We start from the raw sequence: 115,343 nt of genomic DNA on the forward strand, positions 1-115,343 counted from the left end.
GGTATTGGTCTTCATAGTGGGCAAAAAGTCTTAATTAACTTTGTGCCGCACCATGTGGATGGGGGAATTGTGTTTCGACGTATTGATTTACATCCAGCAATCGACATTCCTGCCGATGCGATGCTGATTCAAGAAGCTTTCATGTGTTCCAATCTGGTTCAAGAAAATGCCAAAGTCGGCACCATTGAGCATGTAATGAGTGCAATTGCTGGATTAGGGATTGATAATTTAATTATTGAAGTATCCGCCTCTGAAGTACCGATTATGGATGGCAGTGCAGGTCCTTTTATTTATTTATTAATGCAAGGCGGTTTGGCCGAGCAAAATGCACCGAAAAAATTTATAAAAATTTTAAAGTCTATTGAAGCGCTCATCGATGATAAGCGCGCTATATTTCATCCCCATGACGGGTTCCAATTAAACTTTACCATTGATTTTGATCACCCTGCATTCAAAAAAGAATATCAGTCCGCCACAATCGATTTTTCGACAGAAACCTTTGTTTATGAAGTGAGTGGAGCACGAACTTTTGGTTTTATGAAAGATCTAGATTATTTGAAAGCAAATAATTTGGCATTAGGTGCAAGCCTAGAAAATGCGATAGGTGTTGATGATACTGGCGTAGTTAATGAAGAGGGTTTGCGTTTTTCAGATGAGTTTGTGCGGCATAAAATTTTAGATGCAGTGGGCGATTTATACTTACTCGGGCATCAGGTGATCGCAAAATTTGATGGATACAAATCAGGACATGCTTTAAATAATCAATTGTTACGCAATGTTAAAAGTGATCCGAGTAGTTATGAAATTGTAACATTTGATGACAAAAAACAATGTCCGATCTCTTATGTGAGTGTGACATAAGTCATTGTCTTTTAATGCGTGTGTTATATTATAACAATTAAAACTGTTAACTAATTCACATTTTCAATTGAAATTTTTTCTTCAGTATTAGGGCAGTTACTTTTTATTGCTTGCCAAACGCAGCATTGCTTGGCTAAGCTTAGGGTCGCTCACAAAGTCAGCAGCACCACGGATTAAATCTTGGGTATCTGGGCTAAGGGATCTGGACAGGGTTTCAGATTTTAACGTTGGCAGTGTTGTAATTTTTAAACGAACGTGAAGTTTTTGTAAGTTTTTAAATTCGGCAAACTGTGACAATTGAGCGATATATTGCTTTTGAAGATAACCGACTTGGCTAATCATGGCTTGATTTTCACCGGTAATCGTTAAAACACCATTTTCATAACATACAACTTGCCATTGCTCTGGTTGGGGCAATATCGGTTGAATAAGTTTTGTAAGTTTCTGCCAAGCAGCAACTTGTTGAGAGAGAAACGTAAAGTTTCCTGTTTTTAAGTGTTTTCTTGTTTGTTGAAAGAGCTTCACTGGTTCAGACATACATTGTTCCTACATATTTGTGTCTTAATCTTATGCGCTCCGTTCAGTAGATATCAAGGAAGAGATCACGCAAGGACATTAACTAAAAACAGTTAAAAGAGGTTTTTTATGCATACGCGACGTATTTTATTAGCGTTTTCATTGGCAGCGTCTGCTGCATCTGTAGCATTTGCTGATTTGGTCGATCTTAATTCTAGCAATGTATCAACGGATCGTCTTGAACAATTAACGCATACTTTGGCTCAAGGGTCTTATGTAGAATCAGACAATATTGATCTTCCTGCTGAAACTAAAATGAGTGTTCAGTTGCGTGAAAAAACGATTGAATTGAACAATGAATCGCTTGCAAAAAAATACGGCTCAAGCACCTCAAAAAGCTATTCTAACAATCCTTATTCTTGGTTGGTATCCCATCCGCTTCCAGATATGAAACGAGTAAGTTCAAATTATGGTGGTCGAACCATGAGTGGACGTGCAGAAAACCATTCTGGTCTAGATATGTCAGCGCCAAGTGGTACGGCTATTTATGCTACTGGCCCAGGTGTTGTCACTAAATCGGGTTGGGGTACAGGTTATGGTCAATATGTTGAAATTAACCATGGAAACGGTTATTTGACGCGTTATGCACATGCCTCTCGTCTGATTGCACGTGTCGGTGATCAAGTGAAAGCAGGTGAGCATATTGCCAATGTAGGGTGTACAGGACGTTGTACAGGTCCACATTTACATTATGAAGTGGTCAAAGATGGACAGCGCAAAAATCCATCGACTTATCTTGCTATGTTGCCATAAGCTTAACCCACTGCCTTTGATTGAAACAATTTAGCTGTATTAAAGAATATAAATCTAAACCGATTGGGCTTCGAGATTTAACTCTATCATTTACAGGTCAATAAATTGTATAAAAAACCGCTATTATTGGCGGTTTTTTGTTGTGTTGCGTAAAGAAGAGTCAATGGGTATTTATTTTCTAAATATTAGTGCTATTCCGTATTCAGCTGTGGCAATAACTGAAACCGACTAAAGTATGGTACATATAGAGAATATAATTAGGTTCAAGGAACAGGTGGAATATGGCGTATTATGGCGATACCGACGCGCAAGAAACCCAAGAATGGCAAGATGCTTTTGACTCGGTTCTACAGCACATGGGCACGGAACGAGCGGCATTTTTATTAGAAAAGCTTTATCAGCGCGCGATTGCCACGCATGTTCCCATTCAGCGTCTAAATACTCCTTACCGCAATACGATTTCAGTTGAAGAAACTCCGGCAATGCCAGGGGATCAAGATATGGAACGACGTATTCGTGCCTTGATTCGTTGGAATGCCTTGGCCATGGTATTACGTGCCAATAAAACAGGGGACGATTTAGGTGGTCATTTGGCCAGCTTCGCATCTTCTGCAACTTTATATGATGTCGGTTTTAACCATTTTTTCCGTGCCAATAGTGATAGCTTTGGCGGTGACATGATCTATTATCAAGGTCATTGTGCACCGGGTATTTATGCGCGTTCATTCCTTGAAGGCCGTTTAACCGAAGAGCATTTAGATAATTTCCGTCGTGAAGTTGGCGGTATTGGCCTACCAAGTTACCCACATCCTTATTTAATGCCAGACTATTGGCAATTTCCAACTGTATCGATGGGCTTAGGTCCAATCATGTCAATTTATCAAGCACATATTCAAAAGTACTTGATGAACCGTGGCCTAATTAAAGAAGAAGACCGTAAAGTTTGGGCTTATTTAGGCGATGGTGAAATGGATGAGCCAGAAAGCTTAGGCGCAATTTCATTGGCAGGTCGTGAAAAGTTAGATAACCTCATTTGGGTGGTGAACTGTAACTTACAGCGTCTAGATGGCCCTGTACGTGGTAATGGTAAGATTATTCAAGAACTTGAGTCGTTGTTCCGTGGCGCAGGTTGGCGTGTCATTAAAGTGGTCTGGGGTCGTCATTGGGATCCATTGTTGGACAAAGATAATACGGGCGCACTTCAAGCGATAATGGAAGAAGCAGTCGATGGTGATTTCCAACGTTATCAAGTAAAAGGTGGCGCCTATACACGTGAAAAATTCTTTGGTAAGTATCCAGAAGCTGCGGAACTGGTAAAGGATTTAAGCGATGAAGATATTGATAATCTAAATCGTGGTGGCCATGATCCATACAAAGTATTTGCGGCTTATGCAGAAGCATGTACAGCTAAAGGTCAACCGACGGTTATTCTTGCGAAAACAGTGAAAGGTTACGGTTTATCTGAAGAAATTGAAGCGGTGAATAAAACGCATCAAATTAAAAAGATGCAAATTGAATCTTTAAAATATGTACGTGACCGTTTTAACTTACCCATTAACGATGATCAATTAGAAGAAGTGCCTTTCTATCGTCCAAGCGAAAATTCGCCTGAATTGAAATATATGAAAGCACGTCGTGAAGCATTGGGTGGTTATTTACCTGCGCGTCGTAAAGAAAGTGCGCAGCTTGCAATTCCTGAGTTGTCTGTATTTGATGCAGTGCTGAAAGGGAGTGGCGGTAAAGAACAATCTACAACCATGGTGATGGTACGTTTGATTTCAGCATTACTGAAAGAAAAAGCCATTAAAGATCGCGTTGTACCGATTGTGCCAGATGAAGCACGTACATTTGGTTTGGAAGGTATGTTCCGTCAGTTGGGTATTTATGCTGCTCACGGTCAAAAATATACGCCTGAAGACCAAGAACAGTTAATGCATTATCGTGAAGCCAAAGATGGTCATATGCTTCAGGAAGGGATTAACGAAGCCGGTGCGATGAGTGCATGGGCGGCGTTGGCAACCAGTTATTCAACCAATAACTTGCCGATGATTCCAATGTACATGTACTACTCAATGTTCGGTTTCCAACGTATTGGAGATATTGCATGGGCAGCAGGCGATGCACAGGCACAAGGTTTCTTGTTAGGTGCAACTGCTGGTCGTACAACATTAAACGGTGAAGGCTTACAACACCAAGATGGTCACTCGCACATTCTTGCGAATACCATTCCAAACTGTATTTCTTATGACCCATGTTTTGGTTATGAACTTGCTGTGATCGTGCATGATGGTTTACAACGTATGTATGTCAACCAAGAGCGTGTGTTCTATTACTTGACGGTAATGAACGAAAATTATGAGCATCCTGAAATGCCACAAGGCGCTGAGGAAGGCATCAAACGTGGTATGTACTTACTGCAAGAAGATGAGAAAGCCACTGTACAGTTGATGGGTTCAGGCGTAATTCTTCGTGAAGTGATTAAAGCAGCACAAATTTTACGTGACGAATACCAAATTCATTCGAACGTGTATAGCGTAACGAGCTTTAACGAACTGGCACGTGACGGTATGGCATGTGAAGAATACAACCGTTTACATCCAATGGCTGAAACAGCAAAAGAAGCTTGGATCTCGAAGCAACTTCGTAGCACCAAGGGTATCGTGGTGTCGGCTACAGACCACATGCGTGCTTATAGTGAACAAATTCGTGCCTATCTTCCAGACAGCCGTCCATTTGTAGCACTTGGTACAGATGGGTATGGTCGTTCAGATACACGCGCAAATTTACGTAGTTATTTCGGTGTTGATGCTGCGCATATCGTTGTAGCCACTTTGAAAAAATTGGCAGATGAAGGCGAAGTTGATGCGCGTTTAGTGAAAGATGCGATTTCTAGCTTTGAATTAGATACAGACCGTCCAATGGCTTGGTTGCCACAAACGCATCCAGAGCTTCATGCGGTTGCTGACTACAAAGAGGAGAACTAATCATGCAAATTATGACTCCAGATATTGGCGTAGATAAAGCAACGGTTGCAGAAATTTTGGTCAAAGTGGGTGACACCATTGCCATCGATGAAAGTATTGTTTTACTTGAGTCGGATAAAGCCTCTGTTGAAGTGCCTAGCACTTCGGCAGGTGTAGTTAAAAGCATTTTGGTGACTTTGGGTGATGAAGTCACCGAAGGTGCAGCTTTGGTTGAGCTTGAAGCAGAAGATGGCTCGGCAACTGAAACTCAAAAAGCTGATGCCTCAGAAAAAACTTCGGAAAATACTCCAACCGCTTTGCCCGATGAGGACATTCAGTCAGAATTGACAACACAGTCGTCTTCAGCTTCTGATCAGCCGTCTACTTCGACTTTGGTTGACGTTAAGTTGCCAGATATTGGTGTAGAAAAAGCTTTGGTGGGTGAAATTCTAGTGAAAGCTGGCGATACTATTGATCTTGATCAAAGTATTGTCGTGGTTGAATCTGACAAAGCAACTGTGGAAGTACCGAGTAAGGTTTCAGGTATTGTAGAAAGTGTTGAAATTCAAGAAGGCGACACGGTAAAAGAGGGCGTGGTTTTACTGAAAGTGAAAAGCACGACAGTCTCTGCTGCTGTGGCTCCAGTTAAAACAGAGCAACCTGAAACGACACAGAAACCAGTAACTACAGAATCTGAAACAGAGCAAGAGTCTGCTGCTGTGCAAAGTGGTGTCATTGAAGTTACCGTGCCCGATTTAGGTGTAGATAAAGCGGCAGTCGCTGAGATTTTAGTGAAAGTCGGTGATAGTGTTGAAGCAGATCAAAGTATTATTGTGGTGGAGTCTGATAAAGCCACAGTAGAAGTACCAAGTTCAACAGCGGGTGTGATTACTGCCATTCATGTTGAAATGGGACAAAACGTCAGCCAAGGTGCTGCGTTGGTCACGATTGAAGGACAAGTTAAAAAGGCAACTCCAGCAAAAAATACTGCTCAAGCAACCCCTGCAACTCCAGTGAAGGCTGCGAATGCATCAGTACAATCGACAGCTGCGCCTCAAGCACAAAATGTAAGTGCAAGCTTAAATGTAGACAAGTTAACCAAAGAACAAAGTGCAGCCAATGCTAAAGTTTATGCTGGCCCTGCGGTACGTAAGCTTGCACGTGAATTAGGTGTGGTGTTAGCAGATGTTCAGGCTTCTGGTCCACATGAACGCTTAATGAAGCAAGATTTGGTGACGTATGTAAAAACACGTTTGACGGCACCTCAAGCAGCCCCTGTAGCTCAAGCTACAGCAGCAGTTTCAGGTTTACCAAAACTACCTGATTTTAGTGGTTTTGGTGGTATAGAAGAAAAAGCGATGACACGCTTGCAACAGGTTTCTGTACCGCAATTGTCATTGAACAATTTTATTCCGCAAGTGACCCAGTTTGATGCAGCTGACATTACCGAGCTAGAAGCTTGGCGTGGCGAATTGAAAGGTAACTTTAAGAAAGAAGGCATTAGTTTGACCATTTTGGCTTTCATCGCCAAAGCGCTGGCGCATCTTCTCAAAGAAGAGCCTTATTTTGCGGGTCATTTGGCAGATGATCAAAAGTCTGTCTTACTACGCAATGAAATTCATATGGGGATTGCGGTAGCTACCCCTGATGGTTTGACGGTTCCAGTACTGCGTAACCCTGACCAGAAATCAGTCAAGCAAATTGCGATTGAATTGGGTGAATTAAGCAAAAAAGCGCGTGATAAAAAATTATCACCAAAAGATTTGCAAGGTGCTAATTTTACCATTACAAGCTTGGGTTCAATCGGTGGTACTGCATTTACGCCACTTGTAAACTGGCCTCAAGTGGCAATTTTGGGTATTTCACCTGCGACCATGCAACCTGTATGGAATGGTCAAGGTTTTGACCCACGCTTAATGTTGCCATTGTCATTGTCTTATGACCATCGTGTAATTAATGGTGCTGACGCTGCCCGTTTTACCAACAAATTAACCAAAATTTTGGCTGATATTCGTACTTTATTGCTCTAATTTTAGTCTAAGATTTTTATGAAAACCCTGCTTCGGCAGGGTTTTTTATTGAAGAAAATGTATTGAGTGATATTGAGGAGACGAAAATAAAAATCTCATTTGAAAAAAATATGCTTTCAGATTAGAATCATTTCACTTCATTGGGGAGTAGCCGCTTTTTACGCAATGTAAAAAGGTGATGGTCAACATAATTGCTCAACAGAGCATGGTCATCATAGCAAAGAACCAATTCAGCTTTTCACAAAGCTTTTTTTGTTGGCAAGACCTTTGATTTATCACTCTGCAGATTTTGGCTAGCAAGAGCGGTAAGTCATGGGCAAATTTTGCTAGCCAGAGAAAGTTCATATGTATGAGTTCCTGATCTCGACTGCAATTGTAGCACTTGCTGAAATGGGTGATAAAACCCAATTGTTGGCGCTTTTACTTGCAGCCCGCTTCCGTAAACCGATTCCAATTTTACTGGCAATTTTACTTGCGACTTTATTAAATCATGGTGTTTCTGCTGCACTTGGGCAATGGATTACCACGGTACTCAGTCCAAATATTTTACTATGGATTGTATCGTTGGGTTTTATTGCCATGGCGCTATGGATGTTGATACCCGATGAGTTAGGCGATGAAACAGATCATATTAATAAATGGCAAAAATATGGTGTGTTTGGTGCCACCTTTATTTTATTTTTTCTGGCGGAAATAGGCGATAAAACGCAGGTTGCCACCATAGCGCTTGCTGCACGATTTGATAGTATTTTTTGGGTTATGCTTGGAACCACTGTGGGTATGATGATTGCGAATGCACCTGCAGTATTTATTGGCGATAAACTGGCGGATAAGTTACCTATTGCATTGATTCATAAAATTGGTGCGTTTATCTTTTTAATGATCGGGGTTTCAACTTTAGTCCAACATTATTTTTTCTAAAGTGAATGGATGATGAGGAATTCTGAACACGCGTCAGGATTCCTCACATTTGAGAATAAAAATATAAAAATAACTTGAGTCTAAAAACAACATTTTTTAAAATCACATCCTAAAAAATAAATTAGATAACGAGAATTTAGAATAATGTTGTCTCAAGTTTCTGTACAAGATGCCTGTTTAAGTTGTGGTGCATGCTGTGCGCATTTTCGTGTGTCATTTTATTGGGCCGAAGGAATTGATATCCCTGAGCACTATGTAGAACCACTCACTGCAGTATATTCATGTATGCAAGGTACCAATCAAACCCAAGCGTATTGTTCTGCTTTAGAAGGTAAAGTTGGCGAACAGGTCAGTTGTTCAATTTATAGTATGCGTAGTTCAACGTGTAGAGAAGTGCAGATGGCTGATGAGCAATGTAATAAAGCCCGTCATGCTTACCAAATGATTCCATTGATGCAGATTGACACAGCACAACTTAGCCATGAAGATGGTTTTGATCAGGTCAGTTAAACTCTGTATCCCTTGAATCAGCATAAGCGGAAAGCAACAGGATTATATTTAAATTAAAAAAATTATAATATTCAATTATATATAATTATTTTTCAACACAGTTTGAAATTAACATGAGTAAAATAGGTTTTTTTGTTTATAATAGCGCACGGAAATTACCAGTGAGACTGTTATGTTGACCATCGTTCAAGAAGCACTAACCTTCGATGATGTCTTATTACTCCCTGCCTACTCAACTGTTCTCCCAAAAGATGTCTCCTTAAAGACACGCCTTACTCGTGGCATTCATTTGAATATCCCCCTTGTTTCAGCTGCAATGGATACTGTGACAGAATCACGTATGGCAATTGCGATGGCACAAAATGGTGGTATCGGTATTCTACATAAAAACATGGATATTTCAGCGCAAGCCGCTGAAGTTCGTCGTGTGAAAAAATTTGAAGCAGGGATGGTTAAAGACCCAATCACTGTAACACCAGAAACAACTGTTCGTGAACTGATTGCGATTACTCAAGCCAATAACATTAGTGGTGTACCTGTTGTAAAAGATGGCAAAGTTGTGGGTATCGTGACAGGTCGTGATACACGTTTTGTGACCAACTTGGAACAGCCAGTCAGTAATATCATGACAGGCCAAGACCGTTTAGTAACGGTTCGTGAAAATGAATCTAAAGAAAATATTCAAGCACTATTACAGCAGTACCGTATTGAAAAGGTATTGGTGGTTGGTGATCATAACGAACTGAAAGGTTTGATTACGGTAACCGACTTCCGTAAAGCTGAATCTTATCCAAACAGTTGTAAAGATGATTTAGGTCGTTTACGTGTTGGTGCGGCTGTCGGTACAGGGATTGAAACCCCTGCGCGTGTTGAAGCCTTGGTTGAAGCTGGTGTAGATGCCATCGTGGTAGATACTGCACATGGGCATTCGGCAGGTGTGATTGAACGCGTTCGTTGGGTAAAAGCCAACTATCCGCAAGTTCAAGTGATTGGCGGAAATATTGCAACAGGTGATGCAGCTTTAGCTTTGCTTGATGCGGGTGCAGATGCGGTAAAAGTCGGTATTGGTCCAGGTTCAATTTGTACCACACGAATTGTTGCTGGTATTGGTATGCCGCAAATGTCTGCAATTGATAGCGTTGCCAATGCCTTAAAAGAGCAGATTCCGTTGATTGCTGATGGTGGTATTCGCTTCTCTGGCGATATGGCGAAAGCCTTGGGAGCTGGGGCCAGCACCATTATGGTGGGTTCAATGCTTGCAGGTACTGAAGAAGCGCCAGGCGAAGTTGAGTTTTTCCAAGGTCGTTACTATAAAGCCTATCGTGGTATGGGTTCATTGGGTGCAATGGCAGGAGCTACAGGTTCTGCTGACCGTTATTTCCAAGACTCGAAAGCAGGTCAAGAAAAACTCGTTCCTGAAGGAATTGAAGGTCGTGTACCCTATAAAGGCCCAATGGGTAATATCGTTCATCAAATGATGGGCGGTTTACGTTCTTCTATGGGATATACCGGTTCTGCGACGATTGAAGACTTACGTCAAAATGCCAAATTTGTGAAAATTACTGCCGCGGGTATGCAAGAATCTCACGTACATGATGTAACGATTACCAAAGAAGCGCCAAATTATCGCGTTGGTTGATTTTTGGTAATTAAGCTCCTGAAAAGCCGTCATTTATCTGACGGCTTTTTGGGTTTTGGTGTAAAGTATTTACAGTAAAAAATGGTCGATTAAGAAATCGGCATATATGTATAAGAAGTGAGTAAGAATATGAGTTATTTTGGTACAGATGGTATTCGTGGAAAGTTTGGGGAACTTCCGATTACACCTGAATTTGCTTTAAAATTAGGTTTTGCTGCTGGTAAAGTTTTAAAAAATTATAGTAAAAAAAGTAAACCGATTGTGGTATTGGGTAAAGATACTCGCTTGTCTGGCTATATTTTAGAAGCAGCGCTTCAAGCAGGCTTAAATGCAGCAGGCGTTTATGTACATTTGCTTGGGCCTTTACCAACACCTGCAATTGCCCATTTAACACGTGCTTTGCATGCTAGTTTAGGCATCGTGATTTCAGCTTCACATAATCCTTATGATGATAATGGAATTAAATTTTTCTCAAGTGAAGGCAAAAAACTGCCTGATGAAATTCAGGAAGCGATTAATCAGGAACTTGAAAAAGAACTAAAAATTGAAGATACCGCAAATTTGGGTAAAAGTATTCGTGTGAATGATGCCAATGGGCGTTATATCGAATTTTGTAAATCAACTTTTCCTTATCACTTTGATCTTAGCAATTTAAAGATTGTGGTGGATTGTGCTCATGGTGCTGCGTACAGCGTGGGGCCTTCGGTATTTAAAGAATTGGGTGCCAAAGTGGTGTCGCTATATAATGAACCCGATGGTCTCAATATTAATGAAAATTGTGGTTCAACGCATCCCGAGCATTTACAAAAAGCAGTGGTAGAGCATGAGGCTGATTTAGGAATTGCTTTTGATGGCGATGCTGACCGTGTAGTTTTAGTTGATAAATATGGTCAACTTATTGATGGTGATAATATTTTGTATATTCTTGCCACACAAGTCAGTCAAAAGCCTGCGGGTATTGTTGGCACTGTGATGAGTAATATGGCACTAGAGTTGGCTTTAGAGAAAGCACAAGTACCTTTTGTCCGTGCCAGTGTTGGTGACCGTTATGTCTTACAAGCACTTGATGCAAATGGCTGGGTGATTGGGGGTGAACCATCAGGACATATTCTCACTTTAGATAAAAGTACTACGGGCGATGCCATTATTGCGGCTTTACAAGTCTTAACCGTGATGGTGGAACAGAAAAAAGCACTGCATGAATTGGTTGCTGACTTCCATTTATTACCGAATGTCTTGGTCAATGTTCGTTTGCAAGAGATGTTTGATCCTTATGCCGTTCCTGCCTTGGTGAGTGAGTTTGAAAAGGTTGAGGTAATATTGAAAGGTCGAGGCCGTTTACTGATTCGCAAATCTGGAACAGAACCTGTTATTCGTGTGATGGTTGAAGGAGATAATCTTGAAGAAGTGACTCAACTCGCCAATCAACTTGCAGATGCTGTACGCTCACATGCGGCTTAAGGTCATACTATGAATGATGTGATTCAAGATTTAAGCGAGCTTCGTTTAAGCTACCAAAAAGGTGAATTATACGAAACGAGTGTGGATGAAAATCCACATCATCAATTCCTAAATTGGTTTAATGCTGCTTTAGACGCCCAATTGCATGAACCCTATGCTATGTCTTTGGCTACAGCGAATGCGCAGGGTCGCCCGCATGTACGTACTGTGTTGTTGCGTGGCGCAACTGAATTAGGCTATGACTTTTATAGCAATTATGACAGTCAAAAAGGTTTAGATTTAATTGCAAATCCTTATGCGGAATTGTTGTTTTATTGGCCTGAATTGGAACGTCAAATTCGTGTCAGTGGTAAAGTTGAAAAAATTTCTTTAGAAGAATCGACACAGTATTATCATAAACGTCCACGTGAAAGCCAAATTGCTGCGCATATCAGTACACCACAAAGTGGTGTGATTGCGAGTCGTGAAGAGTTACAAACGCGTTTTGAACACTTGCAGAAGAGTGTTGTAGAAAAACTGGAATTGGCCAAACCTGAGTTTTGGGGTGGCTACCGTGTGGTGCCAGACTATTATGAGTTTTGGCAAGGTCGTCCGAATCGCTTACATGACCGCTTGAGTTATGAAAAAATTGCGGATTCATGGACATTACAACGGCTTATGCCTTAAATGCTTAAACCTCTCATTCAGCAAAGACCGTTCCTGACACGTCCTGAAAATATTCAGGGCGTGTCACCTTTTATTGCACAACTTTTAGCACGCCGTGGAGTGCAATCTGAACTAGAGCTTGAGTTGAAATTAAAGCATCTTTTGGCGCCCAATATGAAGGGCTTACAAGATGCAATTCAAATTATTGACCAAGCCATTGATGAAAATAAAAAAATAGTCATTGTGGGCGATTATGATGCCGATGGGGCGACCAGTACGGCATTGATGGTGCTTGTTTTAGGTGAAATGGGTGCAGATGTCGATTATCTGGTTCCTGATCGTTTTAAATATGGTTATGGTTTAACCCCAAAAATTGCCGATTTGGCTTTTGTGAGCTATCAGCCTGATCTATTAATTACTGTTGATAATGGTATTTCAAGCCATGCAGGGGTTGAGCAAGCGCAAGCACATGGTATGCAGGTGATCATTACCGATCATCATCTCACCACTAAAGCAACCCCATCTGCTGAAGCAGTGGTCAATCCCAACCAATTAGGATGTGAATTTCCCAGTAAAGCTTTGGCAGGTGTGGGGGTTGCATTTTATTTGCTCGCGAATTTGTCGAGTCACCGTCGTCAATTAGGTAAAACGATTGCCAAAGTCGCGGATTATCTTGATCTGGTCGCTTTAGGTACTTACGCTGATGTGGCAAGTTTAGATTATAACAATCGAATTTTAGTGAATGCAGGTGTAAAACGAATTCAGCAGAATCAATGTCGTGCAGGTATTAGTGCGCTTTTGGAGATAGCAAATCGTGAGCCTGTGCAGCTTAAAGCACAAGATTTAGGTTTTGTAATTGGCCCTCGCATTAATGCGGCAGGGCGGATGGAAACCATGGATATTGGGATTGAATGCTTACTCGCACCCGATATCCAAAGTGCGTATCCATTGGCGCAGCAACTGGACCAATTAAATACCGAACGTCGTCAAGTTGAAATTCAGATGAAGCAAGAGGCTTTAGCTGAGCTAACGCGCCTCAAATTAGATCAGACTTCTATGGCAGCGGCTTTGGTTTTATTTGAACCCCATTGGCATCAAGGCGTGATTGGAATTGTGGCTGGGCGTTTAAAAGAACAGTTTCATCGTCCTAGTATTGTGTTTGCAGCCGATGATGATGGGATTCATATCAAAGGTTCTGCACGTTCTATAGATGGAATTCATATTCGGGATGCTATTGAGCATATTGCTGAGCAATATCCGCATTTGGTGAGTCATTTTGGTGGGCATGCCGCAGCTGCAGGTTTAACCATTCAAAAGCAGCATTTTAATTTGTTTAAACAGGTGTTTGAGCAATTTATTGCCAGTATGGATACTTCACTTTTTAATGAAATTTTATGGACAGATGGCGAATTGCCATTGTCTGCCTTTCAAATAGAAACCGTTGATGAGCTACAAAATCTCACACCGTGGGGACAAAAATTTCCATCTCCTATTTTTGAAGGGATATTTAAAATTTTAGATTATCGTTGGCTCAAAGAAATACATTTGAAACTGCGTTTAGCTTTAGAAAATGGCCAAATCGTGGAAGCAATTGCCTTTAATGCGCATGAAAAATTTGAATTTAATAGCATGCAAGATCATGTTCGATTGATCTATGAACTGGGTAAAAATGAATTTAATGGCAAGGTCAGTGTGCAGTTAAGAGTTATTTATTTAGAACAATAAAAAAATCGCTCAGTTGGGTGGTTTTTTTAAGCTGAATGCTTAGCAACGGAATGTTACCCATCCCAAAAGAATCAGTTCCTGCTAGGAGCAAGAGCGGAGTAAATAACTTAGGTCAATCGCATCTCCTCTTGATCTTCAGATTCTGCTTGGCCGAAAGCCTTACCTGTTATTTTCAAACGATTTAAAGAACTTAAGAGATAAAAAAGCCCATTCGAAAATGGGCTTTTTAAAATTTTATTTAGGTCGGTGGATTAGAAACGATATTTACCAGCTAAACCGAATGAATTGTAGTCATTGCTGCCTACTTCACCAAAACCAACACGTCCTTCAAGGCTCACTTGTTGATTAAAGAATTTACGGGCATTAATACCGAATTCATTTTGGTCAGTAAGATCATTGCTGTAATAATCTGCACCAACACTTAGAGATTTATCAATGAAGTAATCTGCAGCTACATTGAACTCATCTAGGTCACCAAATGAAGCACCTGCTTCTAAGTTGATGTCATTACCATTACTCAGTTGAGTCACATATTTTGCACGTAATGTTGGATCTGCACCATCATCATTGTCGTTGTCATAACCTTTCACACCAGCGGCAATTAATAAGCCAGGTGCTGGAAGATAACCGACTTCGGCAGCATAATAAGTGGTATCAAAATCAGATTTGTTACCAACGATATCACGTACTTCAGTATTGTTGCGGCTTACGTCACCACCAATATAAAAATCTGAGTTTGGTACATAATATTCAGCACCAACACCGTAAGTGTTATTATCTGTATCACCTTGATCTGCGAATGTTGCATGTGCATTTACATTACTAGCACGATCAAGGAATGCAGCTTCCGCAAGAGGTGCGTTACGCGTTTGCACAGGATTAAAGTAATACGTACCATCTACACCAAAAGCATTACCTGAACTACCATTGTCTGGATCAAGATAAGCTGCTGAGGCACCGACTTCGGCTTGATATGCATGTGCTGTGCCTGTTACTGCTATAGCAGAAAGAAGTGCTGAAGCAATTGCTAGTTTTTTCATGGATACTGCCCCTTAAAATGATGGTTAAAAATAATACATTTTTTGTTACAACTTTTAGTCTAAAGTAAAATGACCTCAGGTCAATCATCGCAAGGTTACAGAAATGTTGCAAACGTAATTTTGTGTAATTAAATTATAATAAATTATTGATAATTAATAGTTTATTCAAATGTTTTATTTTATTAAAAATATGAATATTTCATGAATTTCATCCTCCTTTTTGGCGTAACCCAAGTATTTTGTAACATAATAAGTTTTGAGTAACGCTGTTTGGATTCTAAAAACATGATTAATTATGAACTTTAACTGACTTGAGACGTTTGATTAGGATCAGTCAAAATAAGTTTATTAATTTGAAAGCGAGGCTTTTAAATTGCATATTTGCTCTGTGTTATAATTGCGGGCTATTGAAAGCCCAGTATTCTGATTGAGAGTAATTTACGTGGAAATTAATCCTTATCTAAACCAATTAAAAGACTTAAACGACCGTGGTCAAACATTACGGGGGTATCTTTGACTACGATCTGAAAAAAGAGCGTTTAGAAGAAGTCCTTCGTGAATTAGAAGATCCCAACATTTGGAATGATCAAGCACGTGCGCAAGCGATGGCCAAAGAAAAAGGCGAGCTTGAAAATGTACTCAATGTTTTAGAAGGTTTATCGACTCAGCTAGATGATGCACAAGCTCTGCTTGATTTGGCCGTTGAAGCGGATGATGAAAGTCTACTTGAAGATGTACAAGCTGAATTAACAACTGCTGAAGACGAATTGGCAAAACTTGAATTCCGTCGTATGTTTAGTAATCCCATGGATCCAAATCCATGTTATGTTGAAATTCAGGCAGGTTCTGGCGGTACAGAAGCACAAGATTGGGCTTCAATGCTGCTGCGTATGTATTTACGTTGGATTGAACGTCATGGTTTTAAAGCTGAATTGATGGAAGAATCGGACGGTGATGTTGCTGGGATTAAGTCAGCTACGATTCGTGTTGAAGGCGAGTATGCCTACGGTTGGTTGCGTACCGAATCAGGTGTACACCGTTTGGTGCGTAAATCGCCTTTTGACTCAGGTAACCGTCGTCATACGTCATTCTCTGCGGTGTTTGTTTCACCTGAAGTCGATGACAATATTGAAATTGATATCAATCCAGCCGATGTTCGTACCGATACTTATCGTGCATCTGGGGCGGGTGGTCAGCACATTAACAAAACCGATTCTGCAGTGCGTTTAACCCATGCGCCCACAGGGATTGTAGTGGCGTGTCAGAACCAACGTTCACAGCATGCCAACCGTGACCATGCATGGAAACAGTTACGTGCAAAACTCTATGAACGTGAAATGCAAATCCGTAATGATGCTGCAAAAGTTTTAGAAGATTCTAAATCAGATATTGGTTGGGGCAGCCAGATTCGTTCATATGTTTTAGATGATTCACGAATTAAAGATTTGCGTACGAGTGTTGAAAGCTCCAACACCGGTGCAGTACTAGATGGTGACCTTGATAAGTTTATTGAAGCAAGCTTAAAACAAGGTTTGTAATTTAAATGATGAATTAAAGCAAAGTGTTATCAGTTATTTTACAATATATCTAAAAAAATCGATATTAAAATCGAAAAAATGCGATATATTAAGTAAAACAAGCTGACAACGCTTTGCTGCCCATTAAACGTGTCTTGAGTATGGATATAGATTTAATTTTTAAAGCCTTGGCTAATTCAACGCGTCGCCAAATTTTGGAATGGTTAAAAAAACCGGAACAATTTTTATCGAGTGACGAATGTGGTGACTTTAGACGCGGCGTATGTGCAGGTCATATCGAACGGTTGGGAAATGTATCGCAATCGACGATGTCGAACCATTTGTCCGTTTTACAGCAGGCCGGTTTAATTCAAGTGGAAAAATATGGACAATGGTCTTATTTTTCTCGCAATGAAGCGTTGATTCAGCAATTTATCGAACACCTACAACAACACCTTTAACAGGTGGGAGTAACGATGGCTGAATTAAATTCTCCTTTAACGCTCGGTGCGTTAGAGCTTAAAAACCGTGTCATCATGGCGCCGCTGACCCGTAACCGCGCAACTGCTGATCGCGTTCCAACCCCAATGATGGTTGAGTACTATGCGCAACGTGCAAGTGCTGGCCTGATCATTTCTGAAGCTACAGTGATTTCTGAAGAAGCCAATGGCTATTTGAATACTCCAGGATTGTTTACCGATGCTCAGGTCGAAGGCTGGAAAAAGGTCACTCAAGCGGTTCATGAGAAGGGCGGTCTGATTATTGCCCAGCTTTGGCATGTTGGTCGTGTATCGCATCCGGATCTGTTAAATGGTGAAACACCAGTCTCTGCAAGTGCAGTACAACAGGCGGGTCATGTCAGCTTATTGCGTCCGAAACGTGAATATGTGGTGCCTCGTGCATTAGAGATTGCCGAAATTCAGAGCATTGTTGAACAATATAAACAAGCAGCGCTGCATGCCAAAGCTGCAGGCTTTGATGGTGTGGAATTACATGCTGCCAATGGTTATCTGATTGACCAGTTCTTGCAAAGCAAAACCAATCAGCGTGAAGATGAATACGGCGGTTCAGTGGAAAATCGTACACGGTTCCTGCTAGAAGCAACTGATGCACTGATTGAAGTATGGGGCGCAGATCGTGTAGGGGTGCATTTTGCGCCGCGTTGTGATGACCATGACATGGGCGATGATAATCCAAGTGAAACATTTGGCTATGCCATGGAGCAGCTGGGCAAACGCAAGATTGCCTTCTTCTTTACCCGTGAATATCTGGCTGAAGACAGTATTTCTGAATATATGAAAGAGCGTTCTGGTGGAGTGCCTTATATTGCCAATATGCAACTGAGTCGTGAAGATGCGATTGAGCTGTTGGCAGCTGAAAAGGCAGATGCCGTTGCATTTGGTAAAGCGTATATTGCCAATCCAGACTTGTATGAGCGTCTACTGCAAGATGCACCATTGAATGAATTGAAACTGGAAAACATGATTGGTACAGATGTAGCACAGGGTTATATCGATTATCCATTTCTGAATAAGCAGTTGGCTGAAAGCTAATCTTTAGAAATAAAACAGAATAAATGAACATTGCAGAGCAGAACGCATTAACATGTGTGGGCTGCTCTGTTATATTTTGCCGATTCTATATTCTTCGAGGCAACCTGTTTGGCTACTCCTTTTTGGTACAACGCAGCATTATCAATCCTTAAGCCATTGTATCAATGGCGGATTAAAAAACGTGCGTTAGATACGGAGCAGTGGCAACAGGAGCGTTTAGAGCGTTTTGGTCCATTTCAAGAACCTAAAAATTTGAATGCTATGTGGTTCCATGTGGTTTCGGTAGGTGAAACCAATGCCGCACAGCCATTAATTGAACATTATTTAAAATTGGGTCATCCTGTTTTAGTCACCAATACCACCAAAACGGGTCAAGCCCGCGCCAAATCTCTTTTTTTAAAAGCACCGTATGGGTCTTTGTTTCAAGCGGTATATTTACCTGCTGATCAGAAACAATTGGTACGTGCGTTCTATCAAAAATATCAACCCAAAGTATTGATTTTAGTCGAAACAGAAATCTGGCCCAATTTGATTGATCAAGCGCAGTATTTTAAAGTGTCTTGTTTACTGATTAATGCCCGTCTTTCGGAAAAATCTGCGCAAGGTTATGCCAAGGTTAAAGGTTTGACTCAAGGCATGTTGAAGGGTTTAGATGCTTTATTGGCGCAAAATCAAGCCACTTTACAGCGCTACTTAAACCTAGGTATGCCTGCACGTAAAAGTCAGGTTTTGGGCAGTATTAAGTTTGATATCTCAGCTCCTGAAAGCGTTATACAGCAAGCCAAGCAATTAAAACACGCATGGAATTTAAGCTCCCGCAAAGTAATTACACTTGCCAGTACACATGCACCGGAAGAACAAAAACTTCTGATGGCTTTACAGCCTTATTTAAATCAACATCCAGACATTGTGGTGTTGGTCGTACCCCGTCATCCCGAACGTTTTGATGACGTGTTTCAGATGATTCAGGCATTAAATTTAAATGTTCAACGCCGCAGTTTAAATGACTCTATTCAGCCCACTACTCAAGTCTATTTGGCTGATAGTATGGGTGAAATGTGGTTGTGGTATGCTTTAAGTCAGGTTTGTTTCGTTGGTGGTTCGTTAAATGAACCCGGCGGCGGGCATAATATTTTAGAACCTATTGCACTCAATGTACCCACAGTTTTAGGTAGAAATTATTTTAACTTTCAAACGATTGTCGATGAGTTTGTGGCAGTTGACGGTGTAACCGTGGTACAAAATGCTGAACAAGCGGCTCAGGTTTTAATGGAAATTTTGACTGACGAACATAAAGCCGAAAGATTAAATATTGCAGCACAGCAAATCATGGCGAAAAATACAGGTTCTTTAGTAAAGCATATTGAGGTGATTGATCAGTATCTTTAAAAGTTCTGTGTAGATATGCTGAAATTTATTTCGCTGAGGCGGCATAATAAAGAGTTTTCTTGCGAAGCCTTGCTTCTCATCTGTCAAAAGTAGGAACGCCTACATAACGTAAAATAAAGTCATGAAATAATAGGTGGCTGTGCAGGTGTATTTGCTTTTAAGAGTTGAATTTATAGCTTATGAATATTGTCCTGTTAGACCCACGCCAAACTGAATCTGAACTTTGGTCAATTACCTCAAAACGTCAGCTTGAGCATTTAAAACAACATATTGATATACAAGTGGGAAACACCTTAAAAGTCGGCATTCGAGAAGGGTTGCGTTACTCGACTGAGGTGGTCGAGGTGACAGAGCAGGTAGTCAAACTAAAGCCTATCCAAATTGAATCTGTTCCAGCAAAATTACCTGTCACTTTAATTGTAGCCATGCCACGTCCGAAAGTGTTACGTCGTTTAATCATGGACAGTGTGACTTTAGGCGTTGAAAACATTATTTTGTTGCACAGTTATCGAGTCGATAAAAGTTATTGGCAAAGTCCTTTTTTACAACAATTGGATCAATATGTGACCTTAGGTTTAGAACAGGCAGGCGATACGGTTGCACCAAAAATTGAAATTTATAAACGTTTCAAACCTTTTGTTGAAGATATTTTACCCAGTTTAATGACAGCGGAAAAGCCTGCTTATGTGGCGCATCCTTACGCACAGAGCAAAATGCCATTTGCGATTGAACATGCCTGTACGCTTTTGATTGGCCCTGAGGGCGGTTTTATCCCTTATGAAATTGATCTACTGGTCAAAAATGGTTGCCAAGCAGTAAGCTTGGGCAACCGAATTATTCGGACTGAAACTGTGATTGCTTACAGTTTAGGTCGTTTGTTTGGCGCGAGCTGAATCATCATCTTGAGTAGATGGATCACCACGGTACATTTTGACTTCTTGTACGGGGTAGGGAATAGAAATGTGATGTTCGGCAAAAGCACGAATCACTTTTTCTTGCACCGCACTGATCGAGGAGGAAGTGACCACTTCAGTGGTATTGACCCACCATTGCACTTTTAGATTCACAGAAAAATCAGCTAGAGCCGTTACATTCACACTAAAGCCCGGCTGGCTTAAAATACGGCTGTCTTGATCTAGAATTTGCAGCACAATATCTTTGGCTTTTTGCACATCATCTTCATAACCAATGCCAACCATAAATTCGCAACGACGACGTTGATAAGCCGTATTGACCGTAACGGGACTGGTATAAACCGTAGCATTTGGAATGACGATTCGACGTCCATCAGGTGAACGTAAATAGGTCGCACGAATTTGAATATCTTCAACGGTGCCTTCCATTCCAGACACAATAATGTCATCCCCAATTTTAAACGGTTCACCCAATAAAATTAGAATGCCTGAAAGTAAGTTTTGGAAAATATCTTTAAATGCAAAACCGATAGCCACCGAACCAATTCCGAGTGCACTCATCAATTGGCCAGGCGTAAATCCTGGAATAGCAATGACCATGGCGATGAGAAAGCCGATAAACATAATGGCCGAACTTCCGACTCGATTCAGCACCAAGACTAAATTTTGCTTGGTATAAGAGCGATCAGAGAGTGTTTTACGAACAAAGAATTTAAATAACTTTGCCAATAAGTAAAAAATGATGAAAACGATAATAGCAATACATAAGTAAGGTACACGTTCCCAAAAAGCATTGACAAATTTGTCGATGGTGGAATAGGCATCATTGTACTTTGCTGCGTGTGCAATGACGGTTTGCGTAGTTTTTTCAGAGGCTTCATGTAAAAGTTGTGATGTTCCTTGAGTAACGTCATTCAAAGTATTATTTTTTTCCACCACGGGATGTCCAAATTGTGCTTAATACAGGCCATTTTGCCTGAAATACAATAAAAATTTAACCCACAATACGTTGTATCGCCAATCATTTTGTCAATGTATGTTGCGTGGGTTTAAAAATATTCAGTGCCTTTTTGAATCACTTCTTGCGGAGTTCTGAGTTCAGTTGTATCCATCATATAAGAGACGAAGCTACCCGAAGCCAAGAGACTTAATACAGTCATAATAATGATTAACCAAGCCAGTATTTTTTCCCAAATAGCTGTATCACGCGGTAAACCGTAACGATTGATGCCGGCTGTGCCCGAACCGAACATGAGATAAAGCCCTAAAAAGACATTCAACAATGGAATGATGAACAAGATAATCAACCAACCACCTCGGTTCATGTCGTGTAAACGACGGACACTGACCACCATCAGAAAATAAAAATACACGACCATAATCACAATAAAACCCAGCCCAGCTAGGCTATTGAACAGTTGTATAAAATCATAATTCAAAGAACGAGTATTTAGATTAAAAAGACCGATCGCTAGATTAAAAGCGAATAGAGCAAAAAAAGTGACCAAATGTATGAAACCATACCAACCAATCGCACTTAAACGCCCAAAACGACCTGCTGCTGATAAAGGGTTATCTGCGCTTTGCATTTGAGAAGATGAAAAAAATGGAGATGAATCTTGTGGGTTCATATCTGTTCCAATTGAGATTGAGCTAAGAAAAATTGGCTGTTTTGCTTACTGTAACCATATTTTAAGCGTCAATAATAAGATTTAAATTTATCCATAAAATATGAATAATATTATTTTTATTTGTATACATTTTATGTGAATACAACAGAACTTAAAGTGTTTATGTATTAAATTATATCAATACACTACGACCAAAGCCGAATTGAAGCGCTTGAAAAATAATCGTCATACTGTGAATATGCAGTCAATAAAATAAATAACGTGGCATAACATTTCGTGATGAGATGAATAAAATCAAGGAAGTATACTATGAAAGAAATTTATCCTGTACCAGAACAATTTAAAACCACAGCTCGCACAGTAGAGTCCGAATATTTTAAGCGTTATCAGCAATCGATTGAGCAACCTAATGAATTTTGGGCAGAGCAGGCTCAAAAATTGGATTGGATCAAGCCTTTTAGCCAAGTTAAAAATACCAGTTTTGACCCCAATCATTTCAAGATTGAATGGTTCGCAGATGGTGAACTGAATGTCAGTGCCAACTGTTTAGACCGCCATCTCAAAGAACATCCGCATAAACCTGCCATTATTTGGGAAGGCGATCATCCATCACGGCATAAAATTATTTCTTTTAAAGAATTGCATGATGAAGTTTGCCGTTTTGCCAATGTGTTAAAAAAGCACGGCATTCGCAAAGGTGATCGTGTGGTGTTATATATGCCAATGATTGCGGAGGCCGCTATTTCAATGTTGGCTTGTGCACGGATTGGAGCTGTACATTGTGTGGTATTTGGTGGATTTTCTCCTGATTCATTGGCAAATCGTATTGAAGACAGTCAAGCCAAAATTGTGATTACAGCCGATTCGGGCATGCGTGGCGGTAAACAGATTCCGCTTAAGGAAAATGTAGATGCAGCATTAAATATTCAGGGGACTGCATCAGTACAAAACGTAATCGTGGTTCATCGCACAGGCAATCCGATTGAATTTAAAGACGGCCGTGATCTGTGGTATCACAGTGAAATTATGTCAGTCAATGAAATTTGCCCACCTGAGCCCATGAAGGCTGAAGACCCACTCTTTATTTTATATACCTCAGGATCAACAGGTAAACCCAAAGGTGTGTTACATACCACAGGTGGTTATTTGACCTATGTGAATTGTACTTTTCGTGAAGTATTTGACTTGAAACAGGACGATGTCTTTTGGTGTACCGCTGATGTTGGATGGATTACAGGACATTCCTATGTATTGTATGGTCCATTATCGAATGGGACTACCACGGTCATGTTTGAAGGTGTTCCGCAATATCCAACATGGGCGCGTACAGGTCATATTGTTGACAAGCACAATGTCACGATTCTTTATACTGCACCTACCGCCATTCGTGCCATGATGCGTGAGGGTGATGCTTTTGTTCGTGAAAGTGATCGCAGTAGTCTGCGCTTGATTGGGTCGGTTGGTGAGCCAATTAACCCAGAAGCATGGAATTGGTACTACACTGTAGTTGGGGAAAGCCGCTGTCCAGTCGTTGATACATGGTGGCAAACAGAAACAGGTGGAATTTTAATTTCACCCTTACCGGGAGCCACCGATTTAAAACCAGGTTCGGCTACACGTCCATTTTTTGGTATACAACCGGCTTTGGTCGATGCTGAAGGGCAAGAGTTAGCTGGTGAAGCGGAAGGTAATCTGATTATCAAAGACTCTTGGCCGGGACAAATGCGGACGATTTGGGGTGATCCAGAACGGTTTATTGAGGCTTATTTTTCAGCTTATCCCGGTGTATATTTTACTGGTGATGGTGCACGTCGTGATCAAGATGGTTATTACTGGATTACAGGAAGGGTTGATGATGTTTTGAATGTTTCAGGTCATCGTTTAGGTACAGCGGAAGTCGAAAGTGCCTTGGTTGCCCATGAAGCCGTAGCAGAAGCTGCCGTAGTCGGCATGCCACATGATATTAAAGGACAAGGCATCTGTGCTTTTGTGACCTTACAATCAGGAACAGCTGAATCTGAAGAGCTACATAAAGAATTGGTCGCTTGGGTACGTAAAACACTAGGGCCTGTGGCCACCCCAGATGCTTTATATTGGGCACCGTCTTTACCCAAAACACGTTCAGGTAAAATCATGCGCCGTATTTTAAGAAAAATTGCGGCGAATGAACTGGATAGTTTAGGTGATACCTCTACACTGGCTGAACCGCAAGTGGTAGATGCTTTAATTAAAACAGTCTATCCCCATGTATAAATTGTTGTTAAATACCGCTTGAGGATTCAGGCGGTTTTTTATTTTGCATATAAAGACTTCAGGCATTCAGATAAAGATTAAAAACATCATCTGCTAAGCTAAAAATATAGAAATAGATCGATATGATTATGAATGCCCAATCCCCATTTTTAAATGCTAGTCCAATCCAAATAGCGCAACACTTGGCACAACAGTTTGCACAGACAGCAGCTGAACGTGACAAAATAGGCGGGAACCCAAAACATGAGCGTGATTTAATTCGTCAAAGTGGTTTATTGGGGCTGTCTATTCCAGTGCAATATGGCGGAGGCGATGCCGATTGGAAAACCATTTTTCAAACCATTCAAACGCTTGCACAAGTGGACAGTTCATTGGCACATGTCTACGGATTTCACCATTTGTTGATTGCCACAGTGCAGTTGTTTGCTCAACCCGCTCAGTATGCAAAATGGTTTAAGCAAACCGCGCAAGAGAATCTGTTTTGGGGAAATACTTTAAATCCCTTGGATAAACGAACCACAGCAACAAAAATATCAGACACAGCTTATATTTTTCATGGTGATAAAAGCTTTTGTTCAGGTTCAATTGATTCAGATATGTTGTTATGTTCTGGCTATAACGAGGCAGGGAAATTGTTGATTGGCGTGATTCCCACTCAACGTGAAGGGGTCAGTTTTTTAGGTGACTGGAACAATATGGGACAACGCCAAACAGACAGTGGCACCAGCCATTTTGAGCAGGTTAAAATCCACCAAAATGAATTATTAGTCGATCCAGGGCCTTTAAGTACGCCTTATTCCAGTTTACGTCCATTGCTTGCGCAGCTGATTTTTGTACATCTCTTTTTAGGCGTAGCAGAAGGTGCATTTGAAATGGCAAAACAAACGATACAAAGCCAAAAAGCATGGTCAAAATCTTTAACTGAACATGCAGTACAAGACCCATTTACCCAAAAGCATTTTGCTGAATTTTATGTACAACTGGAAAGTGTCCGTTTATTGGCCAATAAAGCAGTCGATAGTTTACAAACAGCTTGGGATATAGGTGAAAACCTGACGACAGAGCAACGCGGTGAAGTCAGTATTGCGATCGCCACAGCAAAAATCGCGGCTACCCAGACCTCGTTGTTTGTGACCCAAAATGTTTTTCAGGTGATGGGTGCACGCGCTACGACGGCTCAACTGAATTTAGATCGTTTTTGGCGTAATGTAAGAACCCAAACGCTACATGATCCGATTGACTATAAATATCAGGAAATCGGGGAGTGGGTACTGACTGGAAAAGTACCTGATCCCAGTTTTTATTCCTGATTTTAATGTAGAGCATAAATACAAGCATAAAAAACTGATCCCTCAGGATCGGTTTACTTTTAAACATTTTTAAATAAGCTTATTTAATCAAGGTGCGATGACGTGAAATGTGAGTTACACCAAATTTACCAGCGAACATTGTCACCATTAAACCGATAAATAAACCAATAAATGACCAAAGTGCAGCTTTCGCGGCTGCATTGGAAGCAGCGGCAGCTTTCGCTTTTGCTTCTTCTTTCATTTGAATATATTGAATTTTTGCTTTTTGAACATTGGTCTCTAAACTATTAAAAAATTCTTGTTGCTGAATAAAGTAATTATTGACCGCCTGATCTGCTTCTTGAGGCGTTAAAGATGTATTTTTGGCTAAAGCTTGGCTGACTTCATTTTTATCAATTGAATCAGTCACTTTTTGAGCACGATTTTTCAAAGTATCCGAAAGTTTTTGAATAATTTGATCACTGTTATTGGGATTTAAAACCAAATCTTTTGCTGCACTTTTAATTTGATCTTTAGCCCATTCGCCTTGCGCTTTTAAATAATCGGGTTGTAATTCGTTAATTCCTGTTTTTTGTAATGCTTCACTGAGTTTTACATCACCATTTTTTAATTCAGGTAAAGGAACTAACTCTTCAAAGGCTTGAGTACTTAAACTCGCTAAATTTACACCACCTTTACCAATACCAGTTGCAACACTACCTGCTGCTGAAGTCACTGAACTCAATGCACTTCCCGTTAACTGGGCAGCATTATTGATGGTCATTGCTCCAAACCAAATACCGACCAGTAATGCTAAGGCCCAGACTAAGAAGCCATGTATATATCCATCAGTGCCAGCCAAGCGACCTGCAATAAATCCACCAATACCTAAACTTACCAATAAAGAAAGAAGAGTCCAAATGGTGACTGCCGTGCCTGAACCATTGCTAATATCAGTTGCAGATTCAGGATCTAAAAGAGCGAAGCCTAAAGCGATACCCAGTAAAGAGAGCAACATTGAAATGGCTAATACCGCAATAACACCAGCGAAAATGCTGCGCCATGAAATTTGATTTCGAATAACAATTTTTTCTTCATACATATTTTTTCTACCTTATTAGAGTTATTTATGAAATTTAAAATAATAGTTGTTTCTAAATAGTATGGATAAATAACAACCATTTATGTATTTAATTTATTTTTTTATTTTATTTTTGAATAAGAAATTAAAGGATAAATAAAATAATAAATCGGTGAGAGCTCATAACCTAATAGTGGGACTTTCTAGATAAATATTTGATTGAAATTTTATGTATACCTAGAAGCTGCTCGTTTTTTATTTCAGCATGTATAGATAGCTGTTACCGCTTGTGCTTTGATTATTTTAAATGATAGAACACCTACCTAAACTCTAAATAAAAATTCCCCCCAAGCCGAGTCTCAGGGGGGAGAGTTGGAGTCACTTTTATTATTATTTTTATTGGTTGTTGATCATTAAGCTGACTTAGCGGCAATAACAACTTGCTGTTGTGCTTCTAGTTGACGCACCAAAGGTAAAACTTTCTGCCCAAAATATTCCACCTCTTCAATGAAATGTAAAAAACCAGAAAGAATTAAATCAACACCGATACTCTTTAATTCCACGATCCGTTCAGCTATTTGTTGTGGTGTTCCAATCAAATTGGTTTTAAAGCCATCGTTATATTGAACCAAGTCTTCAAAAGTTGATTTTGCCCAGTTTCCTTCACCTTCAATGGAAGATGCACCTGCTTCACGGGTAGCATCGCCAAACGCGTGTACCGCTTGAATGTTCGCTTTATCAATAATTTCTTGTAAAACAGCCTGTGCCTCCTGTTCTGTATCGCGAGCAATAATGAATGCATTCACGCCAATTTTGACACTGTGATTGTTGGCTTTGGCTTTTTCGCGAATATCATCAATTTGTTTTTTGATTTCTTCAGGTGTATTGCCATTGGTAAAGTACCAATCGGACACACGTGATGCCATATCACGCGCTGCGCGTGAACTGCCGCCTTGAAAAATTTCAATATGTGGTTTTTGCAAAGGTTTGGGTTTTAAAGTGTAATCTTTAAATTGATAGTATTTACCGTCAAAACTAAACTGATCTTGTGTCCAGACACCTTTTAAAGCGCGAATAAATTCCTCGGAACGAACGTAACGCTGGTCATGCTCTGGCCACTCTTCACCAATTGCATCGAACTCACCGCGGAACCAACCACTCACTACATTAACGGCAATACGACCGCCGCTCAGATGATCAATCGTTGCAAGTTGTTTTGCAGCTAAGGCGGGTTTCCAAGGCCCAGGCAAAATCGCAGCAATCACTTTTAAACGCTCAGTCTTGGCCAGTAATCCATGACTAAAACTCACCGATTCATGTTGATTGTCAGCACCATAGCCTGCGGTAAAACGAATTTGGGTCAGTGCATAGTCAAATCCATTTTTTTCAGCAGTTTGTGCTAAACGCACGTTGTATTCATAGCTCCAATCAGTGCGTTGTTCGATATTACTGACCACCAAACCGCCACTCACATTGGGCACCCAATAGGCAAAAGTGATATTTTTTTCTTGTTCAGACATGGTTGAATCTCCCATTTAAATTGCGTTATGCCACATGGGTTTTTGCGATTTTTTTATGATGTAAACGTGATTCTGCGGCATCTAAATTGGGAACTGCCGCAGAAGGCAAGACAGCAGCCTGTTCAATTTGTTTATTAATACCCAAGTGCTGATTGGCTTGTTGGGTTTTTTCTTTGACCACTTCAGCTCGTTTGCCTTTAGCAGGTGCCCATTCCAAAATAGGGAGTGCACGTGCTACAGCCAAGGTGATACGGTCACGTAATGATTCGCTGTGAATCGTATATTCAGGGGTGAAATCTTGATCGGTGGCATATACGCCAATGGGTAAAGTTTGAGCTTGGAAAAAACTAAATAAAGGACGTAATTGGTGTTCGAGTACCAAGGCATGACGTTCACTGCCACCAGATGCCGCCAATAATACCGGCACATCGACCAAAGCGGTTTGTTCGACAAAATCAAAAAAATGCTTAAAAAGACCCGTAAAAGATGCACGATAAACGGGTGTTCCGACAATGATCGCATCAGCAGCTTCCACCGCAGCCAAATCATCTTGTACGCGTTGCGGAAGTTGATGGCGATAAATAGCACCACCGAGTAAATGTCCAATTTCACTAAATTTAATAAAGTGGACTTGAATTGGAATGGCTTCGCCCAATTCGTACACAATTTCTTGCACCAAGGCTTCAGTCTTAGATGGATGATTCAAACCGCCTGATACAGCAACAATATTCAGTGGTTTTTGTAAGTTAAAACTAGTCATACAGATCGAACCTAAATTGAATCTCGGAATAGTGTTCATTTACCAACAGAGCAGCAGGAACTGTAAAATAAAGAAAAAAAAAGACGTTATCTGTTTTTAAGATATAGTGCTTTTGGGGAGAACTTTGTTGAGAATTAGAATTTAACACTATGAAAATTAAAGTTATCTTGAATTTAGATAAGTATTGATGTGATCTGGATAAAATTTATATCTAAATATGATTAGATTTTAAGTTTTTCTGCAAACCATAAAAAAAGAATTTTTATTTAAAATAATGCGATATCCAGCAAAAAAAAATGATGCCTTGCATATCCTTACTGTGCTTGTGTGGTTAGAATAGCGATTACTGTGCACAAGATCTTTCATATCGCTTATGAATATTTTAATCGTTGATGACCATCCGTTGTTTCGTCATGCTTTGATTCAGGCTGTTCGTTACAGTTTGCCTCAAGCTCAAATAAATGAAACAGCAGCAGTAAATGAGTTTTATGAACGTTTAGATAATGGCCCAGAACCAGATTTGGTTTTATTGGATCTGAATTTACCGGGCGCTTCAGGATTTTCAGCTTTGGTGCATGTTCGTGCACAATATCCTTCTATTCCGATTATTGTGGTTTCGGCACATGAAGAAACCACGATTATTCAACGGGCAATTGCACACGGGGCAATGGGTTATATTCCTAAATCGGCGCATCCAAGTCATATTGGTGAGGCGATTCGGCATGTACTCGAAGGGGAAATTTGGTTACCGCCAAACTTACCGACACATACTAATTTTGATCCTCGTGCTGCGGATGAAACGGCATTGGCTGAGCGAATTCAATCGCTAACACCACAACAATTCCGAGTACTTATGATGGTGGCAGAAGGATTGTTGAATAAACAGATTGCTTATGAACTTGATGTTTCTGAAGCGACCATTAAAGCGCATGTTACCGCGATTTTCCGTAAACTGAATGTACAAAATCGAACGCAGGCAGTTTTAGCGATTAGTGCTTTAAATATTGAAGATAAGAAAATGTAATTCGTTTGAAGACAGAATGAAAAGCATCAAAAAGGCACTGAATGAACAGTGCCTTTTTGATGCTTTAATGGTTTAAATTAAGCGACGCAGCTTTGCTTAGGGGTTAAATCTGTACAAAAAAGTGGGTTGAGGGCACATTGTAATTCATCGATTTGTTCTTGTGACACATAGTCTTTTTCTTTCAAATAATCCGCTACACTGTCATCTCTCAAACTGAGAAATGCTGCATCATAAACGCCTAAGTCAACAAACAGAGCCATGGTTTCTAAACTGTTAAAACGGTCTAGATAAACATCATTTCCATACATCAGAAAAATATGATCTTCCTGCGCATGTGCATTTACGTCCAAACGTTTTGCCAACTCTAAAGGTGGTGTTTTAATAAACAATAAATCGGATAACTCGTCAAATTGAGTGGTATCTAATAAAGGTTGATCTGTTTTGACTTTACCAAGCCATGCTTTAAAGACCAGAACTGCACCACCTCGCAGCAACATACTCCAAATTTGATGGCGAACTTGCTCACTTAAACCATTTGATTCAACATCTAACGCTTGAATGAGTTTATCTTCTTGTTCAGCAAGGCGTTCAAATAATCCTAAACCTTGAGGCTTATAAGCTGCGGGTTTAAAGACATCAAAATTTAGTTCAGAAAAAACCTGTAGCGCGAGTGGAACAGCACTTTGATATAAAGTATTTAAGGCTTGAATATGAACATCAGTCAACTTACTGTTCTGAAAAAGTTTATCCCATTGAATTTCAGGCAATAACGCATTGCTGCCGTATTGACGGTAAAATTGTTGTGACTGATCTAGACCGATAGAATACACGTCAGAAATGTTCATTTTTTGGCTCCTGATTTTATATGATGACCAGTTTCTGAGTCGCATTTTTATGGGCCACTATAAATAAAAAAACTGATCGTTTCTTAAGCTTATATATGGAGCAGAGTCAGCTTAAACGGAATACGACTAAAGTTGTAGATGGTATTTTTTGGTTAAAAAAAATTATTAAAAAATATATACTTAAAAATATTGTAACTAAGTATACAGCTGTGCATTTATAATCTGGTGCACTTTGCCATAGAAAATAGACAGTTGAAGTTTTTGGTCAATTTAATAAGGACTAAAGCGGGATTTTTTGAACAGTTTCGCCTAGAGCAAAAAATAAATTGCCAGTTGGCTTAAGAAAAGGTGTGTTTATGTAAGAAAACGTTCATTTCATGCAAGTGAAATGAACGTTTTTAGCGATGTTATGAGTTAGAAATTTTTAATCCTGAGAGCCAAGAACGTAATGAAGCTGGTTTTAATGGTTTTTTCAGCAATACAATATTCAGCTCTTTTAAAGACTGTGGAAGCTCTGGATCAGAATCTGCAGTAATTAAGGCCACAGGCACTTGTTCTTGCCGATTTTCCAAAATAAAATCCAAACCAATTTTGTGATTATTTAAATGCTGATCGACTAACCAAACTTGAATATTTTCTTGCTGGATTAGAAGTAAGGCTTGTTCAGGTTCTGTCGCTTTAAAGACTTGATATCCCCATTTGGTCAACAGCGTGCTCATGCCTTCTAAAATGGTTTCATCGTTGTCTAAACATAAAATTTTGTAGGCCTTACTTTTTAAGGGAATGGCTTGTAGTGGTGTCAGGGCCACTTTGGGTGCTGGCACAATCGGCACTTCTATCATGAAGCAAGAACCTTTGCCATATTCAGAATACACATGCATTGGATACTCGAGCAGGTGAGTCATGCGTTGCACAATCGCAAGTCCTAAACCTAACCCTTGCTCACCCCACGGTGAGGTATGACCACAGCGCTCAAATTCTTGAAACAGTTTAATGCGTTGTTCTTCTGCAATGCCTGGACCCGTATCCCAAACACCAATACGAATGCTTTGAGCCTGTTCGGCAGAACGCAGTACGCCAACAATAACGCGACCTTTTGCAGTATAACGTAAAGCATTGCTGACAAAATTTTGAATAATACGACGAATCCATTGTGGATCAGTATCAATCCAGAATTGGACATCATGAACCCTAAACTGTATTCCACGTTGAGCTGCAATCGATTTAAATTGCAGTTCTAGATCACTGAGTAAGTCATGCAACGGATAAGGTTGTCGCTTCGGTTGAATGGTGCCTCCTTCTAAGCGTGCAATATCCAACAAGGCAGACAACATGCTTTCTGCCCCATGTAAGGCACGATCTAGTTGTTGCAAGGTTTTGCGATCTTCATCAGATTGTACACTTTGTTCCAAAGCGGTACTGAATAAACGAGCAGCATGCATCGGTTGTAATAGGTCATGACTGGCAGCGGCAATAAAACGACTTTTTGACATATTGGCACGATCGGCTTGTTCACGCGCCAGTTGTTGTTCAGACAGGGCATTGGCCAATTGTTGAGTTCGATCTTGTACCCGACCTTCTAGGAAAGCTTCATTTTCACGGAACGCGGTAATGTCGGCAAAAGTCGTGACGAAACCACCGCCTTGAATGGGATTACCGCGCATCTGAATCACACGACCATCTTTACGAATGCGTTCAAACTCATGTGCATTGCCCATCGCCATCCAATGAATACGTTTACGAACGTGTTCTTCAACTGAACCTGGACCACATTCGCCACGTTCCGCGTTATAGCGAATTAAATCGGCAATCGGGCAACCGACATAAACAATATCTTTTGGGTAATCAAACAGTTTGAGGTATTGATTATTCCAAGCGACCAGACACATATTTTCATCCACCACACTAACCCCTTGGGTCATATGGTCAATCATGGTCATAATCAGATTTTGATTAAAGCGTTGCCATTGTGAAGCCTGATCCAGAATGTTGGCCACCTGACCGAGTGCCAAACCATTATTGACCATCGCCGTAGTGAGGAGGGTTCGTGCAGAAGCGGCACCGATGGTGCCAGCCAGATATTGCTCGGTAAAACGCCACCACATGCCATTGGCACTGCTATTTTCATTTAAGATCACATTATTTTGAGTGCAAAATTGCTGAAATGCTTTTTGTGTTGGCCCCTCACCAGTAATGCGTTTGGCTAATGCAATCAGATCACCGACTTTTAAACGAGCAACATCATGTTGTAAATAATTTGTATCATGCGTCATGCTTTGGGCGGGAAGCGGTTTAGTTTCATAATAAAAGAAACTTTCAGCTTGAATTTGTTCGGCAATACTTGGACGAAAAATACGCGATACCCAAATATATAACAGGATATTGAGTCCTAGCGCCCAAATTACGCCGTGGGTTAATGCAGCAAAAGATTCAAATCCGAGCAAGGCTTCTGGGCGTAACCAGCTCATGCCCAAGGGACCTTGCTGAAGAAAATTTTGTGCGAACTGCTGATATTCTGTTGGTAAGCTTCGTAAAACAGTAGGAAATAATAAAGTATAGGCCCAGACTAAAAAGCCGACAATTAAACCTGCATATACGCCCTGTTTACTTCCGCCACGCCAATATAAGCCACCAATGAGGGCGGGAGAAAATTGGGCCACCGCACTAAAGGCGAGCAAGCCAAAAACCGAAAGTTGATCAATATCATTAAAGAAATGAAAGAATAAAAAGCCCAGTAACATCACGGCTAAAATACAAATACGACGTGTAAATTTCAGCACCAACGGCAAACGCTTATCATGCCTTGATAGTAAGCCTGTGCGCCATAGAGCTGGCATAATCAGATCATTACTGAGCATAATAGATAACGCCACAGAGGATACCAATAGCATGCCTGTAGAAGCTGAGAATCCACCTAAAAAGGCCAGTAGCGTTAACCATTCTTGATCATAACTTAAAGGGAGGGATAAAACGGCCACATCTGGAATGGCTAAAAAATGCGGTGCGGCATGCAATGCCCAACTGGCAATTGGAATGATTGCGATGGTGGTTAAAATAAGATAAATGGCAAACCAACGACGCGCCCCACGGATATGTTTTTCATCACGTAACTCGACTACAGCCACATGAAATTGGCGCGGTAAGCAAATAATAGCGAGTGCAGCCAGCATGGTTTGCACCCAAAAAGTATCGGGCACACCAAAAAGTTGAACTTCTTTAAACGTATTGGCAACATCACTGGAAATTTGTTTCAAGTTGTCTGGGGCTTCAAAGACAAAAAATAAAGCCACACAAAGCAGCGCAAATAATTTGACAAAAGACTCAAAAGCCACTGCCAGCATCAGACCACCATGTTGTTCGGTATTGGCAATCTGCCGAGTGCCAAACATCATCGCCAGAATGGCTAAAACACCCGTCAGGAAAAGTACGCCATTGGTGGTGCTTTCAATGCCAGAGTTTTGCTGCAGAATCACTGCTGCACTTAAAGCAATCGCTCTAAGCTGTAAGGCGAGGTAGGGCACAATTGCAATCACGGCAAGAATAGTCACCAAAGATGCCAGTGTGCCGCTTTTGCCATAGCGGGCTGCAATAAAGTCAGCGATCGATGAAATGGCATGATGCTGACGGACTCGACCTAGGCGTCGCCAAATATCATAACCGACACCGACAAAAATCAGCGGACCAAGGTAAATGGGCAGGAAAATAATTCCTTCACGAACTGCGGCACCCGTCGCACCGTAAAATGTCCAAGAAGAACAATACACGCCTAATGTTAGACTAAAGAGAAGCATACGGCCACGCGTGCTTAATCGACTTGCGTGTTTTTCACCAAAAAATGCACAAATAAAAAGTAATGCGATATAGAGGGCAAGAACCCCCATGATGAGCCAGCTATTCATATTGTCTACAGTGTAACGCTATGCGCTCATCATACCTTATCTCGTAATCTGACGGCTTGAGTTGATCAAAATTTAACGACCAAAGTCGTACTTACAACAACCGCACAAGATTGTTAACTTAGACAACGTAATCGTTAACTTAGACAACGTCATAATTCGAATTAAAAAATAGTGCCTAAATTGGGTGCAAATAGGAGGATTGGTTATGGATGAGAGACAGGTAGAAAGAATTCTACAGAATCCAAAATTTAAACAAATGGTCAGCAAAAAAAGCGCCTTAAGTTGGACGCTAACCGGCATTATGCTGTTTGTATATGTAGGTTTCATGTTGCTGGTGGGTTATAACAAAGAATTTCTAATGAGTTCTTTTAGTGGTGGTGTAACCACTTGGGGAATCCCACTCGGCTTAAGCATCATCGTTTTATCATTTGTACTGTGCGGTGTGTATTCTTATGTTGCCAATAAGATCCTTGATCCATTGACGCAAGATGCAATGAAAGAAGTGGAAGCGATTGCGAATGAAAAAGGACAGTATTAATATGAAACGGACTTCATTCAAAGCTCAGGCACTGGCTCTAGCGACTGTACTTTTTTCAGGTATGGCATGGGCTGGACCAGATTTAGGTGTGGCTGAACAACAAGCCACCAATTGGCATGCCATTATCATGTTCGTCATTTTTGTTGCTTTTACTTTGGTCATTACCAAATGGGCAGCAAAACAAACCACCAATACTGCTGATTTTTATACGGCTGGTGGCGGAATTTCAGGTTTCCAAAATGGACTGGCAATTGCAGGCGACTATATGTCTGCTGCATCGTTCTTGGGTATTTCTGCACTGGTGTTCAGCTCTGGTTTTGATGGCTTGCTCTATTCACTTGGCTTCATGGTGGGTTGGCCGATTGTTTTATTCTTGGTCGCAGAGCGTTTACGTAATTTAGGTAAATACAATCTATCGGATGTGGTTTCATTTCGCTTAGAAGAAAAACCAGTACGTACTTTAGCCGCCATCAGTTCATTAGTTGTGGTTGCGTTCTATCTGATTGCACAAATGGTCGGTGCAGGCCAGCTGATCAAATTACTCTTTGGTTTGAACTACAATATTGCTGTGGTGATTGTCGGTTTATTGATGATGGCTTACGTCATTTTTGGCGGTATGTTGGCCACGACTTGGGTACAGATCATTAAAGCGGTAATGTTACTGAGTGGTGCGACTTTCATGGCATTTATGGTCATGAAAAGTGTCGGTTTCAGCTTTACCACAATGTTTGAACAATCGATTCAAGTATTCAGTCAAGTTCATAGCATGAGTCTAGCAGAAGCAGGCAATATCATGGGGCCTGGCAAACTGGCGGCAAATCCTCTTGATGCGATTTCATTGGGTCTAGCACTCATGTTTGGTACTGCAGGTTTACCGCATATTTTAATGCGTTTCTTTACAGTAAAAGATGCCAAAGAAGCACGTAAATCAGTTGTTGTCGCAACAGGCTTTATTGGTTATTTTTACCTGTTAACCTTCATTATTGGTTTCGGTGCGATTTTGTTTGTTTCAAACAATCCACAATTCCTTGATGTAGCGAAAATGGCAGTCACAGGTAAGTTAGAGTTGGTCGGCGGTAGCAATATGGCTGCGGTGCATTTAAGTGATGCGCTGGGTGGCGACTTATTTATGGGTTTCATTTCAGCCGTCGCATTTGCTACAATTCTTGCTGTAGTTGCAGGTTTGACGTTGTCAGGCGCTTCTGCTATTTCTCATGACTTATATGCAAACGTATTCAAAAAGGGTCAAACGACACCTGAATCTGAACTTCGTATGTCTAAAATTGCAACTTTAGGTCTTGCGATTTTTGCCATGATTTTGGGTATTTTGTTCGAGAAACAAAACGTAGCCTTTATGGTTGGTTTAGCATTCTCGGTTGCTGCATGTGCCAACTTCCCAGTACTGGTTTTGTCTATGTTCTGGAAAGGTTTAACCACACGTGGTGCGGTCATTGGTGGAGTGGTCGGTCTATCTTTAGCAGTGCTGTTGATTGTTCTTTCTAAAGCCGTTTGGGTCGATACTTTGGGTATTTCTGATACACCAATCAATCCATTTAATGGCCCTGCAATCTTTGCGATGCCGTTGTCATTCTTCTGTTGTTGGTTATTCTCTGTAACGGATCACTCTGCACGTGCACAGGCAGAACGTAAAGCATTTGATGCGCAATATGTTCGTTCACAAACAGGGATTGGCATCTCAGGTGCTTCTGATCACTAAGGTTTAAATCTTCACATAAACAAGTCCCTACGGGGGCTTTTTTTTTGTTGAATTGATCTGAGTTTTTGTTAAGAGTGAACAATAAAATGTCCAAACTTGTCGAACTCAGCTACTTTAATGCTCGATTCAGAATGATGAATCAGGTTATTTTTAAACTTATTTGTAGATAAAATTTCATACAAATATAGTGCGAGTGAGTAATTCAATTCATGTTAGATTCAGCAGAACCTCAATAAAGCTAAAACTTGATTAAAAATAAAAATTGGATGGAGCCACACATGCATGCCCTGATTGGTATATGGAAAGTTTTTCGTTTATTGCCGAGTGCTTGGCTACTGTTATTACAATTCTTTATTTTAATCTTATCGGTTGTGGTTAATCACAGTGCGACCTATCGGACTTTAACGTGGGTATTGGGCGTTTTAGTCTTATTGATTATTGCCAAAGTCATACGACAGACGCCTATGTTTACGATTATCGGACTTGTTTTTGTAGGAGGTGCAGTCTTTTTCTCGCTATTGCATTTACTCGGTGTGAAACACGTCATGATTCAAGTGATTGCTCATGCCTTTGAAGCGGCCGCTTATTTTAGTGCAGCCTATGGCTTACTGCGTTATATGTTTGAAGATCGTTACCTTACCAAAGATGAACTATTTGCAGCGGGTGCCGTATTTACTCTGATTGCTTGGGGCTTTGCATTTTTATATAACATTTGCCAACTGCTCATACCTTTGAGTTTTCAAAATCCGAATATCACCGGTTTACAAACATGGTTAGATTTATTGTTTCTCAGTTTTAGTCTCCAATCTGCGACAGGGCTTTCAGATTTGATTCCGATTAGTGCACCTGCGCGTGTGCTTGCCATGCTACAGATGTTTTGTGGTGTAATGTATTTAGCCCTCGTTGTATCGCGTTTAATTGCGCTGCAATATATTGCCCATTTACCCAATCAAGATAAATTGAATTAAGAATAATGGATGTAGATTCTGTTACAGGAATGTAACTGCTTTATTTATATCATTAAATTATTATGCCCTCAGTGTTTGCAAATTTCTACTGAAAGCATATTGGCTTCATCTCTGTAAAATGCGTCTATTTTGGCCTCACGGTCTGTCATATTCATTTAAAAAATAAATGGGGGATTTATGCCTTCGAAAAATCCATCTTGGTTTGCCAACGTCAATCCAAATGTTTTTTTAAGTACGGTTGTTATTATTGGGCTGTTTCTGGCTGTTGTCGTTTTAGCACCGAATTCATTTGATTTGATCACCAAACAGCTGAACCAATGGGTCACTGACTCATTTAGCTGGTTTTATGTTTTATCTGTTGCCATATTTCTGATTTTATTGATTTATATTGCTTTATCCGATATGGGAAAAATCAAATTAGGTCCAGATCATAGCCAACCGACGTATAGTAACGGCTCTTGGTTTGCCATGTTATTTACTGCAGGCATGGGCATTGGACTCATGTTTTTTGGGGTGGCTGAACCCGTAATGCACTATGTTTCTCCTCCTACAGGGGAGGGTGAAACCATCCAAGCTGCGCAAACGGCAATGCAAGTGACCTTTTTTCATTGGGGTTTACATGCATGGGCAATTTATACTGTCGTGGGTTTGTCCTTGGCCTATTTTGCTTATCGGCATAACCTGCCTTTAAAAATTCGCTCTGCCTTGTATCCGATTATCGGACGAAAAATCTATGGTCCAATCGGTGATGCAGTCGATACCTTTGCCACCATCGGTACTGTTTTTGGTGTCGCGACCACCCTTGGATTTGGCGTGACACAAATCAACTCTGGTTTGAATTATCTGTTTGGCATTGAGCAAGCACCCAGTACTCAAGTGATTTTGATTATTGTCGTGAGTGCTATGGCATCAATGTCCGTGTTTTTAGGTTTAGACAAAGGCATTAAACGGCTGTCTGAACTGAATTTAATTCTTGCTCTCACCCTTTTACTGTTTGTATTTTTTGCCAGTTCATCGATTTATTTGCTGCAAACCACCATCCAAAATGCAGGGCAGTACATTTCAAATTTATTTACCATGACATTTAATTTATATGCCTATCAACCCAATGGCTGGATTGGGGGATGGACCATTATGTATTGGGCATGGTGGATTTCATGGTCACCCTTTGTTGGCATGTTTATCGCCCGCGTATCCAAAGGTCGCAGTATTCGCGAGTTTATTGTCGGGGTATTGCTTATTCCAACAGGCTTTACTTTAATTTGGATGGGTTTTATGGGAAATGCTGCGTTATACAGCATTTTGCATGAGAGTAATCAGGCTTTGGTTTTGGCCGTACAACGCGATTCGTCAGTGGCATTGTTTGAGTTTTTACACAGTTTACCTTTTTCATCTGTCATGAGCTTACTGGCGACCTTTTTGGTGATGCTCTTTTTTGTCACTTCGGCCGATTCAGGTGCATTAGTCACAGATTATTTGACCGCAAAATCCGAAAATTCTCCAATATGGCAAAGACTTTTTTGGACAGTATTGATGGCTGTTTTAGCCATCGTATTACTTCTGGTCGGTGGTTTAAGTGCCTTACAATCCGCCACGATGATGAGTGCGCTACCATTTACGTTCATTATGTTGTTTATTTGCTGGGGATTATTGAAAGCATTGCGTTTGGATGTGACCAAAATGAATGCCTTACAAGAGGCAAGAATTACCCCGCGTGCTATTCAAAATCCACGCAGTTGGCAGCAGCGTTTGGGTTTGATTATGCATTATCCGCATAACCAACAAGAGGTTCGAGACTATATTGATACACAGGTTTCGGTGGCTTTTAATCAGGTGAAGAAAGAGTTTAAACGTCGGCAGCTTGAAGTCTCCATTCAAAATATTCAGTATGGTATGGAACTTAGGGTTGATCATCAGAATGAAAGTAACTTTGTTTATCAAGTGGTTGCCCGAGAAACCGTTCCACCGAGTTTTATGGCAGAAATGACTTCGGATGAAATAACGTATTATCAAGCTGAAGTTTTTCTCAGAGAAGGTGGACAAAATTATGATGTTATGGACTGGACTTTAGATGATTTATTACAAGATATTATCGACCAGTACGAACGTCATTTACATTTTTTAAGTTTGATCCGAACTTCTGAATAATATTCAAACCTAAAAAAGGACTCAATATGAGTCCTTTTTTTTAATTCATTTTCTAAAGTAACTTAGAAACGGAATTTAGCATTTACGCCAACAGTTTGAGTATCCAATACAGAACCTTGTTCAGCATTTGCATTCACATAAGTCGCGCCTACAGCAACAGCTGGAGTGATAAAGTAATTTACATTTGCACCCCAAGCTGAATCAGGAGTACCTGCAAAGCTAGATTCAGCATAAGAAGCACCCATGCTTAATTTAGGCGTTACATATAAATCAGTTTTTAATTGGAATGCAGTGTCATCACCGTAGATGAGGCCAGATTCAAAACCAATCGCCATGTTAGTGTCATCAATCGCGCCTACATATTTAGTACGTGCAGTGATGGCATCTTGATCTTGTCCAATGGTTGCAGTTTCAGCGACAGCTTTAACCACGCCATTACCCATCAGGTTGAACGCATCAATAGCAGTTTGGTCAGCAACGCTGGTATAACCTACAGCAACCAAAAAGTTAGGTACAACAACCGCACCAAGCTCTAACGCATAACGGTCGCCGTTATCATCAGAAGTGTTTGCATTTTTGCCATCAAGGTGAGTATGGCTATAAGACAAGCTTGTATATACAGGTACAACTTGAGTGGGTACATACGCTTCAGCTTTAATACCGTAGTTATGTGCAATCAAATCCATACCAGGAACAAAACTAAGTTCGCCGTAGTTATACGCTACAGAAACATTTGATGCTTGGTTTAAAAATGCAGCTTCAGCCAAAGGGCCTTTAGAAGAATCAACATCTTTAAGGTAGTAAGTACCTTGTAAGCCACCAGTAAAATCTTTGTCATTTACAGTAATGTCGATGTACTCAGATTGACCTTGTACTTCGAATTGATAAGCTTGAGCGCCGGTCATGGCTAATAATAAAGCAGTGGCTAAACCGAGTTTTTTCATGATAGATTTCCAGTTTTGTTACAAATGGATTAAACAGTGAGCATTGTATTGTAACAAAACATTAAGTCAATGAACTAAAACATGATTATTTGCTTCACTTCTTTTGCGATAAAAAATTGAATATAAATTGTTCACTGAGTCAAAATGATGTCAACCTAAAAAAAATGTTGCTAGAACAAAAGAATATGGAATTATAGTGCTTGAAATAGTGAGAGAATTAATACCAAAGAATGAAATTATCGCAATGTAAAATTAGATTAATATTTAGGTATTAATTGTAAAAAGCAATTATTTTAAGTAACAAGATTCGTGGTATCAGCTCATTATGCAAATATCATCACACTTAAAAATAAAGATGTAGCATGTTTCAACTTAATATTTTTAGTCATGAAACGAGATAAAAGTCACTGTGGATTGAATCGTCTTTCATTTGAAGCAGTAAATTTTTTTAAATGAAAAGTAGACCAATTGAATAGGCTTTACTTTTTAAATTATTTTTTGCATAATACTCCTATCAATTCGTGTTTCACACCAATAGTGTGATAATGATCTGATTCTCCATAAACAAGTTTTTGTTTTAATGCCCAACTTTCCCCAAAGTTGGGCTTTTTTTTATCTTTTTAAAATAATATTTCATAAATTTAAGATGAATTTTCCTTTATATATTGATATTCAATCAAATTCAGTTTCGATAAACGGTGCCTCTATTTAAAATTTCATAGATAATTTTTGCACACTATTGGTGCTATTTTGTTGGTATAAAATAATAAAGGTATAAAAAACCCCAGTTTTCAAAAAAAACTGGGGTTTTTTAGCCAAAATGGCAAGAAATTTAATATTTCTGCTGAGGAATAATATTAAATTGCCCTAATGGGGTGCATTATGCACTTATTTGAGGCATGTGTAAATATTTTATTCTCATTCAAATACAGATTCGGTAATTGAAAAATCATTACAACATGATCAATAAAATTTTGTTAAAACAAAATCAGGATTGAAATTTTTAACAGGATATTTAAACGTGCAAAAAATTGGAGTCAGTTTATTTTTTCTCAGTATAATCAGCATTTTGGCTGGATGTCATAGTATGCAATCCTTACCAAATTATCCTCAAGCTACTGTTGATGGAAAAACAGTAAAAGATGTGGCTACACAGCGTACCAAAGAAATTGCAACGCTTTTTAGTGCTGCAGCGAAGCATGCCGTTTTTGTGACTTATGATGGAAAAAACTTTAAATCTTATGGAAATGATTTGATGAGAGCCGAGCAGGCTTATATTCCTGCTTCTACATTTAAAATGTTGAATGCCTTAATTGGTTTACAACATCATCAGGCCACAATCACTGAAATCTTTCAATGGGATGGAGAAAAACGCGCATTTCCAGCTTGGGAAAAAGATATGACTTTGGCACAAGCCATGCAAGCCTCGGCTGTTCCTGTATATCAACAACTGGCAAGACGAATCGGTTCAGAATTAATGCAAAAAGAGGTGTCTCGTGTTGGATTTGGCAATCAAAATATTGGTCAACAGGTCGACAATTTTTGGCTTGTTGGACCCTTAAAGATTACGCCTATACAGGAAGCAAAGTTTGTCTATGCGCTTGCCACCGAACAGTTACCATTTAATAAATCTGTACAAAAACAAGTGAAAGAGATGTTGTTGATAGAGCAACGTGGAGATGTAAAGTTATATGCCAAAAGTGGTTGGGGCATGGATGTAAACCCACAAGTCGGATGGTATAGCGGTTGGGTTGAACAGCCGAATGGAAAGGTGACCGCTTTTATTTTAAATCTTGAAATGCAAAATGGAGATGAGGTCAGCGAGCGTAAACAATTAACTTTAGATGTACTGGATAAATTGGGACTGTTTTTTTACTTATAGGTTGACTATTTAATGAGCTGAGTCGTGCGTATCATGCAGTATCTTAATTATGCTTAAAGCAGTTTTAAATGTTAAAACAAATAGATCAGCCTTTCTTCTGAAAAAATGCATAATTTTCCTAAATAAAAAAACGGTGAATAAATCACCGTTTTAATATATAACCTTTATAATTTAAAGCTTACTTCAACATCATTTTTAAGAACTTCGCTGTATGAGAAACTTTCGATTTCGCAACGTGTTCAGGTGTCCCTTCGGCAATAATCATCCCACCGCCAGCACCGCCTTCTGGGCCTAAATCAACCACCCAATCAGCAGTTTTAATGACATCCAAATTATGCTCAATCACAATAATGGTATTTCCCTTATTGCGCAGCTGATGCAGAATATCCAGCAATTTCGCAATATCATGGAAATGCAGACCTGTGGTTGGTTCATCCAAAATATATAACGTTTTACCCGTATCACGCTTTGCCAACTCACGTGCTAATTTCACGCGCTGTGCTTCACCACCAGATAATGTGGTGGCAGATTGGCCTAGACGAATGTAACTTAAGCCGACCTGATGTAGGGTTTCGAGACGGCGATGAATCACAGGAATCGCTTCAAAGAAATGCATAGCATCTTCAACGGTCATTCCTAAAACATCAGAAATATTCTTTCCTTTATAGCCAACTTCTAAGGTTTCACGATTATAACGTGCACCATGACAGTTATCACATGGTACATACATATCGGGTAAGAAATGCATGGCCACTTTAATCATCCCGTCACCTTCACAGGCTTCACAGCGACCGCCTTTGACGTTGAACGAGAAACGACCTGCTGCATAACCACGTGCTTTGGCTTCAGGGGTTTGTGCAAAAAGTTCACGAATAGGCGTAAATAAACCCGTATAGGTGGCAGGATTGGAACGTGGCGTACGTCCAATCGGACTTTGGTCAATATCGACGACTTTATCTAAGAACTGTAAGCCATCAATCGAATCAAATTTTTCTGCCGTTAACGTGGTTGCACCGTTTAATTGGGTTGCGGCTAAGGGCAATAAAGTACGATTAATTAAAGTCGATTTACCTGAACCCGAAACACCCGTGACACAGGTCATGACGCCTAGAGGAATGGTTAAATCAACGTTCTGTAGATTATGACCCGCAGCGCCCATTAATTTAAGTTGTTCATCCGGTTTAGGTGGCTGAACACGTTGCTTCGGCACTTCAATTTTGAGTTTGCCGGATAAATATTGTCCAGTCAGCGACTCAGGATTGGCTAAAATCTCTTCATAAGTACCTTCAGCAATAATATGCCCGCCATGGATGCCTGCACCAGGTCCAATATCAATAATATGGTCTGCTGCACGAATGGCGTCTTCATCATGCTCAACCACGAGTACGGTATTTCCTAAGTCGCGTAAACGCACTAAGGTTTCAAGTAAACGATCATTGTCACGTTGATGTAAACCAATGGAAGGTTCATCAAGCACATACATGACGCCCATGAGTCCTGCACCAATTTGTGATGCTAAACGAATACGCTGTGCTTCACCGCCTGAGAGGGTTTCGGCAGAACGAGATAGACTTAAATAATTTAAACCGACAGAAACTAAAAAGTGTAAGCGTTCACGGATTTCTTTAAAAATTTTATCGGCAATTTCACCTTTTGCACCTTCAAGGTTCAAATTTTGATAATAGTTTTCGGCATCGCCAATCGACATCTTAGTGATTTGGGCAATGGTTTTATCTTTGACACGCACATGGCGTGAAATTTCATTCAGACGTGATCCATCGCAGGCATCACATGCAGCATTAGATAAATATTGGGCTAAATCGTCGCGTACATAATTACTTTCAGTCTCACGATAACGACGTTCTAAATGCGGCAGAATCCCTTCAAAAGGTTGCACTCTATTGTGTTTACGACCACGTTCATCAACATAGCTTAAATCGACTTTGTCTTTCCCTGTACCATAAAGAAATTTCTTTTTGGTATCAGCATCCAGTTCATTCCAAGGCGTATCTAAAGAAAAACCAAAGTGAGCGGCGACTTTTTCAATCATGCTGTAGTAATAAGGACGTTGTCTATCCCAACCACGAATTGCGCCTTGGCTAATCGAAACCTCGTTATTTGGAATGAGTTTTTCAGAACTGAAATGACTACGTGTTCCTAAACCATCACAAACTGGGCATGCGCCAAACGGGTTGTTAAATGAGAACAAACGAGGTTCAAGTTCGGCCACAGCACGATCACATTCTGGACAAGAATGTTTTGCAGAAAATACCCGTTCAGGATGTTCAGCATTCATCCACGCCAATACCGCAATATCACTGCCTAAGCGCAGAGCTGTTTCAAATGATTCTGCAATACGATTGCCTAAATCATCACGCACTTTAAAACGGTCAACCACCACTTCAATGGTGTGTTTTTTCTTTTTATCCAGTTCAGGTGGCGTATCAATATCAATCACTTGACCATCAACACGGGCTCGTACAAAACCTTGGCTTTGCAATTGTTCAAACAAATGTGTGTATTCGCCTTTACGTTCTCGCACCACAGGCGCAAGTAACATCAGGGCAGTGCCTTCTTCTAATGCTTTTACCGCATCTACCATTTCTGACACGGTCTGTGCCACCATAGGTAAATCATGCTCAGGACAATACGGTGTTCCGACACGTGCATATAAAAGACGCAAGTAATCATAAATCTCTGTAATTGTACCAACTGTAGAGCGCGGATTGTGGCTGGTTGATTTTTGTTCAATTGCAATCGCAGGGCTTAAACCTTCAATTGAGTCTACTTCAGGTTTTTCCATTTGTGACAAAAATTGGCGTGCATAGGCAGATAGCGATTCGACATAACGGCGCTGACCTTCGGCATATAACGTATCAAAGGCAAGGGAAGATTTACCAGAGCCTGAGAGTCCCGTAATGACCACGAACTTATCTCGTGGAATATCGAGTGACACATTTTTTAAGTTATGGGTACGTGCGCCTCGAATACGGATATGACTTTGACTCATAAAACATCTCGGTAATGTGCAAATTGAAGGGTATATATGATAGCGATTTAATTTTGTTCAAGTGGGATAAAAACGTTTTTTCACGACAAATTATGTCGGATTGTTTTAAAAAAAATATTTTTGCAAAATGAACTGTATTTTATTCAGCAAAATAAGTACAAGTAGATAGGGCAATAAGATGAATATACCTCGTCTACCTGATAAAAAACATGCGATGTCAAAGGTATAGACAAAATGCCAACAGACCTTCATCTAAGCAGGAACATTTTATGATCATTGCTCAATTTTTAATTGCAATCATTGCTTTACTACATGTGTATTTTTTAGTTTTAGAAATGTTTCTGTGGGAAAAGCCGAGCGGTTTAAAAGCTTTTGGCAATAGTCCTGAAAAAGCAAAACTCACCAAAGTTTTGGCTCAAAATCAAGGGCTCTATAATGGCTTTCTAGCTGCAGGCTTGATTTGGTCACTCTTTGCATCTGCACCCTTTGCCATTCAATTGGCCAATTTCTTTTTGGGTTGTGTTCTGATTGCAGGAATATATGGAGCAATCACGGCCAGTCGAAAAATTTTATATATTCAAGCATTGCCTGCATTACTGGCTTTAATTTTGATAAATATTGTGTAAATGAACGGTTCTGTGGTGGTCTCAATTAAAGCATTCATGATGGTGCGGATGGATAAAGGACGATGCTGGCCTTATTTTTAAAATGTACGCTGGGTGCGGCAGTGGTGCTGTTGATTTCGGTTTTATCCAAAAGTAAAGCGTTCTATATTGCTGGACTGGTGCCTTTATTTCCTACTTTTGCCTTGATTGCACATGTGATTGTGTCACAGCAGCAGGGGGCAGAGGCATTACGTAAAACGGCATTATTTGGTTTGTGGTCACTCATTCCTTATGCCTTTTATTTATTGATGGTCTATATATTGGCAACGAAAATGTCGATGTGGTGGTGTTTGGGTATTGCGACGCTGTGCTGGATTGTGGCCGCGGCATTTCTTATTTATGGCTGGCAAATGTTTCAGCACTAAGAAAGTAAAAAAATTAAAGCATCAAAAATATTGATTATTGCTGAAAATCTATTGGCAACTGTTCAAGGCATAAGGTGTAAACATGGCAAGACTGAATAACTTATTTTCTGCGATAAATTTGATATCTTCGAGTGCTTGACGCGTTTTGCGAAGGACAAAGATCTTTGTCCTTGCGAAGCAATACTTCTCAGGGTGAAACCAAAGTAACCCATGCGCTATTTTAATTCATATCATAGCTGTAAGGCGTCGCCAAAAAATAATCATTTTGCTTCATGATCCAAACCTGACCACTGTCTTTGATGATAAGCGCCATCCCAAAATAACCATTCCAGTTCCGCACCACGTGTATATGCCTGATGCATTTTTTCAAGCGTATCTGCATCACAACCTGCGGCAACTTTGTCTATCGTCGCGATGACATTACGTACAGCTTGATTAAATTCTTCACCCGCATAGGTATCAATCCACGCTTGATAAGGATTATGGGGGACAGAATTGTTGACAATTGCTTTGCCAATTTCAGCATAAATCCAAAAACAAGGCAGTAACGATGCCAACACTACAGGATAGCTCTCAGACCATGCCGTTGCGGTTAAAAATGAGGTGTAATGGTGGCAGGCCAAAGTCAGCGGCGTATGTTCAAATTGTGTCTTAGAAATTGCAAAGTCTTGCATAAAGTCATGATGTAAACTGCGTTCAACCACAATCGCAATTTTTGCGGCTTCAGAAAATTGAATAACGTCATCCGCATCAAAAGCTTTTGCCGCACAGACAGCCAAGGCACGACCATAGGCCAATAAATAATGTGCATCTTGAATCACATAATGACAAAAAATATCTTTATTTAATGTCCCTTGCGCCAATTCTTGATTAAAAGGCAAAGCAAGCGTGCGTTCATACAATGCTAAATTTCGCTGCCAAAGTGCTTGGGAAAAATGCATGTCGTGATCCTATTCATATTCGAAAGAAAATTTAACAAGCGCATGACTATAGCAAGAGTCTGAATAAGAAGATATGTAGCAGAACGCCTGTGCGACTGAATTCAAAAAAATCATACGAAGAACTTTGGCTAAATCTAAAAAAGTCGTCATAATTGTGCCCATCTCATTTAACTGCTTTTATTAGCATTATCGAACTCACTCGATATCAATATTTTCTATAGGTCGATCCACCATGATGAAACATTTTGGTTTCTCAATCTTTTTTACGATCGTGTGTTTGGCTATTTCTGCTTACTGGGGCTACAGCCATGGACCAGAAGCAGGAATAAAAACCATGCTTACGGCACTCACGATCACCACTATTTTAGCAGTGATGGAAGTGTCACTTTCTTTTGACAATGCTGTCGTTAATGCTTCAGTTCTCCGCGGTTGGGATCATTTTTGGAAAATGATTTTCTTAACTGTGGGTATTGTGATTGCGGTATTTGGGATGCGTTTGGTATTCCCTATTGTGATTGTCGCAGTAACTGCTGACATGGGTATGCTAGACGTCGTAAAAATGGCGTTGAATAATCCAATTGAATATTCAGCAAAACTCATGGCACATCATGCAGAAATTGCAGCTTTTGGTGGTTCATTCTTACTTTTGGTCTTCTTAAATTTTTTCTTGGATGCAGAAAAAGATACCCATTGGTTCCGATGGTTAGAGCGCCGTTTGTCGAATTTAGCAAATGTACCCGCAATGTCGGTATTTTTGGCGTTGGTTGCGTTATTAATCATGGCATCTAATGTACCTGATGCTTCACGTTTGGTCGTAACCATGGCGGGAATTTGGGGGATTGTGGTTTACATTGGTGTGCAAGTACTGAGTCATTTATTGGGCGGAGAGCCTGAAGTTGATGAACAGGGTAATGCAGTAGGTCATGATGCAAATGGTGCGCCGACAGGGGTGATTAAAGCAGGTATTGGCGGCTTTATTTATCTTGAAGTCTTGGATGCCTCATTTAGTTTTGATGGTGTCATTGGAGCATTCGCGATTACCTCTGACGTCGTGATCATTATGCTGGGTTTAGCGATTGGTGCGATGTTTGTGCGTTCTATGACGATTTACTTGGTAGAACAAGGCACATTGGATGCTTATATTTTCCTTGAACATGGTGCACATTATGCGATTGGCGCACTTGCTTTCATTATGATTGCCAGTGGTGCAGGTCTGCATATACCTGAAGTTGTTACAGGTTTAATTGGGGTGGCCTTTATTGTTTGGGCAGTGATTGCTTCTATTCAATATAGTAAGCGTCAAGAACACATCGATTAATAGTCATTTAAGAAAAATAGATACAATAGTGGGCACATGAAAATGTGCCCTTTTTTATACAACCGTGACTTGGAATAAATCAGCATCTGGTCTTTGAATGTTGTAGCATAGACCATCCAAATGAAACCCATCTAGCTAAGCTAATTAATATGATGAATGCTTTAGAACGCCGTTCAACCTTTGCCTTAAGCAGTATTTTTGCACTGCGTATGCTGGGCTTGTTCATGATTATTCCCGTATTTTCCGTGGCAGGGCAGTCATATCAAGGTGCAACGCCCGCTTTGATTGGTTTAGCTGTAGGCGTGTATGGTTTAACCCAAGCGATTTTACAAATTCCTTTTAGTTTGCTTGCTGACCGATTTAGTCGTAAGCCCTTGGTTATTATTGGGTTATTGTTATTTGCCTTGGGTGGTGCAGTTGCGGCAATGTCCGAAACCATTTATGGGGTGATTATTGGTCGTGCAATTGCAGGAGGTGGTGCAGTTTCTGCAGTAGTGATGGCACTTTTGGCTGACGTTACCCGTGAAGAACAACGCAGTAAAGCTATGGCCATTATGGGGATGAGTATTGGTGTGTCCTTTATGCTGGCTTTTAGTCTTGGCCCTTGGCTTACCAGTCTAGTCGGTATTTCAGGTCTATTTTGGGTGACCACGATTATGGGCTTGGCTGCAATTTCGATGCTGTTTTTAGTTCCTAAAATAACCCGTCATCATAAAAATTATCAGCAAGGCTATCTTCAACAACTTAAACAAGTCCTCAAAATGGGTGATTTAAACCGTCTGCATATTTCGGTTTTTGCCTTACATTTATTATTAACCGCCATGTTTATTTATATGCCATCGCAGTTGATTCAAGTGGCAGATATTCCTTTAGCCAGTCATGGTTGGGTGTATTTGCCTTTATTGATTATTAGTTTATTTTTTGCATTTCCCAGTATTATTTTGGCTGAAAAATATCGACAAATGCGCGGTATTTTTCTGACTGCAATTGCTGGCATTGTTTTAGGTTTGCTGGTTCTTATTTTTGGCTTTGAATCAAAATATATTTTACTGCTGGGTTTAGGTCTATTTTTTGTGGCCTTTAATGTCATGGAAGCTTTGCTGCCTTCTTGGTTGTCGAAATCTGCACCCATTCAATCTAAAGCCACCGCGATGGGCGTAAATGCCAGTAGCCAGTTTTTAGGGGCTTTTTTTGGTGGCATGATTGGCGGACAGCTTCTGTTGTTGAATAATACCTCAATGGGGTGGGGTATTTTAACGACAATTGCTGTGCTGTGGCTATTGATCAGTTTTGGTTTGGCACAACCGCGTTACCTTTCATCGCTCGTTTTGGCCTTACCCGAGAGTAAACAAACAGATGAATGGACTTCTCAACTTTTAGCAATTCGTGGTATTGAAGAAGTTGTGGTAATGCCCGATCAGCAATTTGCTTATGTTAAAATTGATAAACAGCTCATAGATGAAGCTGCGCGACAAGATTTAACGCAGTTGTTAGGTAAAGAGGTAGCCATTTAAGCATAACTCTTATAAAGTAAAACATAGTATAAAATAGGAAGAATACGTCTGATGCGTGGTGTTAATAAAGTCATTTTAGTGGGAACTTTAGGAAAAGATCCTGAAACCAAAACTTTTCCAAATGGTGGTTCTCTTACTCAGTTTTCAATTGCAACGAGCGATTCGTGGACAGATAAAAATACGGGTGAGCGCAAAGAACAGACGGAATGGCACCGTATTGTATTGCATAATCGTTTAGGTGAAATTGCACAACAATATCTACGTAAAGGTTCTAAAGTATATATTGAAGGTTCATTGCGTACACGCCAATGGACAGATCAAAGCGGTCAAGAGCGCTACACCACAGAAATTCGTGGTGAGCAGATGCAAATGCTAGACAGCAACAACCGTCAGCAAAGTGAACAGAGTGCGGATAACGGTGGTTATAATCAACCTCGTTTTAATAATAATCAGGGTGGTGCAAACAACTCGGGTTATAACAACAACCAAAATAATCAAGGCGGTTTTAACAACAGTCAGCAAAGCGGTTATGCCAACAATAACCCAGCGGCTTTTCAGCCTAAACCTCAATCAGCACCTGCGGCGACTGCGCCGAGTGATTTAGATGATGATTTACCCTTCTAGATCATATATCTAATTGATTTGAAAAACGTTTTATATCCTCTAAACCCTTTGTGAAAACAAAGGGTTTTTTATGAGGTGTAGATTTTATGGTAATTCATCCATAGATTAAATCAGAAAACTCGAGAACTGAGCATATAGTGTTGAGTGACATGATTGAGGCTATCTAAAATCAGTGCTTTATCTTGAGTTTGAAGTGCCGTATTTAATTGTTGCATGTAGTTTAATAATTGAGTTTTCGCAGCCGTAGAAAATTCTGCTGTTACGGCTTGATCTTCGTAGAGTAAGACATAGTTTTTTGCAAAACCATAAATCAAAAACAAGGCGCTCTGTTCTAAAGCAGAATTTGCTGTTTTGATGTGCTGCTCACACTGATTTTTAAGTTCTTTAAAACTGTCAGAGCCAGAAGGTAGGGCTTGGAATTGTTCAAAAAGAAACTGAAATGTCATTTTAATTATCCACTCAAAAACAAAATTTACAGAACAAGTAGATATTGGTCAACCTAAATTTGAATTGAGTTTAACGATGATAAAAAGCGGAATGATAGAAATATTAAATCTATTTTTTCGATTGTTTTTATTAAAAACTACGGTTTTACCAATGTTTAAAATTTTTGTATTCTCGTTTTACAACATAAGCAATCCCAGAAACGAGCTAGAGGAATTTATCATGAGTTTAATCAATACTGAAATCAAACCCTTTACTGCAACGGCCTATCAAAATGGTGAGTTCAAGGACATCTCTGAACAAAACTTTCAAGGTCAGTGGTCCGTAGTATTTTTCTATCCTGCCGACTTTACCTTTGTGTGTCCAACAGAACTGGGTGATTTAGCGGACAATTATGCTGAATTCCAAAAAATGGGTGTAGAGATTTATTCAGTGTCAACGGATACTCATTTTACCCATAAGGCTTGGCATGATAGTTCAGACGAAATCAAAAAAATCCAATATCCAATGATTGGTGATCCAACATGGACTTTGGCAACAAACTTTGAAGTACTAATTGAAGCAGAAGGTTTGGCTGACCGCGGTACTTTTGTCATTGATCCAGAAGGTAAAATCCAAATTATTGAAGTGAATGCTGGAGGGGTTGGCCGTGATGCACAAGAGTTGTTGCGTAAAGTAAAAGCAGCCCAATATGTGCATGCACACCCAGGTGAAGTGTGTCCAGCAAAATGGAAAGAAGGCGATGCTACTTTGGCCCCTTCAATTGATTTGATTGGAAAAATTTAATCTAACTTTTAAATTAATTTTTTTAAAAATCCAGGACAATGTGCCTGGATTTTTCATGGAATCAATACCTAAATGATGCATGACTATCCTATGGTTGGGACGCTGTATATCATAACTCAGCTAGGGTAAAGGCTTTAAAAAGATTAAAATATCCTCATATTATTTCCTAGTGATAGGAGCTGTGAAATGAAAAAAGTAGTGGGCATTTATCGTAATCAAAATATGCATTGGGTCGGAGACGGTTTTCCAGTTAAAAACCTGTTTTCTTATGACCGTTTAGGACAGGCGATTAGTCCTTTTTTGCTTTTGGATTATGCGGCGCCGTATCATTTTAGCCCAACCAGCACGCAGCGCGGGGTAGGTTCACATCCTCATCGTGGCTTCGAAACGGTCACTTTGGCTTATCAGGGTGCGGTGTCCCATAAAGACTCAAGTGGCGGTGGCGGTCAAATCAAATCGGGTGATGTGCAGTGGATGACCGCAGGTGCAGGTTTAATGCATGAAGAGTTTCATGCAGAAGAATTTGCGCAACAAGGTGGTTTGCTTGAAATGGTGCAGTTTTGGGTGAATTTACCCGCCAAAGACAAAATGACTCCGCCAAAATATCAAGCGATTCAAGCCAAAGATATTCCTGTCATTCAGTTTGATGAGAATGCGGGTCATCTGCGTATCATTGCGGGTGAGTATATAAGTCATCATGGCCCAGCCAGCACTTTTAGTGCTGTCAATGTTTGGGATGGTGAGTTAAAAGCAGGTCATTTGCATCCTCTTCATGTGCCTATTGATCATAATACTTTGCTGGTGGTGTTGTCTGGTGAACTATTAGTGAATGGAACGCAAAAGGTTCAAGACAGTTCTATTGTGCTGTTTGCTCAGGATGGAGAGTCTGATATTCAACTCGAAGCCACGACAGATAGCCAATTTGTCGTTTTGACCGGAGCACCGCTGAATGAACCTATTCAGGGTTATGGGCCATTTGTCATGAATACCAAAGATGAAATTGTGCAGGCCTTTAATGATTTTAATCAGGGCAAGTTCGGAGAAATTCCTGTTGCGGGATAATATCTCATTTCATTCTTGCTGTTGAATACATCAAAAGATATTCGTTGATGCAGGCCATACCAGTCAGTGGAGACATTGACTGGTATTTTTTTATTTAGAATTCATTATTTTAGCTCTATCTATAGAGAGTAAAATTTAAAAAGACTAGAGGCTGTAATGAAGGTTTTTAAACACATATTTAACTGGATGCAGCCAACTGGTCTTGCCAAATTTCACCTCTAATTGGGTTCATACGGAACGTGTTCTATCAATGCACCCATAAATCCCCCATTTTTTTGATTTAAAAAATATATGACTCTGTTGTGATTTTTGTCAAAATTTCACTCAAATGTTTCAACAATTCCTGCACGGATCCGTATAAATACACATCAGTCATGTGTTTGGTTAAGGCTAAATATTTAACTTTGAGCGTGTTATCCCGTCAAGAAAAAATTTAAATATTTGAACATGCCAGAGCAAAATTGGACATTTATGTATTCTTAAAACAAGAAATCTGGGGAATTTTTTTTGTCATGACTTTTGTTAAAAAGCTGGATTCTGGAATATTTTAATACCGTCTTTTAATTGGTCTTGGTTCATAATTTAATTAATCTTATATGTAACTAACGGATAATAACTTTGGATATTGCAGTTATTGGTAGTGGCATGGCTGGGCTAGCTACCGCTAGAATTCTTAAGGATGCTGGACATAGCATCACCATTTTTGAAGCACTACCTGGGCGTGGTATGGATAGCCACAGCACTGAATTTGAAGATGGTTTAATTGATGCACCTTTACGGGTTATGAATCCGCATCTGTGGAAAAATACTTTAAGTTTGGCCACCTACTTGGGTATTCAAACGTTTCCAGTACGGACTTATATGGCCTGTAGCTGGTTATTTGAAGATCGTACTGAAACATGGTTAACCACTTCACGCAGCCGTATTGGCAACTTTCCCATTATTAACAATCGTAAAGGGATTCAACAGTACGGTTGGCGTTTGGTTAAAGGTATGTTGCAACTGAAAACAGCCATCGCAAAATTTTTCAAATCAAAAGATCAAGATATTACCCTAGCCGAATTTATTAATCGTAATGATATTGAAGAAGTTTTTTGGCACGGTGCGGTTATGCCAGTGTTATATACCATTTGTACTTGTAATCCTAAAACCATAGGTGAGTGGCCGGCAAAACCGTTATTAATTTTCTTGCGCCAGTTAACCGATGGCGATGCTTTACTGCGTATTCAGGGCGGTACACCAGCCTTAGTGGATAAACTAATTGAAGGCATAGAAATTCACAACGGAGCTGCGATTACCCAAGTACAAGAACAAGAACACGGTGTTCTGGTTGCCAATGCAGCGGGTGAAAAACGCATTTTTGATCGTGTTATTGTCGCCACGCCAACCAATAAAATTGAAGATTTCTTAGATGCTCAACAATTTGCAGATGACCTTGCGCTGTTGAAACAATTCAAATTTGAACAAGGCAAATTGGTGATTCATACAGATCAAACTGTGATGCCACCAAAGCGTAAAGATTGGGCGGTACTCAGTTATATGATGGATCGTAAGTTTACCCGTCAGCAGTTTACTGTGTGGTTAAACTCGGTTGAACCCAGCTTGGTTGGTAAAACAGCGGTTTTCCAAACATGGCAACCTGTAACTGATATTGATCCGAAGAAAGTCATTTCGACTGTGACTTTAACGCGTGCTGTGGTCGATTCACATACCGTAGCGCTCAATAAAGAATTGCAACAACGTCATAAAGACAGCAATCGTAAAGTTTTCTACTGTGGTTCATGGTCATGCGATGGCTTACCTATTTTAGAGTCAGCAGTGACTTCGGCCATGCATATTGCTGAAATTTTCAAAGCACCCTTGCCGTTTGTTGGATTAAAACCTAAAGTTGAAGTTGCCCCACAACTTGGCTACTAATCCTCATGCAATGGCTTCAAGCAATAACGCAGCAACTCTCCCAACATAAATATGCAATTAATGCAAAACAGTTAGGAGATCATGCTGAACTACCTTGGAGCAATTTGGGTTATTGGGATGATGCAACATCATCCTATCCAGAAGCTTGTCGTCAATTGGCAGATCATTTGGCGCAAGCGCTGCAACTTAGTTCACAAGATAAACTGCTCGATTTAGGCTGTGGGCAGGGTGCCAGTTTGCTGTTTTGGCAACAGTACTATCATATTGAATATATCGAAGCTGTTGAGTTGCAAACAGCCTGCGTGAATAAAATTCAAACCTATCTTCCACATATTCATGCCATTCATCTTCAGTCTTTTTTAAATTTAAATCAGATCTCTTTTAACAATCACTTTGATGTGGTGTTGTGTATTGATGCAGCCTATCACTCAAATTTAAATTCATTTCTTGATTCGGTAAATACTGTTTTAAATTCAAATGCTCGGTTGGGTTTTCATTATTTAATCTTAAGTGAAAAATGGTTAAAGCTTAGCTCTGGGCAAAAGCAAAAATATAAATGGCTATTAAAAGCTGCTGATATACATTTGGATTATTTAATGTCTCAGTCAGAAGTGAGAATAACCATACAAAACTATGGTTTCAAAGAGATAGAAATTGTTGATTTATCTTATGAGGTTTTACACGGATTTTCAGACTATATTCAGCAATCTCCCCAAAATACCTTAAATTTAGATGCAGTTAAAATTCAGATGACAGCAAAATTATGTCATACACTGTATACAGATGGTTTGATTCAATACGTGCAAATTTGTGCCCAAAAAAAACTGTCAGAATAATCAGGTTATTTTCATTATTTTTAATTGAACATTTAAAAACCACAAAGCCCCACGATTAAGTGAGGCTAAGTAAAACATGGTGCCGGCACACGGATTCGAACTGTGGACCTACTGATTACAAGTCAGTTGCTCTACCAACTGAGCTATGCCGGCGTTGTTGCGAGAATGATAGCGAATTTGATTAAAAACGCAAGCCAAAAATTGAACAATTGAATTTTCTAGGCTTATTTTCATGCTTCTATTCTTAAAGTAGCACAATATTTTCGACGATAAGCATACGCAGAGTTATCTCTTTCTTAAAATTTGATCCAAATCCTGTGCACATTCTTCTAGCGTTAAAGCCATATCAATTTGCATTTGAGGTTTAAGTTCATTGGCCAGTTTTCGCCATTGCTCGATTAATCGAATTGCTTTTTGAATTTTATGTTTGTTGATATCTTTGGCAAGTGTAGGGGTGTAGCCGCCACGTTTAGCATTTTTAATTTGTTTGACATAATTATTGCTGGTATTCATCTTTACTCCTAACTAGCAGTTTTTCGATGTGTTCAAATTACTTTTATATTTTGATTCAATGCCTTGTCCTATGATTGTTAGCATGCAAATATTACGGCTTGATGATATTTTTTCTGATTTTATTTCATCTTGAAATGATTAGATTTTTATAGAGATGATTTTTAAATTTATTTTTGACGTGTAGGTAGGGTTTCGATTTTTATTTCTCTGTCTGTTAAAGAGCGGACAACAACATGCTATTGATATATTTTCTAAATTGATAAAAAAAGAAAGTATCCTCAGATACTTTCTTTCAATTACTCAGATTTGAACATTAATATTCCCAAAACATGCGCTGAATTTCTTTTGCATTTTTGGTTTTGGTCAGCGCAAGTGCCGCCAGTAATTTGGCTTTTTGAGGGTTTAAATCGTGTGCAACCACCCAATTGTATTTATCGTCTGGCTGTTCTGCATTTCTCAATACAAAACCTTGTGCAACACGTGAAGAGCGAATAATTTGTACGCCTTGTTTTTGCAGTTCATTTAAAGTTGGCACAATATTTTTTGCAACCGACCCATTGCCCGTACCTGCATGAATGATGGCTTTTGCACCTGCTTTGGCATAGGCTGTGTAGGCATCAGGAATCATATTGCCTGAACCATATACAATTTGAACCAAAGGCAGAGCATCTCCCTGAATATTTTCTATATTGAATTCAGATGCATTATTAAAGCGTTTAGCGACATTTCTAAACCAATAAGGTTTACCCTCGACCAATGTGCCTAAAGCGCCCCACTGACTCGCAAAACCATTGGTGTGGATATTAACGGCTTTCGTGACATCGCGTGCTGCAAAAATATCATCATTCATCAGCACAAATACACCTTTGCCCTTGGCATTATCAGCTGCTGCCAAAGCAACGGCACTGTATAAATTTAAAGGGCCATCAGCAGACAAGGCAGAAGGTGGGCGCATTGAACCGACCACGACAATAGGTTTATCTGTATGAACGGTCAAATTTAAGAAAAATGCAGTTTCTTCTAAAGTATCGGTACCATGCGTAATTACGACACCATTAATCTCTGGTTTTTTGACTAATTCATTTACTTTACGCGCAATGGTCAGTAGCTCTTTGTCTGTAATACTTTCAGATGCAACTTGAAGTGCTTGTACACCTGTGACATTGGCAAGATTTTGAATTTGAGGTACTGCTTTAAGTAAATCATCTACTGGAACTTTAGCAGCAGTATAGGTTGCGCTGTTAGTTGAACTCGCTCCTGCACCGGCAATGGTGCCACCTGTAGCGACCACAACGACATTATTTTTAGCAAAAGCTGAAAAGGGGAGTAATAAACCGAGGCTTAAGGTGAGGGCCGTAAGTGTGTTTTTCATCATTTTTCCTTATAGAAGTACTGTACATTCCAGCATTGTTTTGTACGTGCTATAAGCTAATATAAACAAGGGTAACTTGCCTATACCAAATTTAAAATGTGGTTTTTAAAATTGAAAATACTAGACTAATGTTTAATCTGGCGAAGAGAAAAAGTCGCTTAAAGCTATTGTATTGCTCGAATTTCATCTGCTTAAATCAAATATTTTGTTTTAGATGTAAATGATGTCGGATTTTTGAGATGTCACCAAGATGAGGAGTACGATTAGACTTTTACAAAAGATATTCCCAGATAATATAACCTAAGCCAAATCCAATTAAAGAATAAAGTGTGATAATCAGAAATACAAAACTTGCTTTATTTTTCTTCTTTAAGGAATTCATTGAGATACTCACTCTTTAGCCAAAGTTAAACCTAAGCATCTGATTTCCATATACAAAAGTAGTTCACTTATTTTAAAAGGTGATTCATTCTTGTTATGAAATTTTATTGATTGAGGTTTTTAAATAAAATTTAGTATAAGCATTGCACATCTGTATTAAAAAAAATTCATTCTTTCTACTATTTTTATTCATATTGATGTTTTTGCTGGTTTTATTGCAGCATCTTTAATCATTAAACGTTTCCCATAGAGATTTGAAAGGATCGAAATGGGTGTAATGGATTATACCCCCAGTTATACCCCCAACTATATCAAGATTGCAACAGATGAAGTCGATTGTGTTAGACGTAAAAAAGGCCTAAATCATTATAATTTAGGCCTTTTACTATTCCATTGGATGCTATGGAATTGAATCTTGGCGGTGAGGGAGGGATTCGAACCCTCGATACGCGCAAACGTATACACACTTTCCAGGCGTGCTCCTTAAGCCACTCGGACACCTCACCAATTGGCCGCGATAATAACGAAAAAAATCCACTCTGCCAAGTTGAAACAATTGATTTAGAGCAAAAGTTTTTTCTCGGTGATATGATGGCGAAAAAATAGTGTCTAAAAACGAAGACGATATATGCAAAGTCCTGCAAAAAAAGCTGCCTTACCTGTGATCACTCTCGCAGCATTGGGGGTGGTGTTCGGAGACATTGGTACCAGCCCATTGTATGCCCTTCGGCAATGTTTTCTCACCGCACATCTTGCGATTACAGAAGCTACAGTTCTTGGGATTTTATCACTGATTTTTTGGTGCATGATGCTCACGATCAGTTTTAAATACGTCACTATCATTATGCGTGCGGATAATAACGGTGAAGGCGGGATTATGTCATTGTTGGCATTAAACCTCAGAACATCGCGCATTGCCGAGAACAAAAAAATTTACCTCATTGCTTTGGGCTTTATTGGTGCATCTTTATTTTTTGGCGATGGGATTATCACCCCGGCCATTTCTGTATTGTCAGCGATTGAAGGCTTAAGTATTGCAACGCCAATGTTTAATCAATGGTTAATGCCTTTAGCGATTGGTATTTTGGCTGGTTTGTTTCTGGTACAGCGACATGGCACAGCGACTATGGGGAAACTCTTTGGTCCGATTACCATGGTCTGGTTTTTGTCTATTGGCGCAGTGGGTTTATGGAGCATTATCCAAACACCTTTTGTACTGACAATGGTGAGTCCGCATTGGGCCTTTAACTTTGTGGTTCATCAGCCTTATGTGGCTTTTCTTACCATGGGTGCGGTCATTTTGACCATGACTGGAGGAGAGGCTTTATATGCAGATATGGGACATTTTGGTCGGTTACCCATTCGTCTCGCATGGTTTATTGTCGTTTTGCCTTGTTTATTGATTAATTATGCAGGACAGGGTGCATTATTACTACGTAATCCAGAAGCGATTGCAAATCCATTTTATATGCTGGTTCCCGATTGGGCATTATTTCCCATGATTGGTTTGGCCACTGCTGCTGCCGTTATTGCCTCACAGGCTGTGATTACGGGCGTATTTTCAATGACCAATCAGGCAATTCAACTGCGCTATTTGCCTCGTCTTACCGTGCATCACACTTCAGATGTCGAGCAAGGACAAATTTATTTGCCCTTCATTAATTGGGTGCTCTTTATTTCAGTGGTTATCCTGATTTTGTTATTCGAAAATAGTGCGAATTTGGCCAGTGCTTATGGTGTTGCTGTGACCATGACCATGCTATGCGGTACGATTTTGATTTCTTTTCTGGCGTATGGTTTTTGGCGTTGGCCTGTATGGAAGGTCTTATTGTTTGCCATACCATTTTTACTGCTAGATGCAATTTTTGTAGCGTCTACGTCACTCAAAATTCTAGCGGGTGGCTGGGTACCCATTTTAATTGGCGCAGCGGTTTATACCATTTTAATGACATGGAAAGCAGGTCGGGAAATTGTATTGGCTCGTTTAGAAAAAGATGCTTTACCGATTGATCTGTTTATTAGAAGTATAGGGATGAGCAATGAAACGCAATTTGTACCAGGCGCTGCAATCTTTTTGACGGGCACACCCAATATTGTGCCGCATGCGATGTTGCATAATATTAAACACAATAAAGTATTGCATGAGTTGAATATCATGGTGACAGTGATTACCCGTGATATTCCCTATGTGGCAGAAGAGGAACGGTTTGAAGTTGAGCAACTGGATCAGCGTTTCTATCGTATTTCGATGTATTATGGATTTAAAGATCAGCCGAATATTCCCCTTGCACTTGAACGGGCGTATACACAATTAGGCTTTGAATTCGATATGATGCAAATGAGTTTCTTTATTTCTCGTGATCGATTGATTCATACCGTTGGAGATGGTTTATCACCATGGCGTGAAAAACTCTTTATTTCTATGCAACGCAATACCAGTCCAGTCAGTGATTTCTATCAAATTCCACCCAATCGTGTGGTCGAATTAGGCAGTCAAATTGAAATTTAGTGCTATATAAATAATCATTCAAATTAAACATAAAAAACCAAGGCAAAAGCCTTGGTTTTTTATCTGGAGGATGAAAGCCAACGGAGTGTGATTAGTTCTCAGTTGAGTCCGCCATAGGTACTTCTGGAGAAGCATTAACTGGTGCATCTGTATTGGGCATCTCAGGTGCTGCTTGTATTGCATCATTGGATTGATCTAATTCTGGCGCTGCTGCCAAGGCCTCAGTATCCATATTTATATCCGCTTTATTGACTGGCGCTGCTGCAACAGCTTCAGCGGTTACATCAGTTTGTGTACCGTCTCCTGCATTCACTGGCGTTTGAGCAGATGACGAAAGCATCGGTGCGTTATTGGTACTTGTTATTGGTGCTTGTGTAGCCACTTCTTGACCTACAACCTGTTCAGCTTGTTGTGCAGCTAATTCAGCATCAGGCTGTATTGCTGGTGTGTTTTCAGGAGCAACAGCAGCGGCCTGTGCATGAGCAGGATCACTTGACTGATCCAATGGCGGCTCAATCATTTGTGCTGTGCTATTTACATCTTGTTGTTCAGGTGTCGCTTGTTGCATAGGTGCTTGCATCGTTGAAGCTGGAGAAACTGATTCTGAAGTGTTTTGAGTTGAAGCACTCGCTACTTGATTCGCATCAACAATGCGAATTTGACCACTTGCAACTAAGTCTTGAATTGAACCTGCTTGACCATTCACGGTGGTCATAACTTTCACTTTAGACAAACTTTCCAAAGTGTCGCCCGGCTGAATAGGGGGTTCTGCGAATGCAGTTGCACTCATAAGTCCAGTAATCAGACTTAAACCTAAAAGCTTAGAATGCATAAAATACTCCATTGAAATCATTATTTCGATTTTTTCGTATTTTTACCTTGTCAAGTTTGGATGGGTTTCTCAATCAAATATACGTAAAACCCTTAAGACTATTCATAAAAGCTTTATCAAACGAGACATATTGTTACAACAGCTGATTTTTTGTTAAGCAACTATCGTTTAAATGTTAAACAAACAAACTTTACTACATATACATCATTTTGCCCGCTTGTTAAGCTCGTGGAAATTGAGAGTTTGTTGTAGCAATGGCTGTTAGAAAGCGTAAAACGAAAAAATCTTGGGTTCAGTATTTAAATCAAAATAGTTTAAAAATTATTTTAGGTTTAGTGGCAACCAGCAGTTTTGCGATTGCATTTGGGCAAGAAAAAATTCAGCAATTGGTGACTTTACCTGCTGTGTCTAACTCTGCCTGTCTCGATCAATTTTACCGCGATATCCCCCCTTATTTGACCAAAGAAAGTTTGAAAAAAAACAGCTACCCGTTGTGTTTTAACGGTTTTAACGTGATGTATTCTGGTGTTTCTAAAACACCCTTGTGGGTAGCAGAAGCACTTACTCCTAAGCGTTTAAGTCAGAAAATACCACGTGAAGATAGCTTTCATGAGGAATTAAGCATTCGACCTGAACATCGTGCCACTTTATCGGATTATAAAGCGTCAGGTTATGATCGTGGACACATGGCGCCGAATGCAGATATGCCCAATAAGGCGGCGCAAAATGACAGTTTTTCTTTGGCTAACATGGTGCCGCAAGCGCCTAAAAATAATCAACAAGTTTGGCGTGAGCTAGAAGAAGCGACTAGAGCTATCGTGACCAAACATAAATATGATGTGTATGTGGTCACTGGCCCTGTTTTTGCAACAAAAAAATTAAAAACCATTGGTCAAGGGGTCATTGTGCCCACCGCAGTTTTTAAAGCGATTTATATTCCTAAAACTGGAGCGATAGGGGCGTACTATGCGCCAAATGATCATTCGCTACAGGTTAAAGTGGTCAGCGTATGCTATTTAGAAGAACAACTTGGCATGAATGTGTTTCCTCAATTAACCGAGGAACAAAAGCGCAATACCTATAATTTACCTTTAAAAGCCAATGCTGTTAAAGTCAATAAAACCATTGCTTATTCCCACTGGGATGCAGAAAGCCAATGTGCCGAAGATGTAAACGCAGAGGCATTGACTGCTGTACAAAAAGATTTTAAATCTTCTTCTGCTGGCAGCCAAACAGCCTCAACGACTGAAACAAAGAACACAACTTCTAGCATAGATAGTGATAGCCAAAATGCCGTAGCGCGACAATTGGTGGATGCATTATTACAATATATTTTACAAGCCTTGAAATAAGCGATTTTTAAAGTAGGATAAAGTTGGTCTATATGGGGCAATAACAATAATGATGAGTGAAAATAAAATGTTCAAGCCGTTTGAAAATGGTCATGAATCGCATGCGATTCATGATTTAACGCTAGAAAATCAACAGGATTACGTCAGTCTATACGGCAATTTACAAATTACGAAAGACAAGTCTGGATTAGAAACAGCGAGGGTGTTACAGGCATTTTTGAGTGACATTGTTGCAGTATTGGAAAATGACGCTCATCTTCCCGAAAAAATAAGGATTCAGGCTGAACAGGAAATAGAAAATCCTTTTTTATAATTGAAATAAAAATAAATGTTCCACATGGAACATCAAAATATAGGCTGAGTTTTTTAGCGTAAAAGTAAGTCTGAGTTTTTTGAGTGAAGTCATTTAAGCTTTATATTTGAAACCATTTAGCTTTAAGGTGAAGTGTGCTGTTGTTTGCGCCATTGCTGAGGGGTTCGTCCAGTCCAGTGTTTAAAAGCACGCTGAAAAGCACTTTGTTCTGAGTAGCTTAGCAATAGGGCAATTTCTAGTAAACTCAAATGTGGGTCCTTGAGATATTGTTCTGCCAATAAATGACGCACTTCCTGAACACGGTTTTGATAAGTGGTGTCTTGTTGCTGTAAATGGCGTTGTAATTGACGAATAGACATTCTCAATTGCCGGCTAATCGGTTCAATTTGATATAGATTTTTTTGTAAACCTGTCAAAATTGCTTGTTGTAATCGATGATCTAACGTTGTGGAGTTGGGCAGTTTATCTAATAAGGCTTGAGCTTGCTGCATCAGCAAATGATGTAAGGTTTGATCGCCTTGACGAAACGGTTTTGCCAGTTCTTGAATAGGTAAAACAATTTGTGCAACAGGTTGAGAGAAACGGACTTTACAATGAAAGTATTGTTCGTACAGTGCGATATTGGGAGGGGCAGGATGGGTAAAATGAATTTCATATACGTAAATACTGTCAAATTCCATAAAGAGATAAAGAAACTTGATCATCAGTGCAATGGCAATTTCATTGGTCACTTGGGTGGTGAGATGGAAGGGAATATCTCCCCAACCAATCATTAAGTAATCATCTTGCATATTGACTTGTAAGCTACTTCCATCATAGACCAGTCGATGTAAGTCATGATAACGATGCAAAGCCTCACCTAAGGTGCTACAAGATAAAGCAATATAAGCAATAATACCGAGATGTTTGGGTTGTACGTAGTCAGCAATATCCAGACCCAGTGCAGGGACGTGTATCTGTTGTTGAATATCGGTCAGCAATTCTCGCCAAATACTATAATCAAAGCGTTCTAGGTTTTGAACTTGTTGTAGTTTTTCAGAAATAACGAGACCTTTCGCCTGACTATAAGCATACAGTAAATGTCCAAGGCCGCCATAAACGGAACCTGTATAATCTTTAAGTGATTGCATTCTGCTCTTTTTTTGTCGTAATTTGTCAATGAAGTCTTATTTTAAGGTCAATATTTAGCATGGTTGATGGCTTATATTCAATACCAAAGAGGAGAATTAACCATGTTAAAAGATTTTTTGGTCGGATTGGTGGTTGCCAATGGTTTTGAATGGGTAGCGCACAAATATGTTTTGCATGGTACACATCGCACAGGAAAACCACGTTATAGTCCTGTGCCAGACAGTATGAAATCTCATTGGGAACATCATCGTGAAGTGCGTAAAACCACATTTCTTGATCATGGATACGTAGAAGGAATTTCAAACTGGCGCACTAAAAATGAAATTGTGTCTTTAGCAGTCGTGGCGACTGTGGCAGGTGGATTATTTTATCCAGTTTCTAAAGGAATGGCAGCAGCAGCGGTTTATAGTGCATGTAATTATTATTATATTCATCGCCGTGCACATTTAGAACCAGAGTGGGCCATGAAAAAAATACCGTGGCACTATGACCACCATATGAATTCCAATCAAGATGCAAATTGGTGTGTCACGAAACCTTGGTTTGACTATATTTTGGGTACACGGGTTATTTCATCTGAAGATTTACAAGAACAGAATCCCTTGGGAATTGCACTGCCTCAATCTGTTTCAAAAATATTGAATTCAGTGGCAAGCAGCTATTTTCCTGCAAAATGGGTCTCAAAAGTCCCTCAACTAGAAACACACATGTAAAAAATCGCTTGATGATTTTTAGTCGAATTATTTTAGGTGTTTATCATGAAATGATAATTTCTAAGCTCTGTCTTCAAGCATCAATATCTTGGCATTGGCCTACAGAGGAGATGTATTTTTGCACATAAAAATTTGGTGGTGTTTCAAAAAGTATGCTGAAAAAAAGCAGGTTGGATTTTGATAAAATAGGAAAATGCGAATAACCCTAGAAATCAAATGTCCAACCTGCCTCAGTGATAGTATAAAGAAAAATGGCATCAAGGTAGATGGGAAACAAAACTATCAGTGCAAAGACTGTAAACGTCAGTTTATTGGTGACCATGCACTCAGCTATCAAGGGTGTAATTCAGGTATTACTCGTAAAATATTACAGTTAATGGTCAGAGGCAGCGGTATACGAGATATTGCTGAAGTTGAGCGTATCAGTATCGGTAAAGTTTTACGCACTTTAAGTGAATCAACATATTAAATTCAGCCTAAACAAAGTTATTACGAATGTATCGAAGTGGATGAATTCTGGACTTTTGTAGGAAATAAAAATAATAAACAATGGCTTATTTACGCCTACCATCGAGAAACAGGTGAGATTATTGCTTATGTTTGGGGTAAAAGAGATTTAGCTACAGTCCAACTGCTGAAGGCAAAGCTTAAACAATTAGGTGTTCACTACACTCGAATTGCAAGTGATCATTGGGACAGTTTCATCACTACTTTTAAAAACTGCAAGCAAAGTATTGGTAAGTTTTTTACTGTGGGTATTGAAGGCAATAATTGTAAAATAAGGCATCGAATTAGGCGTGGCTTTAGAAGAAGCTGTAATTTTTCGAAAAAGCTTGAAAACCATTTTAAAGCCTTCGACTTAGCATTCTTTTATATCAATAATGGCTTCATTTAATGTCAGCATACTTTTTAAAACACCACCAAAAATTTATGTAGAGAAATTTTATAATTCTTCTTACATAAGGAGTCTGAAAAGACTCCTTTTTTATTTTGATTTTTTAAGCTTTATTTTTACTTTATGCTTCAGCTTAAAAAAGAGCATATTGATATGCTCTTTAAATGTATTTAAAAAATCTAAAATCTATAGACGCATTTCAATACCTTGATTTGCAAGATATTGTTTTGCTTCTGGAATGCTATGCTGACCAAAATGAAAAATAGAAGCTGCCAGTACCGCATCTGCGCCACCGACTAAAATGCCATCAGCCAAATGTTGTAAACATCCGACACCGCCAGAAGCAATGGTTGGAATGGTGACACGGTCATTGATTTGACGCATCAATTTAAGATCATAACCTGCCTTTGTACCATCAGCATCCATCGATGTAATCAGGAGTTCACCTGCGCCGAAATCAGCCATTTTTACAGCCCATTCAATCGCATCAATTCCTGTCGGTCTACGACCACCGTGGGTGAAAATTTCCCATTTATTCTCACCTGTTTTCTTTGCATCAATGGCAACTACGATACATTGTGCACCAAAGCGCTGTGAAGCTTGTTGCACAAATTCAGGATTAAATACCGCAGCTGAATTAATGCTCACTTTATCTGCGCCTGCATTGAGCAATAAGCGAATATCTTCCACTTTACGAACACCACCACCCACGGTTAAAGGTACAAATACACTTTCAGCCATACGTTCTACCGTACGATAAGTGGTATCACGCTCCCCAGAAGTTGCGGTAATGTCCAAAAAGGTAATTTCGTCGGCACCTTGTTCATTATAACGACGCGCCACTTCAACTGGATCGCCTGCATCACGAATATCAAGAAATTGTACACCTTTCACAACTCGACCATTATCTACATCAAGACAAGGAATAATACGTTTAGCCAGCATAATTTTTTCCAAAAATAACAGTCGATTATGAAACTTCGTGACTCAGGTGCTACACCTAAATAGTCGGAGCGAGTATTCTATCAAAATTATGTAAGTTTTTTCGCAGGTTTTGTATGTCGGTTTATACCCCTTTGACTTTAAATGAAGTTCAGGTTTTTGCTACACCTTATGGATTGGAGGTGATTGACCTGATTCCGATTCAAGGCGGCATTCAAAATACAAACTATTTTTTAGTCTGCAATACCGGCGAGCATTATGTTTTAACGATATTTGAAGATTTGGATGAGCAAGGTGCGGCTGAATTAGTGCCTGTACTGGAACATTTGGGCAAATCTGGATTACCTGTACCTGTACCTTTAAATTATACAGGCAAAGCCATTCATATACTTAAAAATAAACCTGCTCAAATTGCTCCGCGTATGCGCGGTAAACATCCAATTCCATCCACAGTAGCGCAAGTTCAAGCGATTGCGATTGCACAAGCTCAAATACATCTTGCCTTGCAAGATTTTCCTTTACAACGTACTGAAGATCGAAATCATGATTATTGGTTACATGTGGCTAAAGAATTAAAACCGACTCTGAATCCCGCCGATGCTATTTTGCTCAGTGAGGTATTGGGTCTTTATGATGCACTCACATCAGTTTATCCAAACCGTCCGAAAGGCTTTATTCATGCTGATTTATTCCGTGACAATACCTTGTTTGTAGATAATCAACTGCATGGTATTTTAGACTTTTATGAATTGAATAAAGATGAATTTTTATTTGATATCGCCATTACTTTAAATGATTTTTGTACCGAATACCCTGATGTGCATTTAAATGAAGTCAAGGCACAGGCATTTTTAGAAGCCTATGAAACAGTACGTCGATTAACCGAAGATGAAAAAGCCTGTTTAGAAATTTATTTGGCGATTACTGCCGCGCGTTTTTGGCTCATGCGTTTACAAGTGGCACAAAAAAATGCACAACAAGAACGTACAGGGGAAGATATTTTGCAGAAAAATCCACAAGAGATGCGTAATATGTTGGTAGAAAGACTTAAATTTGTTACCGCTTAAAATAGGATGCACACATGCGCGATCAGGGACGTTTAGTCGAATGGTTGGACGATCAAGGCTACGGTTTTATTCAACCGAATGATGCTGCTAAAGATCGCGTATTTTTACATATTAAGGATTTTGCCCGACAAGGCCCGCGTCCTATCGTCGGTTGTGCGCTAGAATATACGGTAGCACATGATGGGAAGGGACGCTTTCGTGCTCACCAAGTGACTTATCTTAAAGCGTCTCAAACCCAAAAAACTTCTACCCCGATAAAAAAAATGAAGCAAGAAACGAAGTTGCATCCCATCCAAATAGCTGCTGTGGTGTATATTTTGGCTTTGGCTGTACTGAGCATATCGGGACTCATCAGTGGAATCCTGTTGCTATTTATCAGCATCGTCAATGCAGCAACCTATTGGTTTTATGCACAAGATAAAGAGGCCGCACAGTTAGGAAATAAGCGTGTAGCAGAAAATATCTTACATATTTTATCTTTTTTGGGTGGGTGGCCGAGTGCTTGGCTCGCACAACAAAAATTGCGACATAAAACACAAAAACAACCATTTAGAAGAATTTATTTTTGTACTATAGTTTTAAACATACTTTTGATTTTATGGCTGATTTCTCCTTTAAATGTGTTGAAAATTTAAAGGAGCCAAATGACTTTAAAAGAGAGGATCAATATGAATTATGCTATAGATCGAGATTCTAATCGAACACTCACGTTAATTCTGTATGTACTTTATATTATCGCTATTTTTTCTGGCGGTTTATTGGCCATTGTGGCTTTAGTCATTAATTATATCAAACGTGATGATGTACGTGGCTCTATTGTTGAAAGCCATTTTACCTGGCAAATTCGAACTTTTTGGTGGTATCTGATTTGGAATATCATCGCTTTTGTTCCGTTTCTTTTTTTATTCTTTACTGGTGAGAATGTTGATGTTTTTGCGGGTGTTGCCCTGATTGCAACCACATTTTGTCTGTTGGTGGTTGGAATTTCATGGCTCTGGATTGTTTATCGGGCGATCCTTGGCATGATTCGTTTAAATGATCATCAGCCCATGTATCAGTAAGTGAAGCAAGCCGTTAAAAAAGAGCTCAATTGAGCTCTTTTTTATCATTTTACACGATCAACTTACTCAGTTTATTAAATTGACTGATCATCCCATAAGGATTGTGCTTCACGTAGATTGAGCGTGCCTTCATAAATAGCCCGACCCGTAATCGCCCCTAAAATTCCGGGTTGACCTTTTAAGTTACGTACATCATCAAGGTTGGTCACGCCACCCGAAGCAATGACAGGTAAGCCAGAATAAGTAGCTAGATTTACTGTTTGTTCAATGTTGACACCCTGCATCATGCCGTCACGTGCAATATCGGTATACACAATACTAGATACACCTGCATCAGCAAAACGTTTAGCTAAATCGATGGCTTTAATATCAGTGATATTGGCCCAACCATCGGTTGCCACCATCCCATTCATAGCATCAATCCCGACAATGATGCGACCTGCGAATTTCTTACAGGCCTCTTCAACAAAAGCAGGATCTTGAACAGCTTTGGTTCCAATAATGACGAAAGAAACACCCGCATCCAAATAATGTTCAATGGTTTCTAATGAACGTATTCCACCACCAATCTGAATCGGAAGTTCAGGTTGTGCACGTGCAATCGCTTCGACCACAGGTTTATGAATGGGTGTACCTGCGAAAGCACCGTTTAAATCGACTAGATGTAAACGACGTGCGCCTTCATTCACCCAATGTTGTGCAGTTGCCACAGGATCATCCGAAAATACAGTATCGTCTTCCATACGGCCTTGTTTTAAACGGACACATTTGCCATCTTTCAGGTCAATTGCAGGGATGATCAGCATGCCTTCGCTCCTTGCTTAATTTCATTAAATAGAATGTTGCTCATTTTAGCAAAGTATTGTCCAAACACTAAGCATCAGTTTTGGCTTTATTTTGTTGCCATAATCAAAGCATGGTTATGCTATTTAGACGTCGTATGAGAAATAAATCCTAAGCGGCGTAATTCTTCAAAGACCAATACTGGCGCATAAGCATCCGCAGCCGCATATTGAATTTGTGGTGAAGTCAGTACTCTTCGGGCCCAATTGGAGGTGCTTATTTTTTTACTTTTGGGGAAATTAACCTGAAATAACAGTGCCATCTCATTTTTCAGCCCCATAGTATTTGTAAAGCCCAAAGGGGAAAAACATTTCGATAAGTCGACTATATTATTAAGTTGGATGCCCTTTTTTCGAAACAGTGGCGCATCATTTTTTAAACCAAAACCGACCTTCATTTGAGTTCTATTTTCAAATATTGGTTTTAAAAATGCGAGAATTTGTGGATTGACTTGAAATAGATAAGCTTGATGGACAGTTGCCAACTGAATTATGTGCGGTCCTGTAGAAATTTCACCTTTATTAAAGGTGGGTTTCGACTCGGTATCAAAACCGAATAGAGTACAATTTTTGAATACATGTTCTATAGCCAGACATTGCGATAAAGAATGAATAACCTGAATATTTTCTGGTTCAAGGTTCTGAAACAAGGGTAATTTTTGAATGTATTCTTTGCTAGGTAAAACTGGATTAAGGTTTGTAGAATTCATTTGAACTAAAACGTGAGCTTTTTTGCAGACTAACGTGTTTTAAACAGAATGGCAAAAAAGCATTAATATCGTTAATTACGCCATTCCAAAAAATAAAAAAGCCTAATCAGGATTAGGCTTTATCTAGGCTTAAAAAATTAAAATTTAGATTTTCCATTCCACAAAGTTTTTTAGTAATTGCAAACCTGCAGTGTGACTTTTTTCAGGATGGAATTGTGTGGCAAATAAATTTTCTTTATGCAAAGCGGTACAAAACGCTAAACCATAATCACATGTTGCAGCAATAAGGTCAGTATCTTTAGGTTCAACATAGAAACTATGCACAAAGTAAAAACGTGCATCTTGTTCAATATCTTTCCACATCGGATGGCTAGGGTCTGCTTGATGTACCTGATTCCAGCCCATATGCGGCACTTTTAAGCCTGCAATATTGGGAAAGTGTTTGACTTCACCTTCAAATATAGCCAAAGCATCTGCGCCGCCATTTTCTTCTGAGCGTTGCATCAACGCTTGCATGCCCACACAAATGGCAAGTACAGGCTTATTAAAGACGGCATGACGTACCACTTCATCAATACCTGCTTCATGCATGCCATGCATACAATCACGCATTGCACCGACACCAGGAAAGACAATTTTATCCGCTTGAGCAATCAATTTAGGATCGTGAGTCACATCAACCGTTGCACCGACATGTTCTAAGGCTTTGGCTGCTGAGTGTAAATTCCCCATACCATAATCAAGAAGGGCAATACGGGTCATTACAAGCTTCCTTTGGTTGACGCAACAGTGTTTGCTGCACGAGGATCAACTTCACAGGCCATACGTAGCGCACGTGCAAATGCTTTAAATACACATTCAATTTGATGGTGGCTATTTTTGCCTTTTAAATTGTCGATATGTAAAGTCATCAGCGAGTGGTTTACGAAACCTTGAAAAAATTCAGAAAATAGATCAACATCAAAACGACCAATCATTGAACGCGTGAAGGGAATATCCATAAATAAACCCGGACGACCTGATAAATCGACCACAACACGGCTCAATGCTTCATCTAATGGTGCATAAAAATGGCCATAGCGACGTAAACCTTTTTTATCACCCAAGGCTTGTGCAAAAGCTTGTCCGAGTGTAATACCACAGTCTTCTACGGTATGATGGTCATCAATATCAAGGTCGCCATCACAGTGAATATCAATATCAAATAAACCATGACGCTTGATTTGATCAATCATATGATCTAAAAATGGAATACCTGTATTGAGGGTGCCTTGACCCGTACCATCAAGATTCACACGAACTCGAATTTTGGTTTCGTTGGTGTTTCTTACCACTTCACTGATACGTTGCGTCATAGACACGTTCCTCAAAAACGTTAAAAATGATGATGTAAAATGTTCTTTCGCGGTGACGAAATCACCGCATATTAGATTGCTCAGGAGGGTTAATCAATGCCTATTACCGTACATGCTTACACTTCACTAGAAAATGCAGAAGTACGCAGCCAACTTGAGCGACTGTATGACACCAGTCCAGAATTTGGAGATGGGCAAGATGCCATTGATCAACTAGAGCTCAACTTAGCTCAGTATACCTTAGTTTATACAGCAGAATTTAATACAAAATTGATTGCTGCAATTTGGAGTACGGGACAAGGAGAAAGTCGCACCTTGGAAAATATTGTGGTGCACCCAGCCAATCGTGGACGTGGTATTGCAGATCGCTTGGTCAGTGAAGTCTGTCGTATTGAAGAAGAAAAAGGTGTAAAGGTATTTGAACCAGGCTGTGGTGCGATTCATCGTTGTTTGGCGCATTTGGAAAAAATTTAATCCAAACTTGCTCTAAAAAAGCAGTCTGATGACTGCTTTTTTATGGCAAGAAATAAGCCCAGCTTAAATTACGTTGCGCATGGATCGTCAAAATGAGTTAAATTTTAGGGTTATTGCTGTAAAAATAAACACTTGCTTAAAGAAAATATAAAAGCCACTTGACTGAAAAACACTTAAACTGTTTAATACGCGACATTGGCGTGATAGCTCAGTCGGTAGAGCAACGGATTGAAAATCCGTGTGTCCCCAGTTCGAACCTGGGTCTCGCCACCATATTTAAAATCTATTTTAAGATTTCAATCCCTGATCCCATCAGGGATTTTTTTTGGGCAAAAAATATTCAATCAAATAAAAATGTGATGAATTATATTGACTAATGTCCGGAGATACGGCTTAATACACGGCATTGGCGTGATAGCTCAGTCGGTAGAGCAACGGATTGAAAATCCGTGTGTCCCCAGTTCGAACCTGGGTCTCGCCACCATATTTTGAAAAACCTCAAACATTGTTTGAGGTTTTTTTTATGCTTAAAAATTGTCTAACAGTTTTTATTCAAATCGAACTATTTTTCGATATATTCAAATCATAAGAAATTAATTAAATTATTCTAAAAATGAAAGATCTCTTTTCTCAGCACAGTTTTGGTTATAAACAGGCCCGTCCACATTATTCTATTCAAATTATAGAAGAAATTTTAAAATACGTGCCCGAATTTGGTTTTGCTTGGGATTGTGGGGCAGGATCAGGGCAATTGACCCAATTGTTGGCACCTTATTTTGATCATGTGGTGGCAACCGATATCAGTGCAGCACAAGTACAACACGCGCCTTATTTTGAAAATGTTAGTTAACCCGAATCCTGCTTAAGCCGATGATTCCTTAATTTGAATTGTTGGCTTATTTCGATGGGTTAATTGATATGCACATAGTGAGGCGTAAATTCCACTCAGAAATCCATGAAGACTACGTGCTTTACTCGTCACTAAATTGTATTGCCCCTTCAATAAGCTGAATAATGTTTCTATTTTCTTGCGTTGTCTTAGGTGATATTCATCTGATGCACAGAGTTGAATAGCCTGCATATTCTTCCGATGATAAGTAATTAAATCAATACCTTGATCTTTCAATCTAATTTTTAATTCTTGGCTGATGTAGCCCCGATCCCCGTAAAGTTTTGCTTCTATACCAGCAACCAATTGCTCAACCATTTTTATGTCAGCAACATGTCCATTCGATAAAGCAGAACAGGCAATTTCACCAAATTGATTCATTGCAATATGTAATTTACAGCCATAAAACCAGCCCATTGAGCTTCTACCACGTGATGCAATTTGGATTAATGATTTATGACGCTGAATACGTTGATTTTTACAAACTGGCAGAGTTGTTGAATCAATCCATAAATATTGTGTACCTTGGCCTTTCATCAGTGCCACATGTAAAGCGTGTAGAGCTAATTCATGCATATTGATCAGATGAATCATCCTTTGATAGCAAGGCAAGTACTTAAATAAATGGCTTTTATCTTCTTTTAACCAGCTGAAAAAGGCTTTGAAATTATTGAAATGAGAGCATTTGTACCAAATGGCAATAAAGCAGATTTCTGAAATTGTAAGTTGAGCAGTTCTGATTCTTAAGGAACCACGGTTTTGTTTGAGAAACTCCCAATAAGTTGATTCAAATTTAAGAAAAAAATCATCAATTACGCAGAATAATTCGGTACTATTGAACATCAGGACGAGAGTTGTGAGTTTGGTGTGGTAACTCAACTGATGGCTCTAGTCCTCTTATTTTTCAAGTCAATTTCTTATCCGCGATTCGGGTTAGTTATCAATTACAGCCTGCGGAACAAACCAGTATTCCCACCCAGTCAATTGATTTGGTGACGGTGGCGCAAGCGATTCATTGGTTTAACTTTGATGCTTTTTATGCAGAAGTCAAACGTGTGCTTAAACCGCATGGTGTTATTGCCGTGATTGGTTATGGCTTAATTCAAGTACAACAGGTTGAGGTTCATAATTTAATCGAGCAGCTATACGCTGAAACTTTAAATGGTTATTGGGAGCCTGAACGCTGTTATATTGATGAGCAATATCAAACCATTTCTTTTCCTTTTCATGAATATCCCGTGCCACAACTGAGCTTAAATTATTCATGGACAGCACAGCAATTACTTGCTTATTTAAAAACATGGTCCGCATTACAACATTATCAAACTATACATTCGGATGATCCACTTCAGCATCTTGCTCAGGCTTTAACAGATGCGCCAGAACATTTTTCTGTGACGTTTCCAATTTGGTTGCGTATAGGAACTGTACTCGCGTAAATATAAAAATAAACAGCGATTCATTTGGATTAATTTTTTGATTTTATTTAATTATTGATAATTTTTTTATAAATTCTTTTGAAGTTGATGAGCAAAAATGTGTTTGCATCTAATGAATGTATTTAACCATTTATCTGAGTTTAATTTTTAGATTGATTGTTTAATATACAATTAATCTTGTTCACGGTTGAGTGTGATCTTCATTTTTTATTCATTTTGAGTAGAATTACCATGAATCTCCTAAAAGTTATATCTTATTGTATCTTGGTTGTTGCTGGAGTAGCTGCTAGCGTTACTGCCTTTGCAGATACGGTTGAATTACCTGTGTTAAAAACTTTGGCAGAACCTGAGTTAAGAGCTGAAACAGGGATTATTCAATATCAAGAAGATCCAGCAAGAGTCAAAGCGTTGCAGCATGAGGTGATGAAACTGAGCGATGAAGCTCAAAATTTTATGATTGCCCCTAATGTGCTGACCAATGTGGAAATTTTGCCTGCTGCACCATTACCAAATTTAAATAGTTTGCCTTTGATATTACAGCAGCATATTTTATCGATTGCACAAGGTTTACAGTCTTCGGATCCTAAACAAGGTTTGTATATTATGCTCCAGCCTTTTGGTATAGATCGTAATGCAACCAATACACAAATTGGTCGAGAGCAGTTTTCAATAGATAAAATTGACCGTCAACTAGGAAGTGGTGAAATTATTATGCCACCATCCAACAGCTTACCTGTAGGCGGGATACGTTAGTATTTAGCGCTAAAATTTTAATACCTTGATCAAAAAAAGGATGCAATCAAATGCATCCTTTTTTGTTTGAGATATTTTTATATCTCTGCTATTACACAAGCATTAAGCTGCTTTCTTTTTGAACCAAGAAAAGAACCCTTTCTTCTCTTCAGTTTTTACCGCATCTGCTTTTTCTTCCGCTTGAACCACTTGCTCTGCTACAGTTTCTTTCACTTCAGTGGTTTCACTTATCACTGTATCTTTAGCATCCGTTGCTTGTGCTACAGCGGTATCTTTGGCTTCTACTGTTTTTGCTACAGTTGCATCTTTTACTTCAGTTGTTTTCGTCACAACCGCATCTTTTGCTTCAGTTACAGCCGTGTTTTTAGCTTCTACAGCTTCAACAATAGTTGCATCTTTAGTATCAATAACGGCGGTTTGAACTTGTTCTGCTTGAACTTTTGCAACGTCTGCTAAAGTCGTTGTTTGTGGTTGCACAGCAGTTGTAGCCATCACTGAAGTTGTAGCAGCAACGAGAGCAATGCTCATCGCAGTTTGAAGCATATTCATGGGTGAGTATCCAGAATTGAAGGGGGAGTTTAAATTGAGCGGGCTATGTTAGCGCTTGGGAAAAAGTAATGAAGGCATTGCTTGAGAATTGGTCTAAATTCGTGTGAATAATCAACCATATTTACAGATAAATAACAGGATGTTGCGGAATGGTTACATTTGGAATTTAGATTTTGGAATATTTATCTTTATATTATTTATTGGATTTTTAAGCATTCCAAGATAAAAATCCTACACAGAGCAAGAATTTTTATCTTGAAAATAAATGTTTAAATAGGGTTAGTCGAAAATTTTTTCAGCGGCTTGGAAGGGTAAGCTGATTACATCTATTGCAACTGCAAAAGGAAAGAGCACCAGTTTTTGTAAAGGATTGAGTCCAGAATGACTTTGATAACTTTCCTTTTGCATGGGGTAAATATTGACTTGATATGGCTTACTCAGTGCTTTCAATGATGCAATATTGCCTGCAACCGGATAAACCACACCCGAAAGTTTCAAGTTAAAACAAAAACGCTGTGCATTCATGCGCTTATCACTTGAAGTTGAACATTCCTCTGCGCCATTTTCAATATAAAATTCAACATCTTTTTTATTAATATCTTCCTGTAATTTGACATAAGACAAAGGAAGCGTACCTGAGAAATGACCATCATTTTTTTCTGAATAGAAGGTGAGTTCTTTGGTCATTTGAATATTTTTAGCATCCAGTTTATTGATTAATCGAACAAATTGCGCACCACCTTGGGTTAAAACATAGCTATTTTTATATCCAGCAATCACGAGACTATCTGCAGGTAAATGATTTTGTACTTGGGCAAGTTTTCCAAAAGCCACCACTTGATCATCGACTAATGAGGTTTTAACGTCGCGTGTATGGCTGCGGTTGTCTTTTTGAATTAAGGTGGAGGTTGCACAGCCTGCTAAAAGAGTGCCAAGTATGGCTAAACTGAGAACAGTTTTTATAGGGGATAAATGCATCTGTTGACTCCAAATTATTTGAAATTTATGAAAGCTGTATTTTTATTGTCCTTAAGCCTAACATTAAAACCTAAAATATAGAGACAATATCATGATCAAATCGCGTTATTGAGATGTATTCACTGAACAATGTAGGCTGGGAAATAAGCGTATGCAAGACTTGATTTGTTATAAAGAGCTTCCAGTGTGGACAGCACAAACCACTCCTCAAGGCTTTAAAAAGCAACACAATACCAAAGCAGGCACTTGGGCAAAGTTAAAGATTTATCAAGGTGAGCTGAAATTTGCTTTTTTAGATGATGCAGGTCAAGTGCAATCTGAACATCTATTCACACCTGAGCAACAGCCACCATTTATTCAGCCTCAAGCATGGCACAAAATTGTTTCGACCAGTGACGACATAGAGTGTCAGCTGCAATTTTACTGTACCTCGCAGGATTATTTTTATAAGAAATATCAGCTTTCACCCACACATTCAGAAATTTTGGCGGCTATGCCGTATTTACACGGTGGTCGGGCTTTGGATGTCGGCTGTGGACAAGGGCGAAATTCGCTGTACTTAAATCAGCAGGGCTTTGAGGTGGATGCTTGGGATGTCAATGCGAATAGTTTGCAAAAACTACAGCAGATAATAGATGCCGAAGGTATTCAAAAGATTCATTTGCAACAGCGAGATTTAAATGCCGACCCAAGTATTACAGGCACATATAACTTTATTTGCTGTACGGTGGTGATGATGTTCTTGCAAGCGCCAACTGTGAAACCATTGATTGCTCAGATGCAGCAAGCCACAAATGTGAATGGTTTTAACCTAATTGTTTGTGCGATGGATACACCAGACCTACCTGTGCAGGCTGACTTTCCTTTTGCATTTAAAGCAGGAGAGCTAAGTGCGCTATACGAGGGTTGGAATATTGTGAAATACAATGAAAATGTAGGAGAGCTACATCGGGTCGATAAGCAGGGTAATCGGATTAAGCAGCATTTTGCGACGTTGTTGGCGCAGAAAAAATGATGATTTTAAAATTACATTTTTTCTAAAATAGAAAAAGGGTTTTTTAATTCCCTTTGTACAATTAAGTGTTTTCTTCAAGCGAAATTAGAATCTGTTCAGTCATCTTTTTCGATTTTAACGCTTCTTTATCTTCTATTTTTGCCCCTGACAGTTCAATGATATGGATAGCTTTTCTAAATACATCTTTACACAAATCCTCATCCAATAAAATTTTAATAATTGGGTTGCAATATTTTTCAACCTTATTATGACTATTTAAAGGTGGGAAGTTCTCTTTAGAAGCTAACAATGGAAATAACATGATTATGTAAAATTTAACTTTTTTAAATTTTTTATCAATTTCATTACTTGCAAATAAAGTATCAAGCTTATAAAAGATTAAGCCTGCCAAATAATAGGATGCAAATTGATGATCATTTTCAAAGAGTTTAGATTTTTTATTTCCTATTTCTTTAGCAATTTGCCCAAAGTAAGTGGTGACGAGATGTGGGTCTTGGCGGAAAATTGAAGAAAAAGATTTAATTTGATTTGAAACACTTATGATTCTTTTTTTGACTACACTTGAATCATTATTGTATTGATTAGCACGTCGTTCATAGTATAGTCTACCGTCACCTTCCATAGCATTATAATAATGCTCTAGGTTTTTTTGGAAATCAGTCATTGCCGATAGTTGCTCTTTTTTTACAGCTGTTTGACTATTTGTAGAAACTGTAATTTTAGATTTTATATCATCATCAGTAGTTACTATTAGTTTTATTGGGATATTTATATTAGATAATGTATCTAATGCCCTATTTTGATATAAAATATTACTAGTTTGGCATCCATTAACAATTTGAAAATCAAATAAAGTACATTTATCACCAGAAATTTTTATTTCGTTAGCAACAATAGTAACTCCATTATTAAGCACACTGAATAAATGAGGATTATCAGATTTTAAAGTTTCCTCAATTTTTAAATTAACGGCATTTAATCCCTGGAAATCTCTGACGTTATCTTCAAATACATTTTGAATATTATCGTTCTGGTCAATAATTAATTTTTTAAATTCAGAAAATTGCAAAAAACCATAGTAGGATTCATCAATTCCTAAGGTTTCTGGTAATGTAATTTTATTAGGGAATTGAATGGTACAAGATAAAGGAGTTTTTGTTTTTCTATATAATTTTCCTAAATCATTTGCTCCATAAATAATAAAATCAATATTTTCAAATAAGTTTAATTGCTCAAGGTGCTGCTTGTTTATTGATATACATGCTTGAATATTTTTATCTGCGATTACAGTTGTGCTTGTTGTGATATAGAAAATTTTGCATGAAGGGTTTTGCTTAAATTCCGAAGCTAAAGAGAAAATGTAATCTGAAATTTCTGATAATTTGGTAATATCTTCATTTCTAATAAGTTTATGTTCTTCTGAGAAAAAATCATAGACGCCATTATAAAATTGATGCATTTCACTAGTATCAATATTCGAAGATGTTTTTGATTGAATAAATATATATTTAACGTCTAAATAGCTATTTTGTGCAAGAAGACCATCTATTTCGTTAAGTTCTTCAATTAAATGACCATTTACGATAATAGCTAATCCATCAATACCTGTATCATTTCCTGAACCTATAGAGATAGAGTCAATATCAAAACTTTTATTATATTCATTGCTTAGAATTGAATAATTTACAAATTTCTCAAAATTTGAACTTTCATCTTTGTTAACTATTTCTTGTGTTTTAAGAAAATCATTTAGTAAGGTTTTTGTAATGCGGTCCATATAGTTTTAAATATCATGTAGTTCTTTGAATCATATAAAAAAACCCCGCACTAAGCGAGGTTTTTTTATCTCAGTATTTAATTAAATATTAAACACGTTCGATAATAGTCGCGATACCTTGACCAAGACCGATACACATGGTCGCAAGACCAATTTGCGTATCTTGTTGTTCCATTACGTTAAGCAATGTTGTCGTGATACGTGCACCAGAACAACCCAATGGGTGACCCAATGCAATCGCACCACCATTTAAGTTAATGATGTCTTGCTTCTCATATACGCCTAAGCCTTTCATTACAGACAAGCCTTGAGCAGCAAACGCTTCGTTTAACTCGATGGTTTGAATATCCGCCATGGTGAAACCTGCACGTTTAAGCGCTTTTTGCGTTGCAGGTACTGGACCATAACCCATGATCGCAGCGTCACAGCCTGCAACCGCCATAGAGCGAATCACAGCACGTGGCTTAAGACCTAAAGCTTGAGCGCGTTCAGCAGACATCAGTAACATTGCAGAAGCACCATCAGACAACGCTGAAGAGGTTGCCGCAGTGACAGAACCACCTTTCGGGTCAAATACAGGACGTAATGAACGGAATGCTTCAATGTTGGCATCTGGACGAATCACTTCATCGATGTCACACAGAATTTTGAAGCCATTTTGATCATGACCTTCAACACCCACGATCTCATTTTTAAAACGGCCTTCTTGCGTTGCAGCCCAAGCGCGGCGGTGAGATTCCACACCAAATGCATCTTGTTCTTCACGGGTAATGCCGTTCATACGACCTAACATTTCAGCCGTTAAGCCCATCATGTTAGACGCTTTTGCATAGTGTTTAGATGCTTCTGGGTTCAGGTCGATGCCGTGCATCATCCCAACGTGACCCATGTGCTCGACACCACCAATAATGAATACATCACCTTGGTTGGTAGCAATTTGCGCTGCTGCCGTATGAATAGACTGCATAGATGAACCACAAAGACGATTCACAGTTTGACCTGCAACAGTTTTTGGAAGATCAGCCAATAACGCAATGTTACGACCAATATTCATGCCTTGTTCTAGGGTTTGATTGACACAACCCCAGATCACATCTTCAACTTCATTGGTGTCGAATTGGTTACGAGCAACTAAAGCACGTACAAGTTCAGCAGATAAGCTGTCTGCACGTACATTGCGGAACATACCGTTTTTGGTTTTACCCATTGCAGAACGTACACCATCAACGATGACAACGTCACGCGGATTTAAAGTAGCCATTCACGTTGCTCCTTAACGGTAGAATTTTTTGTTGTTAGCTGCCATGTCACGCAACATTTGTGGCGCTTCATAAGCTTTACCTAAGTGTGCATATTTGTCGCAAAGTGCTACGTATTCAGCTACACCTGTTTGGTCGATATAACGGCATGGACCACCGCGGAATGGAGGGAAACCCACACCCATAATCATGGCCATATCTGCTTCAGAAGGCGTTGCCACAATGTTATCTTCCAAGCAACGAACTGTTTCGTTACAGAAAGTCAGCATCATACGGTCAATGATTTCTTGAGCATCAAACTCATGCTTTTCAGTAGTCGCCATTGATGCAACAAGCTCATAAGCTGTTGGATCGATGGTTTTCGCTTTTTTACCTTTACGATCAAGCTCGTATTTGTAGAAACCAACGTCGTTCTTTTGCCCCAAACGTTTGTTTTCATACATCAACTCAATAGCGCCTTTAAAGTCTGGCTTCATACGGTCTGGGAAACCTTCCGCCATCACTTCTGCACCATGAACACCAGTATCAATACCGACAACGTCGATCAAATACGCAGGACCCATTGGCCAGCCGAATTTTTCCATCACTTTATCAACTTGCTGGAAGTCAGCACCGTCTTTAAGCAATAGGTCAAATGCACCGAAGTAAGGGAACAATACACGATTGACCAAGAAGCCCGGGCAGTCGTTCACCACGATTGGTGTTTTACCCATTTTTTGAGCAAGAACCACAGTGGTTGCAATCGCTTCAGCAGAAGTTTTTTCACCACGAATGACTTCAACCAAAGGCATCATATGCACTGGGTTAAAGAAGTGCATACCCACAAAGTTTTCAGGACGTTGTAAGCTTTCAGCCAAACGAGTAATTGAAATCGTTGAGGTATTTGATGCAATAATGGTGTTTTCACGGACTGATTTTTCAGTATCTGCAAGCACAGCCGCTTTAATCTTCGGATTTTCAGTCACCGCTTCAATTACGATATCCACTTCTTTAAACTCATCTAAGCTTAAAGTTGGACGAATACGTGCAAGGGTTTCACCCATTTTTGCAGGAGTCATTTTTTTGCGTTCAACTTGTTTGGTCAACAATTTGTTCGCTTCAGACATACCGAGTGCAAGTTGCGGGTTACCAATATCTTTCATGATAATAGGTGTGCCTTTGCTGGCGGCTTGATAAGCAATACCACCACCCATGATACCTGCACCTAGAACAGCCGCTTGGTTGACAGGATGCGCACCTTTTTCATGTTTTTTAGAGGTTTTTTTCACAATTTGGTCATTGATGAATAAACCAATCAATGCACCTGCTTGTGGCGTAATCGCAGCTTTTGCAAAACCTTCTGCTTCTGCTTTTAAGGCTTCGTTACGTGGAAGGCTTGCACCTGCTTGTAAAGAATCAAGAAGAAGTTTTGGCGCAGGATATTGTGCAGGATTTGCTTTGGCAAGAACCGCACCTTTAGCGCTATTGAATGCCATCATTTGTTCTAATGGATTCAATTTCACAGGATCTAATTTTTCTTGGCGTTTTGCTTTCCAATCAACACGACCTGCAATCGCTTGTTTAACTAGGTCAATCGCAGCGTCTTGGAGTTTATCAGCAGCAACCACTGCATCGACAGCACCATCTTTAAGTGCAGCAGCAGGACGTTTAGGGTTCGCCATTGCCATCCATTCAACGGCATTGTCGATACCAATCACGCGGCTTAAACGAACAGAACCACCGAAACCTGGGAAAATCCCGAGTTTAATTTCAGGTAAACCGACTTGAGCTGCTTCTGACATGACACGGTAGTCACAGACCAAGCACATCTCAAAACCACCGCCCAATGCAATACCATTGATTGCAGCGACTTTCGGAATGTTTAAATCTTCAAATGCGTTGAAGATGTCGTGAACAGGCATGACCCAATCCACAATTGCTTTTTCGCCTTGAGAAAAGTTATCACCGAATTCAGTGATGTCTGCACCGACAATAAATGTAGATTTAGCAGAGGTGACGATTAGGCCTTTAACGTCGTTATTGGCTTTAACCGCATCAATTGCAGCTTTAAAATCTTCAATTGTTACACGGTTAAATTTGTTGACCGACTCACCTTGTAAGTCAAAGCGGAATTCTGCAATTCCGTCCGAAAGCATTTGGACGGTAATGGCATTGCCAGCGTGGATCATGCCTGATCTCCTTTCTTTTGGAGGACTTATTTAAGTGGATGTTTTGAAGCGTGTACGTATTTTTGACGCACATCGAGCTTCACTAAGCTTACGATAACTATATCTAAAAAGAACATAACAAGTTGTATCAAGCCGTGACGCAATGGTCATCAATTTATTTGTTGCAAAAGCTTATCTCATCATGCTTTATCCTTGAGTATAAGAAGAACAGGGTAATAAAACATTTGTTTTTATAGCTATTTTTTATTTGAAGCGCTTTATTTTGAGATTTATATATTCAATAATAAATGAGTAATTTGAATTTAGCGTTAGTCAAAATAGTCAATTGCCTCATTCAATCAGGATTAAATCACTTGCTATTGAGCTGTGATAGTCCTTACTATTTTTGTTCTAAAACTCGCAAGCAAAGCGAAAAGCCTGTGAGACGAAGTCGTATATTCGAAACAGATAAAAAATACTTCATAATTTATTAAAATAAATAGAGAGAAATCGCCGCGTGTATAAAATAATTTTGCCTGTAATGTGTGCATTAACTTTAATTGGATGTGGCGGTGGTGAAAGTTCCTCTACCTCATCAGCGCAATTAATCACTTTATATAATATTTATGATGAGAGAAAGAGTGACATTGATCCATATCTTCCTTATCAGCCGAAAAAATATCAGCTTGATCATCATCAAAATCTGAGTATTCAGTATTTAAAAGGTACTGCTTCGAGCAATATCCCTAAAACTTATGTGACACAACATGGTTTATCGAATTTTACTTCTCCTAGCATTGGGAACAATGAATACCGTGTAGGGAAAAATGCCTCTTTTGATGGCATACAATTAGTTTATGAGGTAGGCGATCATCAGGCAAAAGATGCTTTAAAATTAAGCGAAGCGTTTAAGAAAATTGATGTTTCAAATTTACCTCTCATGAGTGATCAATCTAATCCAGTACATCAGTTAAACAGATCAGTGGAAGGTCAAATTTTAGCAGCGCTATTGGGTTTAGGTGATATGGAACAAAAATTTCCTCAGGGTGCAAGCTGTTGGCAAAAAACCAGTCAAAAGAGTAATCAAGATTATATTGAATTTTATAGCGATGATGATCCTCCTCATGTTGATGAAAATTCAGCAGTTATAAAGACAGGGCAGTGGGGAAATGTCAGTTGGACACAGTTTATAGCTGATGAAAACCAAAAACAGATGGCCGATGTGAACGTGAATATTGAAGGTAAGGTGTATTGGGGATTCTACCATCCACAGGATGAAGTATTTCCGATACAGCCAAATCAGTTTACTTGTGATTTTATGAATGAGATTGCTTACATTGCAGCAACTCAGCGCTTAGATAAATTATTGACTGATGAAAAAACTAAATAAAATGCCCAAAGGTGTGTTTTTCACAACAGTAGCCTTGAAAACGGTTAGATGAATCTACATCATCTAATAATAATCCAATGTTAAAAGTCGACTGTGAACGAAAAAGCCCGTGAAAATATTGAAAAAATTTTAGCCAATATGACCACTTTGCCCGGTATTTATCGAATGCTGGGTAAAGAAGGTGAGTTACTGTATGTCGGTAAAGCCAAAAATCTAAAAAATCGCGTATCCAGTTATTTTGTTAAAACCATTGAGCATCCTAAAACACAAGCATTGGTCGCACGGATTTATCATATTGAAACGCTGGTGGTGCGTTCTGAAACCGAAGCCCTCTTGCTTGAACAAAATCTCATTAAGCTCCATCGTCCGCCTTACAATATTATGCTGCGCGATGATAAGTCGTACGTCTATATTTTTGTGTCGAGTGACAAACCTTATCCACGTATTGCAGCAGGGCGTGGTAAAGGCAAGCATCAGGAGGGTAAATTTTTTGGGCCTTATCCGAGTGCTTATAATGCCCGTGACACTTTATTGGTTTTACAAAAGCTATTTAATGTGCGGCAATGTGAAAATAGTTATTTTTCACAGCGTAAACGTCCATGTTTGCAATATCAAATAAAACGCTGTACCGCACCTTGTGTGGGGTTGATTTCGCCTGAAGAATATAATGAAGATGTTAAAAATTCGATTCGCTTTTTACAAGGTGACACCAAAGAACTCAATCAAGAATTGATTGCCAAAATGGAAGCGGCGGCTGAAGCCTTGGAATTTGAAAAGGCGGTCTTTTACCGTGACCGTATGGCCTTACTACGCGATGTACAGTCGCAACAAGCCATTTATAAAGTCAAAGGTGAGGCTGATATTCTGGCCATTGCCTATTATGCAGGTGTGACGTGTGTGCAGATCATGCATGTCCGTAATGGTAAAATGTTGGGCGGTAAAAGTTATTTTCCCGATATGTGGGGTGAAGATTTAGGGCAAATGTTATCTGACTTCATGGCTAACTTTTATTTTCAGGTGGCAGATGAAGTTCCGAGTGAGTTGATCATCAATACCGAATTGCCCAATACCAAAGAACTTGAAGATGCAATCCAGCAAGAATTTGCTCAGAAAGTACAGATTAAACACAAGGTGCGAGAAACCCGTGCTGAGTGGCTAGAACTGGCCAGTATGAATGTTCAACATGCAATTAAAGGTCAATTGGCCAATCATTTTGAATTGAATGAGCGTTTTCATCAGCTTGAACAGGTGCTGGGGCGACCCGTAGATCGGATTGAGTGTTTTGATATTTCACATACCATGGGTGAAGCCACCATTGCATCTTGTGTGGTATTCGATTCGGGTGGTGTGCGTAAACGAGATTATCGTCAGTTTTCGATTGAAGATATTACGGGTGGTGATGATTATGCTGCTATGCATCAAGCATTAACGCGACGTTATAAAAAAGCCATGCTGCCTGATTTATTACTCATTGATGGGGGCAAGGGACAATTGCATATGGCCATGCAAGTGATGCAGGACTTAGGGCTCGAAGCCTTTATGGTGGGCGTATCCAAAGGTGAGGGCCGTAAGCCGGGCTTAGAAACCTTACACTTTACCGATGGTACAAAAATTCAACTGCCCGAAGACCATAAAGCGTTGCATTTGATTCAACAGATTCGCGATGAAGCACATCGATTTGCTATTACCAAACATCGGGCCAAACGAGATAAAAAACGTGGCGGCTCTGTGTTGGAAGTTATTCCCGGATTAGGTCCAAAACGTAGACGTGATTTATTGACGCATTTTGGTGGGATTCAGGGAGTCTTAAAAGCGTCAGAAAATGACTTGAAATTGGTTCCAGGTCTAGGTGCGGTGATGGCACGTACGATTTATAAAATTTTACATGAATAAAAATTTGAACATGGCCAAAAAGTACATTGACGCCCGAGTCATTGGTCATTTACACGCTTTAAAAATCAGTAAAAGATAAAATTATAGAAAAGCTGTAGGATTGAAAATGTCATTGAGTCAATTATTTACGGAAATTGAACAAACGGAATGGGTCGATATTCCTTCAGGTTGGTTGCAAGGACGAACCATTTATGGAGGATTGGTCGCAGGCATCTTGATGCATAAGGCTTTAATCACCATTGCTGACTCAGCAAAATATTTGCTCAGTACCAGCATCACCTTTGTTGGACCAGTACAAGAAAGTAAAGCTCGTCTCACGGCCGAAATTCTGCGACAGGGCAAATCGGTGACCACCATTGAAGTGCGCTTATGGCAAGATGAAGCGGTACAAAGTATTTTAATTGCCAGTTTTGGAACGCAACGTGCATCGAGCATTCAAGTCCACCAAGAATGTATTGCGCCGGATTATCCAGCCCCAGAACATTTGGTTAAACCTCTCCAGCATGAGGCAATGCCACAGTGTTATCGGCAGTTTGATGTCTCTTGGGCAGAAGGTCAATATCCATGTACAGCAAGTGAAACACCTGATTTTGGTGGTTGGTGTCGTTTTAATCCTGAGCAGCATGAAAACCGCGAATTTAGTGTGGCCGATTTAATGATCTTAATAGATATTTGGCCACCTGGGGTATTGCCTATGTTTAAGACACTGGCACCTGCCAGTTCTCTCACTTGGCATGTGACCTATGTCCACCCCGTACAGCATCAATTACAGGATTGGTTTAAATATAAAGTATTTACAGATTATGCTGCAGACGGCTATTCCACTGAATCTGCCCATCTTTGGGATGCTGAAAACCGACTGATTGCTATTTCCAGACAGACCGTGACCGTGTTTAGCTAGTGACACTGTATAGCAATTCGTATAAAGTGAGGCTGAATTAACGATGAATCAATTCTCGAAATATGTGTGGTTTTTCATCGTACATAAAGGGGAAAATTGGCGGTGTCTATGACTACAGGTCGCATCCTGAATATTCCAAATATCTTGACTTTGGCGCGTATTGGTTTAATACCTGTTTTTTTAGCTGTGGCTTATTGGCCACCTGCAATGGGTATGGCTGAACACGATACAGACATGACACGTCATGTTATTTTAACTGCTATTTTTGTCGTGGCAGCTGTAACGGATTGGTTTGATGGCTATTTGGCGCGAACACTCAATCAAACTTCAGCTTTTGGGCGCTTTTTAGATCCTGTTGCAGACAAGTTGATGGTTGCCGCAGCCTTAATAGTGCTAGTGCAATGGCAACCGAGTATTTCGATGGCCTTCGCTGCCATTGTGATTATCTCGCGTGAAATTACCGTTTCAGCACTGCGTGAATGGATGGCAGAGTTAGGTGCACGTACCAATGTGGCTGTCTCTACGGTCGGTAAATACAAAACAGCTTTTCAAATGATCGCAATTTCAGTGTTTTTATTGAATTGGCGGCCGCTTGATACTTTGGCTTATTTGTTGCTCTACACCGCCGTTATTTTGACTTTATGGTCGATGTTTATTTATTTAAAAGCAGCATGGCCATATTTGAAACAACCTTAATACCTTGATCTATCCAGTATAAATAAAACGTCCAAGTGGGCGTTTTTTTTTATTTTTTATGAAAAAATGGTGATTAGGAATAAAAAAAATCCTAGATTTTGGGGGAAATCTAGGATTGAAATCGAACATATTTCTATTCTTATCAAGATGTTTAACCATCTCGTTGAAAACAAGTATAAGCAGACTAAAAAATAAAATCATGTACCTTATTGTGTTGGAATGTATTGTTTTATTGAGAAGTGTATATTCGCTTTACAGTTATTTCTAAATGTTAAAAATTGATTTAAAAGCATCCATATTTTCAAAATTAAACAGCATTTCAGTGATGGTTTTTTAGGTCTAAATAAAAAAGCCCCACTTGAATGGAGCTTTTTTGTGCAAAGGGATCGCTATTTTTAAATCAACATGATTTAAAACTTAAGTAAGGACTCATCAGAAAAATGAATAAGATTATTATTTTTCTGCTGTCCAACCTTCTGCTTTTTCAACGGATTCATCATTGCTAAAGAATTTTTCACGTTGTTCTTCAAGAAACTTTTTTGCATCAGCTTCAAACACATTTAATCGTTTTTCATTAATTAAAGTGGTTTGGTGCTTAAGCCACTCTTGCCAAGCTTGTTTAGAGACAGTGTCAAAAAATTCTTGACCCTTTGCACCGGGGAAAGGTGCAAAGTCTAAACCGTCCATGTCGGTTTGATACTTACGGCAAAAAACTTGTCGAGACATCTTATTATTCCTTAAGCATAAAGTTTTTCTAAGCGCGTATAAGCACGAGCAATTGCTGCTTCTACTTGAGCAGGTGCAGTTCCACCAATGTGGTTACGTGCATTTACAGAAGCTTCGAGCGTTAATGCTTTTTCAAATACATCTTCAGAAATTAAATCCGAAAATTGTTGGAGTTGTTCAAGGGTCAGTTCAGATAAATCTTTAGATTCAGCCACACCCAATGCGACTGCTTTACCCACAATTTCATGTGCGTCACGGAATGCTACGCCATTTTTTACCAAATAATCGGCTAAATCAGTTGCAGTTGAGAAACCACGAAGGGCTGCTTCACGCATAATGTCAATGTTTGGCACCAGTGCAGGAATCATATCGGCAAAAGCCATCAATGAACCACGAACGGTATCAATCGCATCAAATAAAGGTTCTTTATCTTCTTGATTGTCTTTGTTGTAGGCCAAAGGTTGACCTTTCATTAAAGTTAATAAGCTCATCAAGTCACCATACACGCGACCCGTTTTACCACGAATGAGCTCTGGGACATCTGGGTTTTTCTTCTGCGGCATAATCGAAGAACCAGTGCAAAAACGATCTGGAATATTCACAAATTTAAACTGTGCTGAAGTCCACAAAATCATTTCTTCTGACATACGTGATAAGTGCATCATGATGAGTGATGCGGCCGCATTAAATTCAATGCCGAAATCACGATCAGAAACCGCGTCGAGAGAATTCTCACAAATATCTTCAAAACCAAGTAATTGCGCAGTATAAGCACGGTCAATCGGATAGGTGGTTCCGGCCAAAGCCGCGGAACCAAGTGGTAAACGATTGACGCGTTTACGGCAATCGATTAAACGCTCGCTATCACGAACCAACATTTCAAACCAAGCCATAAGGTGATGACCGAAAGTGACTGGTTGTGCTGTTTGCAGATGAGTAAAGCCCGGCATAATGGTGGTGGTGTTTTTCGCGGCTAAACTTAAAATACCTTTTTGTAATTTTTCTAATAATTTTAAAATGGCATCAATTTCATCACGTACATAAAGACGAATATCCGTTGCCACTTGGTCGTTACGGCTACGCCCAGTATGCAGTTTTTTACCTGTAATACCGATACGCTGAGTCAGGCGAGACTCAATATTCATGTGCACATCTTCTAGGTCAATACGCCATTCAAAATTGCCCGCTTCAATGTCTGCTTGAATTGCGGTTAATCCAGTAATGATGTCATCACGTTCTTGCTCGGTGAGTACGCCAACTTTAGCCAACATGGTGGCATGTGCAATTGAACCCGCGATATCTTGTTTATAAAAGCGTTGGTCAAATTGTACAGATGCTGTAAATTCAGCAACAAAAGCGTCAGTAGCTTCAGAGAAACGACCGCCCCACATACCCGAAGTTTGGGATTGTGACGGATTTGAGGAATTAGAAGATGTGGTCATGTCGGCTCAATAAGATAAAAAGCATTAGAACGAAAAACAGTATAACAAATTCAGCTTCACTTGCCGAAGGACAAGATGATCAAACTTTTGCACATACGTTAGAAAATAAGACATATGCCTACTTTTTTACCAAAATTGGGCATTGGCAACATTTAATCGAATTGTTTATTGCCAGTAATATTTTAGCCATGATTTTGGCTTTGGCTGAAGCACAATCTTGGGAAAATTTAAGCTTAGCTCGTGTATTACAACATGTTTTATTTATTAATTGGGTTTTATTGGCTTTTGCTGCTTTAATTGAGCTCATACAAAGAACAACACGCCACTTAAGTTTGACTCAAAACTTATTGATGGGTTTTATTTTGCTGCAACTGATTATTTTTTTGACCACAGTCGTTATCAATGGGCTGTTACATTTTGGTCAAAATTTTCAAATTTCTCATTTAAATTTAAGCATTTTATGGGAAGGTGTTGTATTAAACTTGAGTTATGGTGTGTTGATCGGTGCTTTTTGTTTTCGTTATCTTTATTTACGTGAACAATGGATTCGACAACAACATAGTGAGTTGAACGCACGTATTCAAGCCATGCAAGCGCGTATTCATCCGCATTTTTTATTTAATAGTTTAAATAGCGTCATCAGTCTGATTGGCAGTGATCCTGACAAAGCAGAACAAATGTTGTTGAATTTATCGCGTTTATTTCGCGCCAGTTTTCAGGAATTAAAGTTAGTTAAACTTAAAGATGAAATCGAATTGTGCCAACATTATTTGGCCATTGAGCAGATACGATTAGGTGATCGGCTAAAGGTAGAGTGGAAATATCAGCCAGAAGTCCTTCATTCTGATATACATATTCCTTTATTAACTTTACAACCTTTGGTTGAAAATAGTATTTTTCATGGAGTTGAAAATTTTTTAACACCGAGCACAATTAATATATTGGTCGAAATATTGCAAAATCAAGTCAATATAGTCATTACTAACCCGCATATACAGGATAAAATAAATTTACGACAAGGGCATGGTATTGCCGTTGAAAATGTGAAGCAGCGTCTTAAAGCATATTATGGACGGTCTGTTGTTTTTCAAACTTATGCAGGAAAGGGAATGTTTACCACGGTGGTGCAATATCGTTATAAATAAAATGCATGCTTAACTTATAAAAAAAAAGATGTGGACTGTGAAAGGAGGAGAAATGGACATCCTAATTTGTGATGATGAGCCTCTTGCCGTAGAGCGTTTATCACGATTGGTCACGCAGCTTGGACATGAAGTCGTTGCTACTGCAAGTTATGGTCTTGAAGCTATTGAAATGGTTAAATTTTATGAACCAGATGTCATACTTCTAGATATTCAAATGCCTGAAATGGATGGTTTGACTTGTGCGCAGTATTTGCGTCAACTCGATCCAATGCCCGCCATTATTTTTTGTACTGCTTTTGATGATCATGCATTAGATGCATTTAAATCACATGCAGAGGGCTATTTATTAAAACCAGTCATGCAACAGGAATTGCAACAGGTTTTAGATCATTTAACCAAATTGACTCAAGCACAAATGAGTACATTAAAACAAAAAGAAGATATGGACGAATCGAATATAAAACGTCAGCAAATTGCTGCAAAAACATACCGTGGTGTTGAATTGGTGCCAGTCGAAAATATTTATTATTTTTTGGCAGATCAAAAATATGTCACTGTACGTCATGGGAATGGCAATGTATTGATTGATGAAACTTTGAAAGATTTAGAAAATGAATTTGGTGATCAATTTGTTCGAATCCATCGCAATGCTTTGGTTGCTGTGCATTTTTTGGATGGGTTGGAATTAATTAGTTCGGGGCAGTATCAAGTGCGTTGTCGTGGCTTGGAGGAGCGTTTGGCAGTGAGTCGACGTCATTTGCCAAATTTAAGGGAAAGAATACAAAAAATATAGCATCTTTAGATCTGTTTTAAAGAAAAGTAGAGAGATAAATTTACTTGCTTTTTCTAATGGGCAGGTTAAGTTTACAATACTGCAATTATTGACTGTATCTAAAATTTATGAAGATTTTGAAGATTGCCACTCGACAAAGCCCTCTTGCATTATGGCAGGCTGAACACATTCGTGCCCGTTTAGAGGCCATGCATGCCGATCTTAAAGTTGAGTTGGTCACTTTTGTGACCCAAGGTGACAAAATTTTAGATACGCCTTTAGCCAAAATTGGGGGTAAAGGTTTATTTGTTAAAGAACTAGAAGCAGCTTTGCTCGATGGTCGGGCAGACTTGGCTGTGCACTCTATGAAAGATGTGCCTATGGCTTTGCCAGAAGGTTTAAGTTTAGCTGTCATTTGTGAACGTGAAGATCCACTTGATGCTTTTGTATCAAATACTTATGCTTGCTTTGATGAACTCCCTCAAGGTGCAAAGGTTGGAACCTCGAGCCTGCGCCGAAAATGTCAAATTTTAAAACAACGTCCTGATCTAAATATTATCGATTTACGCGGTAATGTGGGTACACGTTTATCTAAACTGGATGCAGGACTATACGATGCCATTATTTTAGCCAGCGCAGGATTAAAGCGTTTGGGACTAAATGGGCGTATTCGTCATACTCTTGATGCTACCTTAAGTTTACCTGCGGTGGGACAAGGTGCGTTAGGTTTGGAGTGTCGTGAAACTGACCAAGCTGTATTGGATCTGATTTTACCGCTTCTACATGTGGAAAGTGATCTTTGTGTACGGGCTGAACGTGCTTTTAACGCGTATTTAGAAGGTGGGTGCCAAGTTCCGATTGCAGGTTATGCCACTTTACATCAGGATCAAATTCAGATTGAAGGTCGTGTGGGGAGTTTTGATGGAGCGACGTTACTAAAAGTCAAACTAAGTGGTCCTGCGGAAGACGCACAGCAATTAGGAATTACCCTTGCACAAAAATTGCTTGAGCAAGGTGCGGGTGATTTACTGAAATCTTTTTATTAAATGTTGTTTATCAATAGTCGTCCTACAGACCGTGCAGAAAAATTGAGTCATGTCTTGCGTATGGCTCAAGTCGAAGTTGTTGAATTGGCTTTATTGGAATTATTAAAGCGACCCTATTCCAATGAATTAGCACACTTATATCAACAATTGCCTATGGCTCAGATTGTTGTTGTGGTTAGCCCAACGGCTGTAAGACTAGGAATGGACTATTTAAAACAATCCTCAATTTCATTAAATGAACTTAATCAACTGCAATGGATTGCGGTGGGTGATGCAACCGCTCAAGCCTTGGCAGATTATGGGATTACTGCTGAAGTGCCTTTGGTGGAAACTTCAGAAGGCATGTTGCAGTTACCTATTTTAAATCACCTAAAGAGTGGGACAAAGATTGCTTTTTGGCGTGGCGAGGGTGGTCGCCTGTTCATGATGGAACAGCTTAAGCAACAGAATATGCAAATTCTGAATTTTATTTTATATGAACGTCGTTGTCCTTTACTTACACAGCAAAATTTTCCTCAATTTATTAGTAAATTAGCACCATATTCAAGTTACATCATGTTGATCAGTAGTGAAGCAAGTTGGTTGAATTGGCTGGATTTGATGCAGGATCAAGAACAATTACTTTCAAAAGCTCATTATTTTGTTTTAGGGGAACGCTTGTATCAAGTTGTTTCAGATTATAAGAAAAATCACTTAGCATGTTTTAATGTCAGCCCATTATCCGATTTAAAAGCAGATTCAATTCTGCAGCAGATTGCAGTTGTGCAAGGGACCACATGAAGAAAATTTTTATTTTATTATTGGGTTTGAGTTTGGTCTGGATGGTAAAGCTCAGTTATGACGTATTTACACTTAATACACAACAGACAGAACTCAGTAATACTTTGCATCGAATTGAACAAAGCAATGCAAATTTAAATGATCAAATGGTGTCTTTACAACGCCATATGAATGTAAAAGATGGCACCGTCAATCCTGCAGCAGAAACAGCAGCACATTTAAAAATAATTTCAGAATCCAGTATAGATCCCATAGTTGTTATTAAGCAGCAAGTTGATTTAATTGAATTTATGCTGAAACAACAAAAAACCAATGAAGCTTTAGAGAGGTTGATGCTTCTCGAGCGCAATATTGAACAGTATGCTTTAGCTCCGTCATTGAAGCAAAGTTTGCATGAAGTAATCAAAAAAGATCAGCAAGTGATTCAACAGTTTGCCAGTGCCCGAATAGCACAACAGGTCAAAATCAACTTATTAATCCATCAATTGGATCAAGCTTTAGCTGAAGAAATAATGTATCCGCAGTTAAAGACAAATACGTCACAACGCGAATATTTTTGGCAGCGCTGGTTGGTGATTGAGTCTGCAAAACAACCCGCAACAGCATTAATTCAACGACCATTAATTCTCAAAGAGACGCAGCTCAGATTATTATTGGCGCAGCATGCTTTACAACAGGGGCAATATATAGAGTATCAACAAGCCTTGACTGAAATTATCAGTTTACTGAATGCTTTACCCGATGAAAAAACCCATCAAATGATTCAAAAAATCCAAAAGATAAAAGGATTGAGTGTTATTCCAACCCCGATTTTAAATACACGTGAACTTTTGGGATAACAAATTCATGAAGCAAATTTTACAGGCTTATGTATTTATTGGCCTCATTATCGTCGCGCTACTCAGTATTTTAAGTTATGGTTATGGTGCAGGTTACATTTATATATATTGGCGCGAATTACAAATTCAAACCAATATTTGGGTACTCTTTGTTATTTTAATCAGCCTTGCACTTAGCATGCAGTTGCTTTGGCTAAGCATTAAACGTTACTTGAGTCAGCAACAGCGCAAAATAGAAACAGTTTTCAATTTTAAAAATTTGCATCCTTATGAGCAATTAGCCGTGGTTTGGTTGTTAGAAGCTGCCGAAGATCAACAAGAATTTATCCAAACTGTATTTTCCCAATCAGGTTTATTAAAAGGGATTATTGATTCACGTTTGTATTGGATGCAGCATCAATACCCAGAAGCTTTGACCAGCTTAAATCAAACCAATCCAATGGCATTTGAGCTGGCTGAAATTCAACGGATTGAAATTTTTCTTGCACAAAATAATGGAGAGCAAGCATTAACGCATTTGGAATTTCTAAATCAGCATGAACTTTCGCCGTGGTTAAATGAAGTCAAAAGTGCTTATGATTTACGTCTAACCAGTTTATGGGGAAAATTTGCAATTCAATTTCCATGGATGTATTTGCGTTCAACTAAATATGGACATTTAGGCGAAATAAAAAAACAAGAATGGTTGCAACAGTTGTTATTAAACTTTGATCAACCTGATATCGAAAGTTTACAAAATTTGCAACAACGATATTTAGACTTGGGAGGTCAAATATATAATCGCAACTATACAATAAAAATGTTGTGGTTAAAGGTATTATCCCGAATCCCTGAAATGAGTGAGCAGCATGAAGCATTAGCCTTGCATTTGCTTGATCAGCAATTTAATCAAGATGTTTTCTATTTTTGGTTCCAGCAGCAGTTATTAAAGCAAAATCCTGATTATTTAAATATTGAAGAGCATATTGATTATTGGGAAAATAAATATCCAGCATTGCCGATATTTAGCTTTGCGAAATGGCATGTATATACGGCCACTCGTCGTGAAAAAGAAGCCAATCAACTACTTGAATTATATCCTGATAATATCCTGATGAATTATTTAAGAATTAAATCAACTTTAAATGGTCAAGATGATTTAATTCAGCAATTAAATTTAATTTTTGAAAATAATTCAAATTTCGTAGAAATGAAAATATAAAGGTAAAGTCGATGTTAACCCTTTTAGATTATCCTATTATTTATCAACAGCAGGTGGCTTGGGGGGATATGGATGCCTTTGGACACGTGAATAATGTTATATATTATCGTTATATGGAAAGCGCACGAATTGATTATATGAATAAGCTTGATATTCTTCGAGAAGATATTTATACCGTTGTTGCATCAAATCAGTGCAAATATATGCGTCCAGTATTTTATCCAGATCAGCTTAAAATCGGAGTGCGTGTAGAGGAAGTCCGTAGTAGTGCATTTCGTATGAGTTATTTATTATGGAGTGAGCTACAGCAACAGGTGGTAGCAACTGGTGATGCCGTTATTGTGTGTGTAGATAAAGTAGAAATGCAAAAAATAAAAATACCAGATCATATAAGAAAAAGATTAATTGAAACTGAATTGAAGGTTAATCATCAGATTTAAAAATAATATAAGGATAGAAGTCAGTAAATGATTAAATCAGTTTGAGTATTGTTGTTTATTTAAACTTTTTTATTGAATATTTTAAATAATAAAAATATTATGTGCGAGTTGATTAAATAAATATAAAACCTAGTGGAGTTAATATGATGCCAGATATTAGTAATTTATCTGTTGAAGAGTTAAAGCGTTTGCAAGTTGAAGCAGAAGCGTTAATTGTCTCTAAAAAAGATCAAGCGATTGAAGATGCTTATCAAAAAATTGCAGATATTGCTGATGACGTAGGTTTGTCGATTGAACAAATTTTAGAATTTGGTGCGACTAAACGTAAAAAGACGGTTCGTAAATCTGTAGAGCCGCGTTATCGCAGTAAAAATAATGGAGCAGACACTTGGACTGGTCGTGGCAAAAAACCACGTTGGTTGGTTGCAGAGCTGGAAAATGGTTCAAAATTGGATGATTTTTTGATTTAATTTAAAAATTCATCAGATCGTCATTCAAGTCGATTAAGCTCAAAAAACCAAGTATGAATACTTGGTTTTTTTATATCTTTGAATTGGTGTTCCGATAAAAATGTGCATAATGTGTATAAAGACAAAATGAACACTCAAGGAAGAATAATTGATATGTGGGTCATAATGGGATGATAACGAAACCCAAATCCTTGACGTGGTGGATTTTTGCCATCAGCGTTTTTTTAATTTTTGTAGTGCTCCAAATTCCGGCAGCTTGGTTGATCTCAAAATTTTATAAAAATAATCAGGTTTTACAAAATGTCAGCGGTAATATTTGGCAAGGACAAGCAGATTGGCATAAAGGAAACTTAAAAGGCTCCCTCAGTTGGAAAACACGACCGCTAGATTTATTCTTGCTCCGTCTAGGGGCGGAAATAGAAGTTCATAGTGGCAATACACAACTAGATGGAGTTGTTGGATATGGCTTTGGTAAAAAAATTATTATTCGTAATTTAAATGGTCAGGTCGCACCTGAAACCTTAAAAAGTGTGGTGGATTGGCAATGGCCCACCAATGCCATTCAATTGCGTGATATTCATTTTAATTTTAAAAAAGAACAGGGTTTTGCACAAGCAGAAGGTACATTGCAATGGGCCGGTGGTAACTTGGTTTACAGCTATGCTCAAAGACAAGAGCGTATGACCATGCCTTCGTTGCAGGGAAAATTATCAGATGAAAACAGTCAGTTGATCTTTGAAATGGGAGATCTGCGTGGACAAAAATTGATTGCACTCGCATTAGATAAAGACTTGATGCTAAATGTGCAACTGACTCAGCGTTTACTGCTTAATATTCCGTCTTATCAAGGTAAGGCAGGTTTAGATACTTATGTCATTAGTTCACGACAGCCTTTATTAAAAGGTGGTAGCGAATGAATGATTGGGTTGAAAAAATTCAACAATTAAATTGGAAACAAGCAGATCGCATAGCCCCTGTTTTATTGGGATTGTTGATTGTATATTTATGCTGGAAGTTGGCGAATATTTTTTGGTTGGTGCTGGCTTCGCCTCAAGTTATGCAGATAGAACGTGTTGAATTGGGCGCTCAGCAAACGTCAGTTCCGAATATTTCTTCATTTGCATTATTTCAGGAAACGGGACGCACGGCAGCTGCAGATGAAAATATTAATCTGATTTTGCAAGGTGTGGTTGTGGGCTATCCAAGTCAGTTTTCTTCTGCCGTGATCAAAGTGAATGATATGGCCGATCGCTATCGAGTCGGAGAAAACATTGCTAACTCAGCATATCAATTGGCCGAAGTTTACTGGGATCGAATTGTATTACGTCAAAGTAATGGCACCATCCGTGAATTAAAATTCAAGGGAATCGAAAATGGGCTTGATCAGACGATTGTTCCGCCAGTGACTTCGCCTTCTGGTTCGGCGGATGCACCATCAACAGAAACAGCTCAAAATCAACAAAGTAACGCTTTAGGGCAAGCTGTACAAAAAATACAGCAAGACCGAGAACAATATTTAAAAGAGATGGGCGTCAATACAGCAGGTGAGGGTTATGAAGTGACCTCCAATACGCCTGCTGCACTGCGCACCAAACTCGGATTACAGCCGGGTGATCGTATTGTTTCCTTAAATGGTCAAGCTGTGGGACAGGGGCAAAATGATGCTCAGTTGTTAGAGCAAGCTCGACGTGAAGGTCAGGTCAAGTTAGAAATAAAACGTGGTGATCAAGTGATGACCATACAACAAAATTTTAAGTGATATATCGTCACATTAATGGGTTAGGAAGCACGGAATTTTATGGCTTTATTTAATCAGCACCGTCCAGTTTGGGCCTTATTTGCGGCTGCACCGCTTATTGCTATGGTGAGCACCACGAGTCACGCTCAAACATGGAAAATTAATTTACGTGATGCTGACTTAACTGCATTTATCAATGAAGTCGCAGATATTACCGGTAAAAATTTTGCTGTAGACCCGCGTGTGCGAGGTAATGTTACTGTTATTTCAAATAAGCCTTTAAATAAAGCAGAAGTCTATGATTTATTTTTAGGTGTGCTCAATGTAAATGGTGTGGTGGCGATTCCATCAGGCAATACCATTAAACTGGTGCCAGACAGTAATGTAAAAAGTTCAGGTATCCCTTTTGATGCCAAGCAGCGCGCTACGGGTGACCAAATTGTGACTCGGGTGATCTGGCTTGAAAATACCAATCCGAATGATTTAATTCCTGCTCTACGTCCCTTAATGCCACAATTTGCGCATTTATCGGCAGTGGCGGGGACCAATGCTTTAATCGTATCGGATCGTGCCAATAATATTTATCAATTGGAAACGATTGTTCGTAATTTAGATGGTACAGGGCAAAATGACATCGAGTCGGTGGCTTTGCAATCCAGTCAAGCTGAAGAAATGATTGGTTTGTTGGAATCGATGAGTTCTACGGGTGCTGCACGAGATTTAAAAGGCTCGCGCATTAGAATTATTGCCGATAACCGTACTAATCGTATTATTTTGAAAGGCGATACAGCAACACGTAAGCGCATACGCCAAATGATCGAGATGCTCGATGTGCCCGCAGCAGACCGCTTAGGTGGCTTAAAAGTTTTTCGCCTGAAATATGCCAGTGCAAAAAATCTGGCTGAGATTTTACAAGGTTTGGTCACAGGTCAATCGGTTGCTAGTTCATCCAACTCCAATAACACTTCTTCCAATGCCAATACTTCATCAAATAACATGGGCAATAATAGTTCCACAAATTCAAATGGTAGTAGTGCCTCTACCATTTCTACCCCAAGTATTAACTTGGGAAGTGGTTCGAACAATACCAATCAAAACAGTATTACCAGTTTTAATGCCAATGGGGTCAGCATTATTGCCGATGACAGCCAGAATGCGTTGGTGGTCAAAGCCGACCCACAATTGATGCGGGAAATTGAATCGGCCATTCAACAACTGGACATCCGTCGTCAACAGGTGCTGATCGAAGCAGCTATTATTGAGGTCGAAGGCACAGATGCAGATCAATTGGGTGTGCAATGGGCATTGGGTGATTTAAGTAGTGGTGTTGGGTTAATTAACTTTAGCAATGTGGGTTCGAGTATTGCAGAGCTTGCGGCAGGTTATGTCGCAGGGGGGGCTTTGGGGGCAGCTGCCAATTTAGGCACAGGCACCTCTTTGGTTTTGGGCGATTACCGTGAAGGTGCGGATGGTTCGCGTAAACTCTATGGTGCGCTCATTCAGGCACTTAAAAGTAAAACCAAGTCTAATTTACTGTCTACGCCTTCTATCGTGACGATGGATAATGAAGAGGCTTATATTGTGGTAGGGCAGAACGTTCCTTTCGTGACAGGTTCGGTTGCAACCACAACAGCAGGAATTAATCCCTACACCACAGTTGAACGTAAAGATGTCGGTGTTACCTTAAAAGTAGTTCCGCACATTGGTGAAAACGGTACAGTTCGTTTGGAAGTAGAGCAAGAAGTTTCTGCTGTGCAGCCCAAAGGTGAGGCTCAGGATTTAATTACCAGTAAACGCGCCATTAAAACCTCTATTTTAGCAGAACATGGTCAGACCATTGTTTTGGGAGGATTAATTTCTGATAACTCGATTCATAGTCGACAATCAGTGCCGGGTTTAGGCTCTATTCCTGGTATTGGTCGTTTGTTTAGAGCAGATGCAAAATCCAATGAAAAGCGTAATTTGCTGGTCTTTATTCATCCAACAATTGTGGGTGATAGTAAAGACGTGCGTCGTTTGTCGCAGCAACGTTATAGTCAACTGTATAGTTTGCAGTTGGCTATGGATCAAGATGGTACTTTCTCAAAATTGCCTGAAAATGTTGAAGATATTTATCAACAACGTATTCCTGTAACGCCTTCAGTACCTAAAGTTGCTCCTTATCAAACTGTTCCATCGGGCGGACAAACACAAGTGAAACCTACTGTGTTCACTACTCCAATTGCAATTGAGCCAGTGGTACAAAAACAGGCGGTACAGGTTCCGAAATCAGAAGTTGAGAAAACCAAAAATACTGTAACCACGACCACCATTCGTTCAGGTTCTTAACAGAGTGGTTAAAAAGTTAAATATTTACCGTGATATGATAAGAAAAAATCGGAAAGAGAAGTACATTTCATGACTTGGAAAATACAAGCAATTACGGGTGAATTGACGGGACAAGAAATCAGTATCGACCGTGATATGTGGGTCGGCCGTCATCAAAGTGCTGATATTGTATTGCATGCTGCGGAGATATCACGCAAGCATGCTGCTTTTTTACTCAAAGATCAGGTTCTTTGGGTTCAGGATTTACAATCTTCAAATGGTACTTTTGTAAATGATTTACAGATTGAGCATGACATCTTATTAAAACAAGGGGATATTGTACAATTTGCCAGCTTAAAATTTTCAGTTCTTGAGCCTGCAAAAAATATTGAAACTGAACCGCTTGAGCCCGTTCATATTGTGGTTAATCCAGTTGTAGAAACAGACACTATTTTAACGCAGCAACAACCATCAGAGGCAGTTGCTGTTTCTGAAACCGCAGCAATCCAAGCTCAGGAGCCGCCTAAAACTGCGGCACAGCAAATGAATGAACAGGGTATGCCTGAACTCAAAGAGCGTGACAGTCAGATGAATGTCACACGTGATGGTCTGCCAACCAATATCGATATCCCAAAACCAGCGCCTATTCCAGAAGGAATAGAAGTCATTGCACAGCCTGAACCAAAAGCAATTGCGTTTGAAGAACCCGTATCTCGTGTTGAGCTTGAAAAAGTTGAACGTAAAAACGCCTCTGTGGGTTTGATTTCGATTATCGCGTTGATGATTTTTGCATTCATTGCTTGGTTGTTATTTAAATAAGCATGCTTAAAATTTACAATTAAGGCATGCAATCGCATGCCTTAATGCTATATAGCGATATGCGTTAGTATAATGATGATGAGAGGAAGAAGATGTCTGTAGCAAATCTGGCAAATCGTGAACTGCTTTTGTTCGATTTGGATGGTACTTTGGTCGATTCTGCCGCTGACCTGTATCGTGCCATGAATATGAGCCTGAATACTTTACAATTACCCTTGGTCACCGAACATCAGGTCAGAACTTGGATTGGTAAAGGTACAGCAGTGTTCTGTCAGAGTACTTTGCAGTATTTAACAGGGCAGGTCGACCCTGCACAACATCAACAATTATTAGACACTTTTTTAGATATTTACAATGCTGAACCCTGCGTTGATACTCAACCTTTTGCGGGAATTGTAGACTTTTTAGAATGGGGTATGAAGCATAACAAAAAAATGATTTGCGTCACCAATAAGCCTGAGCAGCCTGCACGTATGATTATAGACGCTTTGGGTTTAAATCAATATTTTGTGGATGTGATTGGTGGAGATCGTTTTGAAGAGCGTAAACCGCACCCACGTCAGCTTTTATTTTGTGTAGATCACTATCAGCTTGCAAAGGAACAAGTGCTGATGATTGGTGATTCAAGCAATGATGTTGAAGCCGCACGGCGTGCAAGGGTAGATTGTATTGTGGTGAGCTATGGCTATAATCATGGTGAAGATATTCAAAATTGTCAGCCGCAGCAAGTGGTCGATAATTTGACAGAATTGTTGTTGGAAGCTTAAAAGGGGCAGTGCAATGAGGAAGTATATGATTTTTCGATGGCGATTCTAAAGCAGATAACACCGAAGCACACATAAATACGCCTATTTAAAAACATATATAGAGAAACTCATGACCACTCAAATTCAATTCGATCATTTAAAATCTGCTGGTTATAACCTCATCCCTGTCTATCGTCAGCGCTTGGCTGACACTGAAACACCATTATCTGTTTTTGCGCGTTTTAAGCAGCATGAACAAGCCTATTTGTTTGAATCGGTTGAAGGTGGCGAAAACTGGGCGCGCTATTCTATTATTGGGTTGGGTGAGTCGACGGTTTTTTCATGTAATGAAGGTGTGCTTACGGTTCAGCATGCCGATGGTTCAATTGAAACTCAAACCTGTAGTGACCCTTTTGAATATATTCGCAATTTCCAAGCTCAATTTCATGTGCCGACTCAACAGGATTTGCCTGCATTGCCGAGCTTTACGGGCGGATTGGTTGGTTATTTTGGTTATGATGCAGTGCGTTATATTGAGCCACGTTTAACCAATGTGCCAGAAGCCGATCCTGTGGGGTTGCCTGATATTTGGATGATGCTATCCAAAACCGTCATTGTGTTTGACAACTTAAAAGATACTTTATTTTTAATTGTGCATGCTGATGTCAACGATTCAGAAGCATATAACAAGGCACAACAACAGTTAGACCATTTAGAAGCCTTGCTAGCAGAACCGATCAGGCTACAAGCGCAAAAGCATACTGCACCGCATTTTGAGTCGCTTACAGGGAAAGATAAATATCTGGAATCGATTGAAACGGTTAAAGAGTATATTCGGGCGGGAGATGTCATGCAGGTGGTCCCAGGGCACCGAATGGTTTCAGATTTTGATGGTGAGCCGCTACAGGTATACCGCGCTTTACGACATTTAAATCCATCGCCGTATTTATTTTTGGTACAAGGGCAAACTTTAGACAATAAAAAACCGTTTTACATTGTGGGATCTTCTCCAGAAATTTTATCTCGTCTGGAGAATGGTATTGCAACGGTACGTCCTCTTGCGGGAACACGTCCACGGGGTAAAACCAAAGAAGAAGATTTGGCATTGGAAAAAGATTTGTTGTCTGATGAAAAAGAAATTGCAGAGCATTTGATGTTGATTGATTTAGGGCGCAATGACGTCGGACGCGTGTCTAAAATTGGCAAAGTTCAAGTGACAGATCAAATGGTGATTGAGCGTTATTCACATGTCATGCATATTGTTTCGAATGTACAAGGTGAAGTACGTGATGATATTGATGCATTAGATGTTTTTAAAGCCACTTTTCCTGCAGGAACGTTGTCGGGTGCACCGAAAATTCGAGCCATGGAAATTATTGATGAAGTTGAACCGGTAAAACGAGGTGTTTTTGGTGGTGCTGTCGGTTATTTGGGCTGGCATGGTGAAATGGATATGTCGATTGCGATTCGCACCTGTGTGATTCGTGAAAATAAGGTCTATGTGCAGGCGGGTGCAGGGTTGGTAGTGGACTCAAATCCTGAATCTGAGTGGAATGAAACCCAAATAAAAGCACGTGCAGTGATCAAAGCGGTTGAATTATCGTCAAACGGATTGATTTTATAAGTTTTTGCGTATTTTTATTAAAAAAACACTTGCAAGGATTCAGGGTTTTGCTAAACTGCACACCGTTCCGATACGAAACGTACGAAACACTAAGAAACGCCGGCATAGCTCAGTTGGTAGAGCAACTGACTTGTAATCAGTAGGTCCACAGTTCGAATCCGTGTGCCGGCACCATCTTAGATTGTTGAGTGGTTAAGTAAGAGAATAGCACTGATAGTAAGTGTAAAGTGGTGAGGTTCCCGAGCGGTCAAAGGGGGCGGACTGTAACTCCGCTACGAAAGTTTCGAAGGTTCGAATCCTTCCCTCACCACCAATTTTAAGACTTCAGTAAGTGGTTTTAGTACCAACATCGTGCGGGAGTAGCTCAGTTGGTAGAGCGGCAGCCTTCCAAGCTGCATGTCGCGAGTTCGACCCTCGTCTCCCGCTCCATTGAAGCGAAAATTTGCTCTTATAGCTCAGTGGTAGAGCACTCCCTTGGTAAGGGAGAGGTCTCCAGTTCAAATCTGGATAAGAGCTCCAAATATACAGTTTAGTGATTCATTCACAAATTTTTAAAAAGCAGACTTATTAGTCTGCTTTTCAAGTATTAGGTGTTTAATTTTTAGGCGACATGTCGATGCTGAGTTGTTTAAAACCGTGTTCGACGTAAACGAGGAAGATCATCATGGCTAAGGCTAAGTTTGAACGTAATAAGCCACACGTAAACGTGGGTACAATTGGTCACGTTGACCATGGTAAAACAACTTTAACAGCTGCAATTGCAACTGTATGTGCTAAAACTTTCGGCGGTGAAGCGAAAGATTACGCAGCAATTGACTCTGCACCAGAAGAAAAAGCACGTGGTATTACCATTAATACTTCGCACGTAGAATACGATTCTCCTGCTCGTCACTACGCGCACGTAGACTGCCCAGGTCACGCCGATTATGTTAAAAACATGATCACAGGTGCTGCTCAAATGGACGGCGCGATCCTTGTATGTGCTGCGACTGATGGTCCTATGCCACAGACTCGTGAACACATCCTTTTATCTCGTCAGGTAGGTGTACCGTTCATTCTTGTATTCTTAAACAAGTGTGATCTTGTTGATGATGAAGAATTACTTGAATTGGTAGAGATGGAAGTTCGTGAACTTCTTTCTACTTATAACTTCCCTGGTGATGACACGCCAATTATCCGTGGTTCAGCACTTGCTGCACTTAACGGTGAAGAAGGTCAGTACGGTGTACCTGCAGTACTTGCTCTTGTTGAAGCGCTTGATACTTACATTCCAGAACCAGAACGTGCAATCGATAAAGCATTCTTAATGCCAATCGAAGATGTATTCTCTATCTCTGGTCGTGGTACGGTTGTAACAGGTCGTGTTGAAGCGGGTATCGTTAAAGTCGGCGAAGAAGTAGAAATCGTTGGTATTAAAGATACAGTTAAAACGACTGTAACTGGCGTTGAAATGTTCCGTAAATTGCTTGACGAAGGTCGTGCTGGCGAGAACTGTGGTGTTCTTCTACGTGGTACTAAGCGTGAAGACGTTCAACGTGGTCAAGTATTGACTAAACCAGGTGCAATCAAACCGCATACTAAATTCGATGCTGAAGTATACGTACTTTCTAAAGAAGAGGGTGGTCGTCATACACCATTCTTGAATGGTTACCGTCCACAATTCTATTTCCGTACCACTGACGTAACTGGCGCAATCCAATTACAAGAAGGCGTGGAAATGGTAATGCCAGGTGACAACGTAGAAATGTCAGTAGAATTAATCCACCCAATCGCAATGGACCCAGGTCTACGTTTTGCGATCCGTGAAGGTGGTCGTACAGTGGGTGCTGGTGTTGTTGCGAAAGTAACTGCATAATAAAATAAGTTGAAAGCAGGGTTGGGTACTTTAGTATCCAACCCGCCTAGGTCAGTTGTTCACTGGTACGAAATTGGTTTTCAAAGCCGAATGTTCGGGTTAAATCTCTTCTGGCCTGCCAAATTTTTAAAAAAAAACTTGATGCTGGTTAAATTGTCATATAATAAGTCGCGAAGCCTACGACGAGTACAAAAATGTCGAATGATAAATCGCGTGACGCATTAAGCGAAGCGCCAATTCCACAAAGAAATAATTCTGCCGAAGTTGTTCATGCTGGTTCTCCTATAGATATAGTTCTATGGGTTATCGCATTGATTTTATTGGTCGGTGCAGCTATGGTGGGTCAGTATTTGCCAGCATATTGGGCACCTGCAAATAATGTCGGTGTGCGTATCGGTGTAATTTTGGCTTGTATCATCGTGGCTTTGGGTTTATTATACGCCACCCATCAAGGCAAAGGCTTTGTTCGTTTATTGAAAGATGCACGAATAGAGTTACGTCGTGTGACTTGGCCAACCAAGCAGGAAACCGTGACCACATCTTGGCATGTTCTTGCTGTGGTAGTAATCGCGTCCATTGTTTTATGGTGTTTCGATTACATTTTAGGCTGGTTAATGAAGTTTATTATCGGGTAAGAGAGCTATGAAACGTTGGTACATCCTTCATGCCTATTCAGGTTATGAAAAGCAAGTGATGCGTTCACTTAATGATCGAATCCAGCGTAGCGCTGTAGCCGATAGCTTTGGTGAAGTCCTGGTTCCTACCGAAGAAGTGGTAGAAATGAAGGATGGTAAAAAGCGTAAATCAGAGCGTAAATTCTTTCCAGGCTATGTATTGGTCGAAATGGAAATGAATGATGATACTTGGCATATTGTAAAAGAATGTCCAAAAGTGCTTGGGTTTATTGGTGGTACGGCTGAAAAGCCCGCACCAATTACGCAAAAAGAAGCAGATGCGATTCTTGCGCGTGTACGTAACACTGGTGAAGCGCCTCGTCCTAAGACGATGTTTGAACCAGGTGAAGAATTATTGGTGACTGATGGTCCGTTTACCGACTTTAAAGGTGTGGTAGAGGAAGTTCAGTACGAAAAGTCACGTTTAACGTTGACGATTAATGTATTTAACCGACCAACGCAGGTTGAACTCGAATTTCGCCAAGTCGAAAAAGCGAACTAATTTGAGTTGGTTGTAAAACGCCCGATTTTATAAATCGGGCATTGTTGTTGTAATGGTATCGTTACAAATATAGCATTGGGGAGCCTAACGGCGTTTGTACCCAGAGGTAATTGAAATGGCTAAGAAGATTGACGGCTATATCAAGCTGCAAGTTCCAGCTGGTAAAGCAAATCCATCTCCACCGATTGGTCCTGCATTAGGTCAACGTGGTGTAAACATCATGGCATTCTGTAAAGAATTCAATGCTGCTACACAAAAAGTTGAAGTAGGTCTTCCAATTCCAGTTGTGATTACTGTGTATAACGATAAATCGTTCACATTTATCATGAAAACTCCACCTGCTGCTATTCTTCTTAAGAAAGCTGCTGGTATTACGAAGGGTTCAGCTGTACCAAACAAAACTAAAGTTGGTAAGTTGACTCGTGCTCAGTTAGAAGAAATTGCGACTACTAAAGAACCAGATTTAACTGGTGCTGATTTAGACGCACGTGTACGTACCATTGCTGGTTCTGCGCGTTCTATGGGCTTGGAAGTGGAGTTATAAGACATGGCTAAATTAACGAAACGTCAAAAAGCCATCGCTTCTGCTATTGAAGCAAACAAAGTTTATACTTTGGAAGAAGCGGTACAAGTTTTATCTAGCCTTCCTGCTGTTAAATTCAAAGAATCTTTGGATGTTTCAGTAAATCTAGGTGTTGATCCGCGTAAATCTGATCAAGTTGTTCGTGGCGCGACTACGCTTCCTGCTGGTACTGGTAAAACTGTACGTGTAGCTGTGTTTGCTCAAGGCGCTGCTGCTGAAGCTGCTAAAGCTGAAGGCGCGGACATTGTTGGTTTTGATGATCTTGCTGAAAGCATTCAAGCTGGCAACTTAGACTTCGACGTAGTGATTGCTGCTCCAGATGCAATGCGCGTTGTAGGTAAGTTGGGTACGATTCTTGGTCCACGTGGCTTAATGCCAAACCCTAAAGTGGGTACGGTTACTCCTGACGTAGCAACTGCAGTTAAAAATGCAAAAGCTGGTCAAGCACGTTACCGTGTAGACAAAGGCGGTATTATCCACGCTGCGATTGGTCAAGTTGGCTTTGAAGCTGCTGCTATTCGTCAAAACCTTGAAACATTAGTTGCTGATTTAAAAAGATTGAAGCCAGCAACTTCAAAAGGTATTTACATCAAAAAGATCACTTTGAGCTCAACTATGGGTCCTGGTCTTACTATTGATGTATCTAGCGTTTCTAACTAAGTTATTACTTAGAACAGAATTTTAAAGCCCTGAGTAAAAATCAAAGCGCTGCTTTGATTTTTACGCAAGAAACGCTCTGTCGTATTTTGCAAGCTTAGGCAAACTTTGAATTGATAGATGTAAATTTATCAGCGTCAAAGACCTCGGGCGAGGGGAGTTTTTCGAAACTCACTTCTTAAAAAATCAGTCCGAGTAGACGCGGTGGTGTGATTTATTCCTCCTCCGCGTGCAAGTCTTTTTTGATTTGCGAATTGGGAGTGCACTTGTTTGAGTGCATAAATCACCGTTAGGAGGTTTTACAATGGCTCTTCTTATCGAAAGCAAAAAACAGATCGTTGCTGAAGTGGCTGAAATTGCTTCTACAGCGTTCGCTGCCGTTGTTGCTGACTATCAAGGTTTAACTGTTGGGCAATTAACTGCTCTTCGTGTTGAAGCTCGTAAGCTAGGTGTTGCTACACGTGTTGTACGTAATACTTTGGCTAAACGCGCTCTTCAAGATACGCAATTTAATATCTTGAATGACAACCTCGTTGGTCCAACAATCTTAGCATTCTCAACTTCTGAAGACGACATGGGCGCAGCTGCTCGCTTGTTCGAAGAATTTGCTAAAACTAACAAAGCATTTGAATTAAAGGCTGCTGCATTTGACGGCAAACTTTATCAAGGTGAAGAAGTTAGTGTTATCGCAAATCTTCCGAACCAAGAGAAAGCACTTACTTTGCTTGCCTCTGTTCTTCAAGCTCCTATTTCGAAATTGGGTCGCTTACTTACAGCGCTTCAAGAGAAAAACGAGTCAGAAGCTGCTTAAGCTTAAACACCCTTTCACACCATTCAATACCCATTTGGAGTTATTCTCATGGCTTTAACAAACGAAGAAATCCTAAACGCAGTTTCAGAAAAAACTGTTCTTGAACTTGTTGAACTTATTTCTGCTTTTGAAGAGAAATTCAACGTATCTGCTGCTGCTGTAGCTGTAGCTGCTGGTCCTGCTGCTGCTGCTGCTGAAGAGCAAACTGAATTCAATGTTGAATTGACTTCTTTTGGCGCAAACAAAGTAGCTGTAATTAAAGCAGTTCGTGAAGTAACTGGTCTTGGTCTTAAAGAAGCAAAAGACCTAGTTGAAGGTGCTCCACAAGTTCTTAAAGAAGGTATTTCTAAAGAAGAAGCTGAAGAACTTAAGAAAAAACTTGAAACTACTGGTGCTACAGTTACTGTTAAGTAATTTAGCCAGGGATCGATTTGAAAATTGATCCCGAAATTTGGCTGATGGCTCTTGGGTCATCAGCCTTTTTGCGTTACAATTATCGGCTCGATTTTTGTTTGATTGATGTAAAAAGCGTCAATTACTATAATAAATCAAAAACATCAAACGCTTACCAATATTTTTTCATATTTGAAAATATTGCTAAGCGTTTTCATACCACTAAAAATTGCAGCATTTGTAAACAGTGGTGGCCATATCGGCCTGTGTAATTCCTTCTAGGTCCCGTTCTGCAGGCGGGCTTAGTTTACTTTCCGAGGACTCCAGATGGCATACTCATATACCGAAAAGAAACGGATCCGTAAGAATTTTGGTAAATTGCCTAGCGTCATGCATGCTCCGTACTTGTTGTCGATTCAAGTTGACTCGTATAGAACATTTTTACAAGACGGCAAAACTCCAAAAAACCGCGAAGATATCGGTCTCCAAGCCGCATTTCGTTCAGTTTTTCCTATTGAAAGTTATTCTGGCAATGCTGCTTTAGAATTTGTTGAGTATAGCCTTGGTAAGCCTGAGTTTGATGTGCGTGAATGTATTTTACGTGGTTCGACTTATGCAGCACCAATGCGCGTAAAAATTCGTTTGATCATTAAAGATCGCGAAACAAAATCAATCAAAGACGTGCGTGAGCAAGAAGTGTACATGGGTGAAATGCCACTCATGACCCAAAATGGTACCTTTGTGATCAATGGTACTGAGCGTGTAATTGTTTCTCAATTACATCGTTCACCAGGTGTGTTCTTTGACCACGATAAAGGTAAAACGCATTCAAGCGGTAAAGTTCTTTATTCTGCACGTATTATTCCTTACCGTGGTTCATGGTTAGATTTTGAATTTGATGCGAAAGATTTAGTCTTTGTTCGTATTGACCGTCGTCGTAAATTACTCGCGACTGTGGTACTTCGTGCATTAGGTTATAGCAATGAACAAGTCCTTGACATGTTCTATGAAAAAGTACCTGTTTACTTAGACATGGGTAGTTATCAAATTGACCTTGTGCCTGAACGCCTGCGTGGTGAAATGGCTCAATTCGACATTCTTGATGCTGACGGCAAAGTGATTGTTGAACAAGGTAAACGTATTAATGCACGTCATGTTCGTCAAATGGAAGCATCTGGCTTAACCAAGCTTGCTGTTCCTGATGAGTACTTGTATGAACGTATTACTGCACAAGACATCAAGTTACATGATGGTGATGTGATTGCTGCAAATACCGTTCTTAGTCATGAAGTGATGGTGAAGTTGGCTGAGGGTGGTGTTAAACAATTTAACATCCTATTCACTAATGACATCGATCGTGGTTCTTTCGTTGCGGATTCTTTACGTGCGGATACCACTTCAGGTCGTGAAGAAGCACTGGTAGAAATCTATAAAGTCATGCGCCCAGGCGAGCCACCAACCAAAGAAGCTGCAGAAAACTTGTTTAACAACTTGTTCTTCTCTTCTGAACGTTATGACTTGTCTCCAGTCGGTCGTATGAAGTTTAACCGTCGTTTGGGTCGTCCTTACGAAGTCGGTACAGATCAGAAGTCGCGTGAAGTTGAAGGGATTCTTTCAAATTCAGACATTACTGATGTGCTTAAAACACTGGTTGAAATCCGTAACGGTAAAGGCGAAGTCGACGATATCGATCACTTGGGTAACCGTCGTGTTCGTTCTGTTGGTGAAATGACAGAGAATCAATTCCGTGTTGGTTTGGTTCGTGTTGAACGCGCAGTGAAAGAGCGTTTAAGCCAAGCTGAAACAGATAACTTGTCTCCGCAAGATTTAATCAATGCGAAGCCTGTTGCAGCGGCAATCAAAGAATTCTTTGGTTCAAGCCAATTGTCTCAGTTCATGGACCAAAATAATCCATTGTCTGAAATCACACATAAACGTCGTGTATCAGCGCTTGGGCCTGGTGGTTTAACACGTGAACGTGCAGGTTTTGAAGTACGTGACGTACATCAAACGCATTACGGTCGTGTTTGTCCAATTGAAACGCCTGAGGGACCAAACATTGGTTTGATCAACTCACTTTCAGTTTATGCAAAATGTAATAATTTCGGTTTCTTAGAAACACCTTACCGTAAAGTTATTGATGGTCAAGTGACCATGGATATCGAATACTTATCTGCGATTGAAGAAGTAGGCACTGTCATTGCACAGGCCGATTCTGCAATGGATAAAGATGGTAACTTAACAGAAGAAGTTGTATCTGTACGTCATCAAGGTGATTTCGTACGTATGCCACCCGAAAAAGTGACGCATATGGACGTATCTGCTCAGCAGGTCGTTTCAGTTGCAGCATCACTGATTCCATTCCTTGAACACGACGATGCCAACCGTGCATTGATGGGTTCAAACATGCAACGTCAGGCTGTGCCGACCTTGATTGCTGACAAGCCGCTTGTTGGTACAGGGATGGAAGCAAACGTAGCGCATGATTCGGGTGTGTGTGTAATTGCTGATCGTGGTGGTCGTATTGAGTATGTTGATGCATCTCGTGTGGTTATTCGTGTTAATGAAGACGAAATGATCGCGGGTGAGGCAGGCGTAGATATTTATAACCTGATCAAATATACCCGTTCAAACCAAAATACCTGTATCAACCAAAAAGTTCTTGTGAACATGGGTGATAAAGTGGGTCGCGGTGATGTGTTGGCCGATGGTCCATCAACAGATGGCGGTGAGCTTGCACTCGGTCAGAACATGCGCGTCGCATTTATGACGTGGAATGGTTATAACTACGAAGACTCAATCTTACTTTCTGAACGTGTTCTTCAAGAAGACCGTTTAACGTCGATTCACATCCAAGAATTATCATGTGTTGCACGTGATACTAAATTGGGTGCTGAAGAAATTACTGCGGATATCCCGAACGTGGGCGAAGCAGCACTGTCTAAACTCGATGAATCAGGTATTGTTTACATCGGTGCTGAAGTGACTGCGGGTGACATTCTTGTTGGTAAAGTAACACCGAAAGGTGAAACGCAATTGACACCAGAAGAAAAATTGCTTCGTGCAATCTTTGGTGAAAAAGCGGCTGACGTGAAAGACTCATCTTTACGTGTTCCATCAGGTACCAAAGGTACAGTGATTGACGTTCAAGTGTTTACACGTGACGGTATCGATAAAGACGAACGTGCTCAAGCAATTGAAAAAGCACAACTTGATGCTTACCGTAAAGATTTGAAAGAAGAATACAAAATCTTTGAAGAAGCAGCACGTGAACGTATTGTTCGTTTGTTAAAAGGACAACAGTCGAATGGCGGTGGTACCACTAAACGTGGTGATAAACTGGCTGAAGACGTGTTATCTGGCTTAGAACTTGTTGATTTACTTGAAATTCAACCTGTGGATGAAGCGATTGCTGAACGTTTAACTCAAATTCAAGTGTTCTTGAAAGAAAAGAGCATTGAGATTGATGAAAAATTTGCTGAGAAAAAACGCAAACTTTCTACGGGTGATGAATTAACCACTGGTGTTTTAAAAGTGGTTAAAGTTTACTTGGCTGTTAAACGTCGCATTCAACCTGGTGACAAAATGGCGGGTCGTCATGGTAATAAGGGTGTCGTTTCTAACATTTTACCAGTAGAAGACATGCCGCATGATGCAAACGGTGTACCTGTTGATATCGTGTTGAACCCACTGGGTGTACCTTCGCGTATGAACGTGGGGCAGATTCTAGAAACTCACTTGGGTATGGCTGCAAAAGGTCTTGGCGACAAAATCGACAAGATGATGCAAGAACAGCGTACGGTTCTAGAGCTTCGTGAATTCCTAGATAAGATTTACAACAAAGTCGGTGGCGAGCAAGAAGATCTTGATAGTTTAACCGATCAAGAAATCTTGGCACTGTCTAAAAACCTTCGTGTAGGTGTACCTTTGGCAACGCCTGTATTTGATGGTGCCGAAGAATCGCAAATTAAAGACTTACTCGAGCTTGGTGGTATTTCACGTACTGGTCAAACAGTATTGTATGATGGTCGTACAGGTGAGCGTTTTGACCGTCCAGTAACTGTAGGTTACATGTACATGTTGAAACTAAACCACTTGGTTGATGACAAGATGCATGCACGTTCGACTGGTTCGTACTCGCTTGTGACACAGCAGCCGCTTGGTGGTAAAGCACAATTCGGTGGTCAGCGTTTCGGTGAGATGGAAGTCTGGGCACTTGAAGCTTATGGCGCAGCATATACTTTGCAAGAAATGCTGACGGTGAAGTCGGATGATGTTGAAGGCCGTACTCGCATCTATAAGAACATTGTAGATGGTAACCATTATATGGATCCAGGCATGCCTGAATCATTCAACGTATTGACTAAAGAGATCCGTTCTTTAGGTATCAACATTGAACTGAAAAATGGTGATTAATCATTTCCATTAAGTCTCTCTAAATCCCTCTTTGTAAAAGAGGGACTTTTCTCCCTTAGAAAAAGGGAGAAAAAGAGGAATTAAAATTCAGTTAAAAAACAATATTTGTGACCCAGTCGGGAAGTGAGATTCTTCTTGGCACACGGAGAAAAAAATTGAAAGATTTGCTCGATATCATGCGCAAAAAGACGGATTCAGATGGTCATGCACCAGTTGAATTTGATCGTATCCGTATTGGTCTTGCGTCACCAGAAATGATCAAATCATGGTCTCATGGTGAAGTTAAAAAGCCAGAAACCATTAACTACCGTACTTTTAAACCAGAACGTGACGGTTTATTCTGTGCCAAAATTTTTGGACCAGTCAAAGATTACGAATGCTTGTGTGGTAAATACAAGCGTATGAAATACAAAGGCGTCATTTGTGAAAAATGTGGCGTTGAAGTCACCACTGCAAAAGTTCGTCGTGAGCGCATGGGTCATATTGATCTTGCATCTCCAGTGGCACACATTTGGTTCTTGAAATCATTACCATCCCGTATCGGTCTTCTTTTAGACATGACGTTACGTGATATCGAACGCGTATTGTATTTCGAATCATACGTTGTGACTGATCCGGGTATGACTCCAATGGAGAAATACCAACTTCTAAATGATGAAGAATATTTCACTGCGTTAGAAGAACATGGTGATGAATTCAGCGCGAAAATGGGTGCAGAAGCGATTCAAGAT

General features: G+C 39.7%; 101 protein-coding genes, 8 tRNA genes, 2 pseudogenes and 1 riboswitch (2 of these 112 running past the window's edge). Of the genes and pseudogenes, 78 read left to right on the forward strand and 33 right to left on the reverse strand.

What is annotated here, in order from left to right; all coding sequences use genetic code 11:
• Positions 1 to 861: the 3' portion of a UDP-3-O-acyl-N-acetylglucosamine deacetylase gene (gene lpxC / locus H0S58_RS00545; protein ID WP_092720078.1), read on the forward strand. It extends 42 nt beyond the left edge of the window; 861 of the gene's 903 nt are visible here — the last part of the coding sequence; its start codon lies off the left edge, out of view; its stop codon occupies positions 859 to 861.
• Between the two features lie 96 nt (positions 862 to 957).
• On the opposite strand, the gene H0S58_RS00550 is transcribed toward lpxC, so the two are convergent.
• Positions 958 to 1,398, reverse strand: coding sequence for a DciA family protein (locus tag H0S58_RS00550; RefSeq protein ID WP_053579262.1), 441 nt, complete (start codon positions 1,396 to 1,398; stop codon positions 958 to 960).
• A 108-nt stretch (positions 1,399 to 1,506) separates the two neighbouring features.
• On the opposite strand from H0S58_RS00550, the gene H0S58_RS00555 reads away from it, so the two are divergent.
• From H0S58_RS00555 to recJ, 9 genes are all read left to right on the forward strand, one after another.
• A complete protein-coding gene (locus tag H0S58_RS00555; protein ID WP_053579263.1) occupies positions 1,507 to 2,190 on the forward strand; it encodes a M23 family metallopeptidase in 684 nt (227 codons plus the stop codon).
• A gap of 281 nt (positions 2,191 to 2,471) precedes the next feature.
• A complete protein-coding gene (aceE, locus tag H0S58_RS00560; protein WP_193890572.1) occupies positions 2,472 to 5,174 on the forward strand; it encodes a pyruvate dehydrogenase (acetyl-transferring), homodimeric type in 2,703 nt (900 codons plus the stop codon).
• Between the two features lie 2 nt (positions 5,175 to 5,176).
• Positions 5,177 to 7,183, forward strand: coding sequence for a 2-oxo acid dehydrogenase subunit E2 (locus tag H0S58_RS00565; protein ID WP_195726856.1), 2,007 nt, complete (start codon positions 5,177 to 5,179; stop codon positions 7,181 to 7,183).
• Between the two features lie 130 nt (positions 7,184 to 7,313).
• Positions 7,314 to 7,455, forward strand: a riboswitch (yybP-ykoY riboswitch).
• 73 nt (positions 7,456 to 7,528) lie between these two features.
• The gene (locus H0S58_RS00570) at positions 7,529 to 8,104 is read left to right on the forward strand and encodes a TMEM165/GDT1 family protein (RefSeq protein ID WP_053579266.1); all 576 of its coding nucleotides are present in this window, start codon (positions 7,529 to 7,531) and stop codon (positions 8,102 to 8,104) included.
• 144 nt (positions 8,105 to 8,248) lie between these two features.
• The gene (locus H0S58_RS00575; RefSeq protein WP_053579267.1) at positions 8,249 to 8,614 is read left to right on the forward strand and encodes a YkgJ family cysteine cluster protein; all 366 of its coding nucleotides are present in this window, start codon (positions 8,249 to 8,251) and stop codon (positions 8,612 to 8,614) included.
• A gap of 172 nt (positions 8,615 to 8,786) precedes the next feature.
• Positions 8,787 to 10,253 (forward strand): IMP dehydrogenase, encoded by a 1,467-nt coding sequence (gene guaB / locus H0S58_RS00580; RefSeq protein ID WP_053579268.1) that lies wholly within the window; start codon positions 8,787 to 8,789, stop codon positions 10,251 to 10,253.
• Between the two features lie 129 nt (positions 10,254 to 10,382).
• The gene (gene glmM, locus H0S58_RS00585; RefSeq protein WP_195726857.1) at positions 10,383 to 11,714 is read left to right on the forward strand and encodes a phosphoglucosamine mutase; all 1,332 of its coding nucleotides are present in this window, start codon (positions 10,383 to 10,385) and stop codon (positions 11,712 to 11,714) included.
• A gap of 9 nt (positions 11,715 to 11,723) precedes the next feature.
• A complete protein-coding gene (gene pdxH, locus H0S58_RS00590; protein WP_195726858.1) occupies positions 11,724 to 12,380 on the forward strand; it encodes a pyridoxamine 5'-phosphate oxidase in 657 nt (218 codons plus the stop codon).
• Positions 12,381 to 14,084 (forward strand): single-stranded-DNA-specific exonuclease RecJ, encoded by a 1,704-nt coding sequence (recJ, locus tag H0S58_RS00595; RefSeq protein WP_195726859.1) that lies wholly within the window; start codon positions 12,381 to 12,383, stop codon positions 14,082 to 14,084. It abuts the gene before it with no gap.
• Between the two features lie 251 nt (positions 14,085 to 14,335).
• Here the strand turns inward: recJ and H0S58_RS00600 are convergent, their stop codons facing one another.
• Entirely contained in the window at positions 14,336 to 15,124 is a 789-nt protein-coding gene (locus H0S58_RS00600) for a putative porin (protein ID WP_195726860.1), read from the reverse strand.
• Positions 15,125 to 15,566: 442 nt separating this feature from the next.
• Between H0S58_RS00600 and prfB the strand changes: the two genes are divergently transcribed.
• From prfB to H0S58_RS00625, 5 genes are all read left to right on the forward strand, one after another.
• Positions 15,567 to 16,662, forward strand: a protein-coding gene (gene prfB, locus H0S58_RS00605) for a peptide chain release factor 2 (protein WP_141684227.1) whose coding sequence is annotated in 2 segments (ribosomal slippage) — positions 15,567 to 15,638 and positions 15,640 to 16,662 — 1,095 coding nt in all. Because the reading frame shifts where the segments join, the coding sequence is not laid out codon by codon here.
• Positions 16,663 to 16,802: 140 nt separating this feature from the next.
• On the forward strand, positions 16,803 to 17,102 hold the full coding sequence (locus H0S58_RS00610; protein ID WP_053579274.1) for an ArsR/SmtB family transcription factor: 300 nt from the start codon (positions 16,803 to 16,805) through the stop codon (positions 17,100 to 17,102).
• Positions 17,103 to 17,117: 15 nt separating this feature from the next.
• A complete protein-coding gene (locus tag H0S58_RS00615) occupies positions 17,118 to 18,194 on the forward strand; it encodes an alkene reductase (RefSeq protein WP_195726861.1) in 1,077 nt (358 codons plus the stop codon).
• A gap of 108 nt (positions 18,195 to 18,302) precedes the next feature.
• Positions 18,303 to 19,583 carry a 3-deoxy-D-manno-octulosonic acid transferase gene (locus H0S58_RS00620; protein ID WP_195726862.1) on the forward strand — a complete coding sequence of 427 codons (1,281 nt, stop codon included), beginning with the start codon at positions 18,303 to 18,305 and terminating at the stop codon, positions 19,581 to 19,583.
• A gap of 179 nt (positions 19,584 to 19,762) precedes the next feature.
• Complete coding sequence (locus H0S58_RS00625; protein ID WP_195726863.1) at positions 19,763 to 20,476, forward strand: 16S rRNA (uracil(1498)-N(3))-methyltransferase; 714 nt, start codon at positions 19,763 to 19,765, stop codon at positions 20,474 to 20,476.
• Here the strand turns inward: H0S58_RS00625 and H0S58_RS00630 are convergent.
• Together H0S58_RS00630 and H0S58_RS00635 are read right to left on the reverse strand one after the other, a co-directional pair.
• Positions 20,450 to 21,436: a mechanosensitive ion channel family protein gene (locus tag H0S58_RS00630; RefSeq protein WP_195726864.1), complete on the reverse strand. Its 987-nt coding sequence runs from the start codon at positions 21,434 to 21,436 to the stop codon at positions 20,450 to 20,452. The two genes, H0S58_RS00625 and H0S58_RS00630, sit on opposite strands and share 27 nt — an antisense overlap.
• Before the next feature lie 110 nt (positions 21,437 to 21,546).
• A complete protein-coding gene (locus H0S58_RS00635; RefSeq protein ID WP_195726865.1) occupies positions 21,547 to 22,128 on the reverse strand; it encodes a DUF805 domain-containing protein in 582 nt (193 codons plus the stop codon).
• 309 nt (positions 22,129 to 22,437) lie between these two features.
• Here H0S58_RS00635 and acs point away from each other — a divergent pair, with 309 nt between their 5' ends.
• A complete protein-coding gene (acs, locus tag H0S58_RS00640) occupies positions 22,438 to 24,381 on the forward strand; it encodes an acetate--CoA ligase (protein ID WP_195726866.1) in 1,944 nt (647 codons plus the stop codon).
• 128 nt (positions 24,382 to 24,509) lie between these two features.
• A complete protein-coding gene (locus tag H0S58_RS00645) occupies positions 24,510 to 25,691 on the forward strand; it encodes an acyl-CoA dehydrogenase family protein (RefSeq protein WP_195726867.1) in 1,182 nt (393 codons plus the stop codon).
• A gap of 79 nt (positions 25,692 to 25,770) precedes the next feature.
• Here H0S58_RS00645 and H0S58_RS00650 read toward each other — a convergent pair whose 3' ends face one another.
• The 3 genes from H0S58_RS00650 to msuE form a co-directional block, all read right to left on the reverse strand.
• Positions 25,771 to 26,772, reverse strand: coding sequence for a TIGR04086 family membrane protein (locus tag H0S58_RS00650; RefSeq protein WP_195726868.1), 1,002 nt, complete (start codon positions 26,770 to 26,772; stop codon positions 25,771 to 25,773).
• A gap of 392 nt (positions 26,773 to 27,164) precedes the next feature.
• A complete protein-coding gene (gene sfnG, locus H0S58_RS00655) occupies positions 27,165 to 28,271 on the reverse strand; it encodes a dimethylsulfone monooxygenase SfnG (RefSeq protein WP_195726869.1) in 1,107 nt (368 codons plus the stop codon).
• A gap of 25 nt (positions 28,272 to 28,296) precedes the next feature.
• Positions 28,297 to 29,031, reverse strand: coding sequence for an FMN reductase (gene msuE, locus H0S58_RS00660; protein WP_053579282.1), 735 nt, complete (start codon positions 29,029 to 29,031; stop codon positions 28,297 to 28,299).
• A 373-nt stretch (positions 29,032 to 29,404) separates the two neighbouring features.
• Between msuE and H0S58_RS00665 the strand changes: the two genes are divergently transcribed.
• Positions 29,405 to 30,055 (forward strand): response regulator, encoded by a 651-nt coding sequence (locus H0S58_RS00665; RefSeq protein WP_053579283.1) that lies wholly within the window; start codon positions 29,405 to 29,407, stop codon positions 30,053 to 30,055.
• A 77-nt stretch (positions 30,056 to 30,132) separates the two neighbouring features.
• Here the strand turns inward: H0S58_RS00665 and H0S58_RS00670 are convergent, their stop codons facing one another.
• Both H0S58_RS00670 and H0S58_RS00675 read right to left on the reverse strand, forming a co-directional pair.
• Positions 30,133 to 30,900, reverse strand: coding sequence for a hypothetical protein (locus H0S58_RS00670; RefSeq protein ID WP_053579284.1), 768 nt, complete (start codon positions 30,898 to 30,900; stop codon positions 30,133 to 30,135).
• A gap of 407 nt (positions 30,901 to 31,307) precedes the next feature.
• Positions 31,308 to 34,799 carry a PAS domain-containing hybrid sensor histidine kinase/response regulator gene (locus H0S58_RS00675; protein WP_195726870.1) on the reverse strand — a complete coding sequence of 1,164 codons (3,492 nt, stop codon included), beginning with the start codon at positions 34,797 to 34,799 and terminating at the stop codon, positions 31,308 to 31,310.
• Between the two features lie 205 nt (positions 34,800 to 35,004).
• Here H0S58_RS00675 and H0S58_RS00680 point away from each other — a divergent pair, with 205 nt between their 5' ends.
• The 4 genes from H0S58_RS00680 (at position 35,005) to H0S58_RS00695 (ending at position 40,170) form a co-directional block, all read left to right on the forward strand.
• On the forward strand, positions 35,005 to 35,337 hold the full coding sequence (locus H0S58_RS00680; protein WP_092720104.1) for a DUF485 domain-containing protein: 333 nt from the start codon (positions 35,005 to 35,007) through the stop codon (positions 35,335 to 35,337).
• A gap of 1 nt (position 35,338) precedes the next feature.
• Positions 35,339 to 37,054 carry a cation acetate symporter gene (locus H0S58_RS00685; protein ID WP_053580286.1) on the forward strand — a complete coding sequence of 572 codons (1,716 nt, stop codon included), beginning with the start codon at positions 35,339 to 35,341 and terminating at the stop codon, positions 37,052 to 37,054.
• Between the two features lie 278 nt (positions 37,055 to 37,332).
• On the forward strand, positions 37,333 to 38,022 hold the full coding sequence (locus H0S58_RS00690; RefSeq protein ID WP_195726871.1) for an ion channel: 690 nt from the start codon (positions 37,333 to 37,335) through the stop codon (positions 38,020 to 38,022).
• A gap of 177 nt (positions 38,023 to 38,199) precedes the next feature.
• A complete protein-coding gene (locus tag H0S58_RS00695; protein WP_053579288.1) occupies positions 38,200 to 40,170 on the forward strand; it encodes a BCCT family transporter in 1,971 nt (656 codons plus the stop codon).
• Between the two features lie 62 nt (positions 40,171 to 40,232).
• Here H0S58_RS00695 and omp33-36 read toward each other — a convergent pair whose 3' ends face one another.
• Positions 40,233 to 41,114 carry a porin Omp33-36 gene (gene omp33-36 / locus H0S58_RS00700; RefSeq protein WP_053579289.1) on the reverse strand — a complete coding sequence of 294 codons (882 nt, stop codon included), beginning with the start codon at positions 41,112 to 41,114 and terminating at the stop codon, positions 40,233 to 40,235.
• Positions 41,115 to 42,201: 1,087 nt separating this feature from the next.
• On the opposite strand from omp33-36, the gene blaOXA reads away from it, so the two are divergent.
• Entirely contained in the window at positions 42,202 to 42,996 is a 795-nt protein-coding gene (gene blaOXA, locus H0S58_RS00705; protein WP_195726872.1) for a class D beta-lactamase, read from the forward strand.
• 178 nt (positions 42,997 to 43,174) lie between these two features.
• Here the strand turns inward: blaOXA and uvrA are convergent, their stop codons facing one another.
• On the reverse strand, positions 43,175 to 46,006 hold the full coding sequence (gene uvrA, locus H0S58_RS00710) for an excinuclease ABC subunit UvrA (RefSeq protein WP_092720112.1): 2,832 nt from the start codon (positions 46,004 to 46,006) through the stop codon (positions 43,175 to 43,177).
• Between the two features lie 272 nt (positions 46,007 to 46,278).
• Here uvrA and H0S58_RS00715 point away from each other — a divergent pair, with 272 nt between their 5' ends.
• Both H0S58_RS00715 and H0S58_RS00720 read left to right on the forward strand, forming a co-directional pair.
• Positions 46,279 to 46,632: a DUF1304 domain-containing protein gene (locus H0S58_RS00715; protein ID WP_193890641.1), complete on the forward strand. Its 354-nt coding sequence runs from the start codon at positions 46,279 to 46,281 to the stop codon at positions 46,630 to 46,632.
• Positions 46,633 to 46,694: 62 nt separating this feature from the next.
• Positions 46,695 to 47,036, forward strand: a complete 342-nt coding sequence (locus H0S58_RS00720; protein ID WP_193890614.1) for a GlpM family protein — start codon at positions 46,695 to 46,697, stop codon at positions 47,034 to 47,036.
• A gap of 260 nt (positions 47,037 to 47,296) precedes the next feature.
• Here the strand turns inward: H0S58_RS00720 and tenA are convergent, their stop codons facing one another.
• The gene (gene tenA / locus H0S58_RS00725; protein WP_195726873.1) at positions 47,297 to 47,977 is read right to left on the reverse strand and encodes a thiaminase II; all 681 of its coding nucleotides are present in this window, start codon (positions 47,975 to 47,977) and stop codon (positions 47,297 to 47,299) included.
• Between the two features lie 232 nt (positions 47,978 to 48,209).
• On the opposite strand from tenA, the gene H0S58_RS00730 reads away from it, so the two are divergent.
• From H0S58_RS00730 to ssb, 3 genes are all read left to right on the forward strand, one after another.
• Positions 48,210 to 49,295 (forward strand): DUF475 domain-containing protein, encoded by a 1,086-nt coding sequence (locus H0S58_RS00730; protein WP_053579294.1) that lies wholly within the window; start codon positions 48,210 to 48,212, stop codon positions 49,293 to 49,295.
• A gap of 149 nt (positions 49,296 to 49,444) precedes the next feature.
• Positions 49,445 to 50,809: an MFS transporter gene (locus H0S58_RS00735; protein WP_195726874.1), complete on the forward strand. Its 1,365-nt coding sequence runs from the start codon at positions 49,445 to 49,447 to the stop codon at positions 50,807 to 50,809.
• A 51-nt stretch (positions 50,810 to 50,860) separates the two neighbouring features.
• The gene (ssb, locus tag H0S58_RS00740) at positions 50,861 to 51,433 is read left to right on the forward strand and encodes a single-stranded DNA-binding protein (protein ID WP_193890620.1); all 573 of its coding nucleotides are present in this window, start codon (positions 50,861 to 50,863) and stop codon (positions 51,431 to 51,433) included.
• 110 nt (positions 51,434 to 51,543) lie between these two features.
• On the opposite strand, the gene H0S58_RS00745 is transcribed toward ssb, so the two are convergent.
• A complete protein-coding gene (locus H0S58_RS00745) occupies positions 51,544 to 51,879 on the reverse strand; it encodes a hypothetical protein (RefSeq protein ID WP_195726875.1) in 336 nt (111 codons plus the stop codon).
• 220 nt (positions 51,880 to 52,099) lie between these two features.
• Here H0S58_RS00745 and ahpC point away from each other — a divergent pair, with 220 nt between their 5' ends.
• The 4 genes from ahpC (at position 52,100) to H0S58_RS00765 (ending at position 56,478) form a co-directional block, all read left to right on the forward strand.
• Positions 52,100 to 52,663: an alkyl hydroperoxide reductase subunit C gene (gene ahpC / locus H0S58_RS00750; protein ID WP_195726876.1), complete on the forward strand. Its 564-nt coding sequence runs from the start codon at positions 52,100 to 52,102 to the stop codon at positions 52,661 to 52,663.
• Between the two features lie 186 nt (positions 52,664 to 52,849).
• A complete protein-coding gene (locus H0S58_RS00755) occupies positions 52,850 to 53,725 on the forward strand; it encodes a pirin family protein (protein WP_195726877.1) in 876 nt (291 codons plus the stop codon).
• Between the two features lie 618 nt (positions 53,726 to 54,343).
• On the forward strand, positions 54,344 to 55,642 hold the full coding sequence (locus tag H0S58_RS00760) for an FAD-dependent oxidoreductase (protein ID WP_195726878.1): 1,299 nt from the start codon (positions 54,344 to 54,346) through the stop codon (positions 55,640 to 55,642).
• A gap of 5 nt (positions 55,643 to 55,647) precedes the next feature.
• Positions 55,648 to 56,478: an SAM-dependent methyltransferase gene (locus H0S58_RS00765; protein ID WP_195726879.1), complete on the forward strand. Its 831-nt coding sequence runs from the start codon at positions 55,648 to 55,650 to the stop codon at positions 56,476 to 56,478.
• Between the two features lie 77 nt (positions 56,479 to 56,555).
• On the opposite strand, the gene H0S58_RS00770 is transcribed toward H0S58_RS00765, so the two are convergent.
• The 5 genes from H0S58_RS00770 to H0S58_RS00790 all read right to left on the reverse strand — a co-directional run bounded on the left by H0S58_RS00770 (position 56,556) and on the right by H0S58_RS00790 (position 59,250).
• Positions 56,556 to 56,631 (reverse strand) — tRNA-Thr (locus tag H0S58_RS00770).
• 132 nt (positions 56,632 to 56,763) lie between these two features.
• Complete coding sequence (locus tag H0S58_RS00775) at positions 56,764 to 56,991, reverse strand: hypothetical protein (protein WP_053579318.1); 228 nt, start codon at positions 56,989 to 56,991, stop codon at positions 56,764 to 56,766.
• A 313-nt stretch (positions 56,992 to 57,304) separates the two neighbouring features.
• A complete protein-coding gene (locus tag H0S58_RS00780; protein WP_413784407.1) occupies positions 57,305 to 58,363 on the reverse strand; it encodes an asparaginase in 1,059 nt (352 codons plus the stop codon).
• A 271-nt stretch (positions 58,364 to 58,634) separates the two neighbouring features.
• The gene (locus H0S58_RS00785; RefSeq protein ID WP_092720130.1) at positions 58,635 to 58,745 is read right to left on the reverse strand and encodes a hypothetical protein; all 111 of its coding nucleotides are present in this window, start codon (positions 58,743 to 58,745) and stop codon (positions 58,635 to 58,637) included.
• A 415-nt stretch (positions 58,746 to 59,160) separates the two neighbouring features.
• Positions 59,161 to 59,250, reverse strand: a tRNA-Ser gene (locus H0S58_RS00790).
• Positions 59,251 to 59,372: 122 nt separating this feature from the next.
• Here H0S58_RS00790 and H0S58_RS00795 point away from each other — a divergent pair.
• Positions 59,373 to 61,253: a potassium transporter Kup gene (locus H0S58_RS00795; protein ID WP_053579323.1), complete on the forward strand. Its 1,881-nt coding sequence runs from the start codon at positions 59,373 to 59,375 to the stop codon at positions 61,251 to 61,253.
• Between the two features lie 91 nt (positions 61,254 to 61,344).
• Here the strand turns inward: H0S58_RS00795 and H0S58_RS00800 are convergent, their stop codons facing one another.
• A complete protein-coding gene (locus tag H0S58_RS00800) occupies positions 61,345 to 62,085 on the reverse strand; it encodes a hypothetical protein (protein WP_195726881.1) in 741 nt (246 codons plus the stop codon).
• A gap of 254 nt (positions 62,086 to 62,339) precedes the next feature.
• On the opposite strand from H0S58_RS00800, the gene H0S58_RS00805 reads away from it, so the two are divergent.
• Positions 62,340 to 63,437: a DNA/RNA non-specific endonuclease gene (locus H0S58_RS00805; protein ID WP_195726882.1), complete on the forward strand. Its 1,098-nt coding sequence runs from the start codon at positions 62,340 to 62,342 to the stop codon at positions 63,435 to 63,437.
• Between the two features lie 67 nt (positions 63,438 to 63,504).
• Entirely contained in the window at positions 63,505 to 63,750 is a 246-nt protein-coding gene (locus tag H0S58_RS00810; RefSeq protein WP_053580289.1) for a hypothetical protein, read from the forward strand.
• 122 nt (positions 63,751 to 63,872) lie between these two features.
• On the opposite strand, the gene H0S58_RS00815 is transcribed toward H0S58_RS00810, so the two are convergent.
• Positions 63,873 to 64,880 carry an AraC family transcriptional regulator gene (locus H0S58_RS00815; RefSeq protein ID WP_195726883.1) on the reverse strand — a complete coding sequence of 336 codons (1,008 nt, stop codon included), beginning with the start codon at positions 64,878 to 64,880 and terminating at the stop codon, positions 63,873 to 63,875.
• Positions 64,881 to 64,982: 102 nt separating this feature from the next.
• Here H0S58_RS00815 and H0S58_RS00820 point away from each other — a divergent pair, with 102 nt between their 5' ends.
• Entirely contained in the window at positions 64,983 to 65,594 is a 612-nt protein-coding gene (locus H0S58_RS00820; RefSeq protein WP_195726884.1) for a sterol desaturase family protein, read from the forward strand.
• 193 nt (positions 65,595 to 65,787) lie between these two features.
• Positions 65,788 to 66,489 (forward strand): annotated as a pseudogene (locus H0S58_RS00825) (IS1 family transposase).
• 186 nt (positions 66,490 to 66,675) lie between these two features.
• On the opposite strand, the gene hisF reads toward H0S58_RS00825, so the two are convergent.
• Positions 66,676 to 67,437 (reverse strand): imidazole glycerol phosphate synthase subunit HisF, encoded by a 762-nt coding sequence (gene hisF, locus H0S58_RS00830; protein ID WP_320109000.1) that lies wholly within the window; start codon positions 67,435 to 67,437, stop codon positions 66,676 to 66,678.
• A gap of 110 nt (positions 67,438 to 67,547) precedes the next feature.
• On the opposite strand from hisF, the gene H0S58_RS00835 reads away from it, so the two are divergent.
• Genes H0S58_RS00835 through H0S58_RS00845 form a run of 3 tightly spaced genes read left to right on the forward strand, consistent with a single transcriptional unit; the run spans position 67,548 to position 69,559 of the window.
• A complete protein-coding gene (locus tag H0S58_RS00835) occupies positions 67,548 to 68,498 on the forward strand; it encodes a homoserine kinase (RefSeq protein ID WP_195726885.1) in 951 nt (316 codons plus the stop codon).
• A 14-nt stretch (positions 68,499 to 68,512) separates the two neighbouring features.
• Complete coding sequence (locus H0S58_RS00840; protein ID WP_195726886.1) at positions 68,513 to 69,133, forward strand: DUF1294 domain-containing protein; 621 nt, start codon at positions 68,513 to 68,515, stop codon at positions 69,131 to 69,133.
• A gap of 33 nt (positions 69,134 to 69,166) precedes the next feature.
• A complete protein-coding gene (locus H0S58_RS00845; protein ID WP_053579331.1) occupies positions 69,167 to 69,559 on the forward strand; it encodes a DUF4870 family protein in 393 nt (130 codons plus the stop codon).
• A gap of 74 nt (positions 69,560 to 69,633) precedes the next feature.
• Here H0S58_RS00845 and hisA read toward each other — a convergent pair whose 3' ends face one another.
• From hisA to hisB, 4 genes are all read right to left on the reverse strand, one after another.
• The gene (gene hisA, locus H0S58_RS00850) at positions 69,634 to 70,365 is read right to left on the reverse strand and encodes a 1-(5-phosphoribosyl)-5-[(5-phosphoribosylamino)methylideneamino]imidazole-4-carboxamide isomerase (RefSeq protein WP_053579332.1); all 732 of its coding nucleotides are present in this window, start codon (positions 70,363 to 70,365) and stop codon (positions 69,634 to 69,636) included.
• Between the two features lie 119 nt (positions 70,366 to 70,484).
• Positions 70,485 to 71,111, reverse strand: coding sequence for a 3'-5' exonuclease (locus H0S58_RS00855; protein ID WP_195726887.1), 627 nt, complete (start codon positions 71,109 to 71,111; stop codon positions 70,485 to 70,487).
• 144 nt (positions 71,112 to 71,255) lie between these two features.
• Positions 71,256 to 71,873: an imidazole glycerol phosphate synthase subunit HisH gene (gene hisH / locus H0S58_RS00860; RefSeq protein WP_053579334.1), complete on the reverse strand. Its 618-nt coding sequence runs from the start codon at positions 71,871 to 71,873 to the stop codon at positions 71,256 to 71,258.
• Positions 71,873 to 72,466, reverse strand: coding sequence for an imidazoleglycerol-phosphate dehydratase HisB (hisB, locus tag H0S58_RS00865; protein ID WP_053579335.1), 594 nt, complete (start codon positions 72,464 to 72,466; stop codon positions 71,873 to 71,875). Before hisB ends, hisH begins: the two co-directional genes overlap by 1 nt.
• 96 nt (positions 72,467 to 72,562) lie before the next feature.
• On the opposite strand from hisB, the gene H0S58_RS00870 reads away from it, so the two are divergent.
• The 4 genes and pseudogenes from H0S58_RS00870 to H0S58_RS00885 form a co-directional block, all read left to right on the forward strand.
• Positions 72,563 to 72,940, forward strand: a complete 378-nt coding sequence (locus tag H0S58_RS00870; protein WP_053579336.1) for a GNAT family N-acetyltransferase — start codon at positions 72,563 to 72,565, stop codon at positions 72,938 to 72,940.
• Between the two features lie 197 nt (positions 72,941 to 73,137).
• A tRNA-Phe gene (locus tag H0S58_RS00875) sits at positions 73,138 to 73,213 on the forward strand.
• A gap of 135 nt (positions 73,214 to 73,348) precedes the next feature.
• Positions 73,349 to 73,424 (forward strand) — tRNA-Phe (locus H0S58_RS00880).
• A gap of 129 nt (positions 73,425 to 73,553) precedes the next feature.
• A pseudogene (locus tag H0S58_RS00885) lies at positions 73,554 to 73,787 on the forward strand (SAM-dependent methyltransferase); the annotation flags it as partial.
• A gap of 15 nt (positions 73,788 to 73,802) precedes the next feature.
• Here the strand turns inward: H0S58_RS00885 and H0S58_RS00890 are convergent.
• A complete protein-coding gene (locus tag H0S58_RS00890; RefSeq protein ID WP_195727534.1) occupies positions 73,803 to 74,672 on the reverse strand; it encodes an IS982 family transposase in 870 nt (289 codons plus the stop codon).
• 83 nt (positions 74,673 to 74,755) lie between these two features.
• On the opposite strand from H0S58_RS00890, the gene H0S58_RS00895 reads away from it, so the two are divergent.
• Both H0S58_RS00895 and H0S58_RS00900 read left to right on the forward strand, forming a co-directional pair.
• A complete protein-coding gene (locus tag H0S58_RS00895) occupies positions 74,756 to 75,268 on the forward strand; it encodes a class I SAM-dependent methyltransferase (protein WP_227592266.1) in 513 nt (170 codons plus the stop codon).
• A gap of 231 nt (positions 75,269 to 75,499) precedes the next feature.
• A complete protein-coding gene (locus H0S58_RS00900) occupies positions 75,500 to 76,021 on the forward strand; it encodes a hypothetical protein (RefSeq protein WP_195726888.1) in 522 nt (173 codons plus the stop codon).
• Positions 76,022 to 76,123: 102 nt separating this feature from the next.
• On the opposite strand, the gene H0S58_RS00905 is transcribed toward H0S58_RS00900, so the two are convergent.
• Together H0S58_RS00905 and H0S58_RS00910 are read right to left on the reverse strand one after the other, a co-directional pair.
• The gene (locus H0S58_RS00905; RefSeq protein ID WP_195726889.1) at positions 76,124 to 76,570 is read right to left on the reverse strand and encodes a hypothetical protein; all 447 of its coding nucleotides are present in this window, start codon (positions 76,568 to 76,570) and stop codon (positions 76,124 to 76,126) included.
• A gap of 279 nt (positions 76,571 to 76,849) precedes the next feature.
• Positions 76,850 to 77,548, reverse strand: coding sequence for a hypothetical protein (locus tag H0S58_RS00910; RefSeq protein WP_195726890.1), 699 nt, complete (start codon positions 77,546 to 77,548; stop codon positions 76,850 to 76,852).
• Between the two features lie 151 nt (positions 77,549 to 77,699).
• Between H0S58_RS00910 and tehB the strand changes: the two genes are divergently transcribed.
• Positions 77,700 to 78,563: an SAM-dependent methyltransferase TehB gene (tehB, locus tag H0S58_RS00915; protein ID WP_195726891.1), complete on the forward strand. Its 864-nt coding sequence runs from the start codon at positions 77,700 to 77,702 to the stop codon at positions 78,561 to 78,563.
• A gap of 61 nt (positions 78,564 to 78,624) precedes the next feature.
• Here the strand turns inward: tehB and H0S58_RS00920 are convergent, their stop codons facing one another.
• From H0S58_RS00920 to fadB, 3 genes are all read right to left on the reverse strand, one after another.
• On the reverse strand, positions 78,625 to 80,340 hold the full coding sequence (locus H0S58_RS00920) for an AIPR family protein (RefSeq protein ID WP_195726892.1): 1,716 nt from the start codon (positions 80,338 to 80,340) through the stop codon (positions 78,625 to 78,627).
• 88 nt (positions 80,341 to 80,428) lie between these two features.
• Entirely contained in the window at positions 80,429 to 81,601 is a 1,173-nt protein-coding gene (gene fadA, locus H0S58_RS00925; RefSeq protein ID WP_092720158.1) for an acetyl-CoA C-acyltransferase FadA, read from the reverse strand.
• 12 nt (positions 81,602 to 81,613) lie between these two features.
• The gene (gene fadB / locus H0S58_RS00930; RefSeq protein ID WP_195726893.1) at positions 81,614 to 83,767 is read right to left on the reverse strand and encodes a fatty acid oxidation complex subunit alpha FadB; all 2,154 of its coding nucleotides are present in this window, start codon (positions 83,765 to 83,767) and stop codon (positions 81,614 to 81,616) included.
• A 496-nt stretch (positions 83,768 to 84,263) separates the two neighbouring features.
• On the opposite strand from fadB, the gene H0S58_RS00935 reads away from it, so the two are divergent.
• The 4 genes from H0S58_RS00935 (at position 84,264) to pgsA (ending at position 88,626) form a co-directional block, all read left to right on the forward strand.
• On the forward strand, positions 84,264 to 85,136 hold the full coding sequence (locus tag H0S58_RS00935; RefSeq protein ID WP_195726894.1) for a hypothetical protein: 873 nt from the start codon (positions 84,264 to 84,266) through the stop codon (positions 85,134 to 85,136).
• A 93-nt stretch (positions 85,137 to 85,229) separates the two neighbouring features.
• Positions 85,230 to 87,029 carry an excinuclease ABC subunit UvrC gene (gene uvrC, locus H0S58_RS00940; protein WP_195726895.1) on the forward strand — a complete coding sequence of 600 codons (1,800 nt, stop codon included), beginning with the start codon at positions 85,230 to 85,232 and terminating at the stop codon, positions 87,027 to 87,029.
• Between the two features lie 106 nt (positions 87,030 to 87,135).
• Positions 87,136 to 87,930, forward strand: a complete 795-nt coding sequence (locus H0S58_RS00945) for a thioesterase family protein (protein ID WP_195726896.1) — start codon at positions 87,136 to 87,138, stop codon at positions 87,928 to 87,930.
• Positions 87,931 to 88,038: 108 nt separating this feature from the next.
• Positions 88,039 to 88,626, forward strand: coding sequence for a CDP-diacylglycerol--glycerol-3-phosphate 3-phosphatidyltransferase (pgsA, locus tag H0S58_RS00950; protein ID WP_195726897.1), 588 nt, complete (start codon positions 88,039 to 88,041; stop codon positions 88,624 to 88,626).
• A 453-nt stretch (positions 88,627 to 89,079) separates the two neighbouring features.
• Here the strand turns inward: pgsA and H0S58_RS00955 are convergent, their stop codons facing one another.
• Both H0S58_RS00955 and argH read right to left on the reverse strand, forming a co-directional pair.
• The gene (locus tag H0S58_RS00955; protein WP_092720165.1) at positions 89,080 to 89,352 is read right to left on the reverse strand and encodes an oxidative damage protection protein; all 273 of its coding nucleotides are present in this window, start codon (positions 89,350 to 89,352) and stop codon (positions 89,080 to 89,082) included.
• Positions 89,353 to 89,363: 11 nt separating this feature from the next.
• Complete coding sequence (gene argH / locus H0S58_RS00960; protein WP_053579351.1) at positions 89,364 to 90,794, reverse strand: argininosuccinate lyase; 1,431 nt, start codon at positions 90,792 to 90,794, stop codon at positions 89,364 to 89,366.
• Here argH and H0S58_RS00965 point away from each other — a divergent pair.
• The 27 genes from H0S58_RS00965 to rpoC form a co-directional block, all read left to right on the forward strand.
• Positions 90,785 to 91,939 (forward strand): sensor histidine kinase, encoded by a 1,155-nt coding sequence (locus tag H0S58_RS00965; RefSeq protein ID WP_195726898.1) that lies wholly within the window; start codon positions 90,785 to 90,787, stop codon positions 91,937 to 91,939. The genes argH and H0S58_RS00965 overlap by 10 nt on opposite strands.
• A gap of 52 nt (positions 91,940 to 91,991) precedes the next feature.
• The gene (locus H0S58_RS00970) at positions 91,992 to 92,732 is read left to right on the forward strand and encodes a LytR/AlgR family response regulator transcription factor (RefSeq protein ID WP_195726899.1); all 741 of its coding nucleotides are present in this window, start codon (positions 91,992 to 91,994) and stop codon (positions 92,730 to 92,732) included.
• 107 nt (positions 92,733 to 92,839) lie between these two features.
• Positions 92,840 to 93,757, forward strand: coding sequence for a hydroxymethylbilane synthase (hemC, locus tag H0S58_RS00975; protein WP_053579354.1), 918 nt, complete (start codon positions 92,840 to 92,842; stop codon positions 93,755 to 93,757).
• On the forward strand, positions 93,758 to 94,537 hold the full coding sequence (locus H0S58_RS00980) for a uroporphyrinogen-III synthase (RefSeq protein ID WP_195726900.1): 780 nt from the start codon (positions 93,758 to 93,760) through the stop codon (positions 94,535 to 94,537).
• Positions 94,534 to 95,376 (forward strand): hypothetical protein, encoded by an 843-nt coding sequence (locus tag H0S58_RS00985; protein ID WP_195726901.1) that lies wholly within the window; start codon positions 94,534 to 94,536, stop codon positions 95,374 to 95,376. The genes H0S58_RS00980 and H0S58_RS00985 overlap by 4 nt, the downstream gene beginning before the upstream one ends.
• Before the next feature lie 7 nt (positions 95,377 to 95,383).
• On the forward strand, positions 95,384 to 96,577 hold the full coding sequence (locus tag H0S58_RS00990; RefSeq protein WP_195726902.1) for a heme biosynthesis protein HemY: 1,194 nt from the start codon (positions 95,384 to 95,386) through the stop codon (positions 96,575 to 96,577).
• A gap of 11 nt (positions 96,578 to 96,588) precedes the next feature.
• Complete coding sequence (locus H0S58_RS00995; protein WP_195726903.1) at positions 96,589 to 97,017, forward strand: acyl-CoA thioesterase; 429 nt, start codon at positions 96,589 to 96,591, stop codon at positions 97,015 to 97,017.
• 143 nt (positions 97,018 to 97,160) lie between these two features.
• A complete protein-coding gene (locus H0S58_RS01000) occupies positions 97,161 to 97,487 on the forward strand; it encodes an H-NS family nucleoid-associated regulatory protein (RefSeq protein WP_195726904.1) in 327 nt (108 codons plus the stop codon).
• A 170-nt stretch (positions 97,488 to 97,657) separates the two neighbouring features.
• Complete coding sequence (gspN, locus tag H0S58_RS01005; protein ID WP_053579360.1) at positions 97,658 to 98,404, forward strand: type II secretion system protein N; 747 nt, start codon at positions 97,658 to 97,660, stop codon at positions 98,402 to 98,404.
• The gene (locus H0S58_RS01010; protein WP_053579361.1) at positions 98,401 to 99,246 is read left to right on the forward strand and encodes a type II secretion system protein N; all 846 of its coding nucleotides are present in this window, start codon (positions 98,401 to 98,403) and stop codon (positions 99,244 to 99,246) included. The genes gspN and H0S58_RS01010 overlap by 4 nt, the downstream gene beginning before the upstream one ends.
• Before the next feature lie 39 nt (positions 99,247 to 99,285).
• Entirely contained in the window at positions 99,286 to 101,553 is a 2,268-nt protein-coding gene (gspD, locus tag H0S58_RS01015) for a type II secretion system secretin GspD (RefSeq protein WP_195726905.1), read from the forward strand.
• 69 nt (positions 101,554 to 101,622) lie between these two features.
• The gene (locus tag H0S58_RS01020) at positions 101,623 to 102,351 is read left to right on the forward strand and encodes an FHA domain-containing protein (RefSeq protein ID WP_195726906.1); all 729 of its coding nucleotides are present in this window, start codon (positions 101,623 to 101,625) and stop codon (positions 102,349 to 102,351) included.
• Positions 102,352 to 102,443: 92 nt separating this feature from the next.
• Positions 102,444 to 103,118 carry an HAD-IA family hydrolase gene (locus H0S58_RS01025; RefSeq protein ID WP_053579364.1) on the forward strand — a complete coding sequence of 225 codons (675 nt, stop codon included), beginning with the start codon at positions 102,444 to 102,446 and terminating at the stop codon, positions 103,116 to 103,118.
• 109 nt (positions 103,119 to 103,227) lie between these two features.
• Positions 103,228 to 104,721, forward strand: a complete 1,494-nt coding sequence (gene trpE, locus H0S58_RS01030) for an anthranilate synthase component I (RefSeq protein WP_195726907.1) — start codon at positions 103,228 to 103,230, stop codon at positions 104,719 to 104,721.
• A 98-nt stretch (positions 104,722 to 104,819) separates the two neighbouring features.
• Positions 104,820 to 104,895, forward strand: a tRNA-Thr gene (locus H0S58_RS01035).
• 55 nt (positions 104,896 to 104,950) lie between these two features.
• A tRNA-Tyr gene (locus H0S58_RS01040) sits at positions 104,951 to 105,034 on the forward strand.
• 40 nt (positions 105,035 to 105,074) lie between these two features.
• Positions 105,075 to 105,150: transfer RNA gene (locus H0S58_RS01045), tRNA-Gly, on the forward strand.
• A gap of 15 nt (positions 105,151 to 105,165) precedes the next feature.
• Positions 105,166 to 105,240 (forward strand) — tRNA-Thr (locus tag H0S58_RS01050).
• A gap of 145 nt (positions 105,241 to 105,385) precedes the next feature.
• Positions 105,386 to 106,576, forward strand: coding sequence for an elongation factor Tu (gene tuf / locus H0S58_RS01055; RefSeq protein WP_053579366.1), 1,191 nt, complete (start codon positions 105,386 to 105,388; stop codon positions 106,574 to 106,576).
• A gap of 194 nt (positions 106,577 to 106,770) precedes the next feature.
• Complete coding sequence (secE, locus tag H0S58_RS01060) at positions 106,771 to 107,211, forward strand: preprotein translocase subunit SecE (protein ID WP_053579367.1); 441 nt, start codon at positions 106,771 to 106,773, stop codon at positions 107,209 to 107,211.
• Between the two features lie 7 nt (positions 107,212 to 107,218).
• A complete protein-coding gene (gene nusG, locus H0S58_RS01065; RefSeq protein ID WP_053579368.1) occupies positions 107,219 to 107,752 on the forward strand; it encodes a transcription termination/antitermination protein NusG in 534 nt (177 codons plus the stop codon).
• Positions 107,753 to 107,867: 115 nt separating this feature from the next.
• Positions 107,868 to 108,296 (forward strand): 50S ribosomal protein L11, encoded by a 429-nt coding sequence (rplK, locus tag H0S58_RS01070; protein WP_053579369.1) that lies wholly within the window; start codon positions 107,868 to 107,870, stop codon positions 108,294 to 108,296.
• A gap of 3 nt (positions 108,297 to 108,299) precedes the next feature.
• On the forward strand, positions 108,300 to 108,995 hold the full coding sequence (gene rplA, locus H0S58_RS01075) for a 50S ribosomal protein L1 (RefSeq protein WP_053579370.1): 696 nt from the start codon (positions 108,300 to 108,302) through the stop codon (positions 108,993 to 108,995).
• A 301-nt stretch (positions 108,996 to 109,296) separates the two neighbouring features.
• Positions 109,297 to 109,803, forward strand: coding sequence for a 50S ribosomal protein L10 (gene rplJ, locus H0S58_RS01080; RefSeq protein WP_053579371.1), 507 nt, complete (start codon positions 109,297 to 109,299; stop codon positions 109,801 to 109,803).
• Positions 109,804 to 109,851: 48 nt separating this feature from the next.
• The gene (gene rplL / locus H0S58_RS01085) at positions 109,852 to 110,217 is read left to right on the forward strand and encodes a 50S ribosomal protein L7/L12 (RefSeq protein WP_053579372.1); all 366 of its coding nucleotides are present in this window, start codon (positions 109,852 to 109,854) and stop codon (positions 110,215 to 110,217) included.
• Between the two features lie 306 nt (positions 110,218 to 110,523).
• The gene (rpoB, locus tag H0S58_RS01090) at positions 110,524 to 114,612 is read left to right on the forward strand and encodes a DNA-directed RNA polymerase subunit beta (RefSeq protein WP_092718845.1); all 4,089 of its coding nucleotides are present in this window, start codon (positions 110,524 to 110,526) and stop codon (positions 114,610 to 114,612) included.
• A gap of 155 nt (positions 114,613 to 114,767) precedes the next feature.
• On the forward strand, positions 114,768 to 115,343 hold the start of the coding sequence (gene rpoC / locus H0S58_RS01095; protein ID WP_053579374.1) for a DNA-directed RNA polymerase subunit beta'. 3,624 nt of this gene lie beyond the right edge of the window; only the first 576 of its 4,200 coding nucleotides appear in the window; its start codon is at positions 114,768 to 114,770; its stop codon lies beyond the right edge, outside the window.

The organism is Acinetobacter sp. TTH0-4 (genome assembly GCF_015602665.1).
In the GTDB taxonomy this organism is placed as follows: Bacteria; Pseudomonadota; Gammaproteobacteria; order Pseudomonadales; family Moraxellaceae; genus Acinetobacter; species Acinetobacter albensis.

Bases quoted from the DNA above. Each gene is read 5' to 3' on its own strand.
- H0S58_RS00550 (WP_053579262.1), bottom strand. From the start codon at position 1,398: ATGTCTGAACCAGTGAAGCTCTTTCAACAAACAAGAAAACACTTAAAA.
- H0S58_RS00555 (WP_053579263.1), top strand. From the start codon at position 1,507: ATGCATACGCGACGTATTTTATTAGCGTTTTCATTGGCAGCGTCTGCT.
- aceE (WP_193890572.1), top strand. From the start codon at position 2,472: ATGGCGTATTATGGCGATACCGACGCGCAAGAAACCCAAGAATGGCAA.
- H0S58_RS00565 (WP_195726856.1), top strand. From the start codon at position 5,177: ATGCAAATTATGACTCCAGATATTGGCGTAGATAAAGCAACGGTTGCA.
- H0S58_RS00570 (WP_053579266.1), top strand. From the start codon at position 7,529: ATGTATGAGTTCCTGATCTCGACTGCAATTGTAGCACTTGCTGAAATG.
- H0S58_RS00575 (WP_053579267.1), top strand. From the start codon at position 8,249: ATGTTGTCTCAAGTTTCTGTACAAGATGCCTGTTTAAGTTGTGGTGCA.
- guaB (WP_053579268.1), top strand. From the start codon at position 8,787: ATGTTGACCATCGTTCAAGAAGCACTAACCTTCGATGATGTCTTATTA.
- glmM (WP_195726857.1), top strand. From the start codon at position 10,383: ATGAGTTATTTTGGTACAGATGGTATTCGTGGAAAGTTTGGGGAACTT.
- pdxH (WP_195726858.1), top strand. From the start codon at position 11,724: ATGAATGATGTGATTCAAGATTTAAGCGAGCTTCGTTTAAGCTACCAA.
- recJ (WP_195726859.1), top strand. From the start codon at position 12,381: ATGCTTAAACCTCTCATTCAGCAAAGACCGTTCCTGACACGTCCTGAA.
- H0S58_RS00600 (WP_195726860.1), bottom strand. From the start codon at position 15,124: ATGAAAAAACTAGCAATTGCTTCAGCACTTCTTTCTGCTATAGCAGTA.
- H0S58_RS00610 (WP_053579274.1), top strand. From the start codon at position 16,803: ATGGATATAGATTTAATTTTTAAAGCCTTGGCTAATTCAACGCGTCGC.
- H0S58_RS00615 (WP_195726861.1), top strand. From the start codon at position 17,118: ATGGCTGAATTAAATTCTCCTTTAACGCTCGGTGCGTTAGAGCTTAAA.
- H0S58_RS00625 (WP_195726863.1), top strand. From the start codon at position 19,763: ATGAATATTGTCCTGTTAGACCCACGCCAAACTGAATCTGAACTTTGG.
- H0S58_RS00635 (WP_195726865.1), bottom strand. From the start codon at position 22,128: ATGAACCCACAAGATTCATCTCCATTTTTTTCATCTTCTCAAATGCAA.
- acs (WP_195726866.1), top strand. From the start codon at position 22,438: ATGAAAGAAATTTATCCTGTACCAGAACAATTTAAAACCACAGCTCGC.
- H0S58_RS00645 (WP_195726867.1), top strand. From the start codon at position 24,510: ATGAATGCCCAATCCCCATTTTTAAATGCTAGTCCAATCCAAATAGCG.
- H0S58_RS00650 (WP_195726868.1), bottom strand. From the start codon at position 26,772: ATGTATGAAGAAAAAATTGTTATTCGAAATCAAATTTCATGGCGCAGC.
- sfnG (WP_195726869.1), bottom strand. From the start codon at position 28,271: ATGTCTGAACAAGAAAAAAATATCACTTTTGCCTATTGGGTGCCCAAT.
- msuE (WP_053579282.1), bottom strand. From the start codon at position 29,031: ATGACTAGTTTTAACTTACAAAAACCACTGAATATTGTTGCTGTATCA.
- H0S58_RS00665 (WP_053579283.1), top strand. From the start codon at position 29,405: ATGAATATTTTAATCGTTGATGACCATCCGTTGTTTCGTCATGCTTTG.
- H0S58_RS00670 (WP_053579284.1), bottom strand. From the start codon at position 30,900: ATGAACATTTCTGACGTGTATTCTATCGGTCTAGATCAGTCACAACAA.
- H0S58_RS00675 (WP_195726870.1), bottom strand. From the start codon at position 34,799: ATGAATAGCTGGCTCATCATGGGGGTTCTTGCCCTCTATATCGCATTA.
- H0S58_RS00680 (WP_092720104.1), top strand. From the start codon at position 35,005: ATGGATGAGAGACAGGTAGAAAGAATTCTACAGAATCCAAAATTTAAA.
- H0S58_RS00685 (WP_053580286.1), top strand. From the start codon at position 35,339: ATGAAACGGACTTCATTCAAAGCTCAGGCACTGGCTCTAGCGACTGTA.
- H0S58_RS00690 (WP_195726871.1), top strand. From the start codon at position 37,333: ATGCATGCCCTGATTGGTATATGGAAAGTTTTTCGTTTATTGCCGAGT.
- H0S58_RS00695 (WP_053579288.1), top strand. From the start codon at position 38,200: ATGCCTTCGAAAAATCCATCTTGGTTTGCCAACGTCAATCCAAATGTT.
- omp33-36 (WP_053579289.1), bottom strand. From the start codon at position 41,114: ATGAAAAAACTCGGTTTAGCCACTGCTTTATTATTAGCCATGACCGGC.
- blaOXA (WP_195726872.1), top strand. From the start codon at position 42,202: ATGCAATCCTTACCAAATTATCCTCAAGCTACTGTTGATGGAAAAACA.
- uvrA (WP_092720112.1), bottom strand. From the start codon at position 46,006: ATGAGTCAAAGTCATATCCGTATTCGAGGCGCACGTACCCATAACTTA.
- H0S58_RS00720 (WP_193890614.1), top strand. From the start codon at position 46,695: ATGCTGGCCTTATTTTTAAAATGTACGCTGGGTGCGGCAGTGGTGCTG.
- tenA (WP_195726873.1), bottom strand. From the start codon at position 47,977: ATGCATTTTTCCCAAGCACTTTGGCAGCGAAATTTAGCATTGTATGAA.
- H0S58_RS00730 (WP_053579294.1), top strand. From the start codon at position 48,210: ATGATGAAACATTTTGGTTTCTCAATCTTTTTTACGATCGTGTGTTTG.
- H0S58_RS00735 (WP_195726874.1), top strand. From the start codon at position 49,445: ATGATGAATGCTTTAGAACGCCGTTCAACCTTTGCCTTAAGCAGTATT.
- ssb (WP_193890620.1), top strand. From the start codon at position 50,861: ATGCGTGGTGTTAATAAAGTCATTTTAGTGGGAACTTTAGGAAAAGAT.
- H0S58_RS00745 (WP_195726875.1), bottom strand. From the start codon at position 51,879: ATGACATTTCAGTTTCTTTTTGAACAATTCCAAGCCCTACCTTCTGGC.
- ahpC (WP_195726876.1), top strand. From the start codon at position 52,100: ATGAGTTTAATCAATACTGAAATCAAACCCTTTACTGCAACGGCCTAT.
- H0S58_RS00755 (WP_195726877.1), top strand. From the start codon at position 52,850: ATGAAAAAAGTAGTGGGCATTTATCGTAATCAAAATATGCATTGGGTC.
- H0S58_RS00765 (WP_195726879.1), top strand. From the start codon at position 55,648: ATGCAATGGCTTCAAGCAATAACGCAGCAACTCTCCCAACATAAATAT.
- H0S58_RS00775 (WP_053579318.1), bottom strand. From the start codon at position 56,991: ATGAATACCAGCAATAATTATGTCAAACAAATTAAAAATGCTAAACGT.
- H0S58_RS00780 (WP_413784407.1), bottom strand. From the start codon at position 58,363: ATGAAAAACACACTTACGGCCCTCACCTTAAGCCTCGGTTTATTACTC.
- H0S58_RS00785 (WP_092720130.1), bottom strand. From the start codon at position 58,745: ATGAATTCCTTAAAGAAGAAAAATAAAGCAAGTTTTGTATTTCTGATT.
- H0S58_RS00795 (WP_053579323.1), top strand. From the start codon at position 59,373: ATGCAAAGTCCTGCAAAAAAAGCTGCCTTACCTGTGATCACTCTCGCA.
- H0S58_RS00800 (WP_195726881.1), bottom strand. From the start codon at position 62,085: ATGCATTCTAAGCTTTTAGGTTTAAGTCTGATTACTGGACTTATGAGT.
- H0S58_RS00805 (WP_195726882.1), top strand. From the start codon at position 62,340: ATGGCTGTTAGAAAGCGTAAAACGAAAAAATCTTGGGTTCAGTATTTA.
- H0S58_RS00810 (WP_053580289.1), top strand. From the start codon at position 63,505: ATGTTCAAGCCGTTTGAAAATGGTCATGAATCGCATGCGATTCATGAT.
- H0S58_RS00815 (WP_195726883.1), bottom strand. From the start codon at position 64,880: ATGCAATCACTTAAAGATTATACAGGTTCCGTTTATGGCGGCCTTGGA.
- H0S58_RS00820 (WP_195726884.1), top strand. From the start codon at position 64,983: ATGTTAAAAGATTTTTTGGTCGGATTGGTGGTTGCCAATGGTTTTGAA.
- H0S58_RS00835 (WP_195726885.1), top strand. From the start codon at position 67,548: ATGTCGGTTTATACCCCTTTGACTTTAAATGAAGTTCAGGTTTTTGCT.
- H0S58_RS00840 (WP_195726886.1), top strand. From the start codon at position 68,513: ATGCGCGATCAGGGACGTTTAGTCGAATGGTTGGACGATCAAGGCTAC.
- H0S58_RS00845 (WP_053579331.1), top strand. From the start codon at position 69,167: ATGAATTATGCTATAGATCGAGATTCTAATCGAACACTCACGTTAATT.
- hisA (WP_053579332.1), bottom strand. From the start codon at position 70,365: ATGCTGATCATCCCTGCAATTGACCTGAAAGATGGCAAATGTGTCCGT.
- H0S58_RS00855 (WP_195726887.1), bottom strand. From the start codon at position 71,111: ATGAATTCTACAAACCTTAATCCAGTTTTACCTAGCAAAGAATACATT.
- hisH (WP_053579334.1), bottom strand. From the start codon at position 71,873: ATGACCCGTATTGCCCTTCTTGATTATGGTATGGGGAATTTACACTCA.
- hisB (WP_053579335.1), bottom strand. From the start codon at position 72,466: ATGACGCAACGTATCAGTGAAGTGGTAAGAAACACCAACGAAACCAAA.
- H0S58_RS00870 (WP_053579336.1), top strand. From the start codon at position 72,563: ATGCCTATTACCGTACATGCTTACACTTCACTAGAAAATGCAGAAGTA.
- H0S58_RS00890 (WP_195727534.1), bottom strand. From the start codon at position 74,672: ATGTTCAATAGTACCGAATTATTCTGCGTAATTGATGATTTTTTTCTT.
- H0S58_RS00900 (WP_195726888.1), top strand. From the start codon at position 75,500: ATGAATCTCCTAAAAGTTATATCTTATTGTATCTTGGTTGTTGCTGGA.
- H0S58_RS00905 (WP_195726889.1), bottom strand. From the start codon at position 76,570: ATGAATATGCTTCAAACTGCGATGAGCATTGCTCTCGTTGCTGCTACA.
- H0S58_RS00910 (WP_195726890.1), bottom strand. From the start codon at position 77,548: ATGCATTTATCCCCTATAAAAACTGTTCTCAGTTTAGCCATACTTGGC.
- tehB (WP_195726891.1), top strand. From the start codon at position 77,700: ATGCAAGACTTGATTTGTTATAAAGAGCTTCCAGTGTGGACAGCACAA.
- H0S58_RS00920 (WP_195726892.1), bottom strand. From the start codon at position 80,340: ATGGACCGCATTACAAAAACCTTACTAAATGATTTTCTTAAAACACAA.
- fadA (WP_092720158.1), bottom strand. From the start codon at position 81,601: ATGGCTACTTTAAATCCGCGTGACGTTGTCATCGTTGATGGTGTACGT.
- fadB (WP_195726893.1), bottom strand. From the start codon at position 83,767: ATGATCCACGCTGGCAATGCCATTACCGTCCAAATGCTTTCGGACGGA.
- H0S58_RS00945 (WP_195726896.1), top strand. From the start codon at position 87,136: ATGTCATTGAGTCAATTATTTACGGAAATTGAACAAACGGAATGGGTC.
- pgsA (WP_195726897.1), top strand. From the start codon at position 88,039: ATGACTACAGGTCGCATCCTGAATATTCCAAATATCTTGACTTTGGCG.
- H0S58_RS00955 (WP_092720165.1), bottom strand. From the start codon at position 89,352: ATGTCTCGACAAGTTTTTTGCCGTAAGTATCAAACCGACATGGACGGT.
- H0S58_RS00965 (WP_195726898.1), top strand. From the start codon at position 90,785: ATGTGGTCATGTCGGCTCAATAAGATAAAAAGCATTAGAACGAAAAAC.
- argH (WP_053579351.1), bottom strand. From the start codon at position 90,794: ATGACCACATCTTCTAATTCCTCAAATCCGTCACAATCCCAAACTTCG.
- H0S58_RS00970 (WP_195726899.1), top strand. From the start codon at position 91,992: ATGGACATCCTAATTTGTGATGATGAGCCTCTTGCCGTAGAGCGTTTA.
- hemC (WP_053579354.1), top strand. From the start codon at position 92,840: ATGAAGATTTTGAAGATTGCCACTCGACAAAGCCCTCTTGCATTATGG.
- H0S58_RS00980 (WP_195726900.1), top strand. From the start codon at position 93,758: ATGTTGTTTATCAATAGTCGTCCTACAGACCGTGCAGAAAAATTGAGT.
- H0S58_RS00985 (WP_195726901.1), top strand. From the start codon at position 94,534: ATGAAGAAAATTTTTATTTTATTATTGGGTTTGAGTTTGGTCTGGATG.
- H0S58_RS00990 (WP_195726902.1), top strand. From the start codon at position 95,384: ATGAAGCAAATTTTACAGGCTTATGTATTTATTGGCCTCATTATCGTC.
- H0S58_RS00995 (WP_195726903.1), top strand. From the start codon at position 96,589: ATGTTAACCCTTTTAGATTATCCTATTATTTATCAACAGCAGGTGGCT.
- H0S58_RS01000 (WP_195726904.1), top strand. From the start codon at position 97,161: ATGATGCCAGATATTAGTAATTTATCTGTTGAAGAGTTAAAGCGTTTG.
- gspN (WP_053579360.1), top strand. From the start codon at position 97,658: ATGATAACGAAACCCAAATCCTTGACGTGGTGGATTTTTGCCATCAGC.
- H0S58_RS01010 (WP_053579361.1), top strand. From the start codon at position 98,401: ATGAATGATTGGGTTGAAAAAATTCAACAATTAAATTGGAAACAAGCA.
- gspD (WP_195726905.1), top strand. From the start codon at position 99,286: ATGGCTTTATTTAATCAGCACCGTCCAGTTTGGGCCTTATTTGCGGCT.
- H0S58_RS01020 (WP_195726906.1), top strand. From the start codon at position 101,623: ATGACTTGGAAAATACAAGCAATTACGGGTGAATTGACGGGACAAGAA.
- H0S58_RS01025 (WP_053579364.1), top strand. From the start codon at position 102,444: ATGTCTGTAGCAAATCTGGCAAATCGTGAACTGCTTTTGTTCGATTTG.
- trpE (WP_195726907.1), top strand. From the start codon at position 103,228: ATGACCACTCAAATTCAATTCGATCATTTAAAATCTGCTGGTTATAAC.
- tuf (WP_053579366.1), top strand. From the start codon at position 105,386: ATGGCTAAGGCTAAGTTTGAACGTAATAAGCCACACGTAAACGTGGGT.
- secE (WP_053579367.1), top strand. From the start codon at position 106,771: ATGTCGAATGATAAATCGCGTGACGCATTAAGCGAAGCGCCAATTCCA.
- nusG (WP_053579368.1), top strand. From the start codon at position 107,219: ATGAAACGTTGGTACATCCTTCATGCCTATTCAGGTTATGAAAAGCAA.
- rplK (WP_053579369.1), top strand. From the start codon at position 107,868: ATGGCTAAGAAGATTGACGGCTATATCAAGCTGCAAGTTCCAGCTGGT.
- rplA (WP_053579370.1), top strand. From the start codon at position 108,300: ATGGCTAAATTAACGAAACGTCAAAAAGCCATCGCTTCTGCTATTGAA.
- rplJ (WP_053579371.1), top strand. From the start codon at position 109,297: ATGGCTCTTCTTATCGAAAGCAAAAAACAGATCGTTGCTGAAGTGGCT.
- rplL (WP_053579372.1), top strand. From the start codon at position 109,852: ATGGCTTTAACAAACGAAGAAATCCTAAACGCAGTTTCAGAAAAAACT.
- rpoB (WP_092718845.1), top strand. From the start codon at position 110,524: ATGGCATACTCATATACCGAAAAGAAACGGATCCGTAAGAATTTTGGT.